84 protein-coding genes (1 of these 84 running past the window's edge) are annotated in these 90,543 nt (G+C 74.3%); 31 read left to right on the forward strand and 53 right to left on the reverse strand.

The window, feature by feature from the left end:
• Both ACIRPP_RS01870 and ACIRPP_RS01875 read right to left on the reverse strand, forming a co-directional pair.
• A protein-coding gene (locus ACIRPP_RS01870) for a chemotaxis protein (protein WP_403637057.1) crosses the window boundary here: on the reverse strand, positions 1 to 437 show its start. The gene continues 658 nt to the left of window position 1, outside the view; 437 of the gene's 1,095 nt are visible here — the first part of the coding sequence; its start codon is at positions 435 to 437; the stop codon falls past the left edge of the window.
• 84 nt (positions 438 to 521) lie between these two features.
• Positions 522 to 2,105 carry an alpha/beta hydrolase gene (locus ACIRPP_RS01875; protein WP_403637059.1) on the reverse strand — a complete coding sequence of 528 codons (1,584 nt, stop codon included), beginning with the start codon at positions 2,103 to 2,105 and terminating at the stop codon, positions 522 to 524.
• Positions 2,106 to 2,393: 288 nt separating this feature from the next.
• Here ACIRPP_RS01875 and ACIRPP_RS01880 point away from each other — a divergent pair, with 288 nt between their 5' ends.
• A complete protein-coding gene (locus ACIRPP_RS01880) occupies positions 2,394 to 2,849 on the forward strand; it encodes a chaplin (protein WP_403637060.1) in 456 nt (151 codons plus the stop codon).
• 22 nt (positions 2,850 to 2,871) lie between these two features.
• Here ACIRPP_RS01880 and ACIRPP_RS01885 read toward each other — a convergent pair whose 3' ends face one another.
• From ACIRPP_RS01885 to ACIRPP_RS01895, 3 genes are all read right to left on the reverse strand, one after another.
• Positions 2,872 to 3,609, reverse strand: coding sequence for a class I SAM-dependent methyltransferase (locus ACIRPP_RS01885; protein ID WP_403637062.1), 738 nt, complete (start codon positions 3,607 to 3,609; stop codon positions 2,872 to 2,874).
• Positions 3,606 to 7,958 carry an aminotransferase class I/II-fold pyridoxal phosphate-dependent enzyme gene (locus ACIRPP_RS01890; RefSeq protein ID WP_403637064.1) on the reverse strand — a complete coding sequence of 1,451 codons (4,353 nt, stop codon included), beginning with the start codon at positions 7,956 to 7,958 and terminating at the stop codon, positions 3,606 to 3,608. The genes ACIRPP_RS01885 and ACIRPP_RS01890 overlap by 4 nt, the downstream gene beginning before the upstream one ends.
• A 117-nt stretch (positions 7,959 to 8,075) precedes the next feature.
• On the reverse strand, positions 8,076 to 8,561 hold the full coding sequence (locus ACIRPP_RS01895) for a nucleoside deaminase (protein WP_403637066.1): 486 nt from the start codon (positions 8,559 to 8,561) through the stop codon (positions 8,076 to 8,078).
• A 258-nt stretch (positions 8,562 to 8,819) separates the two neighbouring features.
• Between ACIRPP_RS01895 and ACIRPP_RS01900 the strand changes: the two genes are divergently transcribed.
• Positions 8,820 to 9,596, forward strand: a complete 777-nt coding sequence (locus ACIRPP_RS01900) for a GNAT family N-acetyltransferase (protein WP_403637070.1) — start codon at positions 8,820 to 8,822, stop codon at positions 9,594 to 9,596.
• Positions 9,597 to 9,659: 63 nt separating this feature from the next.
• On the opposite strand, the gene ACIRPP_RS01905 is transcribed toward ACIRPP_RS01900, so the two are convergent.
• Entirely contained in the window at positions 9,660 to 10,100 is a 441-nt protein-coding gene (locus ACIRPP_RS01905; RefSeq protein WP_403637072.1) for an SPW repeat protein, read from the reverse strand.
• 328 nt (positions 10,101 to 10,428) lie between these two features.
• Here ACIRPP_RS01905 and ACIRPP_RS01910 point away from each other — a divergent pair, with 328 nt between their 5' ends.
• The 4 genes from ACIRPP_RS01910 to ACIRPP_RS01925 all read left to right on the forward strand — a co-directional run bounded on the left by ACIRPP_RS01910 (position 10,429) and on the right by ACIRPP_RS01925 (position 14,470).
• Positions 10,429 to 11,319 (forward strand): glycoside hydrolase family 19 protein, encoded by an 891-nt coding sequence (locus ACIRPP_RS01910; RefSeq protein ID WP_403637074.1) that lies wholly within the window; start codon positions 10,429 to 10,431, stop codon positions 11,317 to 11,319.
• 105 nt (positions 11,320 to 11,424) lie between these two features.
• Positions 11,425 to 12,804, forward strand: a complete 1,380-nt coding sequence (locus ACIRPP_RS01915; RefSeq protein ID WP_403637076.1) for a phospholipase — start codon at positions 11,425 to 11,427, stop codon at positions 12,802 to 12,804.
• 152 nt (positions 12,805 to 12,956) lie between these two features.
• The gene (locus tag ACIRPP_RS01920; protein WP_403637078.1) at positions 12,957 to 13,394 is read left to right on the forward strand and encodes a VOC family protein; all 438 of its coding nucleotides are present in this window, start codon (positions 12,957 to 12,959) and stop codon (positions 13,392 to 13,394) included.
• Entirely contained in the window at positions 13,391 to 14,470 is a 1,080-nt protein-coding gene (locus tag ACIRPP_RS01925; RefSeq protein WP_403637080.1) for an adenosine deaminase, read from the forward strand. The genes ACIRPP_RS01920 and ACIRPP_RS01925 overlap by 4 nt, the downstream gene beginning before the upstream one ends.
• Here ACIRPP_RS01925 and ACIRPP_RS01930 read toward each other — a convergent pair.
• Together ACIRPP_RS01930 and ACIRPP_RS01935 are read right to left on the reverse strand one after the other, a co-directional pair.
• Entirely contained in the window at positions 14,452 to 14,967 is a 516-nt protein-coding gene (locus ACIRPP_RS01930; protein WP_403637082.1) for a DinB family protein, read from the reverse strand. The two genes, ACIRPP_RS01925 and ACIRPP_RS01930, sit on opposite strands and share 19 nt — an antisense overlap.
• 45 nt (positions 14,968 to 15,012) lie before the next feature.
• Complete coding sequence (locus ACIRPP_RS01935; protein WP_403637084.1) at positions 15,013 to 15,912, reverse strand: LysR family transcriptional regulator; 900 nt, start codon at positions 15,910 to 15,912, stop codon at positions 15,013 to 15,015.
• A gap of 140 nt (positions 15,913 to 16,052) precedes the next feature.
• On the opposite strand from ACIRPP_RS01935, the gene mgrA reads away from it, so the two are divergent.
• From mgrA to ACIRPP_RS01960, 5 genes are all read left to right on the forward strand, one after another.
• Positions 16,053 to 17,045, forward strand: a complete 993-nt coding sequence (mgrA, locus tag ACIRPP_RS01940) for an L-glyceraldehyde 3-phosphate reductase (protein WP_403637086.1) — start codon at positions 16,053 to 16,055, stop codon at positions 17,043 to 17,045.
• A 265-nt stretch (positions 17,046 to 17,310) separates the two neighbouring features.
• Positions 17,311 to 17,721, forward strand: coding sequence for a hypothetical protein (locus ACIRPP_RS01945; protein ID WP_164342871.1), 411 nt, complete (start codon positions 17,311 to 17,313; stop codon positions 17,719 to 17,721).
• 59 nt (positions 17,722 to 17,780) lie between these two features.
• Positions 17,781 to 20,111: an FHA domain-containing protein gene (locus ACIRPP_RS01950; protein WP_403637088.1), complete on the forward strand. Its 2,331-nt coding sequence runs from the start codon at positions 17,781 to 17,783 to the stop codon at positions 20,109 to 20,111.
• An 8-nt stretch (positions 20,112 to 20,119) separates the two neighbouring features.
• On the forward strand, positions 20,120 to 21,382 hold the full coding sequence (locus ACIRPP_RS01955; RefSeq protein WP_403637090.1) for a hypothetical protein: 1,263 nt from the start codon (positions 20,120 to 20,122) through the stop codon (positions 21,380 to 21,382).
• Positions 21,372 to 22,355 carry a serine/threonine-protein kinase gene (locus tag ACIRPP_RS01960; protein ID WP_403637092.1) on the forward strand — a complete coding sequence of 328 codons (984 nt, stop codon included), beginning with the start codon at positions 21,372 to 21,374 and terminating at the stop codon, positions 22,353 to 22,355. The genes ACIRPP_RS01955 and ACIRPP_RS01960 overlap by 11 nt, the downstream gene beginning before the upstream one ends.
• Before the next feature lie 71 nt (positions 22,356 to 22,426).
• On the opposite strand, the gene ACIRPP_RS01965 is transcribed toward ACIRPP_RS01960, so the two are convergent.
• A complete protein-coding gene (locus ACIRPP_RS01965) occupies positions 22,427 to 23,713 on the reverse strand; it encodes a streptophobe family protein (RefSeq protein WP_403637094.1) in 1,287 nt (428 codons plus the stop codon).
• Between the two features lie 180 nt (positions 23,714 to 23,893).
• On the opposite strand from ACIRPP_RS01965, the gene ACIRPP_RS01970 reads away from it, so the two are divergent.
• The gene (locus ACIRPP_RS01970; protein WP_403637096.1) at positions 23,894 to 25,060 is read left to right on the forward strand and encodes a DUF6777 domain-containing protein; all 1,167 of its coding nucleotides are present in this window, start codon (positions 23,894 to 23,896) and stop codon (positions 25,058 to 25,060) included.
• A gap of 27 nt (positions 25,061 to 25,087) precedes the next feature.
• On the opposite strand, the gene ACIRPP_RS01975 is transcribed toward ACIRPP_RS01970, so the two are convergent.
• Complete coding sequence (locus tag ACIRPP_RS01975) at positions 25,088 to 25,519, reverse strand: PRC-barrel domain-containing protein (protein ID WP_403637098.1); 432 nt, start codon at positions 25,517 to 25,519, stop codon at positions 25,088 to 25,090.
• A complete protein-coding gene (locus ACIRPP_RS01980) occupies positions 25,519 to 26,103 on the reverse strand; it encodes a PRC-barrel domain-containing protein (RefSeq protein WP_403637100.1) in 585 nt (194 codons plus the stop codon). The genes ACIRPP_RS01975 and ACIRPP_RS01980 overlap by 1 nt, the downstream gene beginning before the upstream one ends.
• Positions 26,104 to 26,278: 175 nt before the next feature.
• Between ACIRPP_RS01980 and ACIRPP_RS01985 the strand changes: the two genes are divergently transcribed.
• Positions 26,279 to 26,734, forward strand: coding sequence for an ATP-binding protein (locus ACIRPP_RS01985; RefSeq protein ID WP_403637102.1), 456 nt, complete (start codon positions 26,279 to 26,281; stop codon positions 26,732 to 26,734).
• A gap of 192 nt (positions 26,735 to 26,926) precedes the next feature.
• Here the strand turns inward: ACIRPP_RS01985 and ACIRPP_RS01990 are convergent, their stop codons facing one another.
• Positions 26,927 to 27,814 (reverse strand): RNA polymerase sigma factor SigF, encoded by an 888-nt coding sequence (locus tag ACIRPP_RS01990; protein ID WP_164351628.1) that lies wholly within the window; start codon positions 27,812 to 27,814, stop codon positions 26,927 to 26,929.
• A gap of 284 nt (positions 27,815 to 28,098) precedes the next feature.
• Between ACIRPP_RS01990 and ACIRPP_RS01995 the strand changes: the two genes are divergently transcribed.
• Positions 28,099 to 28,503, forward strand: coding sequence for a helix-turn-helix domain-containing protein (locus ACIRPP_RS01995; RefSeq protein WP_403637104.1), 405 nt, complete (start codon positions 28,099 to 28,101; stop codon positions 28,501 to 28,503).
• Positions 28,504 to 28,650: 147 nt separating this feature from the next.
• On the opposite strand, the gene ACIRPP_RS02000 is transcribed toward ACIRPP_RS01995, so the two are convergent.
• Together ACIRPP_RS02000 and ACIRPP_RS02005 are read right to left on the reverse strand one after the other, a co-directional pair.
• Positions 28,651 to 29,253, reverse strand: a complete 603-nt coding sequence (locus ACIRPP_RS02000) for a ClpP family protease (protein WP_164347466.1) — start codon at positions 29,251 to 29,253, stop codon at positions 28,651 to 28,653.
• Positions 29,253 to 29,909: an ATP-dependent Clp protease proteolytic subunit gene (locus ACIRPP_RS02005; protein ID WP_403637106.1), complete on the reverse strand. Its 657-nt coding sequence runs from the start codon at positions 29,907 to 29,909 to the stop codon at positions 29,253 to 29,255. The genes ACIRPP_RS02000 and ACIRPP_RS02005 overlap by 1 nt, the downstream gene beginning before the upstream one ends.
• A 228-nt stretch (positions 29,910 to 30,137) precedes the next feature.
• Here ACIRPP_RS02005 and ACIRPP_RS02010 point away from each other — a divergent pair, with 228 nt between their 5' ends.
• Entirely contained in the window at positions 30,138 to 30,620 is a 483-nt protein-coding gene (locus ACIRPP_RS02010; protein ID WP_403637108.1) for a VOC family protein, read from the forward strand.
• A 361-nt stretch (positions 30,621 to 30,981) separates the two neighbouring features.
• On the opposite strand, the gene ACIRPP_RS02015 is transcribed toward ACIRPP_RS02010, so the two are convergent.
• Positions 30,982 to 31,932 carry an SGNH/GDSL hydrolase family protein gene (locus ACIRPP_RS02015; protein ID WP_403637110.1) on the reverse strand — a complete coding sequence of 317 codons (951 nt, stop codon included), beginning with the start codon at positions 31,930 to 31,932 and terminating at the stop codon, positions 30,982 to 30,984.
• Positions 31,933 to 32,090: 158 nt separating this feature from the next.
• Between ACIRPP_RS02015 and ACIRPP_RS02020 the strand changes: the two genes are divergently transcribed.
• Both ACIRPP_RS02020 and ACIRPP_RS02025 read left to right on the forward strand, forming a co-directional pair.
• Complete coding sequence (locus ACIRPP_RS02020) at positions 32,091 to 32,885, forward strand: VOC family protein (RefSeq protein WP_403637112.1); 795 nt, start codon at positions 32,091 to 32,093, stop codon at positions 32,883 to 32,885.
• 63 nt (positions 32,886 to 32,948) lie between these two features.
• On the forward strand, positions 32,949 to 33,659 hold the full coding sequence (locus ACIRPP_RS02025; RefSeq protein WP_403637114.1) for a ribonuclease H: 711 nt from the start codon (positions 32,949 to 32,951) through the stop codon (positions 33,657 to 33,659).
• Here the strand turns inward: ACIRPP_RS02025 and ACIRPP_RS02030 are convergent, their stop codons facing one another.
• Both ACIRPP_RS02030 and ACIRPP_RS02035 read right to left on the reverse strand, forming a co-directional pair.
• A complete protein-coding gene (locus ACIRPP_RS02030) occupies positions 33,660 to 34,481 on the reverse strand; it encodes a tyrosinase family protein (protein ID WP_403637116.1) in 822 nt (273 codons plus the stop codon).
• Positions 34,482 to 34,516: 35 nt separating this feature from the next.
• Positions 34,517 to 34,918, reverse strand: a complete 402-nt coding sequence (locus ACIRPP_RS02035) for a tyrosinase cofactor (protein WP_403637117.1) — start codon at positions 34,916 to 34,918, stop codon at positions 34,517 to 34,519.
• A 378-nt stretch (positions 34,919 to 35,296) separates the two neighbouring features.
• Between ACIRPP_RS02035 and ACIRPP_RS02040 the strand changes: the two genes are divergently transcribed.
• Both ACIRPP_RS02040 and ACIRPP_RS02045 read left to right on the forward strand, forming a co-directional pair.
• Positions 35,297 to 36,517, forward strand: a complete 1,221-nt coding sequence (locus ACIRPP_RS02040) for an FAD-dependent monooxygenase (RefSeq protein ID WP_403637119.1) — start codon at positions 35,297 to 35,299, stop codon at positions 36,515 to 36,517.
• 12 nt (positions 36,518 to 36,529) lie between these two features.
• On the forward strand, positions 36,530 to 37,513 hold the full coding sequence (locus ACIRPP_RS02045) for an aldo/keto reductase (protein ID WP_403637121.1): 984 nt from the start codon (positions 36,530 to 36,532) through the stop codon (positions 37,511 to 37,513).
• A gap of 10 nt (positions 37,514 to 37,523) precedes the next feature.
• Here the strand turns inward: ACIRPP_RS02045 and ACIRPP_RS02050 are convergent, their stop codons facing one another.
• Positions 37,524 to 37,868 carry a hypothetical protein gene (locus ACIRPP_RS02050; protein WP_403637123.1) on the reverse strand — a complete coding sequence of 115 codons (345 nt, stop codon included), beginning with the start codon at positions 37,866 to 37,868 and terminating at the stop codon, positions 37,524 to 37,526.
• A gap of 156 nt (positions 37,869 to 38,024) precedes the next feature.
• On the opposite strand from ACIRPP_RS02050, the gene ACIRPP_RS02055 reads away from it, so the two are divergent.
• Positions 38,025 to 38,525 carry a DUF6328 family protein gene (locus ACIRPP_RS02055; RefSeq protein ID WP_403637125.1) on the forward strand — a complete coding sequence of 167 codons (501 nt, stop codon included), beginning with the start codon at positions 38,025 to 38,027 and terminating at the stop codon, positions 38,523 to 38,525.
• 37 nt (positions 38,526 to 38,562) lie between these two features.
• On the opposite strand, the gene ACIRPP_RS02060 is transcribed toward ACIRPP_RS02055, so the two are convergent.
• A complete protein-coding gene (locus ACIRPP_RS02060; RefSeq protein ID WP_403637127.1) occupies positions 38,563 to 38,988 on the reverse strand; it encodes an SsgA family sporulation/cell division regulator in 426 nt (141 codons plus the stop codon).
• Positions 38,989 to 39,115: 127 nt separating this feature from the next.
• On the reverse strand, positions 39,116 to 40,087 hold the full coding sequence (locus tag ACIRPP_RS02065; RefSeq protein ID WP_403637129.1) for an LLM class F420-dependent oxidoreductase: 972 nt from the start codon (positions 40,085 to 40,087) through the stop codon (positions 39,116 to 39,118).
• Positions 40,088 to 40,158: 71 nt separating this feature from the next.
• Here ACIRPP_RS02065 and ACIRPP_RS02070 point away from each other — a divergent pair, with 71 nt between their 5' ends.
• Positions 40,159 to 41,601 (forward strand): serine hydrolase domain-containing protein, encoded by a 1,443-nt coding sequence (locus tag ACIRPP_RS02070; RefSeq protein WP_403637131.1) that lies wholly within the window; start codon positions 40,159 to 40,161, stop codon positions 41,599 to 41,601.
• Between the two features lie 91 nt (positions 41,602 to 41,692).
• Here ACIRPP_RS02070 and ACIRPP_RS02075 read toward each other — a convergent pair whose 3' ends face one another.
• From ACIRPP_RS02075 to ACIRPP_RS02125, 11 genes are all read right to left on the reverse strand, one after another.
• Positions 41,693 to 43,321: a serine/threonine protein kinase gene (locus tag ACIRPP_RS02075; protein WP_403637133.1), complete on the reverse strand. Its 1,629-nt coding sequence runs from the start codon at positions 43,319 to 43,321 to the stop codon at positions 41,693 to 41,695.
• A gap of 353 nt (positions 43,322 to 43,674) precedes the next feature.
• Positions 43,675 to 44,634, reverse strand: coding sequence for a threonine/serine dehydratase (locus ACIRPP_RS02080; RefSeq protein WP_403637135.1), 960 nt, complete (start codon positions 44,632 to 44,634; stop codon positions 43,675 to 43,677).
• Positions 44,635 to 44,737: 103 nt separating this feature from the next.
• Positions 44,738 to 45,757 (reverse strand): polyprenyl synthetase family protein, encoded by a 1,020-nt coding sequence (locus tag ACIRPP_RS02085; protein WP_403637137.1) that lies wholly within the window; start codon positions 45,755 to 45,757, stop codon positions 44,738 to 44,740.
• Positions 45,754 to 46,809, reverse strand: coding sequence for a tetratricopeptide repeat protein (locus ACIRPP_RS02090; RefSeq protein ID WP_403637139.1), 1,056 nt, complete (start codon positions 46,807 to 46,809; stop codon positions 45,754 to 45,756). The genes ACIRPP_RS02085 and ACIRPP_RS02090 overlap by 4 nt, the downstream gene beginning before the upstream one ends.
• Positions 46,810 to 47,041: 232 nt before the next feature.
• The gene (locus ACIRPP_RS02095; protein WP_403637141.1) at positions 47,042 to 47,719 is read right to left on the reverse strand and encodes an AIM24 family protein; all 678 of its coding nucleotides are present in this window, start codon (positions 47,717 to 47,719) and stop codon (positions 47,042 to 47,044) included.
• A 104-nt stretch (positions 47,720 to 47,823) separates the two neighbouring features.
• The gene (locus ACIRPP_RS02100) at positions 47,824 to 49,038 is read right to left on the reverse strand and encodes a serine hydrolase domain-containing protein (protein WP_403637570.1); all 1,215 of its coding nucleotides are present in this window, start codon (positions 49,036 to 49,038) and stop codon (positions 47,824 to 47,826) included.
• A gap of 137 nt (positions 49,039 to 49,175) precedes the next feature.
• Complete coding sequence (locus ACIRPP_RS02105; RefSeq protein ID WP_403637143.1) at positions 49,176 to 52,169, reverse strand: AAA family ATPase; 2,994 nt, start codon at positions 52,167 to 52,169, stop codon at positions 49,176 to 49,178.
• Between the two features lie 128 nt (positions 52,170 to 52,297).
• Entirely contained in the window at positions 52,298 to 52,648 is a 351-nt protein-coding gene (locus tag ACIRPP_RS02110; RefSeq protein ID WP_403637145.1) for a UBP-type zinc finger domain-containing protein, read from the reverse strand.
• The gene (locus ACIRPP_RS02115; RefSeq protein WP_403637147.1) at positions 52,645 to 54,114 is read right to left on the reverse strand and encodes an ATP-binding protein; all 1,470 of its coding nucleotides are present in this window, start codon (positions 54,112 to 54,114) and stop codon (positions 52,645 to 52,647) included. Before ACIRPP_RS02115 ends, ACIRPP_RS02110 begins: the two co-directional genes overlap by 4 nt.
• Positions 54,111 to 55,787, reverse strand: a complete 1,677-nt coding sequence (locus ACIRPP_RS02120; RefSeq protein WP_403637149.1) for an FAD-dependent oxidoreductase — start codon at positions 55,785 to 55,787, stop codon at positions 54,111 to 54,113. Before ACIRPP_RS02120 ends, ACIRPP_RS02115 begins: the two co-directional genes overlap by 4 nt.
• Positions 55,788 to 55,889: 102 nt before the next feature.
• Positions 55,890 to 56,264, reverse strand: coding sequence for a VOC family protein (locus tag ACIRPP_RS02125; RefSeq protein WP_403637151.1), 375 nt, complete (start codon positions 56,262 to 56,264; stop codon positions 55,890 to 55,892).
• 89 nt (positions 56,265 to 56,353) lie between these two features.
• On the opposite strand from ACIRPP_RS02125, the gene ACIRPP_RS02130 reads away from it, so the two are divergent.
• Positions 56,354 to 57,226, forward strand: a complete 873-nt coding sequence (locus ACIRPP_RS02130) for a universal stress protein (protein WP_403637153.1) — start codon at positions 56,354 to 56,356, stop codon at positions 57,224 to 57,226.
• A gap of 22 nt (positions 57,227 to 57,248) precedes the next feature.
• Here ACIRPP_RS02130 and ACIRPP_RS02135 read toward each other — a convergent pair whose 3' ends face one another.
• The 4 genes from ACIRPP_RS02135 to ACIRPP_RS02150 all read right to left on the reverse strand — a co-directional run bounded on the left by ACIRPP_RS02135 (position 57,249) and on the right by ACIRPP_RS02150 (position 61,375).
• On the reverse strand, positions 57,249 to 58,520 hold the full coding sequence (locus tag ACIRPP_RS02135; protein ID WP_403637155.1) for a DUF4032 domain-containing protein: 1,272 nt from the start codon (positions 58,518 to 58,520) through the stop codon (positions 57,249 to 57,251).
• Between the two features lie 37 nt (positions 58,521 to 58,557).
• Positions 58,558 to 59,304 (reverse strand): MBL fold metallo-hydrolase, encoded by a 747-nt coding sequence (locus tag ACIRPP_RS02140; protein WP_403637157.1) that lies wholly within the window; start codon positions 59,302 to 59,304, stop codon positions 58,558 to 58,560.
• Between the two features lie 60 nt (positions 59,305 to 59,364).
• Positions 59,365 to 60,639 (reverse strand): acyltransferase, encoded by a 1,275-nt coding sequence (locus ACIRPP_RS02145; RefSeq protein ID WP_403637159.1) that lies wholly within the window; start codon positions 60,637 to 60,639, stop codon positions 59,365 to 59,367.
• 88 nt (positions 60,640 to 60,727) lie between these two features.
• Positions 60,728 to 61,375, reverse strand: coding sequence for an alpha-ketoglutarate-dependent dioxygenase AlkB (locus ACIRPP_RS02150; protein WP_403637161.1), 648 nt, complete (start codon positions 61,373 to 61,375; stop codon positions 60,728 to 60,730).
• Positions 61,376 to 61,504: 129 nt separating this feature from the next.
• On the opposite strand from ACIRPP_RS02150, the gene ACIRPP_RS02155 reads away from it, so the two are divergent.
• A complete protein-coding gene (locus tag ACIRPP_RS02155; RefSeq protein ID WP_403637163.1) occupies positions 61,505 to 62,221 on the forward strand; it encodes a TetR/AcrR family transcriptional regulator in 717 nt (238 codons plus the stop codon).
• Complete coding sequence (locus ACIRPP_RS02160) at positions 62,158 to 63,831, forward strand: FAD-binding dehydrogenase (protein ID WP_403637164.1); 1,674 nt, start codon at positions 62,158 to 62,160, stop codon at positions 63,829 to 63,831. The genes ACIRPP_RS02155 and ACIRPP_RS02160 overlap by 64 nt, the downstream gene beginning before the upstream one ends.
• 52 nt (positions 63,832 to 63,883) lie before the next feature.
• Here the strand turns inward: ACIRPP_RS02160 and ACIRPP_RS02165 are convergent, their stop codons facing one another.
• From ACIRPP_RS02165 to ACIRPP_RS02175, 3 genes are all read right to left on the reverse strand, one after another.
• The gene (locus tag ACIRPP_RS02165) at positions 63,884 to 64,234 is read right to left on the reverse strand and encodes a DUF488 domain-containing protein (protein WP_403637166.1); all 351 of its coding nucleotides are present in this window, start codon (positions 64,232 to 64,234) and stop codon (positions 63,884 to 63,886) included.
• A gap of 85 nt (positions 64,235 to 64,319) precedes the next feature.
• Entirely contained in the window at positions 64,320 to 64,571 is a 252-nt protein-coding gene (locus ACIRPP_RS02170; protein WP_403637168.1) for a WhiB family transcriptional regulator, read from the reverse strand.
• A gap of 105 nt (positions 64,572 to 64,676) precedes the next feature.
• The gene (locus ACIRPP_RS02175) at positions 64,677 to 65,897 is read right to left on the reverse strand and encodes a saccharopine dehydrogenase family protein (RefSeq protein WP_403637170.1); all 1,221 of its coding nucleotides are present in this window, start codon (positions 65,895 to 65,897) and stop codon (positions 64,677 to 64,679) included.
• 170 nt (positions 65,898 to 66,067) lie between these two features.
• Between ACIRPP_RS02175 and ACIRPP_RS02180 the strand changes: the two genes are divergently transcribed.
• Positions 66,068 to 66,868: a TetR/AcrR family transcriptional regulator gene (locus ACIRPP_RS02180; RefSeq protein ID WP_403637172.1), complete on the forward strand. Its 801-nt coding sequence runs from the start codon at positions 66,068 to 66,070 to the stop codon at positions 66,866 to 66,868.
• Here ACIRPP_RS02180 and ACIRPP_RS02185 read toward each other — a convergent pair.
• Entirely contained in the window at positions 66,834 to 67,730 is an 897-nt protein-coding gene (locus ACIRPP_RS02185; protein ID WP_403637572.1) for a LysR family transcriptional regulator ArgP, read from the reverse strand. The genes ACIRPP_RS02180 and ACIRPP_RS02185 overlap by 35 nt on opposite strands.
• A 115-nt stretch (positions 67,731 to 67,845) precedes the next feature.
• On the opposite strand from ACIRPP_RS02185, the gene ACIRPP_RS02190 reads away from it, so the two are divergent.
• Positions 67,846 to 68,463: a LysE/ArgO family amino acid transporter gene (locus ACIRPP_RS02190; protein ID WP_403637174.1), complete on the forward strand. Its 618-nt coding sequence runs from the start codon at positions 67,846 to 67,848 to the stop codon at positions 68,461 to 68,463.
• A gap of 40 nt (positions 68,464 to 68,503) precedes the next feature.
• Here ACIRPP_RS02190 and ACIRPP_RS02195 read toward each other — a convergent pair whose 3' ends face one another.
• From ACIRPP_RS02195 to ACIRPP_RS02205, 3 genes are all read right to left on the reverse strand, one after another.
• Positions 68,504 to 68,962: a cyclic nucleotide-binding domain-containing protein gene (locus ACIRPP_RS02195; protein WP_403637176.1), complete on the reverse strand. Its 459-nt coding sequence runs from the start codon at positions 68,960 to 68,962 to the stop codon at positions 68,504 to 68,506.
• A gap of 401 nt (positions 68,963 to 69,363) precedes the next feature.
• Complete coding sequence (locus ACIRPP_RS02200) at positions 69,364 to 70,842, reverse strand: aminotransferase class I/II-fold pyridoxal phosphate-dependent enzyme (protein WP_403637178.1); 1,479 nt, start codon at positions 70,840 to 70,842, stop codon at positions 69,364 to 69,366.
• A 75-nt stretch (positions 70,843 to 70,917) separates the two neighbouring features.
• Positions 70,918 to 71,136 carry a hypothetical protein gene (locus tag ACIRPP_RS02205; RefSeq protein ID WP_403637180.1) on the reverse strand — a complete coding sequence of 73 codons (219 nt, stop codon included), beginning with the start codon at positions 71,134 to 71,136 and terminating at the stop codon, positions 70,918 to 70,920.
• A 161-nt stretch (positions 71,137 to 71,297) separates the two neighbouring features.
• On the opposite strand from ACIRPP_RS02205, the gene ACIRPP_RS02210 reads away from it, so the two are divergent.
• The 4 genes from ACIRPP_RS02210 to ACIRPP_RS02225 all read left to right on the forward strand — a co-directional run bounded on the left by ACIRPP_RS02210 (position 71,298) and on the right by ACIRPP_RS02225 (position 74,096).
• Positions 71,298 to 71,741, forward strand: coding sequence for an ATP-binding protein (locus ACIRPP_RS02210; RefSeq protein ID WP_403637182.1), 444 nt, complete (start codon positions 71,298 to 71,300; stop codon positions 71,739 to 71,741).
• Positions 71,742 to 71,935: 194 nt separating this feature from the next.
• Positions 71,936 to 72,793: a SigB/SigF/SigG family RNA polymerase sigma factor gene (locus tag ACIRPP_RS02215; protein WP_403637184.1), complete on the forward strand. Its 858-nt coding sequence runs from the start codon at positions 71,936 to 71,938 to the stop codon at positions 72,791 to 72,793.
• A gap of 114 nt (positions 72,794 to 72,907) precedes the next feature.
• Entirely contained in the window at positions 72,908 to 73,147 is a 240-nt protein-coding gene (locus tag ACIRPP_RS02220) for a DUF5133 domain-containing protein (RefSeq protein WP_403637186.1), read from the forward strand.
• A 112-nt stretch (positions 73,148 to 73,259) separates the two neighbouring features.
• The gene (locus tag ACIRPP_RS02225) at positions 73,260 to 74,096 is read left to right on the forward strand and encodes a DUF1206 domain-containing protein (RefSeq protein ID WP_403637188.1); all 837 of its coding nucleotides are present in this window, start codon (positions 73,260 to 73,262) and stop codon (positions 74,094 to 74,096) included.
• 28 nt (positions 74,097 to 74,124) lie between these two features.
• On the opposite strand, the gene ACIRPP_RS02230 is transcribed toward ACIRPP_RS02225, so the two are convergent.
• Complete coding sequence (locus ACIRPP_RS02230) at positions 74,125 to 74,406, reverse strand: hypothetical protein (protein WP_403637190.1); 282 nt, start codon at positions 74,404 to 74,406, stop codon at positions 74,125 to 74,127.
• 152 nt (positions 74,407 to 74,558) lie between these two features.
• Between ACIRPP_RS02230 and ACIRPP_RS02235 the strand changes: the two genes are divergently transcribed.
• The gene (locus ACIRPP_RS02235) at positions 74,559 to 74,987 is read left to right on the forward strand and encodes a hypothetical protein (protein WP_031101764.1); all 429 of its coding nucleotides are present in this window, start codon (positions 74,559 to 74,561) and stop codon (positions 74,985 to 74,987) included.
• Between the two features lie 24 nt (positions 74,988 to 75,011).
• Here the strand turns inward: ACIRPP_RS02235 and ACIRPP_RS02240 are convergent, their stop codons facing one another.
• The 10 genes from ACIRPP_RS02240 to ACIRPP_RS02285 all read right to left on the reverse strand — a co-directional run.
• Positions 75,012 to 77,249 carry an FUSC family protein gene (locus tag ACIRPP_RS02240; protein WP_403637192.1) on the reverse strand — a complete coding sequence of 746 codons (2,238 nt, stop codon included), beginning with the start codon at positions 77,247 to 77,249 and terminating at the stop codon, positions 75,012 to 75,014.
• 78 nt (positions 77,250 to 77,327) lie between these two features.
• Entirely contained in the window at positions 77,328 to 78,704 is a 1,377-nt protein-coding gene (locus tag ACIRPP_RS02245; protein WP_403637194.1) for an NAD(P)/FAD-dependent oxidoreductase, read from the reverse strand.
• A 186-nt stretch (positions 78,705 to 78,890) separates the two neighbouring features.
• Positions 78,891 to 80,600, reverse strand: coding sequence for a PP2C family protein-serine/threonine phosphatase (locus tag ACIRPP_RS02250; RefSeq protein ID WP_403637196.1), 1,710 nt, complete (start codon positions 80,598 to 80,600; stop codon positions 78,891 to 78,893).
• A complete protein-coding gene (locus ACIRPP_RS02255; protein WP_403637198.1) occupies positions 80,597 to 81,685 on the reverse strand; it encodes a SpoIIE family protein phosphatase in 1,089 nt (362 codons plus the stop codon). Before ACIRPP_RS02255 ends, ACIRPP_RS02250 begins: the two co-directional genes overlap by 4 nt.
• On the reverse strand, positions 81,685 to 82,125 hold the full coding sequence (locus tag ACIRPP_RS02260; RefSeq protein WP_403637574.1) for an anti-sigma regulatory factor: 441 nt from the start codon (positions 82,123 to 82,125) through the stop codon (positions 81,685 to 81,687). The genes ACIRPP_RS02255 and ACIRPP_RS02260 overlap by 1 nt, the downstream gene beginning before the upstream one ends.
• Entirely contained in the window at positions 82,125 to 82,550 is a 426-nt protein-coding gene (locus tag ACIRPP_RS02265) for an STAS domain-containing protein (RefSeq protein WP_403637200.1), read from the reverse strand. The genes ACIRPP_RS02260 and ACIRPP_RS02265 overlap by 1 nt, the downstream gene beginning before the upstream one ends.
• Complete coding sequence (locus ACIRPP_RS02270; RefSeq protein ID WP_403637575.1) at positions 82,547 to 83,443, reverse strand: STAS domain-containing protein; 897 nt, start codon at positions 83,441 to 83,443, stop codon at positions 82,547 to 82,549. The genes ACIRPP_RS02265 and ACIRPP_RS02270 overlap by 4 nt, the downstream gene beginning before the upstream one ends.
• Before the next feature lie 156 nt (positions 83,444 to 83,599).
• Positions 83,600 to 83,998: an anti-sigma factor antagonist gene (locus ACIRPP_RS02275; protein ID WP_403637202.1), complete on the reverse strand. Its 399-nt coding sequence runs from the start codon at positions 83,996 to 83,998 to the stop codon at positions 83,600 to 83,602.
• 425 nt (positions 83,999 to 84,423) lie between these two features.
• Positions 84,424 to 86,859, reverse strand: coding sequence for a PP2C family protein-serine/threonine phosphatase (locus ACIRPP_RS02280; protein ID WP_403637204.1), 2,436 nt, complete (start codon positions 86,857 to 86,859; stop codon positions 84,424 to 84,426).
• 106 nt (positions 86,860 to 86,965) lie between these two features.
• On the reverse strand, positions 86,966 to 90,543 hold a 3,578-nt coding region (locus tag ACIRPP_RS02285; RefSeq protein ID WP_403637206.1), incomplete at its 5' end, for a HAMP domain-containing protein.

Here is a 90,543-nt window from a genome sequence, read left to right on the forward strand (position 1 = left end):
CCCCCGCTCCACAGGGTGGCCCGGTCGGCCGAGACGGACAGCACCCAGAACGGCTGTTCGGCCGTATGGGCGGAGACGAGATTGCGGGTCAGGAAGGTGTCCGAGAGCACCACCCGCTCGGGCACGGAGCGGGCGAGCGACCAGACCTGGTGCTCACCCGGGGCGGCGAAGATGACCAGACCGTCCTCGGTGTGGCTCAGGTCCACCTCGGCCAGGGCCCGGTCCAGCTCCTGGACCACCTGGACCCGGCGGTCCCGGGTGACGGCCGGATCGGCCTCCAGCTGCTTCTTGGCCTCGGCGACCATGTTGCGCAGCCGGACCTGGTCCTGCGTGTTGAGGGGGTCGCGCCGGTGGGTCGGTGTCAGCACGGACACCGCGGGATAGGGGCGCGGACGGCGAAGCTCGGCAAGGGTCGTGGGACTCAGATCGTGCTCCATGACAGCACCATAGAACCGATTCCCGGGTACGGCATTGGGGGGACAAGTCCTGACACGTCCCGCCGGCCCGCGGCAGACCCCGGCTCAGTCCGCCGCGTCCTCCTCGGAGCCGCACGAACTGCCGTCGCGCGGGAGGGATCCGTAGCGCAGGAAGTCGTCGGCCTTGCGCTGGACGCACTCGGACGACCCGTAGCCCGTGTGCCCCTCCGCCCGGTTGTCCAGCACCACCGCCGACGAACCCAGCCGCTCGGCCGTCTCCACCGTCCAGCGGTACGGCGTGGCGGGGTCGCCACGGGTGCCCACCAGCAGCATCTTCGGCGTGTCCAGGTCCTTGACGTCGTCGCGGATGTAGTCGGTGCCCCGGGGCCGGCCGTAGCACATCAGCACCTGGGCGAGCCGGTACGGACCGAAAACGGGGGAGGCCCGCTCGTAGCGGGCGCGCAGTCCCGCGAGGTCCCGGGTGATCTCCTCGGCGGAGGGGCGGTCGGGGTCGTCCGCGCAGTTCACCGCCATCAGGGCCGCCGGCAGGTTGTCCAGCGGGATCTCCTCCTCGTCGGCGAGCGGTTCGTGCTCGCGCACCGGCAGCGGGGCCGTCACCCCGCCCGTCGCGAACGCCTCCACGCCGCGGGTGTCGCCGTCCTCCATCAGCTGCGCCAGGGCCCGTTGCAGCAGGGGCCACAGCTCCCTGCTGTACAGGCCCTGGCCTATCGCCCCGGCGAGGTCCTGGCCCGTGAACTCGAAACCGAAGTCCGACGCCACCGGGCTCTCGTCGAGCGACTCCACCAGGTCCAGCATCTGCCGGCGCGCCTCGCGCGGGTCCTGCCCGAACGGACAGGCGATGTCCTCGGTGCACCAGGTGAGGAAGGACTCCAACGCCTTCTGCTGTCCCGCAGCGGCGGCCAGGCCCTGCTCGGACAGCGGCTCGGTCAGCGTGTCGACCCCGTCCAGCACGAACCGGCCGACCTTGTCGGAGAACTGCGCCGCGTACACCGCCCCCAGCCGGGTCCCGTAGGAGAAGCCCAGGTAGTTGAGCTTCCTGTCGCCCAGGGCCGCACGCATCACGTCCATGTCGCGGGCCACGTCCACGGTGCCGATGTGGGGGAGGACCGGGCCGGAGTGCTCGGCGCACTCGGCGGCCACCTTGCGCAACTGCGCCATCGCCTCGCGCGGATCCGACATGTCCTCGCCGTCGGTCGCCTCCAGCGCCTGCCCCGTCGCCTCCGCGCCGCAGCTGACCGGCGCGGAGCGGCCGACCCCGCGCGGATCGAAGGAGACCACGTCGTAGTCGTCGGTCAGCCCCATGAACTCCTTGCTGCCGTGGGCCAGCCCCAGGACGCCGGAACCGCCGGGGCCGCCGAAGTTGAGCACCACGGAGCCGCGGGGGTCGCCGGTGCCCCGGATCCGGGCGAGGGCGAGCTCCAGGGTGCCCTTGCCGGGGGCGGAGTAGTCGACGGGAACGGTGATCTTCCCGCACTGCAGGTCCGCGGGCATCTCCATGCCGTCGCACTTCGACCAGCTGATCCGCTGCTCGTAGAACCGGCTCAGGCCGGCGTCCCCCTCGCCGCGGGTGCCGGCGGCGGGCAGTCCCAGCCCCAGCAGGGCCAGCCCGACCGCGCCGGTCACCGCACAGCTGCGGACCGGGGGTCGCGTGGACAGCTTGGTCAGCATGGATGCCTCCAGCAGCGCTCCGCGGCAGGAACCGGCGCCCCCGCTCACCCTAAGCGGGCCTCGCGGGCCCCGCCTGTCGGCCGGACGGGTGGGGGGCGGGGGCTGCCGGCGTCCGCCGGGCGGGCGTGTGTTCGATGCCTTGGCCCGAGGTTCGATCCGCGGGTCACCCGAGGGGGTGATCATGGGACGACGTCCGGATCAGCCGTACCCCAGGGCGGATCTTCACGTTGAGACGGGTGCGGGCGAGCGCCCGCGACGACGTCCGGAAGGCAGGAATCGATGGGACGGATGACTCGGAACGGCATGATCGTCCTCGCCGCCGCGTCCGGCGCGCTGGCCATGGCCGGGGCGGCGCACGCCGACGCCGGGGCGGAAGGGAGCGCGGCCGGGTCTGCGGGCCTGGTCTCCGGCAACACCGTGGAGCTGCCGGTGGACCTGTCGGTCAACGCGTGCGGGAACACGGTGAACGCCGTGGGGCTGCTCAACCCGGCCCTGGGCAACAGCTGTGCCGAGGCGGACGCGGCGCCCCCGCCGTCCGAACTGCCCCCGCCGTCCGAGGTGCCCCCGCGGTCCGAGGTGCCCCCGCACGCCCTCCCGGCACCCCACCCGGACCCCCACACCGAGCGCACGGAGCTGGCCGAGACCGGTTCCGCCGGCACCACCGCCGGGCTGGCCGGAGCGGGCGCGGCCCTGTTCCTCGGCGGGATCGCCCTGCACCGCCGCTCCCGCCCCCGGCGGGGCTGACACCGCACCGCAGGGGGCGGCGTCAGGCCGTCCCCCGGGACACGCCGGTGAGCAGCACCATCCCGGAGTCGCCGTAGTCCGGGAGGGTCGTGTCGCTGTCGATACGGGTGACCGTGAGCTCACGGGTCAGCGGGGCGAAGACCCGGGTCACCGTGTCCGGGTCCACGGGACAGCCGGGCCAGCGGGAGGCCGGGCCGATGCGGTACGTCGGCATGTTCTCCATGAACGCCGCCACCAGGTACCCGCCCGGGCGCACCGCGCGGACGAAGGCCCGGCAGAAGGCCGCGAACTCGGTGTGGTCCTCGGTGGCACCCTCGGCGACGAAGTGCATCGAGGCCAGCCCGTACGCGCCGGGCGGCAGCGCCCGCACGTCGCCGTGCACCACCCGGACCGGCGCCAGCGCCCCCGCCAGGGTCGGCGGCACGTCCGGGTCGAGCCGCCGGCACAGGGCGTGGAACTCCTGCCAGCTGGCGTCCGGCCGGTGCTGCAACTGCTGCTCCAGGTAGGCCACGTTGCTCGCCCCGGCCTCCACGGCGTCGATCCGGCGGCTCACCGCCGACGCGAGGATCAGCGGATACAGGTTGGGCCCGGCCCCGAACTCCACCGACCGGTCGACACCGCGGCGTGGCAGCCGCCGGTAGAAGGCGCTGTGGTGGGCGATGACCGCCGCGTCGGACGGGTGCACGTCGCGGTAGTTCTCCGCCAGGTAGTCGGCGACCGGCCAGCTGTCCCAGTCCACGTCGTCGTTGTGTGTGGTCATGGCGTCCGCTCCTTCGCCCGCAGCGGGAAGCGTGCCGCCAGCCGGGTCAGCGTCCCGGCCAGCCGGTCCATGTCGTCGTCGGAGTTGAGCGTCGTGATCTGGACCCGGAAGCCGACCCGGTCGCGCGGCACCAGCGGGTAGGCCGCCAGCGTCACGTAGATGCCCTCGTCCCACAGGTAGGAGCCGACGGCGTCGATGTCGTCCGGGTTGGCCAGGGGGATCTCCACGATGGGCAGCCGGTCGGTGTTCAGGGTGTCCACCCCGAGACCGTCGAGGTGGTCGAGCAGCCGCACCGTCTTGCGGTACAGGTCGGCCCGCATCGCGTCGCCGCGACGGTCGTTCACGTCGAGCCCGGCCATCGCGGTGGCCAGCGACGCCGTGGGGGAGGGCCCGGAGTACAGGTAGGGAGCCGCGGCCGTCTTCAGCCGGTTCTTCAGGTCCGTCGGCAGCGCGAGGAACGCCAGCAGCGACGAGTACGCCTTCGAGAAGCCGCCGGTGAGCACGATCGAGTCGTAGCTCTCCCCGGTGTGGCGCACGATGCTGTTGCCGCGCAGGCCGTACGGGCACGGCTCGTCGGGCCCGCGCTCGCCGATCACCCCGAAGCCGTGGGCGTCGTCCACGTACAGGGTGGCGCCGGCGGCCCGGCAGATCGCGGCCAGGGCCGGCAGGTCCGGGATGTTGCCGCTCATGCTGTTGACACCGTCCAGGCACACCAGCCGGGGTGTGCCCGGCGGCACCGAGTCCAGCAGGGTGTTCAGCTCGCCCGGCCGCTCGGCGTGGAAGCGGTGCAGAGTGGCACCCTGGGCCCGCGCCACCACGCAGCCGTCGTACAGGGTGCGGTGCGCGGTCGCCTCCACGAAGACGTGCCCCTGGTCGGCGAGGGCGGGGATCACCGAGGAGTGCATCAGGGTGAGGGTCGGCAGCAGCAGCGTGTCGGGGGCACCCAGCAGGGCCGCCAGACGCTCCTCGATGTCCGGGTACAGCCGGGGACTGCCCAGCAGCCGCGACCAGCTGGGGTGGGTGCCCCACCGGCGCACGGCGGGCCCCACGGACTCCATGATCTCCGGGTCCCAGTCGAAGCCGAGGTAGTTGCAGGACGCGAAGTCGATCAGCCAGTGGTCGCCGCTGCGGATGTGCCGCCCGCGCACCTCGTCCAGGACCGCGTCGCTCATCGGACTGGTGCGCCGCAGCCGGTCCAGTTCGGAACGGTGCGCCCGCTGCCGCAACCGCAGGGCCCGCGCGGCCTGCTCCTCGCCGTCCGCGCCACGTCCGGCCCGCCCTGCCCGGCGGGGCCCGGGCGCGTAGTGCCGGCGGCCGGGCCGGCGCAGGACGTGGGCGCTCTCTTCCACCGTCATGGGCCGGGCGAACAGATAGCCCTGGCCGAAGCGGCAGCCCATGGCGGACAGCAGGTCGCGCTGGGCGGACTCCTCGATGCCCTCCGCGATCACCTGCAGCCCGAGGGTGTCGGCGATCCGCACGATGCCCTCGACCAGCGCCACCTGCTGGGTGTCCTGCGTGATGTCGTCGATGAAGGTCTTGTCGATCTTCAGTACGTCGATGGGGAAGTCGCGCAGGTAGCGCAGGGAGGAGAAGCCGGTGCCGAAGTCGTCGACCGCGATGTGCACCCCGAGGTCCTTCAGCGAGTCCAGCACGGTGCGGATCCGGTCGTCGTGGCGCAGCAGCACCGTCTCCGTCAGCTCCAGCTGGAGCGATCCGGGCACCAGTCCCGGCGTACGCAGGGCCTCGCCGACCTGCTCCACGAACCCGACGTCCCGGAACTGGCGGGCCGAGACGTTCACGCTCACGTACGGGGGCCGGTCCAGGCCGTTGGTGCGCTGCAGTCCGGCGATGTCGTTGACCGCGTTCTCCAGCACCCACGAGCCGAGCGGCGCGATGTGTCCGGTCTCCTCGGCCAGACCGATGAACTGTTCGGGCGGTATCGGCGCGCGGGAGCGGTGCGGCCAGCGGACCAGGGCCTCGAAGCCGACGACCTCACCGGCCGCGATGTCGACGACGGGCTGGTAGCGCAGCGTGAACTCCTTGCCGGCCACCGCCCGCGCCAGCTGCGACTGCAGGTCGTGCCGCTCCACCATGCGGTCCTGCAGCAGGGGCCGGAAGCGCCGCCACTGCCGTTTGCCGGCCGCCTTCGCCGCGTACAGGGCGAGGTCGGCGTGGCGGAGCAGTTCCTGCGCGTCCGCGCTGTCGCGTGCCGTGGCCACGCCCACGCTGGCGGAGACCGTGACCGACTCGTCGGCGAGCTCGAAGGGCCGGCTGAGGGTCTGGATGATCTGGGTGGCCAGCGACTCGGCGTCCAGGGGCTCGCGGGCGTCCTCCATCAGCACGGCGAACTCGTCCCCGCCGAGCCGGGCGGCGGTGTCGGTGCGGCGCAACGCCCGGGACAGCCGGTTGCCCACGGCGACCAGCAGTCCGTCGCCGGCGGCGTGCCCCAGGGTGTCGTTGACCAGTTTGAAGTCGTCCAGGTCGATGAAGAGCAGGCACACCAGCGACGATTCGCGGCGGCCCCGCAGCAGGGCGCGTTCGATGCGCTCCAGCAGCAGGGTCCGGTTGGGCAGCCCGGTCAGCGCGTCGTGGAAGGCGCGCTGGGTCAGTTCGTGCTCCAGCCGCCGCTGCTCGGTCACGTCCCGCAGGGTCACCACCAGCCCGGCCACGGTCCGCTCGGCGCGGAAGTCGCTGCACCGCACCTCCACCTCGACGCGGCCCTCGCGCCGCCGCACCCACCAGTGGTCGTGCCCGGCGCGGGACTGCCGGTCCCGCACGGCCGCGAGTTCCCGCACGGCCCGCTGGCGGTCCGCCGGGTCGAGCAGGCCCGGCAGGGAGCTCCCGGCGAGGTCGGCGGTGCCGAACACCGACGCGGCGGACGGGCTCGCGTACCGGATGGTGTCGTCGTCCTCCACGATCAGGATGACGTCGGAGGCGTTGCGGACGAGGGTGCGGAAGTAGGCCTCGCTCTCCCGCTGGATGATCTCCCGGCGGAGCACCAGCCGTTCCATCGCCAGTCCGACGTGGGACGCCAGGATCTCCAGCGGCCCCCACGCCTCGGCCAGCGCCCGGTAGGGGCCCGCGACCAGCAGGACCCCGGGGACCCGTTCGGCCGGGCGGTCGGGCTGGGTCATCGGGCAGAGCAGGACGGCGGGCATGCCCTGCAACGCGCCGGCGAGTTCCGGGCCGAGGCTGCCGGGGGTGACGAGCCGGCTGCCCTCGGGGGTGAGTTCGGCCACCCGGTCGGCCGGCAGCAGCAGCGTCCGGTGGTCGACGCCCGGTCCGAGGACCCGGTCCACGGCCGTCTCGCAGGAGAACACCACCTCGCTGGGACGGACGGCCGACACGAGGCTGGCGCCCGTGCCGTGCAGCGCCAGTTCGCGGGCGACGGCGCGGCGGTGGGCCACCACCATGCTGCCGAGCCGGAGGATCACCAGCAGGAACAGTCCGGCGGAGAAGGCGGCGATCACGGTGGCGTCGTGCGCCGTGCGCGTCACCCCCTCGTAGAGCAGGATCCCGGGGGCGATCAGCGTGGCCACGGCCAGGACGACCAGCCGCCGGGGCGGCGGCAGCAGGGACGGGGAGCGGCGCTGGGGGAGGGCGGTGGTCAGCCGGACCATGGAGGGGTGCAGGGCGGCCAGTCCCCAGGCCGTGTAGAAGACGATCCACCCGGCGTCCAGCAGGGTACCCACCTGCCACATGGCCCTCAGCTGCAGCAGTCCGTAGCCGATGTCGAAGCACAGCAGGGTGAGGGTGCCGAGCACGAGCAGCCGGATGGACCGGTCGGCGCTGCTGAGCGGGGCCGGACTCAGCAGCCGGACCAGCAGCGCCAGTACCAGGATGTCGCCCAGCGGGTAGGCGATGCTGATCGCCCGCTGCTCCCAGGTGAGCCCCTGCACCTCGGTGAGCGGCTGCACCAGGTACACCCACACCGGCAGGGCGAGCCCCCCGGTGACGATCATCGCGTCCAGGAGGCTCGGCAGGTCGCGCCGCGGGTACCGGTACCGGATGAGGCCGGACAGGCCGACGGCGAGCAGGGGGTAGGTCGCGAGGTAGAGGGCGTCCGCGGGGGACGGGAAGGGGTTGGAGGCGCCGAAGTACTCCTCCATCACGTTGTAGTACGTGTCGCCCGCGATGAAGGTGAGCAGCCCGCCGGCGAGGACCCACCAGGGCCAGGTGTGGGCGGGCCGGTTGATGCGGATGCCGACCACCACGGCGGCGACGCCCGACAGGCCGATGACCGCCCACAGCGGCGCACAGGTCGCCGGAACCGTCAGATAGACGACGGTCGCCACGGCGACGAACGCTGTGTAGCCCGCCATCAGCCGGGCCGCCGGAAGCGAGCGCATACGCCATCCCCCATCGGGGAGACCAGGTGGCTCAGTCGCCTGGTCTGACTGTCCCGACGATGGTAGACACCGGGGCCTGGACGCTGCATCTCGAAGAGCGGGCGGCCCCGGCGGCGGTCAGTCGCCCGGGCGGTGGTAGCGCCGGTGCAACTCCTTGATCTCCTCGGTGAGTTCCGGGGCGGGCCCGGCGACCTGCACCCCGGGGGCGACCTCCGCGACGGGCAGCGGCCGCACCGGCGGGGCGGGCACACCGAACTCGTCGAGCCAGCCGGTCAGCTGCGCGGACGAGGCGGCGTACACGATGCGGCCCAGGCCCACCCACGCGTGCGCGGCGGCGCACATCGGGCAGTGCTCCCCGGAGGTGTACACGGTGGCGGCGGCGCGCTCCGCCGGGGTCATGCGGTCCGCGGCCCAGCGCGCCAGCTCGAACTCGGGGTGCCGGGTGCGGTCCCCGCCGGCCGTGCGGTTGCGGTCCTCGGCCAGCACGGTGCCGTCGCCGGACACGAGGACCGAGCCGAAGGGGTCGTCACCCGCCTCCAGCGCCTCGGCCGCCAGCTCCACGCAGCGGCGCAGGTACGACAGTTCGGCTTCCTTCACGACCATGACCGGCCTTCCTCGACGCGGGTGACCACTGTTGCCGATCAAGGTAACCCGCGGGCCGCGCGGTGTGATTCCCGACGCGTTCCCGGCCGGCCGGGGGCGCCGGAGCGGAGCCGGCCGGGGCGGGGGCGGTGCCGGCGGGTGCGGAGCGGGCCGGGGCCGGTGTGGCGCCGGCGTGGGCGGTGGCCCGGTGGACGCCGGTGGCCGGGCGCGCGCTATTTCCGTTGCCCCCGACGGAGCCGCCGTGCTGGAGTGGGCGGTATGGATCATGCCGCGCTTCTCGCCCTGTTCGACGCCGAGGTCCGCAGGGGAGCGCGGCCCGACGGCCCGGGCGCCCGGATCGAGCGGACCGCGGCCGTGGTCCGGCAGACCGCACCGGAGCACGGCTGGAACGGCGTCCTGTGGTCCGCGCTCACGGAGCGGGACGCGGATGCGGTGGTCGCCGAGCAGATCACCCGCTTCACCGGTCTCGGCCGGGCCTGCGAATGGAAGCTGTACGGCCACGACCGGCCCGCGGACCTCGGCCGGCGGCTGGTGGCGGCCGGGTTCACCCCGGGCGCGGACGAGACCCTGATGATCGGTGAGATCGCCGCACTCGACCTCGGCGCGGCACCGCCCGAGGGCGTCGACGTCGTGCCGGTCACCGACCCGGCGGGCGTCGGGCTGGTGGCGGCGGTGCACGAGCGGGTCTTCGGCACCGACGGCTCACGCCTGCGCCGCGACCTCCTCGCCCGGCTCGCGGACGGGTCCGGCACGGTGTCCGCCGTCCTCGCCCTCGCCGGCGGCGAGCCGGTGAGCGCGGCCCGGCTGGAAGTCGTCCCCGGTACCGGATTCGCCGGCCTGTGGGGCGGCGGCACCCTGCCCTCCTGGCGGGGCCGGGGCGTCTACCGCGCGCTGGTCGCCCACCGGGCCCGGACAGCGGCGGAGCGCGGCTGCCGGTACCTCCAGGTCGACGCCTCCTGGGAGAGCCGCCCGATCCTGGAACGCCTGGGCTTCGCCGCGCTCACCACCACGACTCCCTACGTCCACCTCCCCTGAGCCACGCGTCGCGAGGGCCGGGCGGACGGGCCGCCCGGCCCCGGCAGGGCACCTCGGAACGGGTTACGTCCTCCGGTTGGTCCTCGCCGCCGTGGCGGCGCACACGGCGCCCAGGATCACGGCCAGGGCCCCGATGATGATGTTGTTCCAGATGACACCGGCGTCCGGGCTCTCGCCGACGATCCACGGCGAGACGATCATCCAGACGCCCAGCGCGCACATGGCCCAGCTGAGCCCGTACATACGGGCCGGGGCGGCGGTGAAGCCGAGCGCCAGCAGACCGATGGCGATGCCCACGATCAGGTTGTGGGTCACCAGGGCGGGCTGGCTGGTCGTGTAGTGCAGGATCCACGGGGACACCGCGCAGTACAGACCGAGCAGGAACACCGGTCCGTCCACGAGGGCCACATCGCGACCGCCGAGCATCCGGTCGTAGCGGGCGCGCATTTCGGAGGCATCGGGGTGGCCCGTGATGTCACCCCTGGGGTGCGAGACGTTGGCCATGGTCGTCTCCTTCGCTGGCAGTCCTGACCGCCTGTGCGGCGGTGTGCGGCAAATGCCGTGCGTTAGCTCATTCTGCTCTTATTTCTCCTTTATGTGTAGGGCCTGGTTTATGTGTAGGGCCTGGCCGGGGCGCGTGGGCCGATCAACCCCGGCCACATGGCTGGTCTATACCCTTGACTGGTACAGACCAAAGCGGTTGAGTGTGTCTCCACACCCCCCACCACGGCCGCCCCACCGCCCGTGACCGGTCACCGGTGCGCGCGGGCGGGGTGCGCGACCTCATGTCCTCCCCGCCGGAGCGGCCGTGTCCCGCAAAGGAGTTGGTCCCTTGTCGAGACACCGCATCGCCGCCGCGCTCACCGTGCTCGCCCTGGCCGGCAGCGCCCCCGTGCTCCTCCCCGCCGCGCCCGCCTCCGCCGCCGCGTGTTCCAGTTACCCGAACTGGGTGGCCGGAAAGGCGTACAACGCCGGTGACATCGTGCGCTACACCGACGGCCGGGCGTACATCGCCGAGCACGCCAATCCGGGCTACGACCCGGTCATCAGCACCTGGTACTGGGAGCCGTACGCCTGTGACAACGGGTCCGGCACGCCGGTGGGCGACTTCGTCGTGTCCGAGGCACAGTTCAACCAGATGTTCCCGAACCGGAATTCCTTCTACACCTACAGCGGGCTGAGGGCCGCGCTCAGCGCCTACCCGGGCTTCGCGAACACCGGCAGCGACACGGTGAAGAAGCAGGAGGCCGCCGCCTTCCTCGCCAATGTCAGCCACGAGACCGGCGGTCTGGTGCACGTGGTGGAACAGAACACGTCCAACTACCCGCACTACTGCGACTGGGGACAGCCCTACGGCTGCCCGGCCGGCCAGGCCGCCTACTACGGGCGCGGCCCGATCCAGCTGAGCTGGAACTTCAACTACAAGGCGGCGGGGGACGCGCTGGGCATCGATCTGCTGAACAACCCCTGGCTGGTGCAGAACGACGCGGCCGTCGCCTGGAAGACGGCCCTGTGGTACTGGAACACCCAGACCGGTCCCGGGTCGATGACCGGGCACAACGCCATGGTGTCCCAGGCGGGCTTCGGACACACCATCCGCAGCATCAACGGCTCGCTGGAGTGCGACGGACGGAACCCCGCGCAGGTGCAGAGCCGGGTGACCAAGTACCAGCAGTTCACCCAGATCCTCGGGACGTCACCCGGCGGCAACCTGTACTGCTGACGCGGCACGCCACGGCATGGTGTCATGCACCTGACCATCAGGACGGCCGCCGCGCACCGGGCTCCCCGGCGCGCGGCGGCCGTCCCCGGACGAAGGGCATCCACCATGCGCACCCCCCACGCCCTGCTGACGGCGTCCGCCGCGGCCGTCGCGCTGGCCGCGACGGTCGTGGCACCCGGGCAGGCAGCCGGCGCCGACGCGGTTCCGCCGCCCGGTGTGTACTACGTGCAGAGCACGGTCACCGGCTTCAACGCGGCCGACCGCGGCGGCGCGGTCGAGCAGCACAGACCCCGCGGGAACGAGGACCGCCAGCAGTGGCGGCTGCGGGCCGACGGCGGCTCCCACCTCCTGGAGAGCACCGACGCCCCCGGCACCTGCCTCGGCCGGGGCGGCGACCGGGCCCGTACCGTCCCCTGCACGGCGGCGGACGCGCCCTGGACGGTCACCCCGGTGGGCGCCGACCGCTTCACCCTCGCCGCCCCGGGCACCGGCCGGCGCCTCGCCGTCGCCCCCAAGCCCGCCGGCGCCGTCCACCCGGCCCCGCTCACCGTCGGCGCCGGACCGGACGACCTCGCCACCTGGTACCTCACCCCGGCCGGGCCCGTCACCGCCCCGATGCCGCCCCCGGACCGCCGCACCCTGGACCAGGTCACCTTCCTCACCACCCACAACGCCTACGCCAACGGCGTCGACGGCGGCTTCGCCCCGCCCTTCGTCAACCTCTTCCCCAACCAGACCCGGGGCATCGAACGCCAACTCGCCGACGGCGTCCGCGGTTTCATGCTGGACATCCACCAGACCCCGGACGGTGCGATCCTCTGCCACAACAGCTGCACCCTGGTCAGCCGGCCCGTCGCCCTGTGGGTCGACCTCCAGCGGATCGTGGACTTCCTGCGCTCCCACCCCGACCAGTTCGTCACCGTGTTCCTGGAGGACTACGTCGACCAGGAGGTGCTCCGCTCCGAACTCGCCCGCGTCGACGGCCTCGCCGACGTGCTGTACCGGCCCGACCGGACCGGTGTCAGGGAGAACGGCTGGCCCACCATGGCGGAGCTGACCGCATCCGGGAAGCGGCTGCTGATCTTCACCGACCGCACCCGCGCGTCCGACGCGGCCGGCGGCGTCACCCGGGACACCTTCGGCGTGATGTACCAGCGCGAGTGGACGGTGGAGAACCACTGGTCCATGGGCTCGGGCGCCGGCGCCTCCGACTGGTCCTGCTACAGCCGGTGGTACGACGCCGGGACCACCCTCCCGCTCACCCGCACCGAGCCAGGGTTCCGGCCGCTGTTCGTCATGAACCACTTCCGTGACGTCCCGCTCACCGCCACGGCCGGCACGGACAACGGCAAACTCGCCGACCGCGCCCGCCGGTTCTGCGAGCCGGCCGCCCGCAAGAAGCCCACCTACCTCGCCGTGGACCACTACGACCGCGGCAACCCGGCGGCCGCCGTGGCCGAGCTGAACACCTACACGTACCCGTAGCCGCACCCCGGGCACGTCACGGCCGGGAGGGGGCCGGGTCCGCGGACCCGGCCCCCTTGCCGTGCGGCACCCGCCACCGCGCACGCACGGACTGGCGCATCCGTGGGTTTTACGTATAACCTCTCCGGTCGATCCCACTCGGAAAGGTGCCGATGAGACGCATCGCCCTGGTCACCCTCGTCGTGGACGACCACGACGAGGCGATCCGCTTCTTCACCGAGGCCCTCGGCTTCCGGCTCGCCGAGGACACGCCCCGGCACGACGGCTCCCGCTGGGTCGTCGTCGAGCCCGGCGAGGGCACGGCCGGCACCGGACTGCTGCTCGCCCTGGCGAAGGGGGAGCGGCAGCGCGCCCGCACCGGTGACCAGACCGGCGGGCGGGTGGGCTTCTTCCTGCACACCGACGACTTCGCCCGCGACCACCGCCGGATGACGGCCGCGGGCGTGACCTTCCTGGAGGAACCGCGCCACGAGGCGTACGGCACCGTCGCCGTCTTCCAGGACCTGTACGGCAACCGCTGGGACCTGCTCCAGCCCGCCGCACGCCCCACCCGCACGCCACCGACCGCCGAGGAACGACCCCGCTCATGACCGCGTCCCGCATCACCCCCGACATCGTCCGCCGTCTGCCCAAGGCCGTGCTGCACGATCACCTCGACGGCGGTCTGCGCCCCGCCACCCTGGTGGAACTCGCGGACGGTGTCGGCCACACCCTGCCCACCACCGACCCCGACGAACTGGCCGCCTGGTACGTCGAGGCCGCGAACTCCGGCGACCTGGTGCGTTACATAGCCACCTTCGAGCACACGCTCGCCGTCATGCAGCACCGCGAGGGCCTGCTGCGCACCGCCGAGGAGTACGTCCTCGACCTCGCCGCCGACGGGGTCGTCTACGGCGAGGTCCGCTACGCCCCCGAGCTCATGACCCGGGGCGGGCTCACCCTGCCCGAGGTCGTGGAGGCCGTGCAGGAGGGGCTCGCCGCGGGCATGGCCAGGGCGGCGGCCGCCGGAACCCCGGTGCGCGTGGGGACGCTGCTGTGCGGGATGCGGATGTTCGACCGGACGCGGGAGATCGCCGACCTGGTGGTGGCGTACCGGGACGCCGGTGTCGTCGGCTTCGACATCGCCGGCGCCGAGGACGGGTTCCCGCCCGCCGACCACCTCGCTGCCTTCGAGCACCTGCGCCGGGAGAACGTGCCCTTCACCATCCACGCCGGGGAGGCCCACGGGCTGCCCAGCATCCACCAGGCCCTCCAGGTGTGCGGCGCGCAGCGCATCGGGCACGGTGTGCGCATCACCGACGACATCCCGGACCTGGCCGAGGGCAAGCTGGGCCGCCTCGCGGGCTGGGTCCGGGACCGGCGGATCGCGCTGGAGATGTGCCCCACCTCCAACCTCCAGACCGGCGCGGCCACCTCGATCGCCGAGCACCCCGTCACCGCGCTGAAGGACCTCGGCTTCCGGGTCACCGTCAACACCGACAACCGGCTGGTGTCGGGCACGACGATGACCCGGGAGATGTCCCTGCTGGTCGAGGAGGCCGGCTGGACCGCCGAGGACCTGCGCACGGTGACGGTGAACGCCGTCAAGAGCGCCTTCCTGCCCTTCGACGAGCGCAACGCGCTCCTGCGCGACGTGGTGCTCCCGGGCTACGCCTCCGTCGTCTGAGGCAGCCCGCGGACGTAGGCGGCCTGTCCGACGTGCTGGAGGTCGTCGGACAGGACGCTGACCAGCCGAACGCCCAGGCTCACCGGCGGGTCCCACCGCTCGTCGACGATCCGCTCCAGGTCCTTGGCGGTCAGGGAGCGCAGGGCACCGAGGGTCTGTGCGTGCACGGCGTCGTGGTAGCCGGTCAGCAGGTCGGCGGAGTCGACCCGCACCTTCGCGGCCTTCGCCGGGGTGTGGCCGTAGCCGGTGTCGTGGCGGGGGAGACCGAGCCCGAACCGGTCCGCCCACCCCTCGGACAGCCACACCTGGTCCAGCCCGAACGCGTCGGCGACGTGGTCGTCCTGCACCCGGGTGAGGTGCCAGACCAGCCAGGCGGGGGAGTTGGCGCCGGGGGCGGGCCGGGCGTCGAGCCCCTCGGGACCGAGGCCCCCGACGGCGGCGTGGACTTCTTCCCGGACCCGGCCGAAGCCGTCGATGAGGATGTCCTTGGCATGCATGGGCCCAGCCTTGCGCATCCACGCGCGGGGCGCGGCCCGGACCGCTCAGCCGGTGCCGTCCCGGGCCTCGCCGTCGCCCAGGAAGGCCATCAGGGCCCGGGCCGCCGGGCTGGTGGCCCGCGGGGACGGCACCAGGGCGACGGTCTCGTAGACCGCCTCGCCGGTGCCCTTCAGCGGCAGCGCGGCCAGGCTCTCGCGCTTGTGCCGGAAGTGCCGCGGCACGACGGCGACCCCCAGGTCCTGGTCGACGAGGTCGAGCAGGCTGTGCACGTCGTTCACCTCCAGCGCGACCGTGCGGCGCACGCCGGCCGCGGCGAACGCGGCGTCGGTGGCCCGGCGCGGCCCCCAGTCGGGGTGGAAGTCCACGAAGACCTGCCCGGCCAGGTCGTGCGGGGTCACCGGCGCCCCGGACCGGGCGAGCCGGTGATCGGGATGGCAGAGCACGGTCATCGGCTCGCTGGTCAGCGGGACCGACCGCAGGTGGTCGCCGTCCCCCTCCGTCCGGTACGCGAAGGCGAGGTCCAGGCGCCCCGTCGCGACCTCCTCCGCGAGTGCGGCCGAACCCCACTGGCGCAGCCGTATCTCCACGTCCGGATGGCGCCGCCGGAAGGCGGCGAGCAGCTCCGCCACGTGCACCCCGGCGATGCACTGCTCGGTGCCCACCGCGAGCGTCCCGCGCAGCACGCCCTGCACCGCGGCCACCGCCTCGTGCGCCGCCCGCACCTGGGCCAGGATCCCCTGGGCCTCGGACAGCAGCGCCCGCCCGGCCTCGGTGAGCGTCACCCTGCGGGTCGTCCGGACGAACAGCGGTGTCTGCAGCTCCCGCTCCAGCGCGCGGATGGAGGCCGACAGGCCCGACTGGGAGACCATGAGCCGTTCCGCCGCCCGGGTGAAGTGCTGGTCCTCGGCGACGGCGACGAAGTGCTGGAGGTGGCGCAGTTCCATGATTGAGAAGCCTAACCGCTGAATCCCATCGGATTCTTCTGTTGGACTGCTGCCGCCGGGCCGGGACAGAGTGGACGCACGGTTCCACCGAACCGTCCGTGAACCTGCCCGATCCGTGTGCCAACCCCTCTGGAGTCGCGTTGTACACCCCGCACCCCGACCGTTACGCGGACCTGCCCTACCGGCGCACCGGACGCAGCGGTCTGAAGCTGCCGGCGCTCTCGCTCGGCCTGTGGCACAACTTCGGCCCCGACCGTCCGGCCGAGACCCAGCGTGCCATCCTGCGCCGCGCCTTCGACCTCGGCGTCACCCACTTCGACCTCGCCAACAACTACGGCCCGCCGCCCGGCGCCGCCGAGTCGGCCCTCGGTGAGGCGCTGAGGGAGGATTTCGCGCCGTACCGCGACGAACTGGTGATCTCCACCAAGGCCGGCTACCTCATGTGGCCCGGCCCGTACGGCGAATGGGGCTCCCGCAAGTACCTGCTGTCCTCGCTGGACCAGAGCCTGACGCGCATGGGCCTCGACCATGTCGACATCTTCTACTCCCACCGCTTCGACCCGGACACCCCGCTCGAGGAGACGATGGGCGCCCTGCACTCGGCGGTCCAGCAGGGCAAGGCGCTCTACGTCGGCGTGTCCAACTACTCGGCGGAGCAGACCCGGGAGGCCGCCCGGATCCTCGGCGAGCTGGGCACCCCGCTGCTGATCCACCAGCCCCGCTACTCGATGCTGGACCGCCGCCCGGAGGACGAGGGCCTGCTCGACACGCTCGACGACCTGCGGGTCGGCTCCATCGCCTACTCGCCGCTGGAGCAGGGGCTGCTGACGGCCCGTTACCTCGACGGCATCCCCGAGGACTCGCGGGCGGCGGGCGACAGCCCGTTCCTGAAGACGGACGCCCTCACCGAGGACCTGGTGGCCCGGCTGCGCACGCTCAACTCGATCGCCGAGTCGCGCGGCCAGAGCCTGGCGCAGATGGCGCTGGCCTGGGTGCTGCGCGGCGGGCGCGTCACCTCCGCCCTGGTCGGGGCCAGCAGCCCGGGTCAGCTGGAGGACAGCGTCGCGGCCACCCGCAACCTCTCCTTCGACGCGGAGGAACTGGAGCGCATCGACGCCGTCGTCAAGCAGTGACGTCGCGCCCGGGCCGCGGCCCGGGCGGGCCGGACGGCGGGGGCCGTGCCACGCGCGCGGCCCCCGCCGTCGTGCTGACGCGGATGCGTCCCCCGGATCCGGGTGAATATGCCAGGAGACTGGCCGGAAACATATGGTGACAGTGTTTCAGTCGTGAACATACTCAGACTGAGAGCGCTTCACACCGCGCGACGGCGCCCTCACGCACAGCACGCGCGCCGGGCGGCCGGCGGAGCACGCGAGCCACGCAGCGGGGGAGACACACGTGCACGACGAATTCCTGTGCCACGTCACGGCCTACGGTGTCTGCGACGGACGCCGCATCGGAGTACCCCTGGGCACCTACCGGGCGCCCACCCTCGCCCTCGCCCTGTGGTGGCTGCGCGACCGCGCCTCCTGGATCGCCGAGCGCCTCGACCCGCAGCCGGAGGCCGAGCACTTACCGTCGGGCGCGCTCGTCCCCGTCCCCGACGGCGTGCCCGACGTACCCTCCACCCTGCGCGCCTGGTGCGGCGACGTCGCCCGGCAGCAGGAGATGGCCGACGCGCTGGCCGCCGGACGCATGGTCCGCGTCGCCACCGGTGACGACACCACCGAGTACGAACTGCTGGCCGAGTCCGTGGACACCCTGCGCATGCAGCGCGCCGCCCCGGTGCTCAGCATCCCCGTCGGCTGACCGGGCCGGACGCCGCTCCACGCCGGGCACCCGAACGGACCAATCGGTAGAATCCAGGCATGGCGGAGCGATCGGCAGCACCCGAGCTCGTCCTGGAGACCGACACCGGATCCACCCGGATGACCCCGGTCCGCGACTACCACGTCGGACGCGACCCGTTGTGCGACATCGTCATCGACGACGCCCGGGTCTCCTGGCACCACGCGGTGCTCCGCCCCACGGACGGCCACTGGACCCTCCAGGACGAGCACAGCACCAACGGCACCTACGCCGACGGACAGCGCGTCGCCGCCCGCGACGTCGGCCCCGGCAGCGTCATCCGCTTCGGCAGCCCCGACACCGGACCCCGCGCCGTCCTCACCGACCCCGCGCCGCCCGTCCCGGAACGCCTGTCGGCCGTGTCCCACCCGGCCCTCACCGGCACCTACCGCCGGCCCACCGAGGTCCGGCCGCTGCCCGCCCGCACCATCCGCATCGGCCGCAGCGGCGACAACGACCTCGTCCTCGACGACCTCGTGGTCTCCCGGCGCCACGCCGAACTGCGGGCCCTGCCCGACGGCACCTACGAGATCGCCGACCTCGGCAGCCACAACGGCACCTACCTCAACGGCGCGCCCGTCACCCGCGCCCCCGTCGGCCCCGGCGACATCGTCGGCATCGGCCACGCGGCGTTCTGCCTGGTCGGCGACGAACTCCAGGAGTACGTCGACACCGGCGAGGTCTCCCTGGACGTCCAGGACCTCACCGTCGCCGTCGACCGGGGCCGCAAGGTCCTGCTCGACCACGTGTCCTTCCCGGTGGGGGAGAAGTGCCTGCTCGCCGTGGTCGGCCCCAGCGGTGCCGGCAAGTCCACCCTCCTCAACGCCCTCACCGGCCAGCGCCCCGCCGACCACGGCACGGTCCTCTACGACGGCCGCGACCTCTACCGCGACTACGCCGAGCTGCGCCAGCGCATCGGCCTCGTCCCGCAGGACGACATCCTGCACGCCCAGCTCACCGTCCGCCGCGCCCTGTCCTACGCGGCCGAACTGCGCTTCCCCCAGGACACCGCGAAGGCCGAACGCCGGGCCCGCGTCGACGAGGTGATCCGCGAACTCGGCCTGGAACAGCGGGCCGACCAGCCGGTGCACAGCCTCTCCGGCGGACAGCGCAAGCGGGTCAGCGTCGCCCTCGAACTGCTGACGAAACCCTCCCTGCTGTTCCTCGACGAACCGACCTCCGGCCTGGATCCCGGCATGGACCGCTCCGTGATGCACATGCTGCGCGGCCTGGCCGACGACGGCCGCACCGTCATCGTCGTCACCCACAGCGTGCTGAGCCTCGACGTCTGCGACCGGCTCCTGGTCCTCGCCCCCGGCGGGCACATCGCCTACTACGGGCCGCCCGACGACGCCCTGGCGTACTTCGGCTTCGAACAGTGGCCCGAGGCATTCGAGGCCTTCGAACGTGACCGGGACCGCGACTGGGCCGGGGACTACCGCACCTCCCCCTTCCACGGCCGCTACATCGCCGACGCCACCGAACAGCCCCCGCAGCCCCGGTCCGGCCCGGTCGTCATCGCCCCGCCGCCCCGGCCGCGCAGCCGCGCCGCACAACTGAGCACCCTGGTACGCCGGTACGCGGCCGCGCTGAGCGCCGACCGCACCTTCCTCGCGATCATGATCGCGCTGCCGTTCGTGATGGGTGCGATGGCCCGCGCCCTGGCCGGCGGCGCCCTCACCCGGGAGACCGTCTCCAACACCCTGCTCATCCTGTGCGTCGGCGCGGTGCTCACCGGCGCCGCCAACGCCGTACGGGAACTGGTCAAGGAGCGTGCCATCCACCGCCGGGAACGGGCCGTCGGCCTGTCCAGATCGGCCTACCTGCTCTCCAAGATCGTCGTCCTCGGCACCGTCACCGTGCTCCAGGCCGTCGTCCTCACCCTGGTCGCCCTCCTCGGCGTCGACCTCAACGCGCCGGGCGGCGAAGGCGTCCTCATGCCGCCGCTGGTGGAGATCACGGTGGCCGTGGCGCTGCTGGCCTTCACCGCCATGACCCTCGGCCTCCTCGTGTCCGCGCTGGTGCGCAAGGAGGAGGTGACGATGCCGCTGCTGGTGCTGCTCGCCATCGTCCAGGTCGTGTTCTGCGGCGCGCTGCTCAAACTCGACGGCGTGCCCGGCCTGGAACAGCTGTCCTGGCTGGTGCCCTCCCGCTGGGCGCTCGGCGCGATGGCCGGCACCGTCGACCTCGCCAGGATGTCGCCCGGCGACCTGACCTCGGACCCGATCATGCGGCACTCCGTGGGCGTCTGGCTGCTCGACGTGGGGATGCTGGTGGTGCTGGCGGCGCTGTTCGCGTTCGGCGTCTCCCGGCTGCTGCGCCGCCACGAACCCGTCGTGATGCGGAGGTAGTCCCCGCGATGACCATGCCCGCCTTCCGGCCCACCCACGTCGTGCCGCGGCACGGCATGCCCGCCTGGGAGGAGCCCGACCCCTCCCGGCCCACCGCCGACCTCGACCCGCTGCTGCCCGTGCAGCTGACCGAGTCCCGCGGTGACTGGGGGCACGTGCTGTGCTCCAACGGCTGGTCGGCCTGGGTCGACGGCCGCCGCCTGCTCGCCGTCCCCGAGGACCCGCCCGCCGCCGACGCCCCGCCCGCCCGGACCGCCGACCCCCGGCCGCTGCTGACCCGCGTCGAGGAGGCCCTGGCCCGCTACCGGACCGCGGCCGACAACCTGGCGGAGGGCGGTCTCGACGGCGAGGCGTTCCGGCAGCGCACCCGCGGCCTGCGTGTCGGCATCGTCGTCGACGGCGAATCCGCCTGGCTCTACGACTCGGCCCACGGCCGCTGGCTCTACACCGACGGCGCCCACCTGCACACCTACGCCCCCGACGAGCCGCCGCGGGCCGTCCAGGACGCGGCGGCCACACCGGCCACACCGGCCACACCGGCCGCTCCGGAGGCCGCGGCGCCCCGGGGAGCGCCGGCGCACCCGCCGACCCGCGTGGTCTCCGGGGACGAGAACCGCGGACGCCGGGCCGCCTCGGACGGACCCGTCCCGGCGGCCGACCCGCCCCGCCCGCAGTACACGCCCACTCGCGTGGTGTCCGACGCGGAGGGGCCGCCGGTCCGCACTCCCGCGCAGGAGGGCGACGGGCCGCCCGCCGGCAGGGGCGCCCCGGACGCCGAACCGACCCGGCTGGTGTCCGGTCCGCCGGACGGCACCGGCTCGCCGGGACGGGGGCCCGCCGGAGCGGACCCCGACCGTCGGGCACCGGCCCGTGGGACACCGGCTGATCCCGGACAACCGGAACCGGCGACGGCCCGCGGGACACCGGCGGAACCCGAACCGGAGCCCGAACCGGGTCCGGGACCGGCGATGGCCCGCGAGGCCGCCGCACAGCAGGTGCCGGCCGCCGGGCGTGCGCCGGCGGTCGGGCGCGCGGAGGCGGCCGCCCCGGCCGAGCCCGCCGCCGGAGGCGCGACGGCCCCCGGACCCGCCGAGCTCCCGGCCGACCGTGCGGCGGACGGGCAGGACGAGCCGGGCGGGCCGAGCCGACCGGACGGGTCCGCGGGGCATCCGCCCACCCGGCTCGTCTCCGGCACACCCGGGCCGCCGCCCGGGCCCGAGGAGCCCACCCGGGTCGTGTCCCCCGGCAGGGTGACGTCCGATGAGCCGTGACACCAGCCTCTTCGCCGGGCGTCCCGCCGAGCTGACCGGGCAGCAGGTCGCCGGATACCTGATCGAGGACGAGATCGGGCGGGGCGGCATGGCGGTCGTCTACCGGGCTCGGGACCTGCGGCTGGACCGTACCGTGGCCCTGAAACTGCTCGCCCCGGAACTCGCCCGCAACGACACCTTCCGCCGCCGCTTCACCCACGAGTCCCGCACCGCCGCCGCGATCGACCACCCGCACATCGTGCCGGTGTTCGAGGCGGGGGAGACGGACGGCATCCTGTACATCGCCATGCGGTACGTGGCCGGCAGCGATCTGCGCCACCTCCTCGACCGGGAGGGCCCGTTGCCGCTGCCCACCGCGCTGCGCATCGCCACCCAGGTGGCGTCCGCGCTCGACGCCGCCCACGACCACGGGCTGGTGCACCGCGACGTCAAACCGGGCAACATCCTCGTCTCCCGCGGCACCGACAGCGACCACCCGGAGCACGTCTACCTCACCGACTTCGGGCTCACCAAGAAGTCGTTGTCACTGACCGGCTTCACCACCGTCGGCCAGTTCGTCGGCACCCTCGACTACGTCGCGCCCGAGCAGATCTCCGGCCGTCCCGTCGACGCCCGCTGCGACGTGTACGGCTTCGCCTGTGTCGTCCACGAGACGCTTGCCGGGCATCCGCCCTTCCGCCGCGACGACGACATGGCGCTGCTGTGGGCCCACCAGTACGACGACCCGCCCCGCCTGACCGCCGACCGGCCCGACCTCGCCCCGCAGGCCGACGCCGTCCTCGCCAAGGCCCTCGCCAAGAGCCCCGACGACCGCTACGCCTCCTGCCTGGACTTCGTCGCCGCGCTGCGCACGGCCTCGACCGGCAGCCCCCGCCCCGCCACCCACGTGGCGGCGCGCGTCCCCCGGCCGGAGGAGGGCCCGCCGAAGCGGCCGCCCCGCTGGGCACACCCGGTGTTCGAACCCCCCGGCTAGCCGCCCCGGGCGGCCGGGGACACGAGCGGAGTCCCTGTCCGACACCCTCGGGCACCCTCGCCGCCCGGCCGTCAGGGCCGGTCCGGCGCCGGGCCCGCGTCCGTCTCGCCCCGCCGGCGCACCCGCCGGGCCAGCAGCGCGCCGGCGAAACCGGTGACCAGGCCCCACAGCAACGCCAGCCCCAGGGCGCTCCACAGCCGGGGCCGCAGCAGCACCTGCCCCGACAGGCCGTCGCCCAGGTCGCCGATGCCGAGGACGGACAGGCCGAGGCGGGCGGAGATCCGGGCCATGAGGCAGATCATCAGCACGGTGAGGGCGAGCGCCACCGCCATGTGCACCGCGTGCTGCCAGGCCCGGATCCGGGCGGGCGACAGGGCCGCCATGACGAAGGCGGTGGTCAGCAGCAGCACCGCGTCCACGACCGGCAGCCACCACACCCGGCCGTCGTACTCGGCGAGCGTGCCCAGGTCGAGCGCGGAGATGTCCGGGGTGCGCAGGACCTCGTCCAGGACGTGCGGCATGGGCAGCCCGAACGGCCCGTCGACCCTGCCGTCCCAGGTGGCCCCGAGGCCGATGGTCAGCGCGAGCCAGGCCACGTTGGGCAGGCCCAGCAGGATCACCGCGAAGGTCTCGGCCGCGTGGCCGCGGGTGACGGCGACCACCAGGGCGATCAGGAGGGCGACGACCACGTAGGCCAGGAGCAGCTGCACCATGGCGTGGGCGGCGGGCCGCACCGATGACTGGAAGCGCAGCAGCCCGCCCGGCAGCGGCGCGCCCCGCGACACCAGCAGGGCCAGCACCAGCACCCCCGCCAGCCAGACCAGGCCGATCAGCACCGTCGGCAGCACGTCGGTGGAGAAGCCGACCTTCGGCCGGACGCCGAAGAGGTCACCGAGGTCTCCGAGCGCCCCCTCCCCGAGGGAGATCTCGAACGTGCGCCGGGCGGCGAACGCCAGGCCGAGCAGGGCGATCAGCCACAGGGCGGCGATCCGGGCGGCCCAGCCGGCCAGCTCCGGCGCCCCGGCGACCGCCCGGTGGCGCAGCGGGCGCAGAAAGCCCCAGCCGACGACCAGCGCCCCGGTGAGGGTCACGGACAGCGGAATGACCGTCAGACCCCCTTCGGTACCGGCGAGTCCGCCGGCGTCGCCGGAGAGTTCCACCGTTCCGCCGACGGCCGTGACCACCGTCGCGGCGACCACGGAGGGGAAGGAGCCGTCGGGCAGGTCCGTGGCCCCGGCCGCCCACAGGCCGAGCGCGGCGACCACGCCCATGGCGAGCAGACCGCCGAGCACGGTGAGGAGGGCCTGGACCCAGCCGTGCCGCGCGACCGCCGGGCCGGAGAGGGTGCGTGAGGTCACTCGGTCACGCTAAGCAGGCCCGACAGGCGGCGCCCGCCGGGAGGTCCGTCCGCGTCGGCTTGCGGGCGGCGCACCCCCCGAGCACACAATGAACAGGTAGGGCACAAGGCGCAGGCATCGCCTCCGGTATCCGGCGCGATGTGTGACTGCCGCGGACCACCCGCGCGGGAAGAAGAGCTCGTGAGCGTCGAACCCCCGTCCTCAGGCCGGCCCACCGGACCTCCGTCCGGACCGCTGTCCGGCCCCTCGCAGCCTCCCTCGGGCCCACCGTCCCAGCCGCCGCCCACCGGAGGCGGCTCCTCGGCCGGCCCGCCCGGGCCGGGGCGGCGGCCGTGGTGGCGTTCGGTACCCGGCATCGCGGCGATCGCGGCCGCCGTGGCGGTCGCCGTGATCCTCACCGTGGTGTTCACCCGCTCCGGCGGCGGCGGCACCAGTGACCAGGCCGCCGGCGGGGAGGTCTTCCTCCAGTCCGCGAACTCGGAGGGCCCCGACCCGTTCACCGAGTCGACCGCCGAGGACACCTCCGCCCCGACGGTCACCCCGTCCGCGCCCACCGGATCCGCCTCCGCCAACGCGGTGCGCACCGTCGACGGCGGTGCCCCCGGCCTGTACGGGGGCACCCAGGACGCCGCCGCCTGCGACGTGGAGCAGCAGATCCGGTACCTGAAGGAGGTGCCGGCCAAGAACGAGGCGTTCGCCGACGTGGCCGACGTCGCCCCCGGGGACGTGCCCGGCTATCTGCGCTCGCTCACCCCGCTGCAACTGCGCATGGACACCCGCGTCACCAACCACGGCTACCGCGACGGGGCCGCCACCCAGTACCAGGCCGTGCTGCAGGCCGGGACCGCCGTCCTGGTGGACGACCGGGGAGTGCCCCGGGTCCGCTGCGCCTGCGGCAACCCGCTGACCGAGCCGGTCGCCCAGTCCTCGCCGCGCCACACCGGCAAGCCGTGGCCCGGGTTCAACGCCTCGAACACCGTCGTGGTGGAGCCGTCGGAGCGGCCGGTGAAGAAGTTCGTGGTGCGCGACTCCGACGGCGGCTGGTTCGAGCGGAACCCGGGCGACAAGGGCGGCAAGGACCGCCCGACCGAGCCGCCCGACCACCGGAGCCCCTCGACCGGCCCGACCACTCCCACGTCGCCGCACTCCGACGGGACGACCACTCCTCCGGACGGGCCCACCACGCCGACCGGTCCGCCCACCACCGACACCGGCCCGGACAACGGCGACACCCCGACCGGTGAGTCCCCGGCGTCCGAGTCGTCGGCACCGCCCCCGCCGCCGCCCGCCTCCGACACGCCCGAGTCGGCCGGCAGCATGACCGCGCCCCCGGTCGTGTCGTCCTAGCCCCCGCCGGCCGCCGGGGTAGAGGGGTCAGCCGCCCGGACCCGACCGGACGACCAGCGCGTGGTCGCCGAGCCCCCTCAGCCGCCCGGCGGGCAGCGCGCCCGACGTGGTCAGGACCACCTCCAGGCGTCCGGTGGCCGGGTCGAAGGCCGCGTCCAGCACCGTGCCGCGGGCCCGGCCCGCGTCGGTCAGCACCGGTCGTCCGATCAGCTCCCGGTGTTCCGGCGCCGCCACCGGACGGTCCGGCAGCCGTACCCGGACCCCCTCCGGTCCGACGGCCTGCACCGCGCTCCACGGCAGCACGCTCCCGCCCCGCAGCCGGCCGCGCCGTACCCGCACGTGGGTGACGGCTCCGGTGGCGACGTCGAACGTCAGCGCCTCGACCGCGCCGAGCCGCCGCACACCGCCCCGCGCCCCGGTGACCAGGACGGGCAGTCCCCGCAGCCGGGCGTACGGCATCACCGCGGTGCGCTCCTCGCACGCTCGTGAAGGGCCCCGGCCCGGGACACGAAGCCCGTCAGGTCGTCGGCGACGTAGGCGGTGGCGTGCGCGGGGACGACCAGGGTCCGGCCGGAGACGGACAGCGCCTCGGCCCGCGGGAGATAGGCCCGGTGCCGGTGGTGCCGGGAGCCGCGCACCAGTTCGCGCCGGGCGGCGAGGCGGAAGGCGGCCACCCGGCCGCTGGTGCCGCCCTCGACGAGGACGTCCAGCACGGTGCCCACGGGCTCGCCCTCCTCGGTCACAACCCGGGCCCCCAGCAGCCGCCCGCGCAGTGCGTCCCCCCGTACCGCCGACAGCGGCAGACCGAGCAGGGCTTGCTCGTCGCGGACCATGACGGCGTCCGGGCCGAGGGCGTACACGGCGGGCCAGGGCAGGCTCTGCCGCAGCGGACCCGACAGCAGGCCCCGCCCGGTGACGGTGAATCCGGTGACGTGTCCGGCCGTGCCGTCGAGGAGGGTGTCCTTGACGTGGGCGACCGCGTCACCGCCGAGGGTGACCACAGGTAGCATCGTCAGGCTCCTCACCGCCATCAGTTCGTTCATGGCCCGTCCTTCCGCCCGCCGCGCCGGGCCCGCGGACCGGGCGCCCCGCGGGTCCGGGCACCGGGTTCCCCCGGTGTGCTCAGGCATACACGGGTCAGGGGGACTGCCGCGCCGGACTCGGGGTACGTGGACTGGTGCAGAGCGTCCGGCCAGCCCGGCTTTCAGAGAGAAACGCATGACCGACCACCTGGACGGGGCAGTGATACCGACTGGTTTCGACGTGCCCGTGGAACCGCTGCGGCGGGCCGCACACTTCACCGGCGAGCCCGGATGCATTGCCGAGGCGCGCGCCTTCGCCGCGCTCTTCCTCGAGCAGTTGCGGACCGACTGGTGCGCCACCATCGACGAACGCGTCGACGGTGCCGTCCTGCTCGTGGTCAGCGAGCTGGTCACCAACGCGGACCGGCACAGCAACGGCCCCTACATCCTGGAGCTGGAGGGCACCGACACCTCGCTCGCCGTCACGGTCTTCGACAGCAGCGTCACCCTGCCCCGGGTGTTCCCCCGCGATCCCGAGCGCGTCGGCCGGCACGGCCTGGAGATCGTCCGCGCCCTGGTGGACAACGTCACCGTGGAACGGGTCCCGGTCGGCAAGTGCGTGCGCGCCGAGCTGAACCTCGCCGAGGGCTGAACCGGACCACCGCGTCTCGTTTCTTTTTTCCCGTGCGGTCCGCAGGACCGACGGCGTCGTCCTCGCCTGTCCGGTGATCCCGCTCGCTTGACTGAACCCGGCCACAAACGCTGCGGCTGCCGTCCCCCCTGCTCCGCGCACAGCGCGGGAGGGGGGACGGCAGCCGCGAAAGCCGTCCGGGAGGGTGTGGGCTCAGGCGCAGCCCAGCTCGCCCAGCATGCCCTCGCGGAGCCGGGTGATGATCCGCTTGATCAGCCGGGAGACGTGCATCTGCGAGCAGCCCAGCTGCTCACCGATCTCCGCCTGGGTGGCCTCCTCCACGAACCGCATGTGGATGATCTGCCGGTCGCGTTCGCTGAGCTCCGCCATCAGCGGGGCCAGGGCGTGGAAGTCCTCGACGAGCCGCAGCCCTTCCTCCTCCACCCCGATGAAGTCCGCCAGCACGGCCTCGCCCTGCTCCGGGCCGTCACCGGTGAGGGCGGCGTCCAGGGAGGAGGAGTTGTAGCCGTTCGCCGCGATCTGGCCCTCGATGACCTGGTCCTCGGTGATGTTCATCAGCGTGGCGAGCTCGGCGACGGTCGGCTCGCGGTCCAGCCGGCTAGCCAGCTCCTCGCGGGCCTTCGCCAGCTCCACGCGCAGTTCCTGCAGCCGCCGCGGCACGTGCACGGCCCAGGTGGTGTCCCGGAAGAAACGCTTGATCTCGCCGACGATGTACGGCAGCGCGAAGGAGGTGAACTCGACCTCGCGCGAGAGCTCGAACCGGTCGATCGCCTTGATCAGACCGATCATGCCGGTCTGGACGATGTCCTCCATGTCGTCGCCCCGGCCGCGGAAGCGACCGGCGGCGAAGCGCACGAGCGACATGTTCATCTCGATGAGGGTGTTGCGCGCGTACTGGTATTCGTGGGTGCCCTCTTCGAGCTCCGTCAGACGGCGGAAGAACTGCCGGGACAGTTCCCGGGCGTCGCGCGGGGCGACCGCCCGCGGGTCCGCCACCCCAGGCAGGCCTCCGTCACCCGTACTGGCCTCGGTGTTCTCGTCGACGACCTGCGCCTGCGGCCGGATCACGGCGGTCTCCATTACCTCTCCCCACGAGCATCACGGCGGACATGTGCTGGGCTGCCTCGCCCTCAGGACGAGCGGGTACCCCGCATGTGCCCACACATGCACACCGTGTTCCGGACAATCGGCAGCGGGTGCCCACCGCGGGGGAGGGCACGCCGTCCGTCCGATGGTACGGGCGTCCGGGCCGGCCGGCAGCCCCGGGGCGGAACCTTGTGTTCCGGCTGGTCGCGGGCGCGGACTTCACTCAGGGCGGAACGCCGCTCCCTTCCCCCGGGCGCCCGGATTCCTAGGCTGAGGGGGTGACGAACCAAGCGCCGAACGACGCCCGGGTCATCCCCCTGCGACCGGCTGCCGCCCGCCCGGCGCCCGCACCCAGGGAACCCCTGTGGCGGGACCTGGTCGGAGACGTGCTGCGCCGCGAACGGCTGGCCCAGGAACGCACCCTGAAGGACGTCGCCGAAGCGGCCCGCATCTCCATGCCCTATCTGTCAGAAGTGGAACGGGGCCGCAAGGAGGCATCCTCGGAGGTCCTCGCCGCCGCGGCCCGGGCCCTCGGTCTGGGGCTCGGCGACCTGCTGGCCCGCGTCCACCACGACCTCGCGAGCAGCACCGCCCGGCGGTCCGGCGCCGCGGCCCCCGGCGCCAAGGCCCCCGCCACGGCCCCGTCCGGCGCGCACCACGGCGGACTGTGCCTGGCCGCCTGACGACGGCCGTCCGCCCGCCGGCCCCCAGGCCGTGTCGTTCGGATCACTCCGACTCGGATCGACGGCGCCCTGACAGCGCCGGTGCCCCGCGGCCCCGGGGTGATCCGAAGGACACGGCCCAGCCCGGGGGCGCCGGCGGGCCCGGGCTCAGACGCCGACGACGCGCCGGCTCAGTACCTCGTCGGCGAGGCCGTAGGCGACGGCCTCCGGCGCGGTGAACACCTTGTCGCGGTCCATGTCCGCGCGCAGGGTCGCCACGTCGTGGTGGGTGTGGCGGGACAGCACCTCCTCCACCTGGGAGCGGATCCGCACCATCTCCTGGGCGCGGAGCGACAGGTCGGAGACGGTGCCCCGCTGCCCGCCCGTGGCGGGCTGGCCCAGCAGCACCCGCGCGTGCTCCAGCACGAACCGCCGCCCCGGGTCGCCCCCGGCCAGCAGCACGGCCGCCGTGGAGGCCGCCTGACCCACGCAGAAGGTGGAGATCGGCGCCCGGACGAACGTCATGGCGTCGTAGATCGCCATGAGCGAGGTGAAGGAGCCGCCCGGCGAGTTGAGGTAGAGCGCGATCTCGCTCTCCGGCGCCTCCGCCTCCAGGTGCAGCAGCTGCGCGATGACGACGTTGGCGACGCCGTCGTCGATCTCGGTGCCCAGGAAGACGATCCGCTCCGACAGGAGCCTGCTGAAGACGTCGTAGGACCGTTCGCCCCGCGCGGTGCGCTCGACGACGTTCGGAATCGTGTAGCTGCCCATCAGCGCAGTCCCATCCTCGGACGGCCGGCGGCCGGGCGGACGTCGGCGAGCGACTGCACCACCCGGTCGACCATGCCGTACTCCCTGGCCTCCTCGGCCGTGAACCAGCGGTCGCGGTCGCCGTCGCGGGAGATCTCCTCCGCCGTCCGGCCCGTGTGCTCGGCGGTGATCCGCTCGATGGTCCGCTTGGTGAACTCCAGGTTCTCCGCCTGGATCTCGATGTCGGCGGTCGTCCCGCCGATGCCCGCCGACGGCTGGTGCATCATGATCCGCGCGTTCGGCAGGGCGAAGCGCTTGCCCGGCGTGCCCACGCTCAGCAGGAACTGCCCCATGCTGGCCGCGAAGCCCATGGCGAGCGTCGACACGTCGTTGGGGATCAGCCGCATCGTGTCGTAGATCGCCAGTCCGGCGTGCACGGAGCCGCCGGGGCTGTTGACGTAGAGAGCGATGTCGGTGTGCGCGTCCTCGGCGGACAGGATCAGCAGCTGGGCACAGACACGGTTGGCGGAGACCTCGTCGACCTGGGTGCCCAGCAGCACGATGCGCTGCGCGAGCAGCTGGGCGGCGAGGTGGTCGTCGAACCGGGTCGGCGGTGTGTCGCCCTCCTCGGCCCGGGGTGAGATGTCCGGCCACGGGCCGGCGGTGAAGGGTGCCATGGGCGCTCCTGCGGTGGTCGTCGGAACGCGGCCGCTGCGACCGCGTGCCCTCACTGTCGGCCGCCGGGCGCCCGCCGGGGAGCCTTCTCTGCCCGCCGCAGATTCGCCACGGGCAGAGCGCACCCGCCGCCGTCCGGCGCGCGCCGGACGGCCGGGGCCCGCACCGATGAGTTCCGGGGCCCCGGCCGGTCCCTATCCCCGACACCGTTCCACGCACTGGAGGTACTCATGACCACCGACGGCTTCACCACCTGCCTGTGGTTCGACGGACGCGCCGAGGAGGCCGCGCACTTCTACGTCTCCGTGTTCAAGGACTCCCACCTCGGCCGGGTCACCCGGTACCCCGCGTCCGGTCCGGGGCCCGAGGGGAGCGTCCTGACCGTCGAGTTCACGGCCCACGGCCAGAAGTTCGTCGCGCTCAACGGCGGACCGGAGTTCACCTTCTCCGAGGCGATCTCCTTCCAGATCGGCTGTGCCGACCAGGCCGAGATCGACCACTTCTGGGACAAGCTGGTCGAGGGCGGCGGCAGCCACGGCCCGTGCGGCTGGCTCAAGGACCGTTTCGGCGTGTCCTGGCAGGTCACCCCGACCCGGCTGGACGACATGATCGCCGATCCGGACCCGGCCAGGGCGGACCGCGCCATGAAGGCGATGCTCGGCATGCAGAAGCTGGACCTGGCCGAGCTGGAGAAGGCCTACGCGGGCGGGTGAGCGCCGGGCCGGGCCGGGGAGGCCCGGCGACCCGCCCCGCCGGCTCTGCGGCGGGATCCGCGTGGGCCACGCTGCCGCCGACCGTGCCGCGCGTGCGGATCGCGGGGTGCGCGACGGCCACGGGAACGGCTCCGGACCGGCCGGGCGAGGATGCCCGGGCGGCCCCCTGCGCCCTGGCGTCGGTGCGCCGGCCGGCCCGTCAGGCGCGCTCGGCCACGTCGGGACGCATCTTCATCGCGGTCATCGGCGTCCCACCGGGCCCGCCCGCCCGCGGTCGAACGGTTTCCCGCCGCGATTCCCGGGCCACCGCCGCGTCCTCCGTGCGCGCCGCGCACCCGGCGCCCGCCGGCCCGGGCGCCGGTCAGCCCGCGGCGCGGGCGTGCTCCCCGATCGCGCGGGTGATCTCCCGGGCGATGCGGACGATCCCGGGGGAGGTCACCGGACACGGCCTCGGCGTCGAGGTGGTGGGCGCCAGACAGAAGTGGAGGTGGTCGTCGTCCCGGTGCAGGGCCGTCCGGTCCCGCCCGGGCTGGGTGCAGTACCCGTCGTGGGAACGCTCGTGGGCGGTGCAGGGCAGGTACTGCGCCCAGGTGTACCGGCCGTCCTCGGGGCTCACCGCTCGTCCCGCGTCGGCGACCAGGTCACCGGAGGCGGCGGCCCGCTCGCGGTAGAGGGCGTTCACCCGGCGGACCCGGTCGGGTGTCATCGGGTCGGGGCCCTGCAGCACCCACACGATGCGCGGACGGCCGGCGCCGCCCGCCGCGTGGATCTGCTCGGTGAGCCGCCGCGCGTCGGCCGCGTACCGGCGGAAGTACGCGTCCTTCGAGGTGGCGTGGGAGACGCCCTTCATGCAGGGGGTGTAGTCCCAGGCGTTGCCCCAGAACTGCAGCACGACGTAGTCGGGCCGCACGCTGCGCACCAGGGCCGCCGCCTTGTCCGCGGCCGGCACCAGGGAGCGGCCGGGGCTCCCTTCCAGGTAGTCGCACAGGGTGGTGCCGGAGTAGGGGGCGCTGGTGTACCGGGCGCGCAGGTCCGTACGCAGTTCGCGCCCGAGCACCTGCCGGCTCTCCATGGCGAGCGAGTCGCCGAGGTACAGCACCGACGGCGGCCGTGCGGGCGCGGCGTCCGCCGTGGCCGGCGCCGTGCCGGGAGAGGCGGTGCCGGGGGAGGCGGTGGCGGCGGGCCGCTGGTGCGTGGTGGCCGGTGGCGACGCGGACGGCGGAGGGCCGGCCGCCGGTTCCGACTCCGGGTCCCCGCACCCGCCGAGCAGCACGGCGCACAGCACCCCACCCACGATCCACGCTGTGCGCACAGGGCGACTCCCACCACGGCCGGCGAAACGGCCCTCAGGCAAGCACAGAGCGGCCGAGGGCGGAAGACCGTCTCCCGGCCACTCGGCGCGCGCGGCGGGGTGGCCGTGGCTAGCGTGGAGAACCGGACCGACCGCCCGTTCGAAAGAGGGTCGACGTCATGGCCGTACAACCCGAGGGAGCCCCCTGCTGGGCCGACGCGATGTTCAACGACATCGAGGGAGCGAAGAGGTTCTACGGAGAGGTCCTCGGCTGGACCTTCGGCGACACGTCGTCGGAGTACGGCAACTACACGCAGGCGTACGTGGACGGGAAGGCGGTGGCGGCCGTCGTGCCGCCCATGCCGGGCCAGGAGGGCTCCTCGCAGTGGTGCCTGTACCTCGCGGCCGAGGACGCCGCCGCCGCTGCCGCCCGGATCCGGGAGCACGGCGGCGAGCTGCTGATGAACCCCATGCCGGTCGGTGACTTCGGGACGATGTGCCTGGCCCGGGACCCCGGCGGGGTCGTGTTCGGGGTCTGGCAGGCCGGTACGCACGAGGGGTTCCAGGCGATGGCCGTCCCCGGCGCCTACTGCTGGGCGGAGGTCTACACCCGGGACCCGGACGCCTCCGACGCCTTCTTCCCCGCCGTCTTCTCCTACCGGCAGAAGCAGTTGACGGACGAGATGGACTTCCGGATCTACGACCTGGGCGAGCAGAGCGTCCTCGGCCGGATGCGGATGACCGACGACTTCCCGCCCGAGGTGCCGCCCTACATCAACGTCTACTTCACCGTCCCCGACTGCGACGCGGCCGTGACCCGGGCCTCCGAACTGGGCGGCATCCTGAGGTTCGGGCCGATGACGACGCCCTTCGGACGGTTCGCCGCGGTCAGCGACCCGCAGGGCGCCAACTTCTCCGTGATCGACATCACCACCACCGAGGGCACCTTCCCGGACACCGCCGACGTGGACTGACGTGGACCGCGGCACCGGCCCGCGCCCGGAAAGGGCCGTGCGGGAGGGCACGGCGGCCGTGGCATGATCGGGGCCATGGGTGAACGATGGGTGGCCGCGTGCGACGGCGCGTCGAAGGGGAATCCCGGACCGGCCGGCTGGGCCTGGGTGATCGCCGACGACTCTCAGAACCCGGTGCGCTGGCACGCCGGCGCGCTCGGCAGGACCACCAACAACGTCGCCGAACTGACCGCCCTGGAACGGCTGCTGGCGGCCACCGACCCCGCCGTGCCGCTCGAGGTCCGGATGGACTCGCAGTACGCCATGAAGGCCGTCACCACCTGGCTGCCCGGCTGGAAGCGCAACGGCTGGCGCACGGCGGCCGGCAAACCGGTCGCCAACCAGGAACTCGTGGTGCGCATCGACGAACTGCTGCGGGACCGGTCGGTCGAGTTCCGCTACGTCCCCGCCCACCAGGTGGACGGGGACCCGCTCAACGACTTCGCCGACCGCGCCGCGAGCCGGGCGGCCACCGAGCAGGAGGACGCGGGCAGCGAGCTGGGCTCTCCCGAGCCGCCGCCCGCCCCGGACACCCCGCCCTCCGGCGCCGCACGGCGCGGAAAGCAGGGCCGGGCCGGCGCGGCCGGGACACGCAAGGGCGGCTCCGCCCGCACCCTGAAGGCGAAGTTCCCCGGACGCTGTGTGTGCGGGCGCTCCTACGCGGCGGGGGAGCCCATCGCCCGGAACGACGGCGGCTGGGGCCACCCGGAGTGCCGGACGGCCCGCACCGCCTGATCAGGCGTCGAAGGTGTAGTGCGGGGTGTGGTCCAGCAGCGCGGCCGGGGTCGTGTCGTGCCAGGGCCGCATGGTCTCGTCCAGGTCGACGACGTCCGGGGTGCCGGTGGCCGGGAGGTAGCCGGACCCGGGGTGCCGGCGCTGCCACTCCGACCACAGCTTGTCGATGTAGGCGTGGTGCAGCCAGAACACCGGGTCGTTGGGGGAGGCCCCGGTGGCCATGTGCCCGCCGACCCACACGTGCACCCGGTTGTGCAGATTGACGCCCCGCCAGCCCTCCAGGTGGTTGCGGAACCCGTCCGAACCGCTGTTCCAGGGCGGCATGTCGTACGTGGGCATGGACAGCACGGACTCCACGTCGGCCCGGGTGGGCAGGCGCAGCCCGCCCGCGCCGAGCGCCCGCCGCAGGTAGGTGCGTTCGTCCACCCGCACCGCGATGGGCCAGTTGCCGCCGGACGCGGCGAACGGGCCGTCCATCACCCGGCCGTCCCGGCTGCGCCCGCTGCCGCCGAGGAAGTCGGGCGCCCACAGGGAGGACCGCACCGAGGAGTCGGTGGTCCAGTCCCAGTACGGCAGGGCCACCGACGCGTCCACGGACTGCAGGGCCCGCTCGAACTCCAGCAGGAATCTGCGGTGCCAGGGCAGGAACGACGGGGAGCGGTGGCCGGTGCGCGGGCCGTGATCGGTGTCGGAGACGATGAAGTCGTTGTGGGTGGAGACGAACGCGTCGTAGCGGCCGGAACGCTTCAGCTCCAGCAGGGCGGCGACGAAACGGCGCTTCTCCTGGGCGGTCAGCGACGCCTGGTTCTTGCGGACGGTCATGTGCGGTGGTACTCCCAACGTGCGGACGGCACGGTTCAGTTGGCGGCGGCGGCGGTCGTGGCGGGGAAGGGCAGGAGCGGGGAGCCCTGCAGCTCGTCGACCGCGGCGCGGGCGGCGGCACGCGGGGTGGGGACCGGGTCGTAGTGGCTGACCACGCTGATCCAGGTGCCGTCGGCGTTCTGCATCACGTGCAGCTCCACCCCGTCGACGAACACCGCGACCGGGGGCCCGCCGTGATGGTGGTGCCCGCCGCCGGATGCGGGCCGGCCCTGTATGCGGCGGCCCTTGTAGACCTCGTCGAAGGTGGCGGGGGAGTCGTGGTGGCCGTGGTCGTCGGCGGCGGCGCGCGCGGTGGTGCCGTGGGCCGCGGCGGCACCCGCGGTGACGGTCAGGGCCGCGGCGGCGGTGAGCGCACGGCGGCGGCTGAGTTCGGGCATGGGACCTCCTGGGCGGGGCGGATGCGTGGGGGGACCCCGTATGCCTACCGGGTCCGCCGGTACCGGAGAAATCCCCACGGACCGGTTGGCTGCGATCCGGGCAATTCATCCCATGCGGTACAGAGTTGAACGAAGATGATCTTGCTGTGTCCGGGGTGCGGTGCGCGGCGGAACGGGTAATTCCTTGCGTGCGCGGCGCCCGGCGGGCCGATCCTTGGCGCGCCGTCGCGCATCCCGTGGTGTCCGTCACGCCGCGAGAATGACGCGATCGCGGACCCGCGGATCAGCCACCCGTGCCTGCTACTCTGCGTGCGCATCCGACTGCTGTCCGTCATGCCCGGATTCTCCCGGCATCCCAGAGTCCCCCCAGAGGTGCGCGTGAAGGTCGTCTGCGTCGGCGGCGGTCCCGCCGGCCTGTATCTCTCCGTCCTGCTGAAACTCCACGACCCCTCCCACGACGTCACCGTCCACGAACGCGGCCCGGAGGGCTCCACCTACGGCTGGGGCGTGACCTACTGGCGGCCCCTGCTGGAGCGCCTGCGCGCGCACGACCCGGAGTCGGCCCGCGCCATGGAGACCCACTCCGTGCACTGGCGGGAGGGCGTCGCCCACGTCCGCGACCGGGAGCGGGAACTGACCACGCGGCACCGGGGCGACCAGGGGCACGGCATCGGACGCCACCGGCTGCTCGGCCTGCTCGCCGACCGCGCCCGCGGTCTCGGCGTCCACCTCGCCTTCGGCAGCGAGATCCCGGCGGACCGGCTGCCCGGCGCCGACCTGGTGGTGGCCGCCGACGGCGTGCACAGCGCCCTGCGCACCCGCCACGCCGACCACTTCGGCACCCGCCTCACCACCGGGCCCCACCCCTACATCTGGCTCGGCACCACCAAGGTCTTCGAGGCCTTCACCCACTCCTTCGTGCGGACCGAGCACGGCTGGATCTGGTGCTACGGCTACCCCTACGGGCCCGGCCGCAGCACCTGCGTGATCGAGTGCGGCCCCGGCACCTTCACCGGCCTCGGACTCGACCGCGCCGGAGAGGCCGAGGGACTCGCCCTGCTGGAGAAGATCTTCGCCGACGTCCTCGACGGCCACCCCCTCACCGGCCGCACCGGCACCGGCGGCGCCGCCCGCTGGGAGACCTTCCGCACCGTCACCAACCGCACCTGGCACCACGGCAACCTGGTCCTGGTCGGCGACGCCGCCCACACCACCCACTACTCCGTCGGCGCGGGCACCAGCCTCGCCCTGGAGGACGCCGCCGCTCTCGCCGCGGCCCTGCGCGACCAGCCCGACGTACCCCGCGCACTCGACCGCTACGAGCGCGAACGCCGGGCGGCCCTGCTGCCCGCGCAGAGCGCCGCCCGGCACAGCGCCCGGTGGTACGCGGACCTCCCGCGCTACATCGACCTCCCCCCGGAGCAGATGTTCGCCCTGCTCGGCCAGCGCCACTCACCCCTGCTGCCGTACGTCCCGCCCCAGCTGTACTACCGGCTCGACCGGGCGGCCGGGCGCCTGGAGACCCTGCGGCGGTTCAAGCGCTGGGCGGGGCCGAGGCTGGCCCGGCGGACTCAGCACCGCGTCGACCGGCACGGATGACAGACTGGCCGCATGGACGAGCGCACTTTCGAACGATCCGGTCAGCACGCCTCGGTGATCGGACTCGGCACCTGGCAACTCGGCGCCGACTGGGGCGACGTGGACGACAAGCAGGCCCTCGCGGTCCTGGAGGCCGCCGCCGAGTCGGGGGTGACCTTCTTCGACACGGCCGACGTGTACGGCGACGGCCGCAGTGAGCAGACCATCGCGTCCTTCGTGAGCGGCCGGCCCGACCTGCACGTGCTGATCGCCACCAAGATGGGACGCCGGGTCGAGCAGATCCCGGAGAACTACGTCCTGGACAACTTCCGCGCCTGGACGGACCGCTCGCGCCGCAACCTCGGTGTCGACCGGCTCGACCTGGTGCAGCTGCACTGCCCGCCCACCGCCGTCTACTCCCGCGACGAGGTCTTCGACGCCCTCGACACGCTGGTCGAGGAGGAGCGCGTCGCCGCCTACGGCGTCAGCGTGGAGACCTGCGCCGAGGCGCTCGCGGCGATCGCCCGGCCGAATGTGGCGAGCGTGCAGATCATCCTCAACCCGTTCCGGATGAAGCCGCTGCGCGAGGTGGTGCCCGCGGCCCGCGAGGCCGGGGTCGGCATCATCGCCCGCGTCCCCCTCGCCTCCGGCCTGCTGTCCGGCAAGTACACCAAGGACACGGTCTTCCCCGAGAACGACCACCGCACCTTCAACCGGCACGGCGAGGCCTTCGACCAGGGCGAGACGTTCTCCGGTGTCGACTACGGCACCGGGGTCGAGGCCGCCGCGGAGTTCGCCGCGCTCGCCCCCGAGGGCTGCACCCCGGCCCAGCTGGCGCTGCGCTGGATCGCCGGTCTGCCGGGCGTCACCACCGTCATCCCCGGCGCCCGCTCCCCGGAGCAGGCGCGGGCCAACGCCGCCGCCGCGCGGCTGCCGGAACTGTCGCAGCAGACGCTCGAGGCGATCGACGACCTCTACGCCCGGCGGATCCGGGACCGCGTGGAGTCCCGCTGGTAAGGACGGACGCTCACGGCTCCAGGAGCAGCTGCCGCTCCTGCTCCTGGTCGCCGGCCGCCGCCCCGTCGTCGCGGACGGTGAACGCCTCCGTGAGGGTGTCGCTCGCCCTCCGCACCGCGTCCGGCGTGCCCTGCACCGTCACCTCCACGGGCGCCGCCAGCCGGGCGGCGCCCGTGTTCCCCGGTCCCGCCTCCCCGCTGTCCTCCGCGCCGAAGGTGGCGGTGCGCACCGTGGCCCGGTCGTCGGAGGGAAGCCCGTCCGACGACCCGAAGGTTCCCTCCAGGACCCGGACGACCGCCCGTGCGTCGTCGACGCCCCCGCCGCTCAGCGTCACGGTGAGCTGGGTATCGGACATGGCTTCCACAACCTCCCGGCCTCGGTGTCGTAGCCGTCCGTGTAACCGCGCGCCCGGCCGCCAAACCGGGGGCGGGCGGCGCGGGGAAAGCCGACGCGGACGGGGAACTCGCGGGAAGGAGGAGAGGAAGGCGGGTTCCAGACACCGGGAGGCGGCGTGTCCGACGACGCGGAGCAGGGCGAGGTCAGGCGCAGAGGGCGCAACGAGACCGAGGACGAGAGAGCGGACCGGATGTGGGTCGAGCTGATCCAGGAGGTCCGCGTCGCCCAGATGGGCGTGCAGATCCTCTTCGGCTTCCTGCTGACCGTCGTCTTCACGCCGAAGTACGACGATCTGTCCGACACCGATCAGACCATCTACATCGTCACCGTCGTCCTCGGCGCCTGCGCCACCGGGGCGCTCATCGCGCCGGTCTCCCTGCACCGCCTCGTCTCCGGGCGGCGCATCAAGGCCCAGGCGGTGCGGCTGGCCTCCGGGCTGACCCTGCTCGGCCTGTTGCTGCTGCTCGCCACCACCAGCGCGTCCCTGCTGCTGATCCTGCGCGTGGCGACCCACGACGGCTTCGTCCCGTACCTCGTGACCGGGGTGGTGTTCTGGTACCTGCTGTGCTGGTTCGGACTGCCGCTGTACGCCCGCTACCGGCACACCACGCGCTGAACCGCGCGCGACCGCGCGCGGTTGCCGAGGGGCCGGGTCAGCGTCCGGCGAGGACGTCCGCGAGGAAGTCGTCGACGCCGGCGTCCTCCTGGCCCGGCGCCACCATCCGCCGGGTCTCCGCGAGGAACTCGCCGACCGTCTCCGCCCAGGCGTACACCACCGCGTGGTGCCGGCCCCCGTCCGGTCGGGGCTCGCCCAGGAACTCCATGCGCAGCTCCCGGCCGGCGCCCCGGGCCTGCGGCGACAGCCGTACGTCCCCGACGCCCACCGGCCCGAGCAGGCCGTCCGCGACCATCTCGCGGTCGAGCTGCCAGCGCGCCAGGACCCGGCCGTCGTGGCTGAAGACCACGGTGACGGCGAACGGGTCGGCGGGGTCGTAGCTCAGGTGGGCGAGCACGGGGAAGCGGTCCGAGTCGCCCGCCTGGAGCTCCACCACCAGGGTCTTGTGCACGAACGGGTTCACGAAAGGGCCTCCGGGACGCGTACCGACGTAGAGCCCTCTAGTACCCCGCATCCCGCCGAGATGCTCAGTCGTCCGGGTGAATTGCCGGCCGGTCCGCTCAGGAGGGGTTCCTGGCCCGGCCCGCACGTCAGCCGAAGGCGTCCCGCAGGGCGGGGAGCAGCGTCTTCTCCGCCCAGTCGAGGTAGGCGGGCTGCGACTCGCCGCCCACCTGCACCAGCGCGATCTCCGTGAAGCCCGCCTCCGCGTAGGGGCGGACCGCCTCCACGAAGTCGTCCGGGTCGTCGCCGCAGGGGATGGACGCCGCGACGTCCTCCGGCCGCACGAACCGGGTGGCCGCCTCGAAGGAGTCCGGGTGGGGCAGTTCGGAGTTGACCTTCCAGCCACCGGCGAACCAGCGGAACTCGGCGTGGGCCCGGCGTACGGCCGTCTCCCGGTCGGGGTCGTGGCACACCGGCAACTGGCCCACCCGCGGCTTGCCCGTGCCGCCGTGCCGGTCGAAGGCGTCGAGGAGCCCGGCCTCCGGCTCCGTGGCGATCACCAGGTCGGCGAGGCGTCCCGCGAGGGCGCAGGAGCGCTCGCCGGAGACCGCGAGACCGATGGGGGGCGGCTGGTCCGGCAGGTCCCACAACCGGGCCGACTCCACGTCGAAGTGCGGGCCGCGGCGGTTGACGTGGCCGCCCTCGAACAGCGCCCGGATGATCTCCACCGCCTCCTCGAGCATCTCGTGCCGCACGTCGACGGACGGCCAGCCGCCGCCCACCACGTGCTCGTTGAGGTTCTCGCCCGAGCCGAGCCCCAGCCGGAACCGGCCCTCCGACAGCAGTTGTACGGTCGCCGCCTTCTGCGCAACCACCGCCGGGTGGTAACGGAACGTCGGACACGTCACGTACGACATCAGCGGGATGCGGGAGGTGGCCTGGGCGGCCGCCCCCAGCACGCTCCAGGCGTACGGGGAGTGGCCCTGGGAGGGCAGCCACGGGAAGTAGTGGTCCGAGGTCACCGAGAAGTCGAAGCCCGCCTCCTCCGCCCGCACCACGTGGTCGACCAGCTCACGCGGCCCGGCCTGCTCGGTCATCATCGTGTATCCGATCTGCACCATGATGTCCGGGTCCCCGTCCGCCCCGTCCGGAAACGGTGGATCACCCGGCCGCGGCCGGGCAGGATCGCGGCATGAGTGCCGATCCCCTGCCCACCTCCGCACCCGCCGCCCAGGGTGTGGACGCCGCCGGTGTCCACGCCTTCCTCGACGCCCTCGAAGCCGCCCCCGACATCGAACCCCACAGCCTGATGATCATCCGGCACGGGAAGCTGGTCGCCTCGGGCTGGTGGGCGCCGTACGCCGCCGACCGCCCGCACCTGCTGTACTCGCTCAGCAAGAACTTCACCGTGACCGCCGCCGCCCTCGCCGAGGCCGACGGCCTGATCGACTTCGACGCCCCGGTGATCTCCTACTTCCCCGAGTTCGCGGCGGACGTCACCGATCCCCGCAGCCGGGCGATGCGGGTCCGCCACCTGGCCTCCATGGCCAGCGGTCACGAGAGCGAGACCGTGGACGCCGCCTACGCCCGGGACCCCGCCGAGCCCGTGCGCGGGTTCCTGCTGCTCCCGCCGGACCGCGACCCGGGCACCCACTTCGCGTACAACCAGCCCAACACCTACACCCTGGGCGCGATCGTCCAGCGGGTCACCGGCGGGTCGCTCACCGCGTACCTGCGGCCCCGGCTGCTGGACCCGCTGGGCGTCGGCCCTGCCGGCTGGGTGCGCGACCGCACCGGACGCGAGATCGGCTTCAGCGGTCTGTACGCGACCACGGACGCGATCGCCCGGCTCGGCCGCCTCTATCTCGACGACGGCGTCCACGACGGCCGCCGGCTGCTGCCGGAGGGCTGGGCCGCCCGCGCCGCGCGCCCGCACGTCGCGACCGCCGGCGCCCTGGGCGGGGACCAGCGGCAGGACTGGGACCAGGGCTACGGCTACCACTTCTGGATGTCCCGGCACGGATACCGGGGCGACGGGGCCTACGGGCAGTTCTGCCTCGTGCTGCCCGAACACGACGCCGTGATCGCGGCGACCTCGGCGACCGAGCGCATGCAGGACTACCTCGATCTCATCTGGCGGCACCTGCTGCCCGCCTTCCACCCCGCGCCGCTCACCGGCCGGGACGCCCCGGACGCGGCGCTGCGCGACCGGCTCGACGAGCTCGCCCTGCCCCCGGCCCCGGGCGCCCCGGTACCGCAGGGCCGGGCGGCGGACTGGCCGGGCGCCGTGTTCGCCCCCGAGGGCGGGGCCTGCGCCGACCAGCCCACGCTGACCGGCGCCGCGGTCACGGCCGGCCCGGACGGCGGCTGGACGCTCACCCTCACCGACCGCGGCGAACCGCTCCCGCTGCGGCTCGGGGACGCGCCCTGGACGGTCGCGGAGGAACCCGTCCCGACCGCGGTGAGCGGCGGCTGGACCGGCCCCGGCACCCTGGCGGTGGACGTGGTGTTCCTCGAGACGCCGCACCGCCTGCGGATCTCCTGCTCGCTCGCCGAGGGCACGTTCACGGCCCACTGGCTCACCCGCCCGATGCCCCCGGCCCGCCTGCGCAGACTGCGCTCCCCGGCGACCTGAGTACCCGTGTTCGGATCGGGCCGGACTCCGTGAGCCGGCCTGATCCGCCGAGAGGCCCTGGCGGCGGGTGCCGTCGGCGTTCCCCGGGCGGTCAGCCGGTGCCGGGCCGGAAGGTGCGCAGGACGGTCCGCAGCGCCTCCTGCCCGGCCGGCGTGTCCCAGTCGGTGGCCGGGGTCGTCCAGCGCAGCGAGAAGCTGCGCCCGCCGCCGAGGAGGAAGCCGCGGCCGAGGGTGCGCACCCGCGTGCCGCCGGCCGTGGAGTACCACTCCATGTCGGCGGCCGCGCGCCCCTGGTACGTCAGGGCCCGGATCGCGCCGATGCGCTCGTACCCCGCGGTGCGCTTCAGGTTCGGCTCCACGTCGTCCCGCCACACCGCGACCGGGTCCGGGCCGACCCGCTCGCTGTAGGTGACCGCGAGCGTGCGCGGGTCGCCGTCCGCGCCGAACGTGGCCCGGTAGGCGCCGTCGGCGCCCGGAGTGGTGGACAGCCGGTCCCAGCCCGCGGGCAGCGCCACGGAGAACCCCTCCGGCGCGCGCAGGACGCGGAACCCCGCCGGCAGCCCGCCCGTCGCCGAGGGGGACGGCTTCGCGGTGGTCGGCGGGGCGGACGGCGAGGCCGTGTCCCGGTTCCCGCCCTCCGGTGCGCCGCCCGGCGCCGGGGAGGCGTCCGGCGCCGACGGGGCGGCCGAGGTGGCGGCGGGCGGCGCGGCCGGGGGAGCGGCCGTCGACGTGCCGCCGCCGGGCAGTCCCTGCGTCGCCACCAGCACCACGACGGCCACGGTCACCACGGCCACGGTGGCGCCCAGGACCAGGGTGCGGCGGCTCCACTCCCGGCCCGCGTACCGCACGGCGGCGAAGCCGAGGCCGCGCAGCCGGGGGCGGGGCACGGCCGCCGCCCCCGCGCCCGGCTCCTCGCTGAGGACGCGGGTGAGGGCGTCGCGGACCACCTGCCGGGTCAGGCGCTCCCGGGAGTCCTTGCGCAGCAGCCCGAGCACCACCTGCCCGAGCGGCCCGGCCCGCACCGGGCTCCGCAGCGGCAGCCGGTCCACGCCGCGCAGCGTCGCCTCCAGCCGGCCCCGCTCCCGGAACGGCGGGCGGCCCTCGACCATCGTGTAGAGGAGGGCGCCCAGCGCCCACAGGTCCGCGGCCGGTCCGATCCGTTCGTCGCGGGCCTGTTCCGGCGAGGCGTACGACGGCGCGGTCAGCCGGGGCGCCAGGGTGGCGCCGACCAGCCCGTACCCGGTGACGACGGCCGGACCGGTGTCGCGCACGAACACCTGGCCGGGGCTGAGCTCGCCGTGCGTGATGCCCTCGGCGTGCGCGGCGTCCAGCACGTCGAGCACTTCCAGCCCGATCCGGGCGGCCCGCACGTAGTTGAACGTGCCCTGCTCGGCGAGGAGGCGGCCGAGCGGGACGCCGTCGATCCACGCCATGACCGTCCACAGCGAACCGGCCTCGTCGACGGCGTCGACCACCGTCGCGATCCGTCCCGGAGCCAGCCGGCCCACGCTCTCGGCCGTGCGCAGGATGCGCGACAGGACCCGGCGGGCCGTGTCGCCGGGTTCCCCCTCGGGCAGCCCGGTCTGCGTGACCAGACAGGGACGGCCGGAGCGTACGTCGTCGGCGTACCAGCAGACGCGGTTGGTCTCGCGGTGGACCACCTCGACCAACCGGTACCGACCGCCGACCGACTCGTGTGTGGGGACGTGCGCCCTGCCCATGGTCATCCTTCGTCCAACCGCTGTTTCCCGCCTTGGGCACAGGTACGGAGGACCGCCCCGGATCGGTTCAACGAAAACCCGGCCGAATTCCGGTGCCGGAACGTTTCCGACCCTCATTCGGAAAACCGGGGTTCACGTGTGCGAGCGGAAATGGCCGTACCGGGCGGGAGGCGCCTCACCTGGCACGCCGTGCCGTTCCCCGGGGCGGGTCCATTACGGCGTGGGCGGCCGGGAAACCGCCGCTCTCGGCCCACCTGGGGTAACCCGCGGTAAAGGCCGAAGCGGGCGCATAACGGCCCGGTGCCGCGGGCGGCCGGAATACGGCGGCCGCGTTCGCCGCCCCCCCGGTGCGGTCAGCGCAGCCCGAACCGGCCGGCCCAGGCGGCCACGTCCGCGAAGGCCGCGTTGCCGCCGCAGACCACCAGCCCGAGCCGGGCGCCGTCACCCACCCGTTCCCGCACCTGCCGCGCGGCGGGCAGCAGACAGCCTGCGGCCGGTTCCGTCCACACCTTGGCGTGCTCGGCCAGTTCGAGCGAACCGCGCACCGCCTCCCGGTCCGGCACCACCAGCACCTCGGTGACCAGCTCCGCAACGTGCTCGTACGTCAGCCGCGACACGCTCGGGGCGCTCAGGGTGGAGACGATCGACGACAGTGCGACCGGCACCGGACCGCCCGCGGCGAGCGCCTCGGACATGGCCTGCGCGCCCTGCGTCTCCACGCCCCAGACACGCACGCCGGGGCGCCGCGCCCGCAGGGCCGCCGCCACCCCGGAGATCAGCCCGCCGCCCCCGATGCTGACCAGCACGTCGGTGACGTCGTCGGCGTCCGCGGCGAACTCCAGCCCGACGGTGCCCTGCCCGGCGATCACCTCCGGGTCGTCGAACGGGTGGACCGGGGTCAGCCCCTCGTCCTGAAGCCGTGCCATGAGGGCGAAGGCGCCGTCCATGTCGTCGGTCAGCCGCACCGACGCGCCCGCGGACCGGGCGGTCTCCACCGCGCGGGCGGGCGCCGAACGCGGCATCACCACCGTCGCCTTCACATCGAGCGCCGCGGCCATGACCGCCAGCGCGATCCCGTGGTTGCCGCCGCTCACGGCGACCACCCCGGCTGCCCGCCCGGCCTCGTCGACCGACAGCAGCTTGGCGGCCGCACCCCGCGCCTTGAACGAGCCCGTGCGCTGCAGCAGTTCCAGCTTGGCCGTGACCGGGACGCCCAGCAGCTCCGACAGGCCGGGGCTGGGCACGGTCGGCGTCCGCACGACGTGACCGGCGATCCGTTCGGCCGCCGCCTCGATCCGCGAGATCCCGATCATGTCGGTCACCTTTCCGGCACGGGGGTCGTGATCCGCGCCGTAACGCACCCTCACCCCGGGGCGCGGCCCGGGTCAACCGGGTTCACCGGGCCGTGCGCCCCGGTCAGACGCGGCGCCGGGCCAGGGAGGCGATCAGCGTCCGCAGGTCCCCGGCTGCCCCGGCCCGGAGCGGGACGCCGTCGAGGACCTCCCCGGCGTCCCGCAGCAGGCGGTCCGCCTCGGCGACCGCCGCCGCACGGCCGCCCGCGCGCTCGACCGCCGCGGCCACCGTCGCCGGATCGGCCTCCGACTCCAGCAGGGCGGCCAGCCGCGGGGCCGCCGGGGTCGCGAGCGCCGACAGCACCGGGAACGTCGTCTTGCGTTCCCGCAGATCGCCGTGCACGGGCTTGCCCGTGACCGCCGGGTCGCCCCACGCGCCCAGCACGTCGTCCACGATCTGGAACGCGACACCGAGCCGCCGGCCGGCGAGGTCGAGCGCGGCGACGGTGCCCGCCGGGGCGCCGCCGAGCGCCGCGCCCAGCGCCGCCGCGCACCCGAGCAGCGCCCCCGTCTTGCGTTCCGCCATGCGCCGGTACTCCTCGGGCCGCACCCGCCCCGGCCCGGTCCAGGGGCGGGACGCGAACAGCAGGTCGTCCGCCTGCCCGCCGACCAGGTCGCGCAGCGCCGCCGACAGCGTCCGCACCCCGGCCGCGCCCCCGGGCCGGGCGGCGAGCGTCTCCACGGCCAGGGCGAACAGCGCGTCGCCCGCGAGGACGGCCGGCCCGGTGCCGTACGCCTTCCACACCGCCGGACGCCGCCGCCGGTCCGCGTCGCCGTCCATGATGTCGTCGTGCAGCAGGGAGAACGCGTGCACCAGCTCCACCGCGACGGCCGCCGCGACCCCGTCCCGGGCGGGCACCCCGGCCGCCTCCGCGCCGAGCACCGCCAGCGCCTGCCGCACGCCCTTGCCGCCCGGCGCCGCCGCCGGTGCGCCGCCCACCTCGCACCAGCCGAACGCGTACCGGGCCATCTCGCCGACCCAGGGGTGCAACCGGTCGACGGCCGACGCCAGTTCGGGCCGCACCAGCGCGCGGCACCGGTCCAGTACCCCGGCGGCACCGACCGGCGTGCCGAGGGCCGTCACCGCCCGGCTCCCGTCACGGCCGTGTCGGCGGGCGACACGAACTCCTCCTGGGCCCGGGCCACCATCTCCCGGGCATGGGCGAGGCCGATCCGTTCCATCGTCCGGGCCAGGCCGGCCAGTTCGGCGGCCGTCTCGGCACGGTCCCGGCCCAGCCGGGCCAGCGACTTGGCCAGCCCCAGCCGGGACAGCGCCTCACCGCGCGGCTCGCCCATCGCCCGGAACTCCGCCAGCGCCTGCTCGTACATCGTCCGCGCCTCGGCACAACGACCGGCGCGGTACAGGACGTTGCCGCGCATCTTGTGGTTGTAGGCGAGCGCGCCGGACAGCTTCATCGCCCGGCACCCGGCCTCCGCCTCGGACAGCAGCGCCAGGGCGCGCTCGGTGTCCCCGTCCCGCACCGACACCACGTCGGCGAGCCCGCGCAGCGCCCAGGCGTGACCGCGCCGGTCCTCCGCCCGGGCGGCGATCCCGGCCGCCTCCTCGAAGAGGTCGTGGGCGGTGTCCAGGGACCCGGTGTTGCGGTGCATCTGCGCGATGCCCTCCAGAGCCCACACGGTGTGACGGGCCTCGCCACGCCGCCGGGCCTCGGCCAGCAGCTGCTCGTGCAGCCGGCCGACCGCCTCGTAGTCGCCCTGGATGCGGCCGGTCTCCGCCAGCCCGGCCAGCGAGTAGCCGCGCACCACGACGTCGCCGGACCGCTCGCCCAGGCCGGCCGCGAGGCCCAGCAGGCGCCGGGCGAGGGGGAAGGCGCCGCGCTGCCGGGCCAGTGTGCCGCCGCTCCACAGCGCCCAGGCCATCGCCGATCCGTCCCCGGCCTCACGTGCCGCGCGGTAGCTCGCCTTCCACGCGCGGTCGGCGTCCGCGACCCGGCCGAGGCGGCGCTGCGCCTCCGCCACGGCGAGTCCGGAGCGGGCCACCTCACCGGGCTCACCGGCCCGTTCGGCCGCTCTCAGCCGCTCGACCCCGGCGGCCAGGACGTCGTCCAGGGAGGAGTTCACCGAGAGGGTGGTGAGGGCGCCCTGGTACTCCGGGGCGAATGCCTTGCCGTACATCGTTGCCTTTCGGTCCGTCCGCCCACCCGCCGGTGCGGGACGGCACGGGCGGGTGGACCGGTCTGTCCGCCGCGCCTATACGCTGCGCCTATACACGATGTGTATAGAGCGTCGGAAACGTGCCCCAGCCATCAGGCCGGGGCATCACCTGTCGCCGGTCAAGACGAGCCCGGGACCGACGGGGTTGCCTGTGCGACGCAGATCACGCGGCGGCCCTCAACCGCCGCCCGTTTCAGTGCTGTTGGGGCTTGTGCGGGGTCGCCTCGCTGGGCCGGACCACGACGTACCCCTCGCCCTGGAGGGCGAGTTGCACGGCCTCGCCCGAACCGCCGCGCAGCATCGAACCCAGCGACTGCGACCGGTTCAGCGAGGTCGAGAGCCCCGCGGTCCAGCCCACGACGGCATCGGTGTCGACGTAGACCGGCTGCTGCAAAGTGACCGGGATGACCAGCGGGTTGCCGTCGCACACCAGCCCCAGCCGGCCGTGCCCGGTGAAGACGCTGTTGAACAGGCCGCCCCCGGTGATGCCCGCCCCCTTCACGGTGCTGATCCGGTACGACAACGTCGCGTCGAAGCACAGGACGTTGCGGCCGTTGACGGTGAACTCGTCACCGGGCTCGACGTCGACGATGAAGCAGTTCTGCGCCTCCTGCGCGAACCACGCCTCACCCCGGCCGCGCACCGACATCAGCGGCAGCCCCTCGCCGGTCACGGCGCGCTTGAGCATGCCGCCCACGCCCTGGCCCTTGCGTTCGAACTGCAGGCTGCCGCGGTAGGCGACCATGGCGCCCTGCCGGGCGAGCATCTCGCCGTCGACCGTGTAGCGGATGCACTTGGCGTTCTCGACGGTCATGCCCGGGGCCGTGGCGGGCTGCACCATGTGCCGGCTGGAAAACAGGTCACCCTTCATGCCGTCATCCTCACCCGGAGGGGCGCCCTCCGCCAAGATCGGGGGCGGGAGCACCGCCCGCGGTCCGGCGGTCCCGTCCCTGCCGCCGGTCGCCGCCCCCCGGTTCAGTGGCGGACGACGTCCGGCGCGAGGTCCTCCCGCACCGGCGCGGGCGCCGCGCTGCGGGCCGCCGCCCGGCCGCAGAACGCCGCCTCCAGCGTGCGCAGCATCGTGCCCATCACCTTCGCGTTGTTGGAGGTGGTGGCGAGCGCCGTGAGGGAACGCCGGCCGTCCTTCGAGGTGAACGCGTAGGAGTAGTAGCCCTGCACGGCGCCGGTGTGCCCGTACACCGAGACGCCACAGGACAGGTCGCGGCGCCGCAGCCCCAGCCCGTACGCCTGCCCGGTGCCCGCGGGCACCCAGCGCCGCATCTCCCGCAGGGCCGTCGCGGAGGTCAGCCGCCCCGACAGCAGCGCCGTGAGGAACGTGTTGACGTCCCGCGTTCCGGAGATGACGGCGCCCGCGCTCTGCGCCCAGGACATCGTCTGCTCGGTGGCGTCGACGAGCGCCCCGCCGGCCGTGTCCGGGGTGAGGTAGCCGCGGGTGTGACGGCCGGGGATCGCGGTGCCGGGATGCACGTAGAACGTGTCGCGCAGGTCCAGCGGCGCGATGATCCGCTCGCGGTACTCGGTGGCCAGGGAGCGGCCGGTCACCGCCCGGATGAGCATCCCCGCGACGACGAAGTTGGTGTTGGAGTAACGGTAGGCGCCGCCCGGCGCCGTGGTGCGCGGGTGCGCGAGGGACCGGCGGACCAGCGCCCGCAGGGTGAAGACCTTGGTGCGGACCGCCTCGAAGCCGGGCACCGTCCGGGCGAACATGTCGTTGGTGTGGTCGTACAGTCCGCTGCGGTGGCTCAGCACATGACGCACCGTGATGCGGTCGTCGGGCAGCAGCCCCGGCAGGTGACGGTCGACCGGGTCGTCCAGCTTCAGCCGTCCCTCGTCGGCCAGTTGCAGCAGCACGACGGCGGTCAGCACCTTGGTGATGCTGCCGATGCGGAACCGGTCCCCGGCGGCCAGGGCCCGCCCCGTCCCGCGGTCGGCGAGCCCGGTGGCGGCCGTCAGGACCGTGCCGTCGTCGTCGATCCGCGCCATCGCCCCCGGCGCCCCCTGCGAGCGGGCGGTGCGCAACAGGCTCTCCAGGCCCGCCAGGTCGGGCGCGTCGAGCGCGGGGGCCGACCCGGAATCCGATGCCGGCGCCGCGGCCGGGGGAGGGGCGGCGTGCGCCGGTACCGTCAGAAGGGACAGGGCGGCCACCGCGGCCACCGCACCCGTACGCATCGTCGCCGCTGTCGAGGCCATCCGCCGCCGCTCCGCTTCTGCCGCACCGTCATCCGGGCCGGACGGCGCGCGGACCGCTCGCGGTCACCGAGCGTCGCCGGTCGCCACAGTATGGCGACGAAAAGCGGACGAACCGGTCAGGCGGACGTGGGGCGGCGGGGCGTGTCGGCCGGTCCGCCGGACCCCTCGGACTCCGGCGCGACGAGCCCGGTGCGGTGGGCGATCGCCACGGCCTCGGTGCGGCCGGCCGCGCCCAGCTTGGCGAGGATGTTCGACACGTGGACGCTCGCCGTCTTGCCGCTGATGAACAGCTCCTCGCCGATCTGCCGGTTGCTGCGCCCGCGGGCGAGCAGCCGCAGCACCTCCCGCTCCCGCGCGGTCAGCACGCCCCCGCGCCCCCCGGCCCCGGACGGGCCGCCGAGCCCGCCGCGCGCCGCCAGCGCGTCGGCCCGCTCCAGCAGCGGCGCGGCGCCCAGCCGCTCCGCCTCCTCGCGCACCGCGCGGACCTCGGCCGTCGCCTCCTTGCGCCGCCCGGCGGCCAGCAGGGCCTCGGCGTAGCGCAGCCGGGACCGCGCCCGCTCGTAGGCGTCGCCGTAGCCGAACGCGGCCACCGCCCGCTCCCACGCCGCCACGTCGGGCCCCGACACCACCCGGAGCCACTCGGCCTCCGCACGCGCCAGCCACGCCTGGCCCTCACTGCCCTGCGCCATGCCGTCCTCGCTGTGCGCGGCCGACGACCGGGCCCGCGTCACGAGTTCGTCGGCCGTCCCGGCCCAGCGGCGGGCACCGGCCTCGTCACCGGCCGCCCGCCGCTCCGCCGCCGCGTCCGCGACCGCGGCCAGCGCGAGCGCCGCCAGCCGCACGGTGACGTCCGGGGCCGTGCCCGACGCGTCCGTGAGGGCGGTGACCGTGGCACGCATCCGCCGCACGGCCTCCTCCGCGTCGCCCCGCAGCGCCGCCGCGTCGGTCAGCAGAATCCCCGCGACCAGCGTCGCCATCCAGTCGAACGGCCCGTCCAGCGGGGCGCGGACCCGTTCCACGACCGAGAAGTCCCCCCGCGCCAGTGCCACGTACAGCGCGGGCGCGACCGCGTACCCGCCCAGCGGAGGAAGCACCCGGGCGTCCGCCTCCGCCGCCACCACGCACTCGTCCCAGCGGCCCGTCGCGTAGAGCACCAGCAGCCGCAGGTAGCGCATCGCCAGCGGGTACGGCGACGCCAGCAGCCCGGCCCGGCGGGCCCGGTCCAGGCCCTCCGTCAGCCAGGGCAGACACGCCTCGAGCTCCCCGGCCTCGTAGGCGCCCATGGCCAGGTTGTACAGCGCCCGCAGCTCCACCGCCGCGTTCCCCGCCGTCCGGGCCAGCTCCCTGGCCCGCGTCAGCCGCTCGCGGCCCTCGGCGGTGTGGCGGCTGAACTCCTCCAGACCGACCACCGAGATCAGCAGGTCGGCCTGCGCGTCGGGCATCCCCAGCCGCTCGGCCGCGGCCAGCGCCCGGCGGGCCACCGACAGCGCGACCTCGTTCTCCCCGACCTGCCGCGCGGTCATCACGTGGGTGGCCGCCGCCCACACCCAGGTCGGCGAGGCCGGCTCCGGCGGGATCATCGCCAGCGCCTCGCTGCTGTGCGCGAACGCCGACGACAGGCTGTCCACCCGCAGCAGGTTCCCGGCCAGCGTGTAGCGCACCCGGGCGGCCAGCTCCAGGTCGGCGTCCCGGCCGAGGTCCGCCAGCGCGGACCGGGTGAGCGCGACCGCGCGGTGCAGCTCACCCGCGTGGGCGGCCGCCGCCGACGCCCGCAGGGTCAGCGCCACCGGGTCCACCGCGGCGTCCGCGGGCAGCCCCTCGGGGCCCACCGCGGGCCACAGGTCGAGCGCGGTCTCCAGGTGCCGCAGCTCCTCGGCGGGCGCGCCGAGCCGCTGGGCGTGGTCGGCGGCCTCCAGGGACGCGGCGAGCGCCTGCGCCGGTTCGTGACTCTCCCGGTGGTGGTGCGCCCGCTCCGCCGCGGTCTGTGCGCGCTGCCCCTGCCCGGCCAGCAGCCGGGCGAACGCACCGTGCAGCCGCGCCCGTTCGCCCGGCAGCAGGTCCGCGTAGACCGCCTCCCGGGCCAGGGCGTGCCGGAAGGAGTAGGTGCCGCCCTCCCCGGCGACCAGCAACTGCCGCCCGACGGCCTCGCGCAGCGCCGACTCCAGCTCGTCCTCGGGCAGTGCGACCGCCTCGCGCAGCACCTCGTGGCCGACCCGGCGCCCCGCCACCGCCGCGGTGCGCAGCACCTGCTGCGCCGTCTCGGAGAGCTGCTCGACCCGGATCAGCAGGACGTCGGCGAGGCCGCTGGGCACCCCGCCCGCGGGGGTGCCGGTGGCGGCCACCAGCTCCTCGGCGTAGAAGGCGTTGCCCTCCGCCCGCTCCACGATCCGGCGCACGGTGGCGTCCGGCAGCGGCCGCGCCTCCAGCGCGCGCACCAGCCGGGTCACGTCCGCGTCCGGCAACGGGCGCAGCTCCAGCCGCTCCACGGCGGGCAGCCGCACCAGCTCGGCCAGCACCGGCCGCAGCGGGTGGCGCCGGTGCAGGTCGTCCACCCGGTACGAGGCGCACACCGCCAGCCGGTGCGCGGGCGCGCCCCCCGGATGCTGCAGCACGCCGCGGCCCAGCAGGAAGCGCAGCAGGTCACGGGAGGACTGGTCGGCCCAGTGCAGGTCCTCCAGCACCAGCAGCAGCGGCGCGATGTCCGCGACCTCGGCCAGCAGCTCCGCCATGCCCTCGAACAGCCGCAGCCGCGCGTCCACGTCCCGCACGGCGTCGGTGCCGCCGCCCAGCAGCCGGCCGACCGCGGGGCGGGCCCCGACGACCGCCGCGAACCGCTCGTCGGCGGCCAGCCGGCCCAGCACCTCCGTGAACGGCAGGTACGGCAGACCCACGTCCCCGAGGTCCACGCAGTGGCCGGTGACCACGGTCATCCCGTCCGCGGCGGCCCGCACGGCGACCTCGTCCAGCAGCCGGGTCTTGCCCACCCCGGCGTCCCCGGCGAGCAGCACGGCACGCGCCTGCCCGCGCCGGGCGCCCTCCAGCACACCGGCGAGACGGGCGAGTTCGTCGTCCCGGCCGACGAGCGGACCGGCGAAGGAGCTCTGTGACACGTCCCCATCCTGGCACGGGCCCGCCGGCCCGTCCGTCACGACCGGGGAGGAGGACCGGGCCCGGGCCTGGGGTCCCTCCTCCGGATCGGGCCCGCGAGCCCGGCGTGATCCGGACGAAAGGCCCTCGGTCAGCGGTGCAGCCGGGCCGGCCAGTCCGCCGGGACCCGGTCCGCCGGGCCCGGAGCGGGCTGCGCATCGGGGTGGCTGCCGGGCGGGGCGAGGGCCGGGCCGGACTCGTACAGCGCGTCGGTGGCGTAGTCGTAGAACCAGTCCTCGCCCGGTTCGTAGCTGTTCACCAACGGGTGGCCGGTGGCCCGGTAGTGCGCCGTCGCGTGCTGCCCGGGCGAGCTGTCGCAGCAGCCCACGTGGCCGCACGCGGCGCACCGCCGCAGATGGAACCACCAGCCGCCGGTCGCGTCGCAGTCGACGCAGCCGGGGCCGCTCGGCGGGACGACGGGGTCGATGGGGTCGCCGGTCATGGGTGCTCCTCGGGGGTGTCGGGGGAGTCCGCGGCGGACGGGGCGGTGAGCGGCAGCAGCACCTGGAAACGGGTGTCGCCGGGCACGGACTCGAAGCGCAGGACACCGCGGTGCTTGCCCACCACGATCCGCCACGAGATGTCGAGGCCGAGGCCCGTGCCCTCACCCACCGGTTTGGTGGTGAAGAACGGGTCGAAGACCCGGTCGCGGATGTCCTGGGGGATCCCGGTCCCGGTGTCGCGGAACTCCACGAGCAGCCGGTCGGCCTCCCGGCCGGTGCGCACCGTCAGCGTGCCCCCGCCGCCGGCCGCGTCCATCGCGGCGACCGCGTTGTCCACGAGGTTCGTCCACACCTGGTTCAGCTCCGCCGGGTAGGCGGGGATCCTCGGCAGGGTGCGGTCGTAGTCCCGGACGACCTCGATGTGCTGTCCGATCTTGCCCGACAGCATCACCAGCGTGCTGTCGAGGAGTTCGTGCACGTCCGCGACCTGGTACGGTGCGCGGTCGAGCTGCGAGTACTGCTTCGCCGCGTCGACGAGGTGCGAGATGCGCTTGGCCGCGTCCCCGATCTCGTCCATCAGCAGCTCGGTCTCCACGGTGTAGTTGAGCCAGCCCACCGCGCCCGGGAGCAGATCCTCGTCCACGACCGCGGCGACCCCGTCCAGCCAGTCGGGGTCCAGTCCCGCCTGGACGAAGGTGGGGGCGATGCGCCACCCCTCCTCCACGCCGTGGTCGTCGAGCCAGTCGGCGAGCGCGTCCTCCCGGTCGGCCGCCTCCAGCGGACTCAACGCGGGTGCCTTCGCCACGCGTTCGGCGGTGCGCTCCTGGATGTCGATGAGCTGGGCCAGGGTCTCCGGCTCATAGGTGCCGGTGGAGATCACCCGCAGCTTGTGCCGCATCCTGCCCACCCGCTCGCGCAGGGTCGCGGTGGCCCGTACGGCCGCGGCCGCCGGGTTGTTGAGCTCGTGCGTCAGCCCGGCGGACAACGAGCCGAGCGCGAGCAGCCGTTCGCGCTGCCCGACGGCCCGCTGGGTGCTCTTCGACCCGAAGAACAGGCCCTCCAGCAGGTGGACCGCCATCGGGAACCACTCCTGCATGACGGCCGCGAACGTGTCCGCGGGCAGCACGAAGAACCGGGACGGCTCCGTCACCCGCATCGTGTTGGTGTACACCTGCGGCACCCGGTCGCCCAGGTACGCCTGCATCGCCCCCGCGTACACCCCGCGCTGGGACGTGCGGTTGACCTCGACGTCCTGGCCGCCGACCCGGCGCGAGAGCACGACCGTGCCCTCCAGCATCACGTAGAAGCAGGTGGCGGGCTCCCCCTCGGCGTACACCTCACCGGGCTCGAACCGCTCCACCCGCCCCTCCCGGCACAGCCGCCCCAACTGCTCCGGGGTGAGCCGCTCGAAGAGGAACAGGGAGCCGATCTCCTGCGGGCTGCACGGCCCCGGCGCGCCGTTCACGACTGCTCCAGATACCGGTGGACGAGCATCACGGCCATGGCTCCCTCTCCTACGGCGGACGCGACCCGCTTGGCGGACTCGGCGCGCGCGTCGCCCGCGACGAACACGCCCGGCACGCTGGTCTCCAGGTGGTAGGGCGGCCGGTCCAGCTCCCACTCGGCCGGCGGCCGGCCGTCCGGGGTCAGGTCCGGCCCGGCCGGCAGGAAGCCGCGCTCGTCCCGGCGCACCGTGCCGTCCAGCCAGCCGGTCAGCGGGGCCGCCCCGATGAACACGAACAGCCACTGCCCGTCGACCCGTTCGGTCCGGCCGGTCCGGGTGTCGCGCAGCGTCAGGTGCTCCAGGTGCCCGTCGCCGTGCGCGGCGGCCACCTCCGTCAGGGGCCGCACCGAGATGTTCGGCGCCTTCTCGATCTGCCGGACCAGGTAGTACGACATCGACGCCGACAGGTCCGGCCCGCGCACCAGCAGCGTCACCGACTTGGCGCCCCGCGCCAGGTGCATCGCCGCCTGCCCGGCCGAGTTGGCCCCGCCCACGATGTACACGTCCTCGCCCCGGCAGGCGGACGCCTCCGTCAGCGCCGACCCGTAGTACACCCCGCGCCCGGTCAGGTCCGCGCAGCCGGGGACGGACAGCTGCCGGTAGGACACCCCGGTCGCGAGGATCACGCTGTGCGCGGCGACCGACGAGCCGTCCGAGAAGCGCACCACGCGGGCCGAACCGCACACCTCCAGACCCGTCACCTCGCGCGCGGTGAGGATCTCGGCGCCGAACCGGGTCGCCTGCCGCCGCGCCCGGTCGGTGAGCTGCGCCCCGGACACCCCGTCCGGGAAGCCCAGGTAGTTCTCGATGCGGGAGCTCTGCCCCGCCTGGCCGCCGGTCGCCGATCGCTCCACCAGCACGGTACGCAGCCCCTCCGAGGCGCCGTAGACGGCCGCGCCCAGGCCCGCCGGGCCGCCGCCGATGACGACCAGGTCGTAGAAGCCGGCCTCCGGGGTGGTGGCCAGGCCCACCCGGGCCGCCAGGTCCACGGGCTCCGGCTCCACCAGCGGCGTCCCGTCCGGGGTGATCACCACCGGCAGCCGCGTCCCGTCCTCGTCCGCGGCCGCCAGCAGCCGGCGGCCCTCCGGTTCGTCGGAGGAGTACCAGCGGTAGGGCACCTGGTTGCGGGCCAGGAACTCCCGCACGTCCGAGGAGCGCGCCGACCAGCGGTGCCCCACCACCTTCGTACTGGGCACCGGCCGGTGGTCACCGGCCCGCCACGCGGCCAGCAGGTCGTCGACGACCGGGTAGAGCTTCTCCTCCGGCGGGTCCCACGGCTTGAGCAGGTAGTGGTCGAGATCCACGACGTTGATCGCGTCGATCGCCGCCCCCGTGTCCGCGTACGCGGTCAGCAGCACCCGCCGTGCGCCGGGGTGGATGTCGAGGGCCTGCTCCAGGAACTCGATGCCGTTCATCCGCGGCATCCGGTAGTCGGCGAGGAGCACGGCCACCGGATCACCGCGCAGCTTCAGCTCGCGCAGCGCGTCGAGGGCGGCCTCGCCGGACTCGGCACGCACGATCCGGTACGACCGGCCGTAGCGCCGCCGCAGGTCCCGGGCCACGGCGCGGGAGACCCCCGGGTCGTCGTCCACGGTCATGATGACGGTGCGTGCCGCGTCGGTGGCCTCTGCCATAGGTCCCCCACATCGCGTGGTCGGGTCCGGCACGGCGGACCCGCTGCGACGTCGGTCACCGCGCCGACTCAGCCCATCGTAGGGGCGGACGCGCCGGACCGCTCAGCTTCCGCCGGGCCCCGGTCCGGGCCGCGAGGACAGCACGCAGAACTCGTTGCCCTCCGGATCGGCGAGCACCACCCAGGACTCGTCGCCGCTCTGGCCGACGTCGGCGTGCCGGGCGCCCAGGGCGAGCAGCCGGGTCACCTCGGCGTCCCGGTCGTCGGGCCTGAGGTCGAGGTGGAGGCGGTTCTTGCCCGTCTTGCGTCCCCGGTCCGCGCCGAACAGCAGCCCGGGCAGCCGGTCCGGGGCGGGACGGATCTCCATCTCGTCGGCGGACTCGTCCACCACCACCCAGCCCAGTGCCTCGGCCCACCACCGCCCGAGGGCGTGCGGATCGGCCGCGTCCACCACCAGCTGCTCCCACGTCACACCCATCACACCAGCGTAGGGAAGACTGGTCCCCGCGCAACGGACACCGCACCGCTGCGGAACCGCACTCATCAGGGAATTCAGGGAGGGACCGCATGACGCGCCCGATCACGGCAGGGGTCGACGGAACCGGGGAGAGCCTCGCCGCGCTGAACTGGGCGGCGCGGGAAGCGATCCGGCAGGGACTGCCGCTGCGGGTGGTGCACGCCTGGCGGTTCCAGGCCTACGACACGGTCGACGCCGGGGACGCCGCCACGCAGGAGCGGTGGGTGCGCGAGTCCGTGGCCGGGGCCGTCGACGAGGTCGCCGCACGCCATCCAGGTCTCCGGGTCACCGGCGACACCCTGCAGGGGGACGCCGTCGAGACCCTCGTGGAGGTGGCCGGGGACGCGGAGATGCTGGTGCTGGGCTCCCGCGGGCACGGACGCATCGTGGGCTTCCTCGTCGGCTCGGTCGGCCAGCAGGTCATCGTCGACGCACCGAGCCCGGTGGTGCTGGTCCGGGCCGAGGACAAGCCCTCCGGGGAGGTCGACGGGCGCGAGGTCGTCGTCGGCCAGCAGGGCGACCCGGAGGACAGCGCGGCCGCGCTCGGCTTCGCCTTCCGGATCGCCGCCGCGCGCGGGGCCACCGTGCGGGCCGTGCGCGCCTGGACCCTCCCGCCGGTCTTCGCCTACAGCCCCGGTTCGCTCCGCCTGATGGACGAGGCCGGCGGCCTGGAGCCGTACGAGCAGCAGGCGCTGGCGGCGGCGCTGGCGCCGTGGCGCGAGCGCTACCCGGACGTGCACGTGGTCGAGCACGTGGAGATGGGCAGCGCCGGGCAGGTCCTGCTGTCGGTGGCCGGCACGGCCCAGCTGATGGTCGTCGGCCGGCGCGCCCGCCGCACCGCCGTGGGCGCCCGGATCGGCTCGGTCGCGCACGGTGTGCTGCACCATGCGGACTGCCCGGTCGCCGTGGTGCCGCAGGTCTGACACGGTCGCGGCCCGCCCCGGCTCAGTCCGCGGCGGGCCCCGGCCGGGACCGCGTCTTGGGCAGGATGTGCTCGATGTAGTCCGCGACGGCGGTGTCCAGGCCGATGTCGTGCTGGGCCCGCTCGGACAGGTACCAGCGGTGCTCCAGCAGCTCGTGGTAGATCTCCGCCGGGTCCATCCCGCCCCGCAGCTCGGGCGGGACGGCCCGCACGGTCGGGCGGAAGACCTCGCGCACCCAGCGGTGGGCGAGGACCTCGGCGCGCGCCCCGGCGCCGTTGGTGCGGCCCGAGCCCGGCCGGGCGCCCGCGACGGGCTCCTCCGGGGCGTAGTCGTCCTGGGTGGCCATCCAGCTCTCCAGGTCGCTCAGCAGCCGCCTGGCCTGGTTCTCCTCGGCGTCGAGCCCGGTCAGGCGCAGCAGCTGGCGCGGATGGTGCCCGGCGTCGACGACCTTGGGCACGAAGGTGACCGAGTCGCCGAGGGGCGAGTGCTCGATCTGCATCTCCGCCACGTCGAAACCGAGCGCGTTCAGCCGGCGGATCCGGCGCTCGATGTAGTGGTACTTGCCCGCCGGGTACACCGACGTGCGGGTCAGCTCCTGCCACAGTCCCTCGTAGCGGGCGCAGATCTCGGAGCCGAACTCGACCGGGTCGACGGAGGGGTGCAGCGCCCCCGACGCCTCCAGGTCCATCAGCTCGCCGCTGATGTTCACCCGGGCGAGCTCCAGGTCGTACTCGCGCTGCCCCGTGGTCAGCTCCGGGTGCAGGTCGCCGGTCTCGGCGTCGACCAGGTACGCGGCGTAGGCGCCCGCGTCGCGCCGGAACAGGGTGTTGGACAGCGAGCAGTCGCCCCAGGCGAACCCGGCGAGGTGCAGTCGCACCAGGAGCACGGCCAGCGCGTCCATCAGCCGGTGCATGGTCGCCGGGCGCAGCGTCGTCTCGAACAGCGACCGGTAGGGCAGCGACCCGGCCAGGTGGCGGGTGACCAGAACGCTCTCCAGCGGCTCCCCGGCGGCGTCGGTGCGGCCGGTGACCACGGCGAGCGGGTCCACCGCCGGGATGTCGATCCGGTCCAGGTCGCGCAGCAGCCCGTACTCGCGCTGGGCGGGACGCTCGGCGAGTTCCTTGACCGCGACCACCTCGTCACCGGCGCGCGCGTAGCGCACCACGTGCCGGGAGATGCCGCGCGGCAGCGGCACCAGGTACTCCTCGGGCCATTCCTCCAGGGGAAGGTGCCACGGCAGTTCCAGCAGGAGCGCGGGGTGCTCCGGGTTGGTGGCGTTGATCTGCAGGGCCATGGATCGGGCGTCCTCCTCTCGCGGTGATCGTCCCAGCCTATTGCGCCCGCTCTCGGGCGCCGAGGGCCGCGGCGCGCACCGGCCCGCGGTGCGCGGGGCCGTGACCGGGCAGCAGCAGGTCGGCGTCCAGCTCCGCCAGGACGTCCAGGGAGGTCACGGCGGCAGCCCGGTCATGGTCGAACATACCCGGCAGGAGCCGCGGCCCGGACGTCCGCGCCGTGGGGTGGGCGGTGACGAGGGCGTCGCCGGAGACGACGGCCCCGACACCGGGGAGGTGGAAGGCGCAGTGCCCGGCGGTGTGGCCGGGCGTGGGCACCGGGACCGGCCGGCCGGGCAGGTCGAGCGGCCCGGCCGGCGGCAGCGGCCCGGGGTCCCGGACGGGGACGTGCGCCGTGCCGCCCGAGCGCAGGGCGCGCAGCGCCCAGGGCAGGACGCCGGGGCGCCAGACGTCGCGCAGCACCCGGCCGACGGTGACCTGGTGCAGGAAGTCCCGGCGGGCGTGCGGCACTTCGGCCTCGTGGGCCAGGACGGGTGTGCCGTGGGCGGACCGCAGGTGCTCGGCGGAGCCCAGGTGGTCGGTGTGGGCGTGGGTGAGCAGCACGGCGGTGACGGCCCCGGGCCGTACGCCCAGCGTGGCCAGGGAGGCGAGCAGCAGCGCGCGGTCCCCGGGATAGCCGGTGTCGATCAGGGTGGCGGCGTCCCCCTCGGTGAGGATCACCCAGTTGGTGTGGGTGCCGTGCACCAGGTGCGTGCCGTCCGCGACCTGCCGTACGTCCGCCCGCATGCCGTCCCCTTCCGCGTCCGTCCCGCTCCGACGGGACCAGGCAAGCAGACCGGGAGCGGATCACGGCGGCGGGACACGGGCGGGCGGGCCGGCGGGGGCGGGACGCATCCCGAACAGGAAGCGGGTGACGCGGCTGCGGCGCACCCCGTACTCGTACAGCAGGAGGATCACCGCGAGCGAGCCGGTCACGATCACCGCGTACTCGACCGCCATCGGCGCCCGCCATCCGGTCACGCCGTAGGCGAGGGCCACCACGACCGGCTGGTGCAGAACGTACAACGGCAGGGCGGCGACGGCGAGGCGGCGCAGCACGGCGTCGCGGCGCCGGGCGGCGAGGGCGGGCCGTCCGGAGTCCCGCGGCCCCTCGCCGTCGGCGGCCCCGCCGGCCTCTCCCGCCGGGCCGCCGGACCGCTTCCGCGGGCGGTCGAGGAGGCCGAGGAGGGCCAGCACCCAGCACCAGCCCGCCGCCCCGAACAGGGCCCGGGTGAGCACGGCGGCGGGGGTCCACGCCGTGAACGGGTCGTCCCCGGCGATGAATCCGGGCGCGGTCCCGGCGAACAGCACGAGGCCCAGGAGCCCGGCCGGGACGGCCGCCCGTCGGGTCGCCGCACGCACCTGGCCGTCGTCGGCGAGGGCGAAGCCGTACAGGAGGAACAGCAGGTAGGCCCACCGGTTCCAGCCCGCGAAGCCCTCCTCCATGCCGAGCAGCGCGTTCACCGCGGCCAGGGGGAGGGCCGGCAGCAGGAGCAGCGCCGGGCGGCGCCGCAGCGCGGGCACCACGCGGGCGGCCCCGGCGGCGAGCCGGCCGGCGACGGGGGCGAGCAGCAGGCTGAAGGTGAGCAGCAGGACGACGAACCACAGGTGCCCGGTCTCGAAGTGCTCGCCGTCCAGGACGAAGGGGAAATCGGCGGGATCCGGACGGACGCTCAGGAAACGCGGCCAGAAGGCGCGGTACGAAATGTCGTCGGCGGGGTCGGCGGCGCGCAGCCGCAGCCACTGGGGGAGCGGGCACAGCACGAGGGTGCCGAAGACCAGGGGCACGCCGAGGCGCAGCAGCCGCTCCCGGGCGAACCCGCCGGGCCCGCGGCGGCGGATCGAGTGCCGTGCGCCCAGCCCCGCGACCAGGAACAGCATCGGCATCGCCCACACCACGCCGAACCCGGCGAGCACGGTCACGGCGCCGGTGGTCTCCTCGTTCTTGACGTAGAAGTCGTCGTCGGGGGAGAAGACCAGGGCGGCGTGGAAGAAGACCAGGCCGACGACCACGAGCGCCCGCAGCACGTCCAGTTCGCCGCGCCGGCCGGTGGCGGCCGACGGCCCTGTTTCCGCGCCCATCGTCCCTCCCCGCACGGTGTGCGGACCAGTGTGGGGGAGGGCGGCGGGGGGAGGACAGACTTCCGGTCCGGAGGTTGCGCCCGGTCCGTCAGTTCACGCCGCGCGGCCGGAACTGGACGCTGATGCGCGGCCCGGTGGCGCGCGCGCTCTTGGGCACCGCGTGCTCCCAGGTGCGCTGGCAGGACCCGCCCATCACGATCAGATCGCCGTGTCCGAGCGGCCGGCGCACCGTCGGACCGCCGCCCACCGGCCGCAGCAGCAGGTCACGTGGCGTGCCGACGGACAGGATCGCCACCATGGTGTCCTCGCGGGCGCCCCGCCCGATCCGGTCGCCGTGCCAGGCGACACTGTCCCGGCCGTCGCGGTAGTAGCACAGCCCGGCCGTGGCGAACGGCTCGCCCAGCTCGTCGGCGTAGTGCCGGCCGAGGGCGTCACGGGCCTGGGCCAGCACGGGGTGCGGCAGGGGGTCGTCGGCGCGGTAGTACGACAGCAGCCGGGGGACGTCGACGACCTGGTCGTACATCTGGCGGCGCTCCGCCCGCCAGGGGACCTCGGCGGCCAGCCGCGCGAAGAGCGCGTCGGACCCGTGGAGCCAGCCCGGCAGGACGTCGATCCAGGCGCCGGCCCCCAGCACGGTGCGGCGCACCCCGTCCAGCGGGCCGAGCCGTACCTCGTCCGTCTGGTCGAAGAGGGACCCCTGGAGTGCGGGGAGCGCTTCCGGGTGGTGCGTGGTCATGGCTTCAGCGTACGCCTAATCGAATACGCGTTCTACTCCGGCGGACGGCCGGTGCCGATTGCCCGCTCCCGAGGTCTTCGGATGCATCGCTGTATCGGATACGTTCTCGTATCGAACGGAGGTGGGGGCATGACAACACCGGGCCAGGACGGGCACGTCACCCGGCGCCGGGTCCGTACCCGGGCCAACCTCCTCGCCGCGGCGTTCACCGTGTTCGCCGCCAAGGGCTTCGGACGGGTCTCCATCGAGGAGATCTGCGAGGCAGCCGGATACAGCCGGGGCGCCTTCTACTCCAACTTCGCCAGCCTGGACGAGCTGTTCTTCGCGCTCTACCGCGAGCGGGCCGACCTCATCGCGGAGCAGGTCGCCGGCGCCCTCGCCCAGGACGGACCGGATCTCGACGTGCCCGCCGCCGTGGACCGGGTCACCGGCGTGCTGCTGCTCGACCGGGACTGGCTGCTGGTGAAGACCGACTTCCTGGTGCACGCCGCCCGTGATCCACGGGTCGCGCAGAGCCTGCTGGAACACCGGGCGCGACTGCGCCGGGCCATCGCCGGCCGGCTCTCCCGGGCCGGCACCCCGCTGCCCGCCGTGCTCGGCGACGCCGACGGTGCCGCACACGCCGTGGTCGCCGCCTACGACGGCGTCACCACCCGACTGCTGCTGGACCGGGACGCGGCGGGCGCCCGGGCCTGGCTGAAACAACTGCTGACCGCGCTGCTCACCGACGGCAGCGCCGAGCCGGCCGCGCAGCGGCCCGGACCAAGGAAGGGACGGTCGCCATGGACGCCGACGTCATCGTCGTCGGAGCGGGCCTCGCGGGACTGGTCGCGGCCCACGAACTGACCAGCCGGGGCCGCCGGGTCGCCCTCGTCGACCAGGAGAACGCCAACAACCTCGGCGGCCAGGCCTTCTGGTCCTTCGGCGGGCTGTTCCTGGTCGACTCGCCCGAACAGCGCCGCCTGCGCATCAAGGACTCCTTCGACCTCGCCTGGAGCGACTGGCGGGGCAGCGCCGGATTCGACCGCACCGACGACGAGGACAGCTGGGCGGTGCGCTGGGCGCGGTCCTACGTCGAGTGGGCGGCGGGCGAGAAGCGCTCCTGGCTCAGCGGCCACGGCATCACCTTCCTGCCCACCGTGGGCTGGGCCGAACGCGGCGACCTGCGCGCCGACGGCCACGGCAACACCGTCCCCCGCTTCCACATCGCCTGGGGCACCGGCACCGGGGTCGTCGACCCGTTCGTCCGCTCCGCGCTCCAGGCCGCCCGCGACGGACTGCTCACCTTCCACCACCGGCACCGCGTCGACGAACTCGTCACCACAAACGGCACGGTGAGCGGGGTGCGCGGCACCGTGCTGGTCCCCGACGACTCGCCCCGCGGCGTCGCCTCCGGCCGCGAAGCGGCCGGCGCCTTCGAACTCACCGCCCAGGCCGTGATCGTCACCAGCGGCGGCATCGGCGCCGACCACGACATCGTCCGCCGGTACTGGCCGGAGCGGCTCGGCACCCCGCCCCGCGAGATGGTCACCGGCGTCCCCGCCTACGTCGACGGGCGCATGCTCGACATCTCCGCCCGGGCGGGCGCGCGGCTGGTCAACCGCGACCGCATGTGGCACTACACCGAGGGGGTGCGCAACTGGGACCCCATCTGGCCGGGGCACGGCATCCGCATCCTGCCCGGCCCGTCCTCGATGTGGTTCGACGCCCTCGGCCGCCGCCTGCCCGCGCCGTGCCTGCCCGGCTACGACACCCTGAGCACGCTCCGGCACCTGCGCACCACCGAGGACATCGCCGACTACGACCACTCCTGGTTCGTGCTCACCCAGAAGATCATCGAGAAGGAGTTCGCGCTGTCGGGCTCCGAACAGAACCCGGACATCACGGCCAAGGACCGGGCAGGGTTCCTGCGGGAGCGGGTGCTGGGCAAGGGCGCGCCCGCACCGGTCGACGCCTTCCTGCGCCGGGGCGCCGACTTCGTCTCCGCGCCCACCCTGGAGCAGCTGGTCGAGAAGATGAACGCGCTCACCGACAAGCCGCTGCTCGACGCGGCCCGGATCCGCCGCCAGATCGAGGTCCGCGACCTGCAGATGACGCACTCCTACGCCAAGGACGCCCAGGTGCAGGGCATCCGCAACGCCCGCCGCTACCTCGGCGACCGCCTCGGCCGGGTGGCCGCCCCGCACCGCATCCTCGACCCGGCGGCCGGACCGCTCATCGGCGTCAAGCTGCACGTCCTCACCCGCAAGACCCTCGGCGGCATCCAGACCGACCTCGACTCCCGGGCGCTGGGCGCCGACGGCCGGCCGGTCGACGGCCTGTACGCGGCCGGTGAGGTGGCGGGCTTCGGCGGCGGCGGGGTGCACGGGTACAACGCCCTGGAGGGCACCTTCCTCGGCGGCTGCCTGTTCTCCGGACGGGCGGCAGGACGCTCGGCCGCCGAACAGACCGCGTGAGCGGCGGGGCGGGCGGGCCGGGCGCGTCTGCTCCGGCCGGCCCGCCCCGCGGTCAGTCGTCCAACAGCCGCAGCAGCACCTCGGCGTGGCTGCGCTCCGGGGACTTCGACGCCGTCAGCAGCGTCACGTCGCCCTCCCGGGCCAGCTTGCGCAGCCCGTCGAGCGGTTCGGCGGCGGCGGGGGCGGCGAGCTCCGCCTCGTACCGGGCGCGGAACTCCTCGAACGGCCGCTCCTGCGCGTGGTACCAGCGGCGCAACTCCGTCGACGGCGTCAGGTCCTTGGGCCACTCGTCCACCCGTGCCGCGTCCTTCGCCAGCCCCCGCGGCCACAGCCGGTCGACGAGGACCCGCACCCCGTCCTCCGGCTCGGGCGGTTCATAGACCCGGCGCACCCGCACAGTCATGCTCGGACCCCTTCCGGTGAGGTGTCCCGTGAGCGTACTGCCGTGCCCGGCAGCGGGCACGGCGGCCGGGGCCCGGGCCTTCCGGCTAGCCGGACGTGCGCCGTGCGGCCGCACGGCGCTTCAGGGCGCGCCGTTCGTCCTCGCTCGTGCCGCCCCACACCCCGATGGACTGGCCGGTGTCCAGCGCCCATTCGAGGCACTGTTCCCGGACGGGGCAGCGCCGGCACACCGACTTGGCCTGCTCCGTCTGCAGCAGGGCCGGGCCGGACGTACCGATCGGGAAGAAGAGGTCGGGGTCCTCGGTCCGGCAGGCCGCGCGATTTCGCCAGTTGTCCATCGAATGTCACCTGCGATCGGAGTAGATACGCACCCAATGGGATGCCTTACTCCTTTTCGGGTCACCTGTCGACACCGGGCGAAACAGCGGTCCCCGTGGAATCCCTCACTGTTCCCGCAATCCCCACGGCGAACCGTACTCGGTCAGCAGGTCCAGGAAGGGCCGCGCCGGGAACGCCTCCGGGCCGAGCACTCCCGTCCCCGACCAGGCGCCGGTGGCGAGGAGTTCGAGGGCGACGACCGGGTTGACGGCGGTCTGCCACACCACGGCCTGGGAGCCGTACTCCGCCATGGACCACTGGTTGTCGACGACGTGGTAGAGGTACACCTCGCGCGGCGCCCCGTCCCGGACCCCGCGGACCCACGTCCCGGCGCAGGTCTTGCCGTGCATCCGCTCGCCCAGGGTCGCGGGGTCGGGCAGGCAGGCGGCCACCACGTCCCGGGGGGATACCGCCACCGGTCCGTCGGGGCCCGGCACCGTCACCGGCTCGGTGCTGTCCAGGCCCAGGAGGTGGAGGGTCTTGAGGGTGTCGATGAACTCGCGCCCCAGGCCGTACTTGAAGGTGACCCGGCCCGTGTCGACCCAGCGGGGGATGAGCAGCACCTCCTCGTGCTCGACGTTCACGCACTCCACCGGCCCGATGCCCTCCGGGAAGTCGAACACCTCGGGCTCGCTGAACGGCTCCGTGGTGAACCAGCCGCGGCCGGCCTCGTGCACGACGGGCGGGTTCAGGCACTCCTCGATGGTGGTCCAGATGTTGAACGACGGGGCGAACTCGTAGCCGTCCACGGTGAGGTCGGCGCCGTCCCGGACCCCGATCTCGTCGATCCGGTCGAAGAGTTCGTCGGCCGCGTAGCGGGCGAAGACGTCGGACAGCCCGGGCTCCACCCCCATGCCGACCAGGGCGAGCGCGCCGGCCCGTTCCCAGTCCGCCGCCAGGGCGAACTGCTCGTCGCCCAGCTTGACCCCGCACTCCTCGTGCGGCCGCTCCGGGTGCGGCCGGGACAGGGACATCGCCATGTCGACATAAGTGGCCCGGGCGTCCAGGGCGGCGCGGAACAGCGGCATCACGAACCGCGGGTCGGTGGCGTTGAGCAGCACGTCGCAGCCGTGCTCCCGCAGCAGGCCCGCCACTTGGGCCTGGTCCCCGGCGTCCACCCGCTCGGCGTGGAAACGGTCCGCGCTCTCACCGAGCGCCGCCACGGCGGCCTCGGCGCGGGCCGGGTCGTAGTCGGCGACGACCATCCGTTCGAAGAACGGCCGCCGGGCCGCCACCCGGGTGATGGCGGTGCCCACCCCGCCCGCTCCCACCAGCAGTACGCGCATGACGAAACACTCCCTTTCCGTGACGTATCAGGACGATACGAGGAGCTCCTGTGCGGGAGATACAACGCCTCGCGGGAGCGTAAGGTCAATGGCGTTGGCATAAGGTGCCCGGGGCCCGCCCGCCCTCCGCCGGGCGCGGCCGGGGCCCCCCGGCGGGAGGAGAGCGGACGATGGCCAAGCGGGTGGTTCCCGAGGAGAAGCGGCGGCGGCGCCGGCCCACCAGGAGCGGGCAGGTGCTGTCCGAGGCGCTGATCGTCGACGCGGCGCTGCGCCTGCTGCGCGAGCACGGCAGCAGCGGCCTGACCGCCCGCCGGCTCGGCCTCGCCCTGGACTGCGACCCGAGCACCCTGTACCGGTACTTCCGCGGCATGGACGACCTGACCCTCGCCCTCGGGGACGCCCTCGTGGGACGCGCGCTGCGGGGCTGGCGCCCGACGGGGGAGTGGCGCGCCGACCTGCGCGCGGTGGGCCTGCGCATCCACGAGGCCTACGTCTCCCACCCGCAGGCGGCGGTGCTCACCGCGAGTCGGGTCTCCGGCCGCGCCAACGAACTCGCCGCGGACGAGGCCGTGCTCGACGTGCTGCGCTCGGCGGGCTTCTCCCCGGCGGAGACGGTGCGGATCTACCACGCGTTCATCGACACCACCCTGGGCTTCGCCGCCCTGGACGCGGCGTCCCTCGCCCTGCCCGGCGCCGCCCGGCGCGCCGACGAGGAGATGTGGCACTCGACCTACGCCCGGCTGCCCGCGTCGACCCACCCGCGCATCGCCGAGGTGGCCCCGCTGCTGGCGGCCCGCATGGTCACCAGCGCCTACCCGACAGCCCTGGACATGCTGCTGGACAGCGCCGCCGCCCGGCTCGGCCCGCCCGGCGGGCCGGGCGCGGCGGGGACGGCGGACCGTGCCGCGTCCGGCCCCGGCCGGACGGCGGGCGCCGTCAGGGGCGGAGCGCCCGGGCCGCCGTCGCGGTGACCGCCTCGGCCAGCGCGGCGAGGGCGGGGGAGTCCAGCTTCCACTGCTGCCAGTACAGCGGGACGTCCACCTCGTGCCGCGGCGCGAAGCGGGTGACCCGGCCGGTGCGCAGCAGGGGCACCGCCTGGGCCTCGGGGACCATGCCCCAGCCCAGGCCGGCCGCGACGGCGTCGGCGTACCCCTCCGAGGTGGGGATCCAGTGCCGGTCGGCGCTCGCCCCGCGGCGCCCGCCGGTGATCCGCCGCACGAACCCGTCCTGGATGTCGTCCAGGCGGTCGAAGACGACCACGGGTGCCAGGGGCAGCACGTCCTCCAGTGGCCCGGCGAGGTGCCGCGCGGCGAACTCCGAGTGCGCGACGGGGAGGTAGCGCATCCGCCCCAGGTGCCGGACCGAACAGCCGGGGACCGGCTCGGGCGAGGAGGTCACCGCGGCCATCACCGTCCCCTCCCGCAGCAGCGCGGCGGTGTGCCCCTCGTCCTCCCGGCGCAGCTCGAAGCAGACCGGCGGCTCGGGCGGTACGCGGCTGAGGACGGGCAGGAACCAGCTCGCCAGGGAGTCCGCGTTGACCGCCACCGGCACGCGCGTGGCCCGACCGGTGCCGCTGAGACCCAGCTCGGCGTGCGCGTCCCGCTCCAGCAGCCCCACCTGGCGGGCCAGCCGCACCAGCACCTGGCCGGACTCGGTCGGCCGGACCGGCTTGGTGCGCAGCAGCAGGACCCGCCCGGTGCGCTGCTCCAGGGCCTTCACCCGCTGGCTCACCGCGGAGGGCGTGACGTGCAGGACGGCGGCGGCCGCGTCGAAGGTCCCCTCGTCGACCACCGCGAGCAGGGTCCGCACCTGGTCCAGCGGCAGCTCGGACAGGGGGGCGGACGGGGCGCCGGACGCGCCGACGGGTGCTTCTCTCTTCACAATTCCTAAGGGTACGTAAGAATCCTTAGCTGTACTGCACTCAGGTGCCGCGACTAGCGTCTTCCGCATGACGAGCACCCTGACCACCGCCGCGGCGGGCTTCGGCACCGGACTGTCCCTGATCGTGGCCATCGGCGCCCAGAACGCCTTCGTGCTGCGCCAGGGCGTCCGCCGCCACGCCGTCCTCGCGGTCGTCGGCATCTGCGCCCTGTCCGACGCCGCGCTCATCGCGCTGGGCGTGGCGGGGATCGGCGCGGTCGTCGTCGCCTGGCCGGGGGCCCTGACGGCGGTGGGCTGGATCGGCGGCGCCTTCCTGCTGGGCTACGGCGCCCTGGCGGCCCGGCGGGTGATCCGCCCGGGGGCGGACGGGCTGCGCACGGAGGGGGAGGCTGCCGGGTCGCGCCGCCGGGCGGTGCTCACCTGTCTCGCGATGACCTGGCTCAACCCGCACGTCTACCTGGACACCGTCTTCCTGCTGGGCTCGGTGGCCGCCGACCACGGCCCGCTGCGCTGGACCTTCGGTCTGGGCGCGGTGCTGGCCAGCGTCTGCTGGTTCGCCGCGCTGGGCTTCGGCGCCCGGCTGCTGAGCCGCTTCCTCGCCCGGCCCGCGGCCTGGCGGGTCCTGGACGGACTGGTCGCCGCGACCATGATCGTCCTGGGGCTGAGCCTGATCGCCGGAAGCTGAGTGCCCGCCCCGCGGTGCCGCCGGGTCCGTCGGACAGGCCCTAGGGCACCACGCCCCGCCGGTGCAGCGCGTACTGCTCCATCAGCTGGCCGCGCGTCATCTCCAGCCGGTGCGCCAGGATCTCCGCGACACCGCGCACCAGTGTCAGCCCCAGCCGGGGGTCCTCCTCGCACAGCTCCAGCACGGCCGTCGCGTCGAACTCGTAGGCGCGCACCTGGCTGAACGCGACGGCGCCGAAGTCCCATCGGTGCGGGGGGAACAGCCAGGACCAGCCGAGCAGGTCGCCCGCGCTCAGGCCGGCGACCGTGGTGCGGTGCAGGTGGTTGACCTGCATCTCCAGGGAGACCGCGCCGGAGCGGATGACCCAGAAGCGGTCGGCGGTGCCGCCCGCCTCGAAGATCCGGGTGTCCTCCGGGAAGTACACCTCCCGCGCGAGGGCCATCAGGCGCTGCCGTTGCGGAGGGGGGAGGGCGGTCAGGAGTTTGATCGCATGCGTCATGGCGCGGGCTCCTAGCCGTACGGACGTTCGGGGCGTTCTCTCCCTCCATTGGAGCCGCAGGCGGCGTCCGGGGCATTTCGGGGGAGGAGACCCGCGCCGCCGCGGGGCGGCATCCGGGCATGAAGAAGCCCTGGCTGGACGGGGGAAACCAGCCAGGGCCGTTACGAGTGGTGTCGGAGGACCGGGCGTCGACTCCGTCACCACGTGTAGATGAACGATAAACCAACCCGGTTGACTTTTGGCAACCGGAACCCGGTCACGTGACCCGTTTCACTTTTCGCGATCTCCGGCGCCCCGCTCCGGCGCCCGCTCCGGCGCCCCGCTCCGGCGCCCGCTCCGGCGCCCCGCTCTGGCGCCCTTCTTCAGCGTCCGGGCGGGGGCGGTCCCGGCCGGCCGTCGCGTCACACCGCGCGCTCGTCGACGACCCGGAGCGTCTCCAGCCCGGGATCCGTCGGATCCGGCAGATGCATGCCCGCGGCGAGCCCGGTCCGCAGGTACCGCAGGACCGGCTCGTCCAGCCGCTCGCCCGGCAGCACCGCCGGAATGCCCGGCGGGTACGGCGTGATCATCTCGGCCGCGATCCGGCCGGCGGCCTCGCCCACGGGCACGTCCTCGGCCGGGCCGAAGAACGCGTCGCGCGGCAGCAGGGCCTGCTCCATCCGCAGCTCCCCGGGCGGCGGCACGTCGACGCGCGGAGCCCGCGGCAGCTCCGGAGCGACCCGGGCGAGGTCCTTCAGCGCGGCCAGCAGCTGCCCGGTCGTCTCCCGGTCGTCGGCATGGGTGATCTGCGCGCCGATCCGGCGGTGGTCGACGATGTGGGCGTCGACGGCGCGGTGCTCGCGCAGCCAGTCGGCCGCCTGGAACCCGGTGATCCCCAGCTCCTCGACGTCGATGATGCCGGGCAGCGGATCGAAGTCGTCCGCCATCCCGGGGGCGCAGAAGTCGGCGCGGTCGTTGACGTGCATCCCGTCGATCTCCTCGACGGCCGCCCGTACCTCGGCGCACAGCTCCAGCGCGGCGCCCATGAGCTCCCTGCCGTGCAGCACCATCTGCCGGCGCCAGCCGTCCAGGCCGGCGCGGATCAGCACCGACGGGCTGGTGGTGTCGAGCAGGTCCGCGCGGATCCCGAGCAGCGCGGGCGGCACCAGATCGCCCCGCAGGTGGAAGACGGAACCCTGCTCCAGGCCGCTGCCCATCTTGTGGATGCTGGTCACGCAGATGTCGGCGCCCGCGTCCATCGCCCACGACGGGAGGTCCGGGTGGAAGGGCAGATGGGCACCCCACGCCTCGTCCACGATCAGCGGGCGGCCCCGCCGGTGGCACACCTCGGCGACGGCCGACAGGTCGGCGCACGCGCCGTACGGGGTGGGGCTCGTGACGAGCGCGCCGCGCGCATCGGGATGCTCCCGGAACGCCTGCTCGAACTCCGCGGCCGACGGCGGATGCGCCAGGCGCCGCTCGGCGTCCCAGCGCGGCTCGACCCACACCGGCTCGATGCCGGACAGGATCAGCCCCGACACCACGGACTTGTGGGCGTCCCGGCCCACCAGCAGCTTCTCGTGCGGACCGGCGACCGTCAGCATCGCCGCCTTGACCGACAGGGAACTGCCGCAGGTGCTGAAGAAGGTGTGGTCTGCGTGCACCGCGTCCGCCATCAGGTCCTGGGCCTCCTGCAGCACGCGGCCCCGGGTCAGACGGTCGTCCAGCCCGCCCGACGCCAGCACGTCGCCGAGGAACACCGCGTCGCCCAGCACCTCACGCACCGCCGGGTCGGCACCACGGGCCTGCTTGTGCCCCGGCGGCGTGAACGCCAGCCGTCCCGTGCGGTGATAGTCCTGCAGGGCTTCCAGCACCGGTGCCCGGTGGTGATCGGCAGTCATGGCCCCCGGGTGCCCGAACGCACCGGGGGCAATCCGGCACCGGTCCGGGCCCGCCCGGGCGGACCGTCCGGCGGCTCACTCCCGCCCGGCGCGCCTGCCCGGCGTGAGGATCTCGTCCAGGACGCCCAGCACCACCTCGTAGGCCAGTCTGCGGACCTCGGTGTCGCGATCCGTGCCGGACCCGGCGTCGCCCGGGGCCTGCCCGGCCCGCAGGGCGCGTTCCTCCTGGGCCGCGCGGGCCCGGGCCCGCTGGATGCGCCGCAGCAGTTCGTCCGAGTCCACCACATCGGTCATGTCCCCCCGCGTACCCCCGTGCGCCGTTCGCATGACATGCGCCCGGATGAGGGCCGGGAGGTTTGCCACCCCCGGGACAGGTGAGCCGAAAAGGGAAGTACGCGGCATCTGTCCGGCCCGGGCGTGCCGGAATCGAACGAGGAGAAGCAGGGAGTCGAAGGATGCGAGAGGCGCATACCACCGTGCCCGTTGCCGAACCCCCGGGCAGCGGCCCGGTCCGGCGCACGTCCCCGTGCCGGCCGGGCGACGTCCGGGACGCCGTGATCCGCGCGGTGTCCGAACAGTGCCGGACCGGCCGCGCGCCCTGCGACGCCGACGCCCTGTCGGACGCGCTGCTCGTCGCGTCCGAGCTGACCACCAACGCCATCCTGCACGGCGGGGGCGTCACCGAGGTCCGGGTCGACGTCACCGGGCCGTCGGTCCGCGTCTCGGTGAGCGACCGCAGCAACGAACTGCCGGTGGCCCGGACGGCGGCCGGCCGCACCGGCGACCGCCGGCCCGGCGGACACGGCTGGCCCATCGTCTGCCGCCTCTCGCGTGACGTCCTGGTCTCCGACCTGCCCGCCGGCGGCAAGTGCATCACCGCCGTCGTGCCCCTCACCTGAGCCCGCACGCCCTCGGCCGATTGTCCGGCACAGGGGTGTTTGTTCGGTTGGGGGCGGGGCAACCGGAGTTTCGTGCTTCGGACCGGAGGCGCGCCGGCGGGATCGGTACGACCGCTGTGGACCCCTCTGGTGTCCCGGCGGCGGCCCGTCCCGTGGCAGACCCCCCCCAACCACCGCTCGGGAGCGATACCGCAATGCTCATTGACACCTCGGCCCCCCGTCCCGCGACCCCCGCCACCGAGTCGGCCCCCGCCCGCAGGCGGCACGACGACGCCCCCGACACCGCCGCCCTGTTCGCCCGCCTGGCCACGCTGGAGGACGGGCCGGAGCGGGACGCCGTCCGCGACGAGCTCGTCACCGCGTGGCTGCCCATGGCCCACCGCATCGCCGGCCGCTTCCGTGACCGCGGCGAGTCCGTGGAGGACCTGCGCCAGGTCGCGGCCCTGGGACTGGTGAAGGCCATCGACCGCTTCGACCCGTCCCGCGGAGCCTTCGAGAGTTACGCCGTTCCCACCATCACCGGCGAGGTCAAGCGCCACTTCCGCGACCGCATGTGGGCCCTGCGGGTGCCGCGCCGGGTGCAGGAACTGCGCAACAAGGTCCGGGTGGCCCGCCGCGAGCTGACCCAGCACCCGGGCAGCCCCGAACCCTCGGTCGCCGACGTCGCGGCCCACACCGGACTGACCGAGGACGAGGTCCGGGCCGGGCTGGAGGCGCTGGAGAGCTTCAGCACCCTCTCGCTCGACGCCGAGCTGTCCACGGAGGACGACGGCTACAGCCTGGCCGACACGCTGGGCGCCTCGGACAACTCCTACGACACGGTGATCGACCGCGAGTCGGCCAAGGAGGGCCTGCGCCGTCTTCCCGAGCGCGAGCGCGCCATCCTCTACATGCGGTTCTTCGAGGACATGACGCAGAGCCGCATCGCCGACCGGCTGGGCATCTCCCAGATGCACGTCTCCCGCCTGATCAGCCGCAGCTGCGCCCGCGTGCGCGCCGAGGCGATGGGCCAGCGCTCCGCCCGCCGCGGCACCCCGGCCCCGGACGCCTGACCCGCCCGGCGCCCGCCACCCCCGTCCTCACCGCGCCGCCCGTACGAGGGCGGTGCCGCCCCCGAGCACGGCACGGACACCCCCCGCCCCCACGGAACCGGAGAACGAGAACACATGCTGAAACCACACCCCGTCGTGCTGCGCCGGCTCGTCGAGGAGTACGAGGCGCTGACCGGCGCCGAGACCACGCAGGGCCCCGCCGCTCCCAACCCGCGAGTCCGCGACCTCGCCTACACGCTGTGCGTGTCCACGGGCACCCGCGACGTGCGGCACGCCCTGGAGACCGCGCACCGCTGGCTCGGGACCTCCACCGCGGCGGCCGGCCCCCGCCCGGCCGCCCTCGCCGCCGACTGAGGGCGGACGGCTGCGCGTGGGGCGCCGGACCACCGGTCCGGCGCCCCACGTGTGCGCGCCCGAAGCCGGGGCATCCGGATGTCCGGCCGACGTCACGCAGCACTGGGGGGACATGAACATGGGGACACTGGCGCGCAGAGGGCGGACGGACGCCCGGCGCGCCGCGAACGGTTCGGTACGGGAGGGGGCCGCACGCGCGGGACTCACCGCCCGGGGCGTCATCTACCTGCTGGTGGGCGTACTCGCCCTGCGCATCGCCTTCGGCGACGGCGACCGGCAGGCCGACCGCGGCGGAGCACTGGCCGAACTCGCCGACAAGCCGTTCGGCGCCCTGCTGCTGTGGGCGCTGGGCATCGGACTGGTGGGCATGGCGCTGTGGCGCCTGACCGAGGCGCTCTTCGGCGCCTCCGGCAAGGACGGCCGCAAGGCCCGCAAGCGCCTGGCGTCCGCCGCGCGCTGCGGGTTCTACGCCTTCGTCGCCTCCTCGGTCCTGGCGTTCGCCGTGGACCGGGACAACGGCAGCGGATCGAGCGACCGCCAGTCCCGCGACGTCACCGCCCGCGCCCTGGAACTGCCCGCGGGGCCGTGGCTCGTCGCCCTGGGCGGTGCCGTCGTGGCCGGCGCCGGCGTGTGGATCGGCGTCCGGGCCGCCCGCCGCACGTACCACGACGAACTCCGGCCGGGCGAGATGAGCCGCCGCACCCGCGCCCTCGTCGACGTGACCGGGGTGGGCGGCGGCGTCGCCCGCGGCCTGGTGTTCGCCGCCGCCGGGGTGTTCGCCGTCCGCGCGGCCGTCGACTACGAACCCGACCGGGCCAAGGGCCTCGACGACACCCTGCGCAGCTTCGCCCAGACGCCGGCCGGCCCGTGGCTGCTGGCGGGCGTCGCCGCCGGCCTGGTCCTGTTCGGTGTGTTCTCCTTCGCCCTGGCCCGCTGGCGCCGCGTCTGACGCCGGAGCCCGCCTTCCGGCCGCACCGTCACGGCACGTCGCGGACGGCGAGCAGTTCGACCGCCGCCCCGGAGGACTCCAGCAGCGGGGCCGCGGCAGCACGCCGGGGGTCCGCCCGGAAGGCGGCGAGTTCCTCGCTGCCGGGGAAGGTCACGAGGTGCGCCTCGACCCGGTCGTCGGGCGTCCGCAGGCGCCGCTCGAGGCGTCCTCCGTGCTCGGCGAGCAGGGGCAGCACGGCGCTCTCGTAGGCGTCGAAATCGCCCAGGCCGCCCTCGGGCAGCCGCGCGAGCACGAGGTACGTGACGACCATGGTTCCCCTCGACGGCGGTCCGGCGACAGCGGTCCACGCAGCGTAGCGGGGCCGTGCCCCCGACGGCACCCCCGGCGGCCGGCCTCCGCCCGTCTCCCGCCCGGCGGAGCCCCGCTTGTCATGGCGGGCCGGAAGCGGGGAACCCGCTCCCTATGAGCGAATCCGAGATTCCCCCGGAAGGCCGGCCCGTGGACGTCTACCTCGACCTCCTGCGCGTCCGGATGGACACCGAGGACTACCGGCTTCTGCTCCGTGTGGTGGAGCCGGTCCTCGAGGCGATCGAGGAGCACCGCCTGTCCGGCCTGGACCTCGCCCTCGACAGCGGCGACGACGAACTGCCCCAGGAGGTGCGCGACGAGGCCGCCCTCGTCATCGCGACCGCCGTCACCGGCCGCCTCGACAACGAGGTGGTCGAGCTGGACGTCGACGACAACGGTCCGGTGCGCGTCGTCACCGACGCGGCGACCGCCGCCGATCCCTCGCGCCTGGGGGAGATCGCGGACTTCATCAGGGACCGTCACCGGCAGAACGAGGAACTGCGCGGCATCGCCGCCGCCAGCGGACTGCCCACCGACTTCTGACACCGCGCCCCGCGCAGCCGGCGCTCACCGCTCCGGCTGCTCCAGCGGCACCCCCAGCGGCCGGGCGAGGCCCACCACGGCCTCGTCCAGCCGCTGCAGGTGCCGCAGCACCCGGTCGGTGATCCGGCCGAAGCGGGGGGTGCCGTCCGCCGCCGACCCCTCCAGCAGCGAGGCGATGCTGGGCCCCGACTCGATCGTGCCTGTGGTGTCCTCCTCGGCGACCCGCGCGGCGATCGTCCGGATGTTGCGCACCGTCCGCCCGGCCGCCCCGCTCAGCCGCGGATCCGCCGCGATGGACGGGTGGGCGGGCAGCAGCTCCGCCGTCGCCGCCAGCGCCCGCGCGTGGTACGCGCAGGTCTCCAGCAGCGCCACCACGTACCGGGCGTTGGTGCGCCGGGCCCGCAGCGGGGTGACCGGATGGGTGAGCGGCTTGGTCGCCGACCGCAGATCGCCCAGCGCCTGGTCCAGGTCCCGCGCCTTCTCCAGCAGATCCGCCACGGACCCGCCGCTGAGCTGGGCCGCCGCCGCCTCGGTCACCTCGGCGAGCCGCTCCAGCACCGTGCCCAGCAGTTCGTTCGTCCGCCGGTCGGTACGGATCGGCAGGACCACCGCCGCCGCCACCACCCCGCAGACCACTCCCAGCGCCGTCTCCTCCAGCCGCAGCACCAGCACCTCCCAGCTGTAGGTGTGCAGCAGCGTGTACAGCAGACCCAGCATCGCGGTCACGAAGAACGACATCAGCGTGTACGACAGCGGCGCCGTGTAGAACATCGCGAAGATCAGCAGCAGGACCAGCGCGAACGCCGCCCACGTGTTGCGGCCCACCACCGCCGCCAGCAGGATCCCGGCGACGACACCGAACACCGTGCCCAGCAGCCGCCGGTAGCCCTTGACCAGGATCTCGCCCGTCGACGCGGTGTTGATGAAGACGATCCAGCAGGTGAGGACCGCCCAGTACCAGCGGTGCGCGGACAGCAGTTCCCCGCCCACGATCGCCAGCGACGACCCCACCGCCACCTGCACCGCGGCCCGGGTGGTGGGCCGCCGCAGTCCCGTCTCCCGGTCCTCGTCCTCCCGGGCGTCGATAGCCGCGTCCTCGGCGTCCAGCTCCTCCCGGGAGCGGGCGGTCGCCGGGGTGTCGTCCGACTCGTCCTGCGGCCCGTCCAGTGCGATCCGCAGCCCCATGACCGCCCGCGCCGTCTCACCGATCGCGCGGAAGACGTCCTGGACGGCACGGGAGGCGGGCGGCAGGTTCTCCTCGTCCCGGTAGGCGAGCAGCCGGTTGCGCAGATGCGCCACGGCCGTCCCCGCCACCTCGGTGCGCAGCACCAGCGTGCGCAGCGCGAGCAGGTCCCGGCGCAGCAGCGCGGCCGCCTCGTCCGGGCCCGGCAGCCGGCCCACCTCCGGGGCGGGCGCGCCCGGCAGGTGCAGGGTGAGGGTGTCCGCCCGCTCGGCGCTGCGCGCGGACAGCAGCAGCAGCCCGAGCCGCTCGACGGCGATCTCCGCCTCCGCGATCCGGCGCTGCACCAGGCGCGCCGTCGCCTCGTCGGGTGTGCCGTCCTCCAGCCGCGACTGGATCATCAGGGCCGTCTCGTGCAGGCGCGCGGTGCCGTCGCGGACGTCCTCCAGCGCCTTGTCGGCGGTGTCCGGACCGGCGTCCAGCAGCGCGAGCTGCGCGGTGACCAGCTGGGCCAGCCGGGCCCGGAAGGCGTCCCTCAGGCGCCCCATCAAGCCGGTCGGGGTGACCGGGACCAGGGCGAACCGCATCAGGGCACTGCACGCGAAGGCGACGGCGATGGCCGCCCACAGCCCGGGCAGCCCGCCGGGGTCGGCGCCCACGAACAGGGACAGGAAGTAGACCTGGAAGCCGATCAGCCCCAGCGCCGTCCCGCGGTCGCCGAACCGGCGCCCGTAGACCGCGCAGAAGATGAGGACGACGAAGCAGGCGTCGCCGACGAAGCGGCGCTCGCTGAGCAGCGCGGCCAGGGACACCGAGGCGAACGCCACCGGCAGCCCGAGGGCCAGGGTGACGGCCTGGGCCGGGCGCTGTCTCTCCCGGATGGAGAAGGTCGCGACCATCGCGGAGATGGCCCCCGCGACGAGCAGGGTGGTGGAGGCGCCCGCCAGGGCCAGCACGGCCACCGTCAGCGCGATGGCGCCCACCGTCCGCAGCGCGCCCGTCAGCCGCAGCAGCCCGGGGTCGGACGCCAGGAAGCGTTCCCGCAGGCCGGCCCGCGCCGGTCGTCCTCCCGCAGCCTTCACGCCGCCGCACTCTCTCCTGTCACCCGAGGCGGGCCGGCCGTCCCGGCCCGCAGCGGTGTCGCCGGACCCCCGCCCGTGTCACCGTACCGGCCGGCCCGACTCCTCGACATGCGCCCGGACCTGGTCCGGCGTCAGGTAGGCGTCCGTGAACTCGAAGTCCCGCAGCTTCGCCGGCTTGCGCGCCTGGAAACCGGTGCGGACGAAGTCGTCGCCGGCGATCGAGTTCAGCATCCAGCTCGTCAGGACCCGGGTCTTGGCGACGCCGGTGCGCAGCGCCCCCAGGTGGTATCCACGGGCCACCACCTGCGCGGGCAGCCCGTGCAGTTCGACGCCCAGCGGCTTGGAGACGGCGTCGGTGCCGCCGAGGTCCACCACGAGCCCCAGGTCGTGGTGGGTGTAGCGGCGCAGCGGCCGGCCGCGCAGGGTCGCGATGACGTTGTCGGCCACCGTCCGGCCCTGGCGGTGGGCGTGCTGGGCGGTCGGGGGGCAGACGGCGCCCTCCTCGCCCTTCGCCAGGTCGGGCACCGCGGCCGAGTCGCCGAGCGCGAACACGCCGTCGTAGCCCGGCAGGGTCATCTCCGCGGTGACCGCGAGCCGTCCCCGGACGGTGTCGGCGCCGAGCGTGGCGATGAGCGGGCTGGCCACCACCCCGGCGGTCCAGATCAGCGTGCGGGTGGGCACCACCCGGCCGTCGGTGAAGGTGACCTCCTCGGGGCCGGCCTTCGCGATGGACACCCCGAGGGAGATCTCGATGCCCCGCCGGGTGAGGATCTCCAGGGCGCTGCGGCCCAGCTTCTCGCCCAGCTCCGGCATGAGCTTCGGGGCGATGTCGATCAGGTGCCACTTGATCAGCCCCGGGTCCAGGTGCGGGTAGCGCTCCACGGCGGCGTGCGTCAGCCGCTGCAGGCAGGCCGCCGTCTCCGTGCCGGCGTAGCCGCCGCCGACCACCACGAACTGCAGCCGGGAGGCGCGCTCGGCCGGATCGTGGCTGGCGTCCGCGAGGTCGAGCTGGGCGATCACGTGATCGCGGATGTAGGCGGCCTCGGCCAGCGTCTTCATGCCGAAGGCGTGGTCCACCAGCCCCGGGATGTCGAAGGTGCGGGTGACACTGCCGGGGGCCAGCACGATGTAGTCGTACGGCTCGTTGACGATCTCGTCGGTGATGGTGCGGATCACGCACACCTTCGCCCGCAGGTCCACGCCGATGGCCCCGCCCGGGATGATCCGGGTGCGGTACTTGGTGCTGCGGCGCAGGGACAGCGCGACCGACTGCGGGGTCAGCACACCGGAGGCGACCTGGGGGAGCAGCGGCAGATACAGCTGGTAGGAGACCGGTGTCACCAGCGTGATGCGCGCCTCGTGCGGCGCCAGCCTGCGTTCGAGCCGGCGGACGCACGCCACTCCGGCGAAACCTGCGCCCACCACCAGGATCCTGGGTCGAGTCACGGCGGTCATCCCTCTCCGGCTGCGTGTGTCCTGCCTCGTACGTCGACGCCCTTCGCGTGTGCCCCCGTATCGCACCACGATGCCCGCGCGGCGCCGGTGGCGCACCGGGAAGCCGTGGCGGCCGGGGCCCGCGGGCGTCCCTCGCCCGCGGGGACGGGCGGGACCGGGCGCCCGGGGCGGCCCGGCCGCCGCCGTTCACCCGTGCAGGTGACAGAGCAGCAGGCAGATGTCGTCGTCGCGCTCGGAGTCGCTCAGCAGCGGGCTCAGCAGCCGGTCCGCCGAACTCTCCGGGTCGGCGTCCAGCTCCCCGGGCTCGAAGGAGCCCAGCGCCGCCGCCAGACGGGCGATGCCGGGGTCGATGCCCCGCGCGCGCCGCTCGACGAGACCGTCCGTGTACAGCGCCAGCGTCGACCCCGGCTCCAGCGGCTCGGTGTGGTCGGCGATCTCCTGGTGCAGCGGGATGCCCAGCATGGCGCCCGGCTTGGCGTCCAGGACGCGCACCCGCCCGTCGGGCAGCCGCAGTACCGGCGGCGGATGTCCCGCGGCGGCCCACGTCAGCGTCGGCTCGCCGGGATGGAACCGCGCGATGACGGCGGTCGCGAACAGGTCCGGCTGGAGGTGGTGCAGGAACTGGTGCAGCCGGGTCAGCAGCCGGCCGGGACTGCTGTGGTCGACGGCGTAGGCGCGCAGCGCGGTGCGCAGCTGGCTCATCATCACCGCCGCGTGCAGTCCGTGCCCGGTGACGTCGCCGACCACGGTGATCAGGCTGCCGTCCGGGCCGCGGAACGCGTCGAACCAGTCGCCGCCGATGTTCAGCCCGTGCGTGGCCGGCAGGTAGCGCGCGGCCAGGCTCAGCCGCGGGATGTCCGGCAGTTCCGTCAGCAGGGCGCGCTGCAGCGTCTCCGCGATGTCCCGGTTGTGCTCGAAGCGCCGCGCGTTGTCGAGCGCGATGCTGGCCCGGCGGGTGAACTCGATCAGCATCACCGCGTCGTCGGGCGCCCAGCGCTCCCCCGGCGGGGACAGCGTGAGCACGCCCAGCGGTGCCCGGCGGGTCAGCAGCGGCACGCACAGCAGCGGCCGGTCCGGGGCGAGCACCGAGGGCGGCTGGTCGTCGACCCCGGGCAGACCGCCCGGGTGCGCGGCCGCGTACTGCGGGCGCCCCGTGCGGGCCGCCCGGACCGCGGCGGCGGCGTGCGACGCCGGGTGGGCCTCCTCGCCCTCCTCGTCGAACAGCCACACGTCGACCCGCGAGGCGTAGTCCGGCACCAGCAGCTCCGGCAGACGGCGCACGATCTCGTCGAGATTCAGCGACGCGTTCAGCACCACGCTGGCGTCCGCCAGGAACGTCAGCCGACGGCGGGCGGTCTCGGCCTCCTTGCGGGCCCGGCGCTCCGCGGCGAACGCCGTGCGCTGCGCCCGCCCGGCGGCGTCCAGCTCGGCGTGCAGGGCGAGCACGCCCTGGTTCGTCTGGTGCAGCTCCTCCCGGTGGAAGGCGACCAGCGCCTCCTGCTCGGCCAGCTTCTCCAGCACCACGGCCGTGTCCTCGTCGGCGCCCAGCAGGGCCTCCGCCGGGTCGGCCGACGCCCGGCCGCCCGTGCTCGGCGCCCGGCCGGGCTCCGGTACGGCGACTTCCGTCTCCCACGGGATCTCGCCGGCCGCGGCGGCCTCCGGCGGCGGTGCCACCACCACCCGCAGGGTGCCGCCGCCCGAGGGGGAGCCGGACACGTCCAGGGTGAGAACCCAGGTGCCGCCCTTGGTCAGGCACTGCCGCAGCCGCCCGCCGACCGACGCGGCCAGCCTCGCCCGCTCGACCGCCGGCGCGCCGCACAGCGCGGCGGCCCGCCCCACGGCGGCCCGGGCGGCGGCCGCGTCGGCGGTGCTGGTGATGTGCCACGTCCGGGTCATGACCGGTCCGGGGGGACGGGGGACAGGACGGCCACGGCGGTGTCGTCCCGGACCGGAAGGGCCGGGCTGCTGGCGTCGCGGATCGTCACCGCGGCCGTGACCGCCGGGTCGGTCGCCGGACGCCCGGCGTCCGGGTCCGGGCTCCAGCGGCTCGACAGGCCGTCGGTGTGCAGGATCAGCAGGCTGTCGTCGGTCCAGGGGCGCTCGTCCTCCCGCACCCGGCCGGGGCGGTGCACGCCGACGATGCCGGGCCGGGACAGCAGCGCCCGCCACCCGTCGCCCTCACGCAGCCGCGCCCCCACGTTGCCGATCCCGGCGAACCGCAGCAGTCCGGCGCGGGTGTCCAGCTGGGCCACCGCCACGGCGGCCCCCCGGGTCCCGGTGAGCGCCTCGTGCAGCCGGCCCAGCGCCTCGGCGGGCGGCAGGTGCCCCCACCGCCGCGACGCCTCCACCGCGGCACTGGAGGCGCGTGCGGCCTCGGTGCCGTGTCCGAGGCCGTCCGCGAGCAGCAGCGTGAAGCGGTCCCCGTCCCGGTGCCAGGCCCAGGCGTCACCGGAGTGCCCGGCACCGGCGAAGGGCACGTTCACCCCGCCGGCGCGCACCCCGGGCGGCCGCCACCCGCCGCCGTTCCTGTCCGGCGCGGGGGCCGGACCGGGGGTGGGGCGGGCCGAGCCGGACAGCCGGGCCACCGCCACGGTGCCCCGGCCCGGCACGCTGTGCAGGGCGAAGTCGTCGGACAGCCGGCGGCAGGTGCCCAGCCCCGCGCCCAGCGAGCGGGTGGTGCTGAAGCCGTCCCGCAGGGCGGCGGGCACGTCGGACATCCCCGGCCCGTGGTCGATGGCGGTGATCTGCACCGACCGTGCCGCGGTACCTTCCGGCAGGACGGGCGGATCCACCACGTCGAGCAGCATCGTGCCGCCCTGCGCGTACTTGAGCAGGTTGGTGGCCAGCTCGGTCGCCACCAGGGCCGCCGCCGCGGTCCGGCGCTCGTCGAGCCCGGCCACGGCCGCCGCCTCCTCGGCGGCGACCCGGGCGTCCCGCACCCGGGTGGAGTCCCGCACCGGCACCTCCCACACGCGCGGCATCAGCCCTCCTCCCGCGGCAGCGGCGGCCGGGACACCCAGGACGTCACCCGGACCGTCGTCCCGGACCCGGGAGCGCTCTCCACCGCGAAGTCGTGCACCAGGCGCCGGGCCCCGCCCAGTCCCATGCCCAGCCCGTCCCCCGAGGTGTAGCCGTCGCTGAGCGCCCGGTCGAGATCCGGGATGCCCGGCCCCTCGTCGATGAAGGACAGCCGCAGCCCGGCCACCCCCGCCGTACTGATCGCGGAGATCTCCATCCGGCCGCCCCCGCCGTGCACCAGGGTGTTGCGGGCCAGCTCACTGGCGGCGGTGACCAGCTTCGTCTGGTCCACCAGGCCGAACCCGAGCCCGGCCGCGGACTGCCGCACATGCTGGCGCACCCACACGAGATCCATGTCCGACCGGATGGGCAAGCACGCCTCCACGCCCGCCGACGTGTCCATCACGCACCCTCCATGCGCCTGCCGGCGGGGCCGGACAGCACGACGGGCTGGGAGAGCATCTCCAACGCCACTTCGGTGTTCAGCGCCGTGCGCAGGCCCGGCAGCGTCAGGCCCAGCTCCACGAGGGTGATCGCGACCGCCGGCCGCATACCGGCCACCACGGTCCGCGCGGCCAGCAGTTCGGTCTGCGCGGCGATCTCGGCGAGCACCCGCCCCAGGAAGGAGTCGACCATCTCCACGCCGGAGATGTCGATGACCACCCCGGTGACGCCGCTGCGCACGATGGTCTCCGACAGGTCCTGCTGCAGCTGCTGCGCCGTGCTGTCGTACAGGTCCCCCTGGAGGGTGACCAGCAGGATGTCGCCGAGCCGGAGCACCGGCACGGGTGCGTGCCCCGCCACTCCGCGGGAGGGGTCCTGGATCACCGTCGGCCCGCACCCGTCGGGGCGTTGACGATGTCGGCGCCCAGTTCGTGCAGGCAGTAGGCCAGCGCGTCGGCGAGGCTCGCCCGGGTGAGGACCGACCCCAGGTCGAGCCCGAGGTGCACCATGGTCTGGGCGATCGCCGGCCGGATACCGGAGACCACGCACTCCGCACCCATCAGCCGGGCCGCAGCGACGGTCTTCATCAGGTGCTGCGCCACCAGCGAGTCCACGGTCGGCACCCCGGTGATGTCGAGGATCGCGAACCGGGCGTGCTGCTCGACCACCGAGTTCAGCAGCGTCTCCATCACCACCTGGCTGCGGGCGCTGTCCAGCGTGCCGATGAGCGGGACCGCCACGATCCCGTCCCACAACTTGATCACCGGCGTGGCGACCTCCATCAGCTGCAGCCGCTGCCGGTCGATGAGCGCCTGCCCCTCCGTCACCGCCGTCTGCATGGCGACCAGGCGCAGGGTGCCCATCAGCCGGCTCAGCGCGATCGAGCAGGTCCGCACCCGCTCCGGATCCGCCTGCTCCAGGTCCGCGACCAGCAGGTTCTCGGCCGGCGGCCACAGGGCCGACAGCTCGCTCGACACCTGCGTCGCGGACAGTCCCGCACGGGAGCGCGCCGCGCCCATCCGGGCGAGCTGTTCCCGCACCCCGCTGAACCCCGCGGCGTCCGGGTCCTCGACCCGGCCGGTGTCCGCGACCTCGGCCAGGGCGTCGACGACCGCCCGGCCCGCCTCCACCGCCTCGTCCCGCGAGACGGTGAACACCGTACGGAACAGGGGTTCGTCCGCCCACCGTTGGGCGATCTGCTCCCGTCGGCGCCGCAGGAAGTCCCTGACCTCCTGCGACGGCGCTGCGAGCGCCCCGTCCGCCTCGTGCTCCGGCACCTGTTCTCTCCTTGTCGTCATGACGTCCCACCGCGTCCGCGGCCCGGCGGCGGCCGGCCGCACACGGCCCCGGCCGTGCTGCGCCCGACGGCCGGACACGGCGTCGCGGTGGCGTTGTGCCGGGTGGCGCCCCGGCCTCCTTCCCGGACCAGCCTCTCAGGCTCCGGGCTCCTCCTGCGGGGCGTTCTCCCGGATCCCGTCGACGCGCTCCAGGGCCTCCTCCACGCTCTCCGAGACCGGAACGGTGATGCTCACGCCGGTCAGGTCCAGGATGCGCCGCACCGCGGACGTGGGGGAGATGATGTGCACGCTCCCCGGCAGCTCCCGGGCCTCCTGGTAGACGCGCAGGATGATGTTCATGCCGGAGGAGTCCATGAAGGGCACCGCCGACAGGTCGAGCAGGAAGTGGCGGCGGCCGTGGTGCAGTTGGTTCGCCAGATGGTGCTGGAACTCGGTCGCGGTGTCGACGTCCAAGTACCCCTCCACCGTGAGCAGGGCGACGTCCTCGCGGGGCAGGGTCACCTCGACGGACAAGGGGTTCTGGGCAATGGGCACGAGTACCTCCAACAAGTACGGACGTCCGGGGCGGGGGTCACCCCGGGGGCCACTCGGTACGCGCGGCCACCGGACGTGGAAGTGATCAAGCTCTCGACGGCGACGACCTGCAGGGACGTGTCCCTGTCACGGGGGCCTGAGCCCCTTCGCCGCCTGCCGTCCGCACTCCCTCGCCCACCGGCCGAGTCGCACCGCGCAGCCGCGCGTACCCGCTGATCCCTCTTTCATGCCCGCGCGGTCGGCATCGGCCGCGGCGGCCCCGCGGGATCCGGCGCGGCGGGCGGGGAGCAGTCCGGATCCGCCCGGCCCCCGGCCGCCGCCGGGGCTCGGGCGTGCCGCCGCCGGCCGGGACGACCGCGGGGCCGGGACCCGGCCGCCCGGCCGCGCCCGTCTCCCCCGAGGCTCTGGCTGCCTGCCCCGCCCTCTCACCCCACCCGTATGCCGACGATGCAGGTGTCGTCGTCCGTGTCCGACCTGCTGTGCGTGAGCATGCGGTCCAGCTGCTGGTCCAGCGACCTGGGGGCGGTCCCGACCGTGGTGAGGAGCTGGGTCAGGGCCTCCTCCATCGTGCGGTCGCGGCGCTCGATGAGACCGTCGGTGTACATGAGCAGGGTGTCCTGCGCCGCCAGCGTCACCTCCGCCTCCTCGTAGCGGGCCTCCGCCACCGCGCCCAGCAGCATCCCCCTCACCGTCGGCAGCGGAGCGGCGCCGTCCCCGCGGACCAGCACCGGCGGCAGATGGCCCGCGCGGGCCCAGCGCAGGGTGCGCGCGTCCGGGTCGTACAGCCCGCAGACGGCCGTGGCCGTCACCGCGCCCGTGAGGTGGTGGGCGACGATGTTGAGCCAGGACAGCAGCTGCCCCGGCCCCGCGCCGGTGACGGCCAGCCCGCGCAGGGCGTTGCGCAGGACGACCATGCTGGTCGCGGCCTCGATGCCGTGCCCGGCGACGTCGCCGACGCACAGCAGCACCAGCCCCGACGGCAGCACGACCGCGTCGTACCAGTCGCCGCCCACCAGCTGCTCGGCCTCCGCCGGCCGGTAGCGCACCGCCACCGACAGGTCCGGCACCCGCAGGGGCGCCTGGGCGGGCGGCATGATGGCCTGCTGCAGCTGGAGCGCCAGCCGGTCCCGCTCGCTGGCGTGCTGCTCGGTGTGCGCGAGCTGGTCCCGGGTGGCGGCCAGTGCCACCTCCGTCCAGTGCTGCGCCGAGACGTCCTGGTAGGCGCCGCGCACCGTGAGCACCCGGCCGTCGGTGTCCGTGACCGGCTCGGCGACCACGCGGATGTGCCGGGTCACCCCGTCGGGCCGCTGCAGCCGGAAGGCGGCCGAGGCGGGCCGGCCGTGGTGCATCAGGGTCCGCAGGAAACGGCCGATGGGCACCGCGTCGTCCGGGTGGGCGTGCGCGGGAAGGTCCTCCAGCGCCACCGGCAGACTTGTCGGCGGGCGCCCGTACAGGTCGAACAGCTGGCCGTTCCAGGTGATCTCGCCCGTGAGCAGGTTCTCCTCGAACCCGCCGATCCGGCCGAGGCGCTGCGCGTGCTGCAGCAGGCTCGCCAGCCGCGCCGCCTCGTCCTCGATCCGCCAGATGAACAGCACGCTGGAGCCGTGCCGGCTGATGCTGAGATCCGCGACCGCCGACAGCGGCACCTGGTCGACCAGCGCCGTCAGGTTCGTCCGCCGGGCCCGGAACGGCTCACCCGTGGCGTACACCCGCTCGATCCGCTGGAACAGCCCGCTCTCCCCGGCGGCCAGCGGATAGGCCTCCAGCAGCAGCACCCCGCTGATCATCGCCCGGGACCGGCCCGCCGGGTCCTGGAAGCGGCCGTTGACGTGCTGGATGCGGAAGTCCACCAGGTTCCCGGCGGCGTCCAGATGGGGCACCAGCACCAGGGCGGGGTCCTGCAGCCCGTCGGCCAGGTCCATCAGCTCCGCCGCGTCCGGCAGCACCCGCGGCGGGTGGGCCGGGTCGCTCGGCGCCGTGTACGTCTCCAGGGTGTGGGCGCACAGCTCCGCCAGCGCCTCCACCTGACGCACTATCTGCGGCGGCTGCTCGGGCAGCGGCGCCGGCCAGGCGATCTCCAGTACGCCGTGGATCCGTCCGCCCGTGCCCGCCGGCACCGCCGCCCTGCCCCCGTCCGGGTGCTGGTGGCGGCCGACGCTGGGCAGTCCCGTGTCGGACAGCGAGGAGATCCACAGCCCGTCACGCTCGGTGAGACCCCGCCGGGCCACCGTCGCCACGTCCGGCGGTACGTAGCGCCAGCGGGCCGCCTCCGCCGGGGAGAAACCGGCGCTGCCCGCCAGCGTGAGCGAGCCGTCGAAGCCCGCCGCCCAGACGGCCACGGCCGTCGCACCGATCGGCTGCAGGGCGTGCTGGAGCAGGGACTCGGCGACGGCCTGGGTGTCGTCGGCCGCCAGCACCCCGCTCTCGGCCGCCCGCAGCCGCACGGCGGCCGCCGCCTCGCTCTCCGCCTCCTCGGCCGCCCGGGTGGCGGCCAGGAACGCGTTCGTCACCTCCGACATCCGGTCCCGCGCCGCCTGGTTGATGACCTCGACGGCGAACTCCAGCGGGGTCGTCCCGGCCTGCTCGGTCAGCTCGGCGAGCTGGCGGGCCGCCTGCGTGGGCCCGCACTGCAGCCGCTCGACGAGGATGCCCTTGGCCAGTTCGAGCAGGGCCCGCCCCTCGGCCTCCGCCTGCGCGGCCCGCACCTCGCGGCTTAGCCGCTCCACGGTCGCCGCGAGACGGCCCACGGGGGAGTCCGCGGCGACGCCGGCGGGCCCGGCCGACGACGCGGACGCCGGGAGGGAGGACGCGGGCCCCGCCTCCTCGTGCTGCGGCGGGCTGGGCCGGTCGGTGGTGCTCACGGTGCGGATGCTCCTCGGTTGCCGGGACCTGGGACGCGACGGCACGGACGGGGCCGGGTGACCGTCCCGGTGGACGGGACGGCCGCGGCGGCCGTGCGGCGGCGGCTCACGAGGGCAGCCAGTGCCGGACGCACGCCATCAGGGCCTGCGTGTCGACCGGCTTGGTCACGTAGTCGCTGGCTCCGGAGGCGAGGCTCTTCTCCCGGTCGCCCGGCATCGCCTTCGCCGTCACCGCGATGATCGGCAGCTCCGCGTACTGCGGCATCGCCCGGATCTCGGCCGTCGCCGTGTACCCGTCCATCTCGGGCATCATCACGTCCATCAGCACCAGCGCCACCTCCGGGTGGGCGAGCAGCGTCTCGATGCCCCGGCGCCCGTTCTCCGCGTGCAGGACCCGGAAGCCGTGCAGTTCCAGGATCCCGCTGAGCGCGAACAGGTTGCGCGCGTCGTCGTCGACGACCAGGACCGTGCGGCCCGCGTGCGAGACGTCCAGCACCGGCTCGGGCGCCTGCCGCTGCGGATCGTCCGGCCGCACCAGGGAGAGCACGTCACCCGGCTCCTCGGCGGACAGGTGCAGCGCGATGCGCTCCCGCAGCTCGTCCAGGCTGGAGAGGAACTCCAGCGCGGTGCCCGAGGACCGCGAGCGCAGCGTCTCCTCCACGGCCGTGTCCGCCCGCTGCCCGCTGTGCACCAGCACCGGCACGGCGGCCAGCGCGGCGTCGCCCCGCAGCGCCTGGAGGAACCGCGCCGCCTCGCCCTCCATGCCCAGCTCCAGCACCACGCAGTGGCACGGCTCGGCCGCCAGGGCGCCGGCCGCCTCCTGGGCGCCGACGGCGGTGATGATGTCGACCACGGGCCGGTTCGCGCCGTGGCCGCGGGCGTTGGTGACGTCCTGGACGACGCTCTCCGCGACCAGCGTGAGCAGGCCGCGCGGACGCTCCTCCACCACCAGCAGCCGCCGCGGACGCCGGCCGGCACCCCCGCCGGCCTCGAGCGCCTGTGCCGGCCGGGACTCGGCGTCGACGGCGTGGACCGCCCCCTCGCCCCGGGCCGCTCCGCCGGGCACGCCCGTCAGGTCCTCGAAGTCCGGCCGGGCCACCGGCAGGAACAGGGTGAAGGTGCTGCCCTGGTCGGGCACGCTGTCCACGCTCACCGCTCCGCCGAGCAGATGCGCGATCTCGCGGGTGATGGACAGGCCGAGCCCGGTGCCGCCGTACTTGCGGCTCGTGGTGCCGTCCGCCTGCTGGAACGCACCGAAGATGGTCTCCAGATGCTGCTCCGGGATGCCGATCCCGGTGTCCCGCACCCGGAAGGCCACCACGGCACCACGGCCCCGCACCCCGGCCGGCACCTCGTCCTCCGCCGCCGGTTCGATGCGCAGCTCGACACTGCCCCGCTCGGTGAACTTCACCGCGTTCGACAGCAGGTTGCGCAGCACCTGCCGCAGCCGCGAGTCGTCGGTGAGCAGGTCGGCCGGCGCGCCCGGCGCGGTCGTCACCGTGAAGTCCAGGCTCTTCTGCATCGTCATCGGCCGGAAGGTGGCCTCGACGTACTCGATGAGCCGGTTCAGCTCCACCCGCTCGGGGCTGATGTCCATCTTCCCGGCCTCGACCTTGGACAGGTCGAGGATGTCGTTGATCAGCTGCAGCAGGTCCGAGCCCGCGGAGTGGATGATCTGCGCGTACTCGACCTGCTTCGGCGTCAGGTTGCGCGAGGGGTTCTGCGCGAGCAACTGCGCCAGGATCAGCAGGCTGTTGAGCGGGGTGCGCAGCTCGTGGCTCATGTTGGCCAGGAACTCCGACTTGTACTTCGACGCCAGCGACAGCTGCTGCGCCCGGGTCTCCAGCTCCTGCCGGGCCTGCTCGATCTGGAGGTTCTTCGCCTCGATGTCCCGGTTCTGCGCCACCAGCAGCGACGCCTTCTCCTCCAACTCGGCGTTGGAACGCTGCAGTTCCTCCTGCTGCACCTGCAGCTCCGCGGACCGCTCCTGCAGCGCGCCGGTCAGCCGCTGCGACTCGGCGAGCAGTTCGTCGGTCCGGGCGTTGGCGACGATGGTGTTGACGTTGACGCCGACCGTCTCCATCAGCTGTGCCAGGAAGTCCTGGTGGATCTGGGTGAAGGGGGTCACCGAGGCCAGCTCGATGACACCGAGGACCTGACCCTCCACCACGATGGGCAGCAGCACCAGCGCGGTCGGCACCACCCGGCCGAGGCCGGAGGAGATGGAGACGTAGTCCGGCGGCAGGTCCTCGACCACGATGGTGCGGCGGCTGCGCGCGGCCTGACCGACGAGTGTGCGCCCGAAGGCGATCCGGGCGGGCCGGTCCAGGTCCTCCGGATAGCCGTAGGAGCCCACGAGCCGCAGCTCCGGCCCCTTCTCGCCGTCCTCGGCGAGGTAGAAGGCCCCGTACTGCGCCGACACCAGCGGCACCAGTTCGTCCATGATGAGTTCCGCGACCACGGGCAGGTCGCGGTGACCCTGCATCAGCCCGGAGATCCGCGCCAGGTTGGACTTGAGCCAGTCCTGCTCCTGGTTGGCCCGGGTGGTCTCGCGCAGGGACTCCACCATCGAGTTGATGTTGTCCTTGAGCTCGGCGACCTCGCCGGACGCCTCCACGTCGACGGAGCGGGTCAGGTCGCCCTCGGCGACCGCGCTGGTGACCGCGGCGATCGCCCGGACCTGCCGGGTCAGGTTCCCGGCCAGTTCGTTGACGTTCTCCGTCAGGCGCTTCCAGGTCCCGGACACGCCCTCCACCTCGGCCTGGCCGCCGAGCCGGCCCTCGGTGCCGACCTCGCGGGCCACGCGGGTGACCTCGTCGGCGAAGGCGGAGAGCTGGTCGACCATCGTGTTGATCGTCGTCTTGAGCTCCAGGATCTCCCCGCGCGCGTCGACGTCGATCTTCTTCGACAGGTCGCCCCGGGCCACCGCCGTGGTGACGAGCGCGATGTTGCGCACCTGGCCGGTGAGGTTGTTGGCCATGGAGTTGACGTTGTCGGTGAGGTCGCGCCAGGTGCCGGCGACGTTGGAGACGTGCGCCTGGCCGCCGAGCCGGCCCTCGGTGCCGACCTCGCGGGCCACGCGGGTGACCTCGTCGGCGAATGCCGAGAGGGTGTCGACCATCGTGTTGATGACCTCGGCCAGCGCCGCGACCTCGCCCGCCGCCTCGACGGTGATCCGCTGCGACAGGTCGCCGCGGGCCACGGCGGTGGCCACCTGGGCGATGGAACGCACCTGGCCGGTCAGGTTGGACGCCATCACGTTGACGTTGTCGGTGAGGTCCTTCCAGGTGCCCGAGACCCCCCGCACCTGGGCCTGGCCGCCGAGGCGGCCCTCGGTGCCGACCTCGCGGGCGACGCGGGTGACCTCGTCGGCGAAGGCGGAGAGCTGGTCGACCATCGTGTTGATGGTGTTCTTCAGTTCCAGGATCTCGCCGCGCGCGTCGACCGTGATCTTCTGCGACAGGTCGCCCTGCGCGACGGCGGTCGCCACCAGCGCGATGTTGCGCACCTGGCCGGTCAGGTTGCCCGCCATGAAGTTCACCGAGTCGGTGAGGTCCCGCCAGGTGCCCTTGACGCCCTTGACGTCCGCCTGGCCGCCGAGGCGGCCCTCGGTGCCGACCTCGCGGGCGACGCGGGTGACCTCGTCGGCGAAGGCGGAGAGCTGGTCGACCATCGTGTTGATGG

Origin of the sequence: Streptomyces sp. NPDC101219 (assembly GCF_044767675.1) — a bacterium.
In the GTDB taxonomy this organism is placed as follows: Bacteria; Actinomycetota; Actinomycetes; order Streptomycetales; family Streptomycetaceae; genus Streptomyces.

Bases quoted from the DNA above. Each gene is read 5' to 3' on its own strand.
- ACIRPP_RS02205 (WP_403637180.1), bottom strand. From the start codon at position 71,136: ATGACCGATGTGGTGGACTCGGACGAACTGCTGCGGCGCATCCAGCGG.
- ACIRPP_RS01955 (WP_403637090.1), top strand. From the start codon at position 20,120: ATGACCATGCCCGCCTTCCGGCCCACCCACGTCGTGCCGCGGCACGGC.
- ACIRPP_RS02030 (WP_403637116.1), bottom strand. From the start codon at position 34,481: ATGACCGTCCGCAAGAACCAGGCGTCGCTGACCGCCCAGGAGAAGCGC.
- ACIRPP_RS02260 (WP_403637574.1), bottom strand. From the start codon at position 82,125: ATGGACACGTCGGCGGGCGTGGAGGCGTGCTTGCCCATCCGGTCGGAC.
- ACIRPP_RS02170 (WP_403637168.1), bottom strand. From the start codon at position 64,571: ATGGACAACTGGCGAAATCGCGCGGCCTGCCGGACCGAGGACCCCGAC.
- ACIRPP_RS02200 (WP_403637178.1), bottom strand. From the start codon at position 70,842: ATGACTGCCGATCACCACCGGGCACCGGTGCTGGAAGCCCTGCAGGAC.
- ACIRPP_RS02210 (WP_403637182.1), top strand. From the start codon at position 71,298: ATGCGAGAGGCGCATACCACCGTGCCCGTTGCCGAACCCCCGGGCAGC.
- ACIRPP_RS02125 (WP_403637151.1), bottom strand. From the start codon at position 56,264: ATGGGTGTGACGTGGGAGCAGCTGGTGGTGGACGCGGCCGATCCGCAC.
- ACIRPP_RS02090 (WP_403637139.1), bottom strand. From the start codon at position 46,809: ATGTACGGCAAGGCATTCGCCCCGGAGTACCAGGGCGCCCTCACCACC.
- ACIRPP_RS02195 (WP_403637176.1), bottom strand. From the start codon at position 68,962: ATGACGCATGCGATCAAACTCCTGACCGCCCTCCCCCCTCCGCAACGG.
- ACIRPP_RS02245 (WP_403637194.1), bottom strand. From the start codon at position 78,704: ATGACCGCCGTGACTCGACCCAGGATCCTGGTGGTGGGCGCAGGTTTC.
- ACIRPP_RS02160 (WP_403637164.1), top strand. From the start codon at position 62,158: ATGGACGCCGACGTCATCGTCGTCGGAGCGGGCCTCGCGGGACTGGTC.
- ACIRPP_RS01880 (WP_403637060.1), top strand. From the start codon at position 2,394: ATGACTCGGAACGGCATGATCGTCCTCGCCGCCGCGTCCGGCGCGCTG.
- ACIRPP_RS02005 (WP_403637106.1), bottom strand. From the start codon at position 29,909: ATGGCACCCTTCACCGCCGGCCCGTGGCCGGACATCTCACCCCGGGCC.
- ACIRPP_RS02165 (WP_403637166.1), bottom strand. From the start codon at position 64,234: ATGACTGTGCGGGTGCGCCGGGTCTATGAACCGCCCGAGCCGGAGGAC.
- ACIRPP_RS01915 (WP_403637076.1), top strand. From the start codon at position 11,425: ATGCGCACCCCCCACGCCCTGCTGACGGCGTCCGCCGCGGCCGTCGCG.
- ACIRPP_RS01920 (WP_403637078.1), top strand. From the start codon at position 12,957: ATGAGACGCATCGCCCTGGTCACCCTCGTCGTGGACGACCACGACGAG.
- ACIRPP_RS02175 (WP_403637170.1), bottom strand. From the start codon at position 65,897: ATGCGCGTACTGCTGGTGGGAGCGGGCGGGGTGGGCACCGCCATCACC.
- ACIRPP_RS02065 (WP_403637129.1), bottom strand. From the start codon at position 40,087: ATGGTGCAGATCGGATACACGATGATGACCGAGCAGGCCGGGCCGCGT.
- ACIRPP_RS02145 (WP_403637159.1), bottom strand. From the start codon at position 60,639: ATGGGCGCGGAAACAGGGCCGTCGGCCGCCACCGGCCGGCGCGGCGAA.
- ACIRPP_RS02010 (WP_403637108.1), top strand. From the start codon at position 30,138: ATGACCACCGACGGCTTCACCACCTGCCTGTGGTTCGACGGACGCGCC.
- ACIRPP_RS02130 (WP_403637153.1), top strand. From the start codon at position 56,354: ATGACGCGCCCGATCACGGCAGGGGTCGACGGAACCGGGGAGAGCCTC.
- ACIRPP_RS01935 (WP_403637084.1), bottom strand. From the start codon at position 15,912: ATGGAACTGCGCCACCTCCAGCACTTCGTCGCCGTCGCCGAGGACCAG.
- ACIRPP_RS02120 (WP_403637149.1), bottom strand. From the start codon at position 55,787: ATGGCAGAGGCCACCGACGCGGCACGCACCGTCATCATGACCGTGGAC.
- ACIRPP_RS02095 (WP_403637141.1), bottom strand. From the start codon at position 47,719: ATGAAGGGTGACCTGTTTTCCAGCCGGCACATGGTGCAGCCCGCCACG.
- ACIRPP_RS02225 (WP_403637188.1), top strand. From the start codon at position 73,260: ATGAACATGGGGACACTGGCGCGCAGAGGGCGGACGGACGCCCGGCGC.
- ACIRPP_RS01885 (WP_403637062.1), bottom strand. From the start codon at position 3,609: ATGACCACACACAACGACGACGTGGACTGGGACAGCTGGCCGGTCGCC.
- ACIRPP_RS01900 (WP_403637070.1), top strand. From the start codon at position 8,820: ATGGATCATGCCGCGCTTCTCGCCCTGTTCGACGCCGAGGTCCGCAGG.
- ACIRPP_RS02070 (WP_403637131.1), top strand. From the start codon at position 40,159: ATGAGTGCCGATCCCCTGCCCACCTCCGCACCCGCCGCCCAGGGTGTG.
- ACIRPP_RS01960 (WP_403637092.1), top strand. From the start codon at position 21,372: ATGAGCCGTGACACCAGCCTCTTCGCCGGGCGTCCCGCCGAGCTGACC.
- ACIRPP_RS02155 (WP_403637163.1), top strand. From the start codon at position 61,505: ATGACAACACCGGGCCAGGACGGGCACGTCACCCGGCGCCGGGTCCGT.
- ACIRPP_RS02110 (WP_403637145.1), bottom strand. From the start codon at position 52,648: ATGACCGGCGACCCCATCGACCCCGTCGTCCCGCCGAGCGGCCCCGGC.
- ACIRPP_RS01985 (WP_403637102.1), top strand. From the start codon at position 26,279: ATGACCGACCACCTGGACGGGGCAGTGATACCGACTGGTTTCGACGTG.
- ACIRPP_RS02250 (WP_403637196.1), bottom strand. From the start codon at position 80,600: ATGACCCGGACGTGGCACATCACCAGCACCGCCGACGCGGCCGCCGCC.
- ACIRPP_RS01930 (WP_403637082.1), bottom strand. From the start codon at position 14,967: ATGCATGCCAAGGACATCCTCATCGACGGCTTCGGCCGGGTCCGGGAA.
- ACIRPP_RS01990 (WP_164351628.1), bottom strand. From the start codon at position 27,814: ATGGAGACCGCCGTGATCCGGCCGCAGGCGCAGGTCGTCGACGAGAAC.
- ACIRPP_RS02080 (WP_403637135.1), bottom strand. From the start codon at position 44,634: ATGATCGGGATCTCGCGGATCGAGGCGGCGGCCGAACGGATCGCCGGT.
- ACIRPP_RS01925 (WP_403637080.1), top strand. From the start codon at position 13,391: ATGACCGCGTCCCGCATCACCCCCGACATCGTCCGCCGTCTGCCCAAG.
- ACIRPP_RS02000 (WP_164347466.1), bottom strand. From the start codon at position 29,253: ATGGGCAGCTACACGATTCCGAACGTCGTCGAGCGCACCGCGCGGGGC.
- ACIRPP_RS02075 (WP_403637133.1), bottom strand. From the start codon at position 43,321: ATGGGCAGGGCGCACGTCCCCACACACGAGTCGGTCGGCGGTCGGTAC.
- ACIRPP_RS02050 (WP_403637123.1), bottom strand. From the start codon at position 37,868: ATGTCCGATACCCAGCTCACCGTGACGCTGAGCGGCGGGGGCGTCGAC.
- ACIRPP_RS02235 (WP_031101764.1), top strand. From the start codon at position 74,559: ATGAGCGAATCCGAGATTCCCCCGGAAGGCCGGCCCGTGGACGTCTAC.
- ACIRPP_RS01895 (WP_403637066.1), bottom strand. From the start codon at position 8,561: ATGGTCGTGAAGGAAGCCGAACTGTCGTACCTGCGCCGCTGCGTGGAG.
- ACIRPP_RS02190 (WP_403637174.1), top strand. From the start codon at position 67,846: ATGACGAGCACCCTGACCACCGCCGCGGCGGGCTTCGGCACCGGACTG.
- ACIRPP_RS02150 (WP_403637161.1), bottom strand. From the start codon at position 61,375: ATGACCACGCACCACCCGGAAGCGCTCCCCGCACTCCAGGGGTCCCTC.
- ACIRPP_RS01950 (WP_403637088.1), top strand. From the start codon at position 17,781: ATGGCGGAGCGATCGGCAGCACCCGAGCTCGTCCTGGAGACCGACACC.
- ACIRPP_RS02035 (WP_403637117.1), bottom strand. From the start codon at position 34,918: ATGCCCGAACTCAGCCGCCGCCGTGCGCTCACCGCCGCCGCGGCCCTG.
- ACIRPP_RS01905 (WP_403637072.1), bottom strand. From the start codon at position 10,100: ATGGCCAACGTCTCGCACCCCAGGGGTGACATCACGGGCCACCCCGAT.
- ACIRPP_RS01890 (WP_403637064.1), bottom strand. From the start codon at position 7,958: ATGCGCTCGCTTCCGGCGGCCCGGCTGATGGCGGGCTACACAGCGTTC.
- ACIRPP_RS02230 (WP_403637190.1), bottom strand. From the start codon at position 74,406: ATGGTCGTCACGTACCTCGTGCTCGCGCGGCTGCCCGAGGGCGGCCTG.
- ACIRPP_RS02220 (WP_403637186.1), top strand. From the start codon at position 72,908: ATGCTGAAACCACACCCCGTCGTGCTGCGCCGGCTCGTCGAGGAGTAC.
- ACIRPP_RS02100 (WP_403637570.1), bottom strand. From the start codon at position 49,038: ATGCGTACGGGTGCGGTGGCCGCGGTGGCCGCCCTGTCCCTTCTGACG.
- ACIRPP_RS01980 (WP_403637100.1), bottom strand. From the start codon at position 26,103: ATGAACGAACTGATGGCGGTGAGGAGCCTGACGATGCTACCTGTGGTC.
- ACIRPP_RS01975 (WP_403637098.1), bottom strand. From the start codon at position 25,519: ATGCCGTACGCCCGGCTGCGGGGACTGCCCGTCCTGGTCACCGGGGCG.
- ACIRPP_RS02045 (WP_403637121.1), top strand. From the start codon at position 36,530: ATGGACGAGCGCACTTTCGAACGATCCGGTCAGCACGCCTCGGTGATC.
- ACIRPP_RS02140 (WP_403637157.1), bottom strand. From the start codon at position 59,304: ATGCGGGCGGACGTACGGCAGGTCGCGGACGGCACGCACCTGGTGCAC.
- ACIRPP_RS02020 (WP_403637112.1), top strand. From the start codon at position 32,091: ATGGCCGTACAACCCGAGGGAGCCCCCTGCTGGGCCGACGCGATGTTC.
- ACIRPP_RS02135 (WP_403637155.1), bottom strand. From the start codon at position 58,520: ATGGCCCTGCAGATCAACGCCACCAACCCGGAGCACCCCGCGCTCCTG.
- ACIRPP_RS01875 (WP_403637059.1), bottom strand. From the start codon at position 2,105: ATGCTGACCAAGCTGTCCACGCGACCCCCGGTCCGCAGCTGTGCGGTG.
- ACIRPP_RS02215 (WP_403637184.1), top strand. From the start codon at position 71,936: ATGCTCATTGACACCTCGGCCCCCCGTCCCGCGACCCCCGCCACCGAG.
- ACIRPP_RS02180 (WP_403637172.1), top strand. From the start codon at position 66,068: ATGGCCAAGCGGGTGGTTCCCGAGGAGAAGCGGCGGCGGCGCCGGCCC.
- ACIRPP_RS02025 (WP_403637114.1), top strand. From the start codon at position 32,949: ATGATCGGGGCCATGGGTGAACGATGGGTGGCCGCGTGCGACGGCGCG.
- ACIRPP_RS02255 (WP_403637198.1), bottom strand. From the start codon at position 81,685: ATGCCGCGCGTGTGGGAGGTGCCGGTGCGGGACTCCACCCGGGTGCGG.